We start from the raw sequence: 103,817 nt of genomic DNA on the forward strand, positions 1-103,817 counted from the left end.
GTTCACCGGCGAGCTCCGCGAGCTCCTCGTCGTCCGCGACCAGGTCTGCCGCACCCCCTGGTGCGACGCCCCCGTCCGCCACGCCGACCACGTCACCCCCGCAGCCGACGGCGGCCCGACGTCCCTGGCCAACGGGCAAGGGCTGTGCGAGGCCTGCAACTACACCAAGCAGACCCCCGGCTGGCGGTGCGAAGCAGTCCCGGGTGACCGACACCAAGTCATCGTCACCACCCCTACCGGACAGACCCACGTCTCCACCTCACCCGACCCACCAGGATGGTCGGCGCCGCCGCACAACGTGGACGTCGGAGGCGTGCTCCGGTTCCCCTCCCTCGCGCGCGCCGCCCAGGCCGAGCTCCAGGGGCTCCTGACGTGAGCCCTGCCCGGCGTGGCCGCCGCGTCACCACACGTCCCCCGCCGCACCCGTTGGTGTCGGTCGGCCGCACTAGGGTGCTCGGCATGGCCGACGTCGACCCCAGCTTCCTCGCCCTGCCGCTCCAGCGGCTCGCCCAGGTGGCCCTCGGACGCGCCCGTGACTTCGGCGTCACGCACGCCGACTTCCGGCTCGAGCGCAACCGGTTGCAGCACCTCTCGGTGCGCGACGGGCAGCTCGAGGGGGCCCAGGACAGCGAGGACCTCGGCTTCGCGGTCCGGGTGCTGCTGGACGGGGCGTGGGGCTTCGCCTCCGGGGTCGGACTCACCGACGACGAGGCCGTGCGCGTGGCAGAGACCGCCGTCACCGTCGCCCGGGTGGCGGCCAAGATGACGACCGTCCCGGTGCAGCTCGCACCCGAGCCGGTCCACCGCGACGTCACCTGGGTCTCGGCCTACGACGTGAACCCGCTGGACGTGCCGCTCGCGGACAAGGTGGCCCTGCTCGGCGGCTGGACCCGCGAGCTCGTCGCCGGTGGGGCCGACCACGCCGCCGGCATGCTGCAGCAGGTTCAGGAGAACAAGTTCTACGCCGACCTCGCCGGGTCCTCGATCACCCAGCAGCGGGTCTGGCTAGAGCCGGTGCTGGAGGCCTACGCCTCCGACCCCGCGACCGGGGCCTTCGACTCGATGGCCTCGACCTGCCCGCCCTTCGGCGCCGGCTGGGAGGTGCTCACCGACGGCTCCTGGGACTTCGACGCCGAGCGGGCCGAGCTGCCGGGCCTGCTCCGGGCCAAGCTCGCCGCCCCGAGCGTCGACCCGGGTCGCTACGACCTCGTCATCGACGCCAACAACCTGATGCTCACCATCCACGAGTCGGTCGGCCACGCCACCGAGCTCGACCGGGCGCTGGGCTACGAGGCCAGCTACGCCGGCACCTCCTTCGCCACCCCCGACCACCTCGGCACGCTGCAGTACGGCTCGCCCGCCATGCACGTGACCGGCGACCGCACCGCGACCCGGGGACTGGCCACCGTGGGCTACGACGACGAGGGCGTCGAGGGCCAGTCGTGGGACATCGTGCGCGACGGGGTCCTGGTCGGCTACCAGCTCGACCGGTCGATGGCGCACACCCACGGCGCGGAGCTCAACGGCGGGCGCTCCAACGGCTGCGCCTACGCCGACTCCCCCGGCCACGTGCCGATCCAGCGGATGGCCAACGTCTCGCTGCAGCCCGACCCCGACGGCCCTGACACCGCGGGACTGATCGGCCGGGTCGAGCGCGGCATCCACGTGGTCGGGCACAAGTCGTGGTCCATCGACATGCAGCGCTACAACTTCCAGTTCACCGGCCAGCGCTTCTACGCCATCGAGGACGGCGAGCTGAAGGGTCAGCTGCGCGACGTCGCCTACCAGGCCACCACCACCGACTTCTGGGGGTCGCTGGAGGCCGTCGGCGGACCTCAGACCTACGTGCTGGGCGGCGTCCTCAACTGCGGCAAGGCCCAGCCCGGCCAGTCCGCCCCGGTCAGCCACGGCACGCCGTCGGCGCTGTTCCGCGACGTCAACGTCCTCAACACCTCCGAGGAGGGCACGGCCTGATGACCGTCCGACCCCAGCAGCTCGTCGAGCACGCGCTCGAGACCAGCACCAGCGACGCCTGCGTGGTGATCGTGGAGGACTCCACCAGCGCCAACCTGCGGTGGGCCAACAACACCCTCACCACCAACGGGGTGATGCGCTCGACCGACGTCACCGTGGTCGCGTTCGCGGCCGGCGGCAACGCCTCGGTCAGCGGCACCGCTGCCACCACCGCCCAGGTCGCCGCGCTCGTCGAGGCCGCCGACCGGGCCGCCGCCCTGGCCGGCGAGGCCGAGGACCGCGCCGACCTCGTGGCCGGCTCGGCCGCGCCCGACTTCGGCGACGCCCCCGCCGAGACCTCGATCGCGGTCTTCGACGAGGTGGCGGGCCAGCTCGGCGAGGAGTTCCGTCGTGCGGAGGCCGAGCAGCGCATCCTCTACGGCTTCGTCTTCCACGAGGTGACCACGACCTACGTCGGGTCCTCCACCGGGCTGCGGCTGCGCCACGTGCAGCCCACCGGCCACTACGGCTGCACCGGCAAGGACGCCGGCCTCACCGCCAGCGCCTGGGTGGGCGGGGCCACCCGCGACTTCAGCGACGTCTCGGCCACCCGCATGGCCGACGACCTCGCCACCCGGCTGGGCTGGGCCTCGCGCCGGCTCGACCTGCCCGCCGGTCGCTACGACACCGTGCTGCCGCCGACCGCCGTGGCCGACCTGATGATCGACGCCTACTGGAGCGCGGGAGCCCGCACCGCGGTCGACGGCCAGAGCGTGTTCTCCCGGCCTGGTGGCGGCGCGCGCTTCGGCGAGCAGGTCGTCTCCCCCGGCGTGCGGCTCGCCTCCGCCCCGTCGTACGCCGGCCTGGAGTGTGCGCCCTTCGTGCTGGCCGGGGCGTCGTCGGACCGCACCAGCGTCTACGACAACGGCCTCGCGCTCGCCCCGACCGCCTGGCTCGACGACGGCCGGCTGACCGCCCTGCAGCAGACCCGCCGCACCGCGGCCGAGACCGGCCAGCCGACCACGCCGCCCATCGACAACCTGGTGCTGGAGGTCGACGGCGGCGCCGGCTCGGACCTCGACCTGGCCGCAGGGATGGACGACGGGCTGCTGCTGACCTGCCTGTGGTACATCCGCGAGGTCGACCCGCAGACGATGCTGCTGACCGGGCTGACCCGCGACGGCGTCTACAAGGTCGAGGGCGGCGAGATCGTGGGCGCGGTGAACAACTTCCGCTGGAACGAGAGCCCCGTCGACCTGCTGCGCCGGTTCGGCCACGCGGGCACCACCGTGCCGGCGTTCTCGCGCGAGTGGGGCGAGGACATGTTCTCGCGCACTGCCATGCCGGCGCTGCGGGTGCCCGACTTCAACATGAGCTCGGTCAGCCAGGCGCTCTAGGTCGACCCACCACGGACGGGCTCAGCCGACCCACTGCGTCGGCGGACCGGCGGCCAGCAGGCCGCCGAAGACCACCACGAGCCCGACCAGCACCACCACGCCCGCGAGGACCGGGGCCCGCAGCGCAGCCGCCGCCACCCGCTCCAGCGGTCCGCGCCCCGGCTCCGCGCGCAGCCGCCACCGCTGCGCCAGCGTGCCGTCGACGCGACGCTCGAACGGGACCGTGGCGTAGGGCACGAACGCCGCGGCCAGGCCGAGCCCGATGCGCCCGACCGACCAGCGGGCGTCGACGCCGACCAGGACGGTGGCCACGCAGTAGGCCAGGAAGACGAACCCGTGCAGCCCGCCCCCGATCCTCACCCCCAGCTCGGTGACGTCGAGGACGTACTTGAGCACCATCCCGGCCAGCAGCAGGGTCCAGGTCACCGCCTCGGCCAGGGCCAGGGTGCGGTAGGTGCGGCGGGGGGTCATCGGGGCTCCTCGTCGGACGGTCAGGGACCGTCGGGGTAGGGGGTGCGGGTGTAGACGAAGGTCGCGCACTCGAGGCGGTCGGGCGTCCCGTCCTCGCGTCGTACGACGTGCAGGGTCTCGCCGTGGTGGTAGCCGGCCGTCCCCACCACCCGGCCGTCGTCGTGCTGGGCGAACTGCTCGGCCAGCGCCAGGCCGCGGGCCAGGTCGCGCCACTCGAGGCGCTCGTCGTGCCAGCGCACCTCGTAGGCGGAGTTGCCCCAGTGCCAGGTGCCGAGCAGCTCGGCGGCCCAGCCCGGAACGCGCTCGGCGGGCCGCCAGGGCGTGACGGGTCCCGGCGTGTGGTCGCCGAGCAGCGCCCGGGCCAGCTCGGACCCGGAGAACCCGGTGGTGGCGTTGGTCAGCGCCGCGACGCCGGTGCGGTGCACCGGGTCGACCAGCAGCACCGCCTGGAAGCCGGGCATCGAGCCGGTGTGGCCGGCCAGCACCCCCCCGGCGTACGGGAAGGTCCGCACCCCGAGGCCGTAGTCGCTGGCCGGCGGCACCGGTTGCCGCATGGCGCGCAGCGAGTCGGCGCCGAGCACGTCGGGGTGACCGTCGACGAGGAACCGGCCGAGCCGCGCCAGGTCGGCCAGGGTGCTCCAGGCCTGCCCGGCCGGGGCCATCGCCCCGGTGTCGTGGGCGGGCTCGGGCGTCAGGGTGCCGGCGAGGTGGTGGACCGAGAGACCGGGGGCGGCGTCCGCCTCGGGGGCGTACGACGTGCGCCGCATCCCCAACGGCACCAGGACCTGCTCCTCGACGAGCGCCCACCAGGGGCGGCCGTGCACCCGGGCGAGCACCTCGCCGAGCAGCCCGTAGCCGAGGTTGGAGTAGTGGTGGTGCTCGCCGGGGCCGAACACCGCCGCGCTGCCGTCGTTGGCCGCGAGCAGCTGCTCGACGGTGCCGCCGGGCGACCGCTCCCACCACGGCCCGGCCGGCTCGCTCTGCATCCCGGCGGTGTGCGAGAGCAGCGCGCGCAGCGACCGGTCGGCGTACGCCCCGGAGTCCGGCAGGTGCCGGCCCAGCGGGTCGTCCAGCGAGAGCAGCCCGGCCTCGTGGGCCCGCACCACCAGCACGGCCGTGAGGGTCTTGGTGATCGAGCCGATGCGGTACTGCCGGTCGACGGACGCGCCGTCACCGGCCGCACCGGTCCACGTGGTCCACGGGTCCTCGGAGTCGCCCAGCACCGCCGCCACCACGGTGGGCAGCCGGCGCTCGGCCTGGTAGCGGTCGAGCACCGCCTGGAAGTGGCCGGCCCGGGCGTCCGGACCGGCCGCCTCCGCTCGCGTCACTCGAAGGCCTCCAGCGGCGGGCAGGAGCAGGCCAGGTTGCGGTCGCCGTAGGCCTGGTCGATCCGGCTCACCGGCGGCCAGTACTTGTCGGGGTCGGGACCGGTCGGGAACAGCGCGACCTCGGCGGAGTAGGCGCGGCTGCCCTCGGAGGCGAGCACCGCCGCCGCGGTGTGCGGCGCGCCCCGGAGGGGGGACTCCTCGGGCGTCCACTCCCCCGCCTCGACCCGGGCGATCTCGCCCCGGATCGCGATCATGGCGTCGCAGAACCGGTCGAGCTCCGCGAGGTCCTCGCTCTCGGTCGGCTCCACCATGAGGGTGCCGGCGACCGGGAAGCTCATCGTCGGCGCGTGGAAGCCGTAGTCGACCAGCCGCTTGGCCACGTCGTCGATGGTGACGCCGCTGGCCTTGGTGATGCCGCGGACGTCGAGGATGCACTCGTGCGCCACGTGGGAGTGGTGGCCGCGGTAGAGCACCGGGAAGTGGTCCTCCAGCCGCGCGGCGACGTAGTTGGCCGCCAGCACCGCCACCGCGGTGGCGTGGGTGAGCCCCTCGGCGCCCATCATCCGCACATAGGCCCACGAGATCGGCAGGATCCCGGCCGAACCGTACGGCGCCGCGCTGATCGGCCCGATGCCGTCGCGGCGGTCGGCGACGGGGTGGGCCGGGTGGCTGGGCAGGTACGGCGCCAGGTGGGCGCGCACGCCGACCGGACCGACGCCCGGGCCGCCACCACCGTGGGGGATGCAGAACGTCTTGTGCAGGTTGAGGTGGGAGACGTCGCCGCCGAACTCACCGGGCTTGGCGTAGCCGAGCAGCGCGTTGAGGTTGGCCCCGTCGACGTAGACCTGGCCGCCCGCCTCGTGCACGACCTCGCAGAGCTCGGAGATGGTGTCCTCGTAGGCGCCGTGGGTCGAGGGGTAGGTGACCATGATCGCCGCGAGGTCGTCGCGGTGGGTCTCGCACTGCGCCCGCAGGTCGTCCATGTCGACGGCGCCGTCGGCGGCGGACTTCACCACCACCACCCGCATGCCGGCCATCACGGCCGACGCGGCGTTGGTGCCGTGCGCCGAGGACGGGATCAGGCAGACGTCGCGCTCGCCCTGGCCGTTGGCCTGGTGGAAGCCGCGGATCGCCATCAGCCCGGCGAGCTCACCCTGCGAGCCGGCGTTGGGTTGGATCGACACCTCGTCGTAGCCGGTGACGGCGGCCAGCCAGCCCTCGAGCTGGCCGATCAGGCGGTGGTAGCCGCGGGCGTCCTCGGGCGGCGCGAACGGGTGCAGGTCGGCGAACCCGGGCAGGCTCACCGGCTCCATCTCGGTGGTCGCGTTGAGCTTCATGGTGCACGAGCCCAGCGGGATCATGCCGCGGTCGAGCGCGTAGTCACGGGCCGAGAGCCGACGCAGGTAGCGCAGCATCGAGGTCTCGGAGCGGTGGCTGTGGAACACCTCGTGGGTGAGGAAGTCGGTCTCGCGCAGCAGCGCGGTCGGCAGCGCCGTGCCCACACGGGCGTCGGCCAGCGCTCCCTCCTCACCGGTCGAGCCCGTCGAGACCCCGAAGGCCCCCAGCACGCGCTCGAGCACGTCGACGTCGGTCACCTCGGAGGTCGAGAGCCCCACGTGGTCGGCGTCGACGTGGCGCACGTGCACGCCCGCCTCGCGGGCGGCGGCCACGACCTCGGCGGCACGGCCCGGCACCTCGGCCAGGACGGTGTCGAAGAACTCGGCGTGCACGACCCCGACCCCGCCCTCGCGCAGCGCGTCGGCCAGGGCGACGGCCTGGGCGTGGACCGACCGGGCGATGGAGCGCAGCCCGTCGGGGCCGTGGTGCACGGCGTACATCGCGGCGACGACGGCGAGCAGCACCTGCGCGGTGCAGATGTTGGAGGTCGCCCGGTCGCGGCGGATGTGCTGCTCGCGGGTCTGCAGCGCCAGCCGGTACGCCGGCCGGCCGGCCGCGTCGACCGAGACGCCGACCAGGCGCCCGGGCAGATGGCGCTCGAGACCCTCCCGCACGGCCATGAAGCCGGCGTGGGGGCCGCCGTAGAACAGCGGGACGCCAAAGCGCTGCGAGGACCCGACGGCGACGTCGGCCCCGAGCTCGCCGGGCGACTCCAGGAGCGTCAGCGCCAGCAGGTCGGCGGCGACCACGGCCAGCGCGCCCCGCTCGTGGGCGGCCTCGATGACCGGCCGGGGGTCGAGCACCCGGCCCGAGGCACCGGGGTACTGCACCAGCACGCCGGACAGCTCGCCCTCGGGCAGGGCCTGCGCCAGGTCGGCGACGACCACGTCGAGCCCCATCGCGGCGGCGCGGGTCTGCACCACGGCGATGGTCTGGGGCAGCGCGTCGGCGTCGACGACGAAGGGGCCGCTCGCCTTGCGGTCGGCGCGGCGCACGAGCGTCATCGCCTCGGCGGCGGCGGTGCCCTCGTCGAGCAGCGAGGCGTTGGACGTCTTCAGCCCGGTGAGGTCGGCCACCACGGTCTGGAAGTTGATCAGCGCCTCGAGCCGGCCCTGGCTGATCTCGGGCTGGTAGGGCGTGTAGGCGGTGTACCAGGAGGGGTCCTCCAGCACGTTGCGGCGTACGACGGGCGGGGTGACCGTGCCGTGGTAGCCCAGCCCGATCATCGGCACGAGCGGGTTGTTCTCGGCGGCGATCTCGCGCAGCTCGCGCGCCGTGTCGGCCTCGGAGGCGGCCGGCGGCAGGTCGAGAGCCCCGGCGCGGATCCGCTCGGGCACGGCGTCGTCCATCAGGGCCTCGAGGCTGCTGACCCCGAGGGCCTTGAGCATCTCGGTCAGCTGCTGGTCGTCGGGCCCGACGTGGCGCTCGGCGAAGGGCCGGGGGCGCAGCAGGTCGGTGAGGGTCTCGCGGTGCTCTGACATCTCGCTCCAGTCGTGAGGCGGCTCATCGGATGGTGGTGAGTGCGCCTCCCCCCAGTCGGGGGCCCGTGGTGGGGTCCCTCCTGGGTGCCAGCCCGTGCGGTCCTGGTGCCTGAGAGCTTGGTGGGAGGAGTTGCCCCTTCGGCGCCCCGGTGATGACCGAGGACTCTCCCGCACGGGATATGTCAGCAGGCCCCAAAATACCAGGCCCCGGCGCGCACTCGGTGCGCGTCGGGGCCTGGTGGGACCTGGAGGGGGGTGCGGCTCAGCCGGTCTGGCGGGCCTTGCGACGCTGGGCGAGCTCGTCGGCGGCGGTGTCCTCGACGCCCTCGTCGGCGGCGGTGCGCTCGGAGGGCAGCTCGGCGAGCGACCCCTCGATCTCGCGCCACACTCCCCCGATGGCGATGCCGAAGACGCCCTGGCCACCCTGGAGCAGGTCGATGACCTCGTCGTTGCTGGTGCACTCGTAGACGCTGGCGCCGTCGCTCATCAAGGTCACGCGGGTCAGGTCGTCGGTGCCGCGGGCCCGCAGGTGCGAGACCGCGGTGCGGATCTGCTGCAGGGAGATGCCGGCGTCGAGCAGGCGCTTGATGATCTTGAGGATCAGGATGTCGCGGAAGCTGTAGAGGCGCTGGGTGCCCGAGCCGGTGGCGCCGCGGACCGTGGGCTCGACCAGGCCGGTGCGGGCCCAGTAGTCGAGCTGGCGGTAGGTGATGCCGGCCGCGTTGCAGGCGGTGGGACCGCGGTAGCCGAGGTCCTTGTCGAGCGTGGAGACGTCGTCGTCGAAGAGCAGCCCCTGCTCGGTGGCGTCGAGCGCCGCTTCGAGGGCTGCCTGCTCGGCCTGCTGGTCGTGACCTGCGGTCGAACCGCCGTCTGACGTCGTGCCCACTGCTACCTCCGGAGTCCGGCTCCGCACGTCGTAGCTCCGGGGGGTGGGGCCGACCGGTCGTCCGTCCCGGTGCGGGACAGGAGTTGCAGCCGTGGAGTTACAGCGAAGACAGTCCCGAAGGTAGACCTCGGCTCGAGGGTTGGTCAAAGACTCCGGCGGCGTGTCGGAAGCAAGTCTCAAGTTGAGGTTGAAGGTGAGACCTGGGTCCGGGAAGGCCGTCGAGTCAGGCCTGGCCCTGCTCGAAGTCCTCGGGGGTGACGTGGTCGAGGAACTCGCGGAACTTCTCTACCTCGTCCTCCTGCTCGTCGGGCACGAGGATGCCGGCCTCGTCCAGCAGCTCCTCGGCGCACACGATGCGCGAGCCGGTGCGCAGCGCCAGGGCGATGGAGTCCGAGGGCCGGGCGGAGACCTCGACGCCGGAGGTCAGCACGAGCGTGGCGTAGAAGACGTTGTCCTGCATCTCGGTGATGCGGATCTCGTCGACCTCGTTGCCGGTCGCCTGCAGCACGTCGCGCAGCAGGTCGTGGGTCAGCGGGCGCGGCGGCACGACGCCCTGCTGGGCGAACGCGATCGCGGTGGCCTCGACCGCACCGATCCAGATCGGCAGGTAGCGCTCGCCGTCGGTCTCCCTGAGCAGGACGATGGGTGTGTTGGACGGCATCTCGACCCGGACCCCGACTACCTCGACCTCGCGCACCAGGTCACCCTAGCGCCCGACGTGGTCAGCGCAGGGAGCGGAGCCCGGCCTTGACCAGCGCCGCGTGGAAGCGCACCGAGAGCACCGCCAGCTCGTCCATGGTCTGGTGCGCCCGACCCTCCGCGCCGGCCTCGCGGCTGCGGCGGATCGGGGAGACCACCTGCTCGACCAGGCCGATCTCACGGTCGGCCGAGGTCTTGAAGGCACGCAGGTGCCGCGGCTCCAGGCCGTACGCCGCGAGCTCGCCCGCGACCTTGGCGATCACCAGCGCGTCGGCGTCGTAGTGCTTGGAGCCGGTGCGCGGCCTCACCAGGCCGAAGGTCTCGAGCTGGTCGAGCAGCTCCTCGGTGATGTCGGCGGTCTTGACCAGCTCGCGGCGCGAGATGCGGACGTCGTGCTGGTTGCCCAGCAGCGACTCCACGCCCGGCGCCGGGTTGGCCAGCAGCCCGACCGGGATGCTGGGCGAGCCGCCGGGGGTCGGGGGCTCCAGGCCGCGGTCGAGGGCGTCGAGGTGCTCGCGGATCACCTTGAGCGGGAGGTAGTGCTCGCGCTGCGCCCGGATGATGTAGCGCAGCTTCTCCATGTCCTCCACGGAGTACTTCCGGTAGCCGGAGGGGGTGCGCTCGGGCTCGACCAGGCCCTCGTTCTCGAGGTGCCGGATCTTCGACTCCTTGATGTCGACGTCCGGGAACTCCGCCTTGAGGTCGGCGACCGCCTGACCGATCGTGATGCGGGCCGTCTGCCGCACGGGGTCAGCCGACCCGGGTGTCGCCGGCGTCGCTGGCGAAGAAGATGAGCCGGAACTTGCCGATCCGGACCTCGTCGCCGTTCTGGAGCAGCGCGTCGTCGACCCGGTCGCCGTTGAGGTAGGTGCCGTTCAGGCTGCCGACGTCGTGCACCCGGAACCCCTCGCCGGTGCGACGGAACTCCACGTGACGACGCGACACGGTGATGTCGTCGAGGAAGATCTCGCTCTCCGGGTGCCGTCCGACCGTGGAGAGGTCGCGGTCGAGCAGGTAGCGCGACCCGGCGCCGGCGCCGCGCTGGACCACCAGCAGGGCGCTGCCCGCCGGGAGCGCGTCGACCGCGGCGGCGTCGGCCGGCGCGAGCGAGCCGCGCTCGTCGGCGTCGGGCTTGGGGGTCGGCCCGCCGAAGGTGATGGTCTGTGTCGAGTCGTGGGCGACGGGTTCGCCACCGGCGGGGCCGGACGAGCCGGCCGGGGTGGACGAGCCGGGCGCGGCGGCACCGGCCAGCGGCGTACCGCACTGCGAGCAGAACCGTGCGTTGGAGGAGTTCTCGCTCCCGCACTGCGAGCAGAAGGGCATGTCGTCGGTCTCCAGTCCGTCGTGCTCGCCCGGGGCGAGCGTCCGTGGTCCTGCGTGGTGCGTGTCCCCGCCCCCGTGACAACCCTGAAGCGTCACTGGAGGGTCAAGGTTGGCCACAACCTACCAGCGCCACCTGTGTCCGCCACCGCCGTCGGCGCGCCTCGGGCGACACGCCGGAGCCGGTCCGGACGAGGCCGGCGGAGGAGGGCCGAGGGGGATCAGCCCTCGAGCGTCTCCTGGTAGGCGGCGGCGTCCATGAGGTCGGCCGCGCCGGTGTCGTCGGCGCGGATCTCGAAGAGCCAGCCCTCGCCGTAGGGGTCGGTGTTGACCAGCTCGGGGGTGGCGTCGAGCGCCTCGTTGCGGGCCACGACCTCGCCGCCGAGCGGGGCGTAGACCTCGCTGACGGACTTGGTGGACTCCAGCTCCCCCACCACGGCGCCGGCGGTGACGGTCTCGCCCACCTCCGGCAGCTGCACGAAGACGATGTCCCCGAGGGCGTCCTGGGCGTACTCGGTGATGCCGACGCGGACCGAGCCCTCGCTCTGGCCGGGCTCGCGGAGCCACTCGTGCTCGGAGGTGTACTTCAGGTCATCGGGGTACAACGCTGCTCCTCGGGAGGCGACGTGGGTGAGTCGTGACCCAGGACCCTACTGCCCGGGGACCGGCTCGGCGTAGCGGGGAGCGGTGGGCGATCGGGTCACGCTGACGTCCACCTCGTCGACCTTCTCGACGCGCACGCTGCCCCCGTCGTCCTCGACGTCCTCGATGAACCCCTTGGAGAAGCTGAGGGCCCCGGCGAGGGTGTCCGGGCTGCCGATCGCGTCGATGACGTACGGCGCCCCGAGCACCACCCCGTCGACCCGGATGCCGTTGTCGTCGTCCTCGAAGCTGGTCTGCGCGACCACCCGCACCTGGTCGTTGATCTCGATGGCCTCGACCCCGGCGTTGCGCAGCTCCTCGATGCCGTCGAGCAGGTTGTCGAGGTCGAGGGTGCGCCGGGGGTCCTCGACGGTGACCCGGATGCCGGGGCCCGTCGCCGCGGTGGTGCCGGCCAGCACGCCGAGCGTCGCGATCTCGGTGCGGGCCTGCTCGAGGGCGGCGCTGCGCCGCTCCGAGGAGCTGTTGAGCCGGTCGCGGGTCTCCTCCAGGGAGGAGATGTCGCGCTCGGCGCGGCGCGAGGCGGCCTGCAGCCCGTTGAGGGCCTGCACCAGCTCGGCCTCGCGCAGCCCGTCGTAGTCGTCGTCCTGGCCGGCCACCCGCACCTGGGTGACCGCGGCGAAGCCCAGCAGGCCGACGAGCACCCCGGCGATGGCCTGGCCGCGGCTGGGCCGGCGCAGCGAGCCGAGCAACCGGTCGCGCCCGGTCTCGGGCCGGCTCGGCCCGGGCCGGCTCGACTCCGGTTCCTGGGGCCGGTCCTCAGGCATGGAACAGGTGCCGCCGGATGGCGGCGACGTTGGAGAAGATCCGGATGCCGAGCACGACCACGACACCGGTGGAGAGCTGGGCGCCGACGCCGAGCTGGTCGCCGAGGAAGACGATGACGGCCGCGATCAGCACGTTGCTGACGAAGGAGATCACGAAGACCTTGTCGTCGAAGATGCCGTCGAGGAAGGCACGGAAGGCACCGAAGACGGCGTCGAGCGCGGCCACGACCGCGATCGGCAGGTAGGGCTCGAAGGCGAGCGGGACGTCGGGGGTGAGCCACAGGCCGAGCAGCACCCCCACGACGAGTCCGAGGATCGCGATCACGGGGTTGCCTCCTGTCCGGCTCGTCGGCGCGCCTGCGCGACCTGGTCCACGTAGCGCAGCGTCACCTCGGTGGCGGGCAGCCGCAGGTCGTCCTGCGGCGTGATGGTCAGCTGCAGCCCCACCTGGCGCTCGAGGTCCAACCATGCCTGACCGCTCGTGGTCTCGGCGAACCGCGCGGGCAGCGTGTCGGGGTTCCCCACCACCTGCAGGACGTACGGCGGCCGCAGCGACCGTGCGTTGACCGTGATCGCGCCGCCGGCGATCCGGATGGTGCTCAGGTTGGTCAGCCGCTGCCCGTTGATCGCGATCGCCTCGGCGCCGGCCTCCCAGAACCCGTTGGCCAGCCGCTGCAGGTCGCTGTCGAGCACCGTGGTGCGGTCGCTGGTGCTGCCGGGGGCGTCGTCGGCGACCACGCGGACGCCGGGTCCGGTGACGGCGAGCGTGCCGGCCCGGGCCCCGAGGTCCTGGATGCGGGTGCGGATGCCCGTGGCGGACTCGTCGGAGGCCAGCTGGCGGGCCTGCAGCCGGTCGGTCTCGCGCTCCAGTGCCGCGAGCCGCACCCGCTCGGTCTCCAGCTGCTGCCGGGCCCGCGAGACCTGGCCCGCGAGCTCGCGCCGGTCGCTCTCGTCGGCGGCGGCGCTGCGAGAGTTCTGCACCCCGGCGGCGACCACGAGCACGGCCACCCCGGCGACGGCCACGGCCCCGAGCGGGCCGACGCGGCGCCGGCGGGCCGGGGTGTCGTCGCCGCCTGCGGCACGCGCAGCCCGGTCGCGCTCGGCGACGAAGGCGTAGTCCTCGTCGACGGCGTGGGAGGTCAGGTAGTCGAGCAGGCCCATCGTCGCCTGGGCCGGCAGCCGGGCGGGCTCCGCGGGGGGGACGGGGTCCTCGTGACGGTCCGCCATCACGGCTCCGAGAGGCTCGGCGCGCGACGGTCGCGGTCGGCCATCAGCAGCCGGACCTGCCAGGCGTAGAGCAGGCCCGCCCACCAGTACAGGCCCATCCCCCAGATCGCGAAGGCCCACCCGAAGACCAGCGACAGCGTGGCGACCGGGCCGTCGCCGTCGCCGAGGAACAGCAGCGGGAAGGCGTAGAGCAGGGCCGCGGTCGCGGCCTTGCCGAGGTAGTGGACCGGGAGCGCGGAGTAGCCACGCGTGCGCAGGAACGGCACGAGGCACCACAGGAACGCGTCGCGCGCGGGCAGGATGATCGCCACCCACCACGGGATGATGTCGCGGTAGAGCAGCCCGACCACCGCGGCGAGGATGTAGAGCCGGTCGGCGACGGGGTCGAGGATCTCCCCCAGCTTGGAGGTCTGGTCGAGCCGGCGGGCGAGATAGCCGTCGAGCCAGTCCGAGAAGCCGGAGACCATGAGCACGACCAGGGCCCAGACGTCGGCCTCGGGACCGATGACCAGCCACAGGAAGAGGGGCACACCGGCCAGCCGCACCATGCTGATCACGTTCGGCAGCGTCCACACTGCCGAGGTGCGCGCGCCACTGAGCTGCCGGGCCACCGCGATGCCTCCTGACGGGTCGTCGGAGGTCACCCTAGCGACGGGGTCGTTCAGTTCAGGCAGCAGCCGCACCGCGGGCAGTGGGCGCGTCGTACGCCGCTCAGCTCCTGCCCGCAGCCGCAGACCAGCGGACGCACGTCGGTGGCGTCCGTGGTGGTGGTCGGCGCGTACAGCGCCATGTCGGTGGTGATCATCGTCGGTGCCCCTCGTCGGTTCCTTCTGCACCATGGAACGCCCGATTTGTACGACCGACGCGCGCAACACGCCGATCTAGTCCGAACGGGCCATGCGAACCGCCCGCCCGGTGTGGACCAGTGGTGGCCCGCGGTCCTCGTGGTGGGACGGGTGGGGCGCAGGGGTTCACCCCTGCGGCCAGCCGGTGTACCCCTCGGCGAGGTAGGTCGAGCCGGCCGTCGAGGACACCAGCGAGGTCAGCTCGCCCTCCTGGCGGCGTACGTCGAAGTCGCTGGCGTCGGGCAGCCGGTGGAGCATCGTGGTCATCCAGTAGGAGAAGTGCTGCGCCTTCCAGACCCGCTCCAGCGCACGCTCGCCGTAGGCGTCGAGCAGCCCGAGGTCCTGCTTGGCCAGCGCCCGCTCGACCTCCTCGGCCAGGACCCGCACGTCGGCCAGGGCGAGGTTGAGCCCCTTGGCGCCGGTCGGCGGGACGGTGTGCGCCGCGTCGCCGGCGAGCACGAGGCGGCCGTGGCGCATCGGCTCCTGCACGAAGCTGCGGAACGGCAGCACCGTCTTCGAGGTGATCGGCCCCTGGCACAGCGTGTAGCCGTTGGCGCCGACCCGGGTCTGCAGCTCCTCCCAGATCCGGTCGTCGCTCCACTGCCGGACGTCCTCGCCGGCGTCGCACTGGAAGTACATCCGCTGGAGGGTCTCGGTGCGCTGGCTGATGAGCGCGAAGCCGCGGTCGGAGTGGTTGTAGATCAGCTCCGGGGCGCTGGGCGGGGCCTCGGCGAGGATCCCGAACCAGGCGTAGGGGTACTCGCGGAAGTACTGGCGCCGCTGCCCCTCGGGCACCGAGCCGCGGCACACGCCGCGCGACCCGTCCGCGCCGACGACCAGCTCGCAGCGCACCTCGTGCGCCGCCCCGTCGGCGTCGGTGAAGCGCACCCGGGGCTCGTCGGCGGTGAGGTCGTGGACCGAGACCTCGGTGACGCCGAACCGGACGTCGCCGCCGTCGCGCTCCCGGGCGTCGGCGAGGTCGACGAAGACGTCGGTCTGGGGGTAGAGCTGGGCCGCCGCCCCGACCAGGGCCTCGAAGTCGATCCGGTGCCCGGCGCCGGCGAAGGCCAGCTCGATCCCGCCGTGGCGGTAGCCGTCACGCAGCACGCGGTCGGAGACGCCGCTCTCCACGAGCATCCGGACGCTGTCCTGCTCCAGGATGCCGGCGCGGTGGGTCTGCTCGATCTCGCGGCGGGTGCGCACGTCGACGACGACGGAGTCGATGCCGGACAGCGCGAGCAGGTGGGACAGCATCAGGCCGGCGGGGCCGCCGCCGACGATGCCGACGCGGGTGCGGGTCAGCTGGGTCTGGGCCATGCGAGGAGCCTGCCGGTCCCGCGTGACCGCGACCACACCGTGCTTCCGCTGACCGGAACCGGGGTCGGGACGTGGGCGGGGCCGGCCTCAGGCCGGGCCGCCCGCGGCGGTGAGCGAGCGGCCGACGCCGTGCGCGGCCACCTGCAGGGCCGCCACCAGGCGGGGCGCGTCCTTGCGCAGGCTCGGGACCACGATGCCGAGCGCGGCCACCACGGCGCCGCCGGCACGGACCGGCACCGCGACCGAGCAGGCGCCCAGGCTCATCTCCTCGCTGGTGGTGGCGTGGTCCTCCTCCAGCACCGCCCGCAGCTGGCGCTGCAGGACGCCGGGCTGGCTCACGGTGTACGGCGTGATCCGGGTCAGGCCGGAGAGCACCTCCTGCTGCACGGCCGGAGGTGCGTGGGCGAGGAGCACCTTGCCCACGCCCGTCGCGTGCAACGGCAGCCGGGAGCCGATGGTGCTGACGACGGGCACCGAGGCGTTGCCGGACAGGCGGTCGACGTACAGCACCTGGACGCCGTCACGGACGGCCAGGTGGACGGTGGCGTGGGTCGCGCCGTAGAGGTCGTGCAGGTGCGGCGAGGCGACGTCGCGCAGCCCGGTCTGGACGGGGGCGAGCATGCCGACGTCCCACAGCCGCCGCCCGACGACGTAGTCGCCCGACGACGTGCGCCGCAGCGCGCCCCAGGCGACAAGCTCCCCCACCAGCCGGTGGGCCGTCGTCACCGGCAGCCCGGCCCGAGCGGCGAGGTCGGTCAGCGTGAGCCGTCGGTGCCGCTCGTCGAAGGCCCCCACCAGCGCCAGCGCACGCCCCGTCACGCTCGCCCCGGGCGTCGCGCTGTTCCCCGCCATGCCGGTCATCCTCCCACTGGGCGGAAGCAGACGGGTCCCGTCGCCGCTCAGGCGGCGACGGCCTCCTCGCGCCTCAGGTGCGCCGGGACGGTGGCCAGGGCACCGACGGCGAGCAGTGCGGCGACGGCGAAGGCGTAGAAGCCCCACGGGTAGGCGATGCCGGCGGTGACCAGGGCCCCACCGAGGAAGGGGCCGACGATGGCGCCGACGCGGCCGACGCCGGCGGCGAGGCCGAGCGCGGTGCCGCGGATCTCCGGCGGGTAGAGGTGGCCCACGAAGGCGTAGACGAGCACCTGGGCGCTGAAGACGAAGATGCCGGCCAGCAGCACCGCGCCGTACACCACCAGGGTGCTGTCCATCCGGATCGACAGCAGCGCCAGGAAGACCGCGGCGAGGCCGAACCACAGCAGCACGGTCGGCTTGTTGCCGCGCGAGTCCGAGATGCCGCCGGCCACCAGGAGACCGATCACGGCACCGACGTTGAGCACGAGCAGCAGCCCGGTGCCGGCCTCGATGGAGTAGCCCGCCTCGCCCATGATCGTCGGCAGCCAGGTGTTCAGGCCGTAGACCAGCAGCAGGCCCATGAAGGAGGCGACCCACAGCCCGATGCTCACCGCGAGGTAGCGGCCGCGGACGACGTCGCCGCTGCGGACCGCCACCGTGGCGCGGCCGGCGTCGCGGTCGGCCACGGCCCGCAGGTAGGTCTCGGACTCGGGGAGCCTGAGCCACATCACCGGGAGCGTGGCGAGGCCGAGCAGGCCGCCGACCACGAACATCGCGCGCCAGCCGAGCGGCTCGATGAGCACCAGGGCCAGCAGCGCGGTCAGCACCGCACCGACGTGGTAACCGGTCATCATCCGGGTGACGGCGGTGCCGCCGCGCCCGGTGGGGGCGTGCTCGGTCATGAACGCCAGCGCCGTCGGGAGGCAGGCGCCGAGACCCAGCCCGGCGAGGAAGCGCAGCGCGATGAACTGCGTGGTGTCCTGGGCGACCGCGATCGCGAGGGTGAGCACCGAGAACAGCGCGATGCAGCCGATCAGCGTCACGCGGCGGCCCACCCGGTCGGTCAGCGGGCCGACCGCGACGGCGCCGATCCCGACCCCCACCAGCCCCAGCGTCGAGGCGGCGGTCAGCGAGGAGGCGGTGAACCCGAGGTCGCCGCTCGCCTTGAGGGTCGGGATGACCGCGCCGAGGACGACGAGGTCGAAGCCGTCGAGCGCGACGGCGATCCAGCAGAGCCAGACCGGCCAGAGGTCGCGGCCGGCGCCGGACGACGGTGCGGGGGCAGGGGACGACGAGGTGCTCATGGGGTGACCGTGGCAGCCGGGCGTGACGACAGCCACATCGTGATTCCGCTCAGCGGAAGGGCGGCCCTCCGTCCGGCGGGCCGGCTCCCCTACGTTGCAGGGGTGACCCCCACCACCGACACGGCACCGGACGCCGCCCTGGCGACCCAGGCCCGGATCGACGCCGAGATCGCCGGCATCCGCGAGGAGTACGACGCGGCGGGGCGCGAGGAGACGCGCCCCCGGCTCGACTACGCGCCCTACCGGTCGAGCCTGCTGCGCCACCCCACCAAGGACCTCCACCACGCCGACCCCGAGGGCGTCGAGCTGGTCGCCCCCGTGTTCGGCCACCGCGACGTCGGGCCGGCCGAGGCCGACCTGACCATCCAGCACGGCGGCGACCCGGTCGGCGAGCGGATGGTCGTGACCGGCCGGGTGCTCGACGCCGACGGCCGGCCGGTGCGCCACCAGCTGGTCGAGGTCTGGCAGGCCAACGCCGCCGGCCGCTACATCCACCAGCGCGACCAGCACCCCGCCCCGGTCGACCCGCACTTCACCGGCGTCGGGCGCTGCCTGACCGATGCCGACGGCACCTACCGGTTCACCACGATCAAGCCCGGTCCCTACCCGTGGAAGAACCACCGCAACGCGTGGCGCCCGGCGCACATCCACTTCTCGCTCTTCGGCACCGAGTTCACGCAGCGGATGATCACGCAGATGTACTTCCCCGGCGACCCGCTGTTCGCGCTCGACCCGATCTACCAGGCGATCGTGGATCCCCGGGCGCGCGAGCGGCTCGTCGCGGCGTACGACCACGAGGTGACGCAGCACGAGTGGGCCACCGGCTACCGCTGGGACATCGTGCTGACCGGCACGCACCGCACCCCCATGGAGGCCGAGCAGTGAGCGACCCGACCACGCCCCTCGTGGCGACCCCGGGCCAGACCATCGGCCCGTTCTTCGGCTATGCCCTGCCCGTCGCCGGCGGCGAGCTGCTGGTCCCGGCGTCGCACCCGGGCGCCGTACGCCTGCGCGGCACGGTGTACGACGGCCACGGCGACCCGGTCCCCGACGCGTTGCTCGAGATCTGGCAGGCCGACGCCGAGGGGCGTGCCTCCACCGCCGAGGGGTCGCTGCGACGCGACCCGTTCGAGTTCACCGGCTTCGGACGTACGCCGGTCGACCCGGCCGGCCGCTACACCTTCACCACCGTCGTGCCGGGTGCGACCACCCCGGGGCGGGCGCCCTTCGTGGCGATGACGGTCTTCGCCCGCGGTCTGCTCGACCGCCTCCTGACCCGCGTCTACCTGCCGCTCGACGAGGATGCGCTCGCCGCCGACCCGTTCCTGGCCGGTGTGCCCGAGGACCGGCGGCACACCCTGGTGGCGACCCGCGACGAGCACGGCTTCGTCTTCGACGTCCGGCTCCAGGGCGAGGACGAGACGGTGTTCCTCGGCCACGGGTCGCCCGCCTGATGGCGGACCTGCTGTGGCCCGGTGACGAGCGCGCCGGCGAGGTCTTCACCGACTCCGCCCTGCTGCACGGCCTGGTCGCGGTGGAGCAGGCGTGGCTCGACGTGCTCGTCGACCGCGGCATCGCCCCGCCCGCGGCCCGTCGCGACCTCACCTCGCTCGTCACCTCGGCCGACGTCACCCTGGTCGCCTCGCGCGCGGAGTCCAGCGGCAACCCGTTGGTGCCGCTCCTCACGCTGCTGCGCGAACGCGGGGGCCGTCCGGTGGCCGACCCCGGCCGCTGGCTGCACCGGGGGCTGACCAGCCAGGACGTCGTCGACACCGCGCTCGTGCTGGGCGCCCGCACCACCACGCGCCAGCTGCTGGGCACGCTGGACCGCCAGGTCGCCGCGCTCGCGACGCTGGCCGAGCGGCACCGCGACGACCTCATGGCCGGCCGCACCCTGACCCAGCACGCCGTGCCCCTCACCTTCGGGCTCAAGGCGGCGCAGTGGCTGCGCGGGGTGCTCGACGCCCGCGACGCGCTGCGCGGCCTCCGCTTCCCGGTGCAGGTCGGCGGCGCCGCCGGCACCCTGGCCGCGGTGGCCGAGATCGCGGGCGGCCCCGACGCCGCCCTGGACGCGGCCGCCGACCTCGCCCGCGGGCTCGGCCTCGAGGCCTCGCCGCCGTGGCACACCGTCCGCACCCCGTTCACGGCGTACGCCGACGCGCTGGTCCGCACCACCGACGCGCTCGGCCACGTCGCCAACGACGTGCTGGTGCTGGCCCGCCCCGAGGTCGGGGAGCTCGCCGAGCCGGCGGTCGCCGGGCGCGGCGGCTCCTCGACCATGCCGCAGAAGGCCAACCCCGTGCTCAGCGTGCTCGTGCGCCGCGCGGCGCTGGCCGCGCCCGCCCTGGCGGCGCAGCTCCACCTGGCCGCCGCCGAGGCGGTCGACGAGCGGCCCGACGGCGGGTGGCACACCGAGTGGGCCACGCTGGCGACGCTGTCGCGCCGCACGCTCGTGGCCGCCTCGCAGGCCGCCGAGGTGCTCGAGGGCCTGCACGTCGACACCGGCGCCATGAGCGCCCTGGTCGCGCAGCGGTCCTCGGCCCTGCTGGCCGAGCGCCGCAGCATGCGCGAGCTGACCGCGCCGCCCGCGGGCTCCACCCGGCCCCGGCCCGAGGACGACTTCGACCCGGCGCACTACCTGGGCGCCACCGCGAGCATCATCGACGGCGTGCTCGCCCGCGCCCGTGAGGAGAACTAGATGGACGCCCCCACCGTGACCGCCGCGCGGCTGACCGGCGCCGCCCACCGCGAGCGGCTGCCGCTGCTCGTGCTGGGCCCCTCGCTCGGCACCTCCGCCGCGACCCTGTGGACCGGGTGCGCCCGGGCCGGGCTGACCGAGGTCTTCGACGTGCTGGCCTGGGACCTCCCCGGCCACGGCTACAACCACTCCGTGCCCGAGCAGCCGTTCACCGTGGCCGACCTCGCCGCGGGCGTGCTCCGCGTGGTCGAGGACGTCCTGGAGCAGCGCGGCGAGCTGGGCGGCGGCTTCGCCTACGCCGGCGACTCGGTCGGCGGCGCGGTCGGCCTGCAGCTGCTGCTCGACCACCCCGGCCGGGTCACCTCGGCGGTGCTGCTGTGCACCGGCGCGCAGATCGGCGAGCCCGCGATGTGGGAGGGCCGGGTCGGCCAGGTGAGCGTCTCCGGGACCGCCGTGATGGTGGCGGGGTCGGCCGAGCGCTGGTTCGCCCCGGGCTTCCTCGAGCGCTCCCTGGAGACCGGGTCGGCGCTGCTGCACGCGCTGGCCGAGGCCGACGACCGGGGGTACGCCCTGGTCTGCCAGGCGCTGGCCGGGTTCGACGTACGCCCCCGGCTGGGCGAGGTCGGCGCGCCCGTCCTCGCCGTGGCCGGCGTCCACGACGTGGCCACGCCCCCGGCGAAGCTCCAGGAGGTCGCCGACGGCGTCCGCGACGGCCGCTACGTCGAGCTCGCCGACACCGCCCACCTGGCACCGGCCGAGCAGCCCGAGCGGGTCGCGGCGCTGATCCGCCAGCACGTGCTGGGCGAGGACCCCGCGCCGGAGCCCGGCGCCGGCGACGACGCCGGTGACGACGGGCGCCACGCCGCCGGCATGGTCGTACGCCGGGAGGTGCTGGGCGACGCCCACGTCGACCGCGCGATCGCGGCCACCACCGACTTCACGGCCGACTTCCAGCGCTTCATCACCGAGTACGCCTGGGGCGGGGTCTGGACCCGCCCGGGCCTGGACCGCCGCAGCCGCTCGATGATCACCCTCACCGCCCTCGTCGCCCGGGGCCACCACGAGGAGCTCGCGATGCACGTGCGGGCCGCGATCACCAACGGCCTGACCGTCGCCGAGATCCGTGAGGTGCTCCTGCAGAGCGCGATCTACTGCGGCGTCCCGGACGCCAACTCCGCCTTCCGCGTCGCGCAGCAGGTCCTCACCGACCTGGGCGTCGACACCACCGACCTGGCCCCCACCGGAGGAACCCGATGAGCAACCCCACCCACGCCGCGTTCGTCTACGACGCGGTCCGCACCCCGTTCGGCAAGTTCGGCGGCGCGTACGCCGGCACCCGGCCCGACGACCTCGCCGCGACCGTCCTGAAGGCGGTCCTGGAGCGGACCCCCGGCCTCGACCCGGCGGCCGTCGACGAGGTCGTCCTCGGCAACGCCAACGGCGCCGGCGAGGAGAACCGGAACGTCGCCCGGATGGCCACGCTGCTGGCCGGGCTCCCGGTCTCGGTGCCGGGCGTGACCGTCAACCGGCTCTGCGGCTCCTCGCTCGACGCCGCGATGATCGGCTCCCGCCAGGTCGAGACCGGCGACGCCGAGGTCGTGCTGACCGGCGGCGTGGAGTCGATGACCCGCGCGCCCTGGGTGCTGCCCAAGCCCAGCCGCGCCTTCCCGGCCGGCAACCTCGAGGCCGTCTCGACCGCGCTGGGCTGGCGGTTCGTCAACCCCCAGATGCCCGAGGAGTGGACGGTCTCGCTGGGCGAGGCCAACGAGCAGCTGGTCGAGCGGTTCGGCATCTCGCGCGAGCGGCAGGACGAGTTCGCCGTCTCCTCGCACCGCCGCGCCCACCAGGCGTGGGAGGACGGCTTCTACGACGACCTCACCGTCGTCGTCGAGGGCAGCGAGCTGACCCGCGACGAGGGCGTCCGCGCGTCGGCCGACGTCGACTCGTTGGCGAGGCTGCGCCCGTCGTTCCGCAAGGACGGCACCATCACCCCCGGCAACGCCTCCCCGCTCTCCGACGGCGCCTCCGCGGTGCTGCTCGGCAGCGAGGCGGCCGCGGCCGCCCTCGGGCGCGACCCGCTGGCGCGCATCGCCGGCCGGGCCGCCCACGCGCTCGAGCCGCAGGCCTTCGGCTACGCCCCCGTCGAGGCGGCCGAGAAGGCACTCGCCCGGGCCGGCATCGGCTGGTCCGACGTCGGCGCCGTCGAGCTCAACGAGGCCTTCGCGGTGCAGTCGCTGGCCTGCCTGGACGCCTGGAAGGTCGACCCGGAGATCGTCAACACCCGCGGCGGCGCCATCGCCGTGGGTCACCCGCTGGGCGCCTCCGGCGGCCGCATCCTCGGCACGCTGGCCAAGGTGCTGCGCACCGAGGGCCGCCGCTGGGGCGTCGCCGCGATCTGCATCGGGGTCGGCCAGGGCCTGGCCGTGGTGCTGGAGAACCCCGGGGCGGCGTCGTGACCGACGTCCTCGAGGCGACCGACGCGACGGACGCCGCAGCAGTGGCCGACGCCGCGGTCGCCGACGTCCCGGATGGCGCGACCGTGCTGATCGGCGGCTTCGGCGCCGCCGGCCAGCCGGTGGAGCTGATCGACGCGCTGCGTCGCCGCGGCGCCCGCGACCTGACGGTGGTCAACAACAACGCCGGCAACGGCGACACCGGGCTCGCGGCGCTGCTGGCCTCCGGCGCGGTGCGCAAGATGGTCTGCTCGTTCCCCCGCCAGAGCGACTCGTGGGTCTTCGACGACCTCTACCGCGCCGGCAAGATCGAGCTCGAGGTGGTGCCGCAGGGCAACCTGGCCGAGCGGATGCGCGCGGCCGGCGCCGGGATCGGCGCGTTCTTCTCCCCCACCGGCGTCGGCACGCCGCTCGCGGAGGGCAAGGAGGAGCGCACCATCGACGGGCGCCGCTACGTCCTGGAGCTGCCGATCAGGGGCGACTACGCCCTGGTCAAGGCCCACGTGGCCGACCGGACGGGCAACCTCGTCTACCGCAAGACCGCCCGCAACTTCGGACCGGTGATGGCCACCGCGGCCACCACCACCGTGGTGCAGGTCAGCCGCGTCGTGGCGACCGGCGAGCTCGACCCGGAGGTCGTCGTGACCCCCGGCATCTACGTCGACCGAGTGGTGGTGACCCCGTGAGCGACCGCCTCACCAAGGACCAGATCGCGGCGATGATCGCCGACGACATCCCCACCGGCGCGTTCGTCAACCTCGGCATCGGTCAGCCCACGCTGGTCGCCGACCACCTCGACCTCGAGCGCGGCGTGGTGCTGCACACCGAGAACGGCATGCTCGGCATGGGCCGGGCCGCGGTGGGCGACGAGGTCGACCCCGACCTGATCAACGCCGGCAAGATCCCCGTGGTGGAGACGCCGGGGGCGTCGTACTTCCACCACGCCGACTCCTTCGCGATGATGCGCGGCGGTCACCTCGACGTCTGCGTGCTCGGCGCCTTCCAGGTCGCGGTCAACGGCGACCTGGCCAACTGGCACACCGGCGCGCCCGACGCGATCCCGGCCGTCGGCGGGGCGATGGACCTCGCCATCGGCGCCAAGGACGTGTTCGTGATGATGACGCTCTTCGGCAAGGACGGCGCGTCCAAGCTGGTGCGTGAGTGCACCTACCCGCTCACCGGCGTGGCCTGCGTCAGCCGGGTCTACACCGAACACGGCGTCTTCGAGATCACGCCGGCCGGCGTACGACTGAGGGAGCCGTACGGCGCGACCCTCGAGGAGCTCGAGGACCGCACCGGCCTCCCCCTCCGCTGACCGGGCACTCCCAGCACGTCCACGACCGCCGAGCGGGCACTCCTGGCACGTCCAGGAGCGCCGAGCGGGCGATCCGTGCTCAGTGCGCGGCGTACGTCGCGGCCATGTCCTCGTCGCCGTGGCCCGCGTCGACGGCGCGGGCGAGGTGGTCGCGGATGCCCGGCATCGCGGCCAGGTCGACCCCGGCGGACCCGGCCGCCGCCAGGATGAGGTCGACGTCCTTGAGCGCGCCCGACAGCGCGAAGGCCGGCTCGTAGCTGCCGGCGAGCATCGCCTTGCCCTTGAGCTGGACGTACGGCGCGTCCATCGCCCCGCCGCTGACAGCCTCGAGGAACAGCGCGGGGTCGAGACCCAGCTCGCGGGTCAGCGTCAACGAGTCGGCGACGCCCTCCAGCACGGTCACGACCCACGCGTTGGCGGCCAGCTTGAGCCGGCTGCCGCCGCCGGGCTCCTCGGCGACCCAGATGGTCCGGCTGCCGACGGCGTCGAGGACCGGCGCCACCCGGTCGCGCACGTCGCTCGGCCCGGCCGCGAGCACCACCAGGGCACCGTCCTCGGCCGGCTTCTTGGTGCCCAGCACGGGGGCGTCGACCAACATGACGCCCAGGTCGGCGGCCAGCGCCACCACGCGGTCGGAGCCCTCGACGCCGATGGTGCTCTGCTGCAGCCACACCGTGTCGGCACCGAGGTGGCCGCGCAGCTGCTCCATGGTGTCCACGACGCTGTCGGCGTCGTACAGCATGGTGACCACGACGTCGGCGCCCTCGACCGCGGAGACCAGGTCGTCGGCCACGGTGGCCACGTCGGCCAGCGGCCGTGCCTTCTCAGGACTGCGGTTCCAGACCGTCAGCGGCAGGCCGGCGGCGGCGATGTTGCGCGCCATCCCGGCGCCCATGGTGCCGGTGCCGAGCAGGGCGACGGACGGGGTGGAGCTGCTGGACATGCGGGGTCCTCTCGAGCGGGTCGGGCGGTCAGGGGGCCCGTACCCCGCACCGCGCGCGACAACTGCCCGCTCGGCGCCCCTGCGCGCGCGAGAGCTGCCCGGTCGGCGTGCTCGGGCGGGCGGCGATTGCCCGGTCGGCGTGGGCTAGAGGTTGCGGAGCCTCGGGAGGACGTCGCGGCCGAAGTCGCGCAGGAAGGTCTCCTGGTCGTGGCCGGGGGCGTGGAAGACGAGGTGCTCGAAGCCGGCCTCGAGGTAGGGGCGGACGTCCTCGACGACGGCGTCGGGGTCGGTCTCGACGATCCAGCGCTGGGCGACCTGCTCGATCGGCAGCTCGTCGGCCACGCGGGCCATCTCGACCGGGTCGTCGACGCCGTGCTTCTGCTCGGGGGTGAGCGACAGCGGCGCCCAGAAGCGGCAGTTCTCCAGCGCCTGCTCACGGGTCGCGGCGTACGACAGCTTGATCTCGATGGTGCGGTCGATGGTCGCGGGGTCGCGGTCCCCGGCCTCGGCGCCCTCGAGCACGGCCGGGAGCAGCTTGTCGGTGTAGAGCTCCATGCCCTTGCCGCTGGTGCAGATGAAGCCGTCGCCGGCGCGGCCGGCGTACTTCGCCACGACGGGTCCGCCTGCGGCGACGTAGACGGGCACGCCGCCCTCGGGCCGGTCGTAGACGGTCGCGTCGACGGTGCGGTAGTAGTCGCCGTCGAAGCTGACCCGCTCCCCCGCCCACAGCGCGCGCATCAGCCGCACCGACTCGCGCAGCCGCGCGAACCGCTCCTTGAACTCCGGCCACGCCGCGCCCGACACGGCCGTCTCGTTGAGCGCCTCGCCGGTGCCGACGCCGAGCAGCACGCGATCGGGGTAGAGCGAGCCCAGCGTGCCGAAGGCCTGGGCGAGCACGGCCGGGTTGTAGCGGAAGGTCGGGGTGAGCACCGAGGTACCCATCACGATCCGCTCGGTGCGCTCACCGAGCGCGGCCAGCAGCGACATGGCGTACGGCGCGTGGCCGTCGACGTGGCGCCACGGCTGGAAGTGGTCGGAGACCATCACGCTGTCGAGCCCCACCTCCTCGGCGAGGACGCCGAGCTCCACGAGCCGACGGGGGTCGAACTGCTCGGCCGAGGCCTTGTATCCGATGCGCACGCTCACGCCGGTCACTGTGCCACGGCGTCCCCCGACGGGGGCAGTGGCAGCCAGACCCGCAGGCACGTGCCTCCCTCGGGACCGGCCTCGACCTCGAGGTGACCGCCAGCCACCGCGGCGCGGTCGCGCATCCCGGCCAGGCCGAGGTGCCCGGGGCGCGACTCGTCGTGGCCGGCCTCGATGCCGCGCCCGTCGTCGACCACGCTCACCGCCACCCCGTGCTCGTCGGTCCGCACGTCGACGTGGACGTGGGTGGCGTCGGCGTGCTTGCGCGCGTTGACCAGCGCCTCCTTGGCCACGCGGTAGGCCGTGACGCGGGTGGCCTCGGGCAGCACGGCCGTCCGCTCGCCGTGGACGGTCCAGGTCACCCCGACCTCCCCCAGCACGTACGACGCGGCCTCCTCCAGCGCCGTCACCAGGTCCGTACGCCGGGCCGGCGACTCCAGGTCGAAGAGCAGGTGCCGCAACCGGGCGGTCGCCCCCGCCACCGTCTCCTGCACGGTCGCCAGCGACCGGCGCTGCTCGTCGTCGAGGTGCTCGTCGAGCTGGCGCTCCAGCAGCCCGAGCCGCAGCTGCACCGCGGCCAGCGCCTGCACCGAGTCGTCGTGGACGTCGGCGGCGATCCGGGCGCGCTCGTCGTCCTGCACCTCGACCAGCCGGGTCAGCAGCTGCTGGCGCTCGTCGGCGAGCCGCTGCAGCTGGCGCTGCGCCTCGTCCATCTCGGTGACGTCGCGCTGGATGCTGCCGAGCGCGAACGCCTGGCCGGTGCTGGGGCTGCGCATCACGAAGCTGTGGCTGAGCACCGGCACCGGCTCCTCGCCGCCCTGGTGCCGCAGCCAGGTGCGCGACTCGAAGTGGCCGGAGGAGCGCAGCCGCGGCATCGCCACCGACCGCGACCGCTCGAGCTCCTCGTCGGGACGGAACGCCTCGTAGCTCATCCCGCGCACGTCGGCCTCCGCCGGGATGCCGGTCAGCGCCCGCCCGGCCGGGTTGAGGTAGAGCAGCCGCCCGTCGAGGCCGGCGATGGCGATGAAGTCGTCGGAGGCCTCCACCAGCGCCGCGAACCGCTGCCGCTCCTGGGCGCTGAAGCCCAGCATCGTGTCGGTCTCCTGCTGGTCCTCGCGCAGCGTCAGCAGGCCGCGGCCCATGGCGACCACGACGGCGCTCGTCAGCAGCACCTGGGCGAGGACCGACGGGCGGTCGTCGACGACCTCGACGACCAGCAGCCCCACCAGCGAGAAGACGGCGAGCACGGCGGTCCAGGCGATCCCGGGGGCGGTGATGGACCGCGTCGTCTGGTCCGGCTCCGCGGCCACTCCTGGCTCGGGACGGTCCTGGAGGTCGGCCGCGGACGCCCAGGGGGCGAGGCAGACGAGCGCGGTGCCGACGTACGCCAGGGCGGAGACGGGGGTGCCGGGGCGCCACACGCCCTCGTTGACCATCAGCAGGTAGGTCACGTCGACCGCGGCGGAGACCACGATGCCGGCCAGCAGCACCAGGTCGGGCCGCTCCGCCCGGCAGCCGGCCGCCACGAGGGCCGCCACGAGGACGAGCGCCACCACGTCGAGCAGCGGGTAGGCCAGGTTGACCCCCACGGCCGCGGGCGGCGTGCCGGGGGCGTCGGCGGCGCGCAGCACCGGGACGACGACGGCCAGGGCCAGGCCCGCGGCCGCCAGCGCACCGACGAGCCCGTCGAGGAGGAGGAGCCGGGAGAGCGCGGACGCCCGACCGTGGCGGGCGCGCGAGGCGAGCGCCACGAGCAGGAGCAGCGCGCTGGTGATCCAGAAGCCGTCGCTGACCGAGGGGTACGGGATCGGCTGCTGCGTGCGGACCACGCTGAAGAACAGCAGGAAGGCGATGCTGCGGGCCGTCACGGCCGCCGCGACCAGCCCCCACAGCAGCCGGTCGCGGCGCACCAGCAGCGGACGCAGCACGGCCAGGGCCGCCATCAGGACGTACGCCGTGCCCTGCAGCCAGCCGTCGACCGGCACCCAGAAGCCGGGCCGGGACCGCACGCCGGGCACCGTGGTGGCGGCGAAGACGACGCCGACGAGCACGACGGCGGTGACCAGCACGCGCGCGGCGAGGGGACGGCGTACGACGGACACGGGACCCCCCTCGTGATCGTGCCCGTCCCGCGCGCGACCGCCCGGGACGTCGGCCCACGATATACGCCGCTCGGCCCGGCGCACCCGGCTCAGCCGCGCGGCGCCACCGCCCGCAGCAGCCGACCTCCGGCCAGGCCGACCAGCAGGGCGACCACCGCTCCGACCACCGTCTCCACGCCGCGGTCCAGCAGCAGCGACCCGACCGGGCGCGGCGCCGCCAGCTGGCCCATCAGCAGCGCCAGCGGGGTGATGAACAGCAACGCCAGCGCGTAGTGCCGCGTGACCACCAGCTCGGTCAGCAGCTGCAGCACCCCGACGGCGAGCACCGCCACCAACGGGTCGTCGACGACGACCAGCAGCCCGGCGGCGACCACGAGCCCGGCGAGGGTCCCGCCCACGCGGTGCAGCGCACGCTCCCAGCGGTGCCGGCGGTCGCGGCCGACCACGACGGCGACCGCGGCCACCATCGACCAGTAGGGGTGGCCGATGCCGAGCAGCGTCGAGAGGCCGCCCGCCAGCGCCACGGCCAGGCCCGCCAGCGCGGGGTGCCAGGTCAGCCGTCGCCGCAGCGGCACCGGCCGGTGCGGCGTGCGACGGAGCAGGGTGGCGCCGTTGCCGACCAGGAACGCGAACCCGGCACTCGCCGCGGACACCGCGAGCGCCACCGGCACCGACCCCGGCTCCTGGGGCACGCTCGCCACCGCGCCGAAGCCGAAGACCAGGAAGACCGGCCCAGGCGGGCGCCACTCCTCGAGCGCGACCACGGCGCTGCCGATCGCGGCCACCACGCCACCCCCGAGCACCAGCCACCAGTCGCGCTCGGCCAGCGTCCCGACCGCCGCCCCGGCCGTCACACAGGTCACCAGCAGCAGCGCGCCCAGCGCCTGTCTCCGCAGTCGCTCGGTGGGCGGCTGGCCGCGGCCGTAGGTCGCCGCGAAGGCGCCGAACGCGGCGTACGCCGTCCACGCGGTGCGGTCGAGCAGGACGACGAGCAGCACCGCCCCGGTCACCGAGACCGTCGCCTGCAGCGCGGCACGCCGGTCGTCGGGCCGGCGGGGGCCCATCGAGGGACGCCACGCCAGGGCCACCCGCTCCTCCTCCCGCCGCCGTCCGACAGGATGGCGGCATGACTGCCTACTGGATCAGCGTCTACCAGGAGATCACCGACGAGGCCAAGCTGGCGGCGTACGCCGAGCTGGCCGGGCCCGCCATCCGCGAGGCCGGGGGCCGCTTCATCGCCCGGGGCATGCCGGAGGAGGTCTACGAGGCCGGCCGGATGACCCGCACCGTGCTGGTGGAGTTCCCCTCGGTCGAGGTGGCCCGCGAGGCCCACGACAGCCCGGCCTACCAGGAGGCCCTCGCCGCCCTCGACGGCGGCGCGGTGCGCGACCTGAGGATCGTCCCCGGGGTCGAGTAGGGCGGTGAGGGGCCCCGTGCCCCGTCACCCCCGCGGCGGCGCCAGACGCTCGATCAGCTCGTCGGGGGTGAGCCGCATCTGGGCGGCGAGGAGCTCCAGGGCGCCCTCGACGTTGCGCTCCTCGAACTCGTAGCGCCGCACCAGCTCGGCCAGCGCGCGCTCGCGGCGCGAGGCGCGGGAGCCGTCGTCGGCGGCCGGTGGCGACGCGGGGGTGGCCCAGCCGCGGCACAGCGCGATCGCCTCGGCGGGGCCGGGGGCCCAGCCGTCGGCGCCCAGCGTCCGGGCCAGCTCGGGCTTGGCGTCGACGGCGCGCCCCCCGAGCAGCACGCGCACGTCGCGGCACGCGGGGTCGGCGCGGAGCAGCCCGATCGTCTCCCGGGCGGACGCCAGGGCGGCGGGCAGCGTCACCGACAGCGCCACCACCTCGGGCTCGACGGCGGCGACGAACGAGACGAGGTCGGGCCCGGGCACCCCGGCGCCGAGGAACTCGGTCTCCCAGCCCTCGTCCTGCAGCAGCTCGCACAGCATCCGCAGGCCGAGGTCGTGCCCCTCGGTGCCCACGGCCGAGGCCACCAGTCGCGAGGTCGCGCGCGCCGACACCTGGTCGGTGGAGGTGGCCACGAGCGCGAGGCAGGTCTGGGTCACCGCGCTGATGAAGTGCTCCTGGGCCACGGTGATGTGTCCCGCCTGCCAGAGCCGGCCGACCTCGACCTGGGCGGGCTGGAGGATGCCGAGGGTGACCTCCGCGGCGCTGGCCCCGCGGCGCAGCGCCTGCTCCACCACGCCGACCGCCTCGGTGCGGCGCAGCGTCAGCGCGGCGCGGAGGTACGCCGCGGCTCCCGCAGGCAGCTCCGGCCCGGTCGGCGCGACCGGGTCGGCCACGAGGTGGGCGACCTCCCCGTGCAGCAGCCGGACACGGCTCGTCGCCGGCGCGCTGAGGTGGGGCCCGAGGGCCCGCAGCACCGCGCGGCGCACGTCCAGCGCCTCGAGGTCCAGACCGAGTCCGCGCAGCCGCGTCGCCTCCCACCGCACCTGCTCGGCCAGCAGCTCGGGCGCCCCCAGCTCCAGGGCCGTGGTGAGCGCGTCCACGTGCAGGTGGACCAGGTCACGCAGCTGCACGTCGGCGTCGCCCAGACCGACGGCGACGTCACGGGCGAGGTCGTCGCGGGACACCGCCCTGATCTCGGCGACCGCTCCCGCCACTCCCGTCACACGGGCATCGTAGGCAGGCAGGGTGCGACCTGCAGGGGTTCAGCCGAACCGCCGGTGGTCGCCCGACCGGACCTCGGCGGCGACGCCCAGGTGGTCCGACCCGCCGAGCCGCGGCGTACCCCGGTCCCGCAGCGCCAGCGCCGTCCCGCCCGCGTCGAGCAGCACGTGGTCGAGCCGCCGTCGCGGCCGGTGGGAGGGATACGTCGGCGCCGACCCCGAGCCCAGCAGGCCGGTCACCCGGCCCGGCGTGCCCCCGGCGAGGTTGAGGTCGCCCAGCAGCACCAGCGGGCGGGGCAGGTCGGCGGCCCACGCCAGGAGGGTGCGGAGCTGGCGCCGGGCCTGCCAGGGGGCGAAGGACAGGTGCGTGGTGACCACGGTGACCGGGCCGGTCGGGGCGAGCAGCTCGGCCGCCAGTGCGACCCGCGGCTCGTCCGGCACCCACAGCACCCGCCGGTCGGCGCCGGGCGGCAGCGGCACCGGGACCTGCAGCCGCGAGGGCCCGAGGTGCAGGCGGTGGGTGGCCCGCACGGGCAGCCGTGAGTGCAGCGCCACGCCGTACGACGCAGCATCCGGATCCGGCCCCGTGGCCGGCCGGACACCACCCGGTGACCCCGGCTCCCCGAGCACGGCCGCCGCGAAGGTCGACGACCACGCCGTCGCGCCCCCCGAGAGCGCCGAGAGCGCCGAGCCCAGCTCCGCGGTCTGGTCGGTCCGCCCGGAGCGCGGCAGCCGGTGGTCGACCTCCTGCACCGCCCAGACGTCGGCGTCGAGCCCGTGCTGGGCCTCGGCGACCGCCCCCGCCCACCGCGCGTGGTCGATCCGGCCGCGGCGGTCGCGTCCGGACGCGGCGTTGGCCGTCACCACGCGCAGCACCAGCTCGTCACCGACCACCCCCGCATCCTCGCCGCCGCCCACCGGGCCGGCCGGGGCGGGGCGGCCCGGGACAGACTGGGGCCGTGACGACCACCTGGCCCGACGCCTCCCCTCCCCTGGTCCGCCGGTCGGCGGCCGAGGAGGGGCACTACCGCGACTTCCTCGCCGGTCCCGGTGACGAGCGTCGTCCGGTGCTCGTGGTCACCGGCAACTGCCAGGCCGAGTCGCTGCGGCTGCTCCTCGACGGCCACGACGTGCGCACGGTGCGGCTGCCGCCGCTGCACGACGTGCGGCCCCACGAGGTCGAGCCGCTGCACCGCTGGCTCGCGCGCACCGACCTGCTGGTCGCCCAGCCCGTGCGTGCCGACTACCGCGGGCTGCCGATCGGCACCGAGCAGCAGGTGGCGCAGCTGCCGCCCACGGCCGCGGTCGCCCCGGTCCCGATCATCCGCTACGCCGGGCTGCACCCGTGGCACCTCGTGATGCACCCGCCCGGCCTGGTCGACCCCGAGCCGCCGGTCGTGGCCTACCACGACGTCCGCCTCGTCACCGAGGCCGCGTTGCGTCGCGCCGGCCGCACCGCCCCGGACCCCGGCCCCGCCGCACCCGACCGGGTCCTCGCCGTCGCCGACGCCTCCGTGGCCGAGCTCGCCCGGCGGGAGGCCGCCGCGGGCGCGGTCCCCGTGAGCGACCTGCTGCGGCGCCCGGCCGGCGACACCGTCCGCACCGTCAACCACCCCGGCAACCGCCTCCTCGAGCCGGTCGCCGCGCGGGTCCGCGCGGCCCTGGGGCTGCAGGCGCGGGCCACCACCGGCGACCGGCCGCTGCTCACCTCGGTGGTCGCGCCGCTCGAGGCGGCCGTGGTCGCGGCCCACGGTCTCGACGACGCGCCTCGCCCCGACTGGCTCGTCGGCGGCCGCCCCGTCACCGCCGGCACGGTCGCACAGGCCCAGCTCGCGTGGTACGCCGCCCGCCCCGACGTCCTCGACCTCGCGCTCGCCCGCTCCGCCGCGGCCCGGGACCTGCTCGGCCTGACGGCCCCCGGCGACTGAGGGCCCACCCGGTGGCCCCCCACCTGTCGGTGGCACCTGGCACGCTGCGGAGCGTGATCGGACGACTGGCGTGGGTGACGACGCGGGCCGCGCGCGGCCGCGACGAGGACGAGCCGCTGGTGGTGCCGGCGCTGGAGCGCTCCGGCGTGGTGGTCGACGTCGTCGACTGGGACGACCCCCGGGTGGACTGGGCGGGCTACGACCGCGCGGTGCTGCGCTCGACGTGGGACTACCCCGAGCGGCTCGCGGAGTTCCTGCCGTGGCTGGACCGGGTGGCCGCGGCCACCGACCTGGTCAACCCGCCCGCGACGGTGCGCTGGAGCCTCGACAAGCACTACCTGCGCGACCTCGACGCGGCCGGCGTGCCGATCACGCCGACCACCTTCCTGCTCCCCGGCGAGCCCGCCGACCTCGACGGCCTCGACGGGGGTGACTTCGTGGTCAAGCCGGCGGTCGGCGCGGGCAGCCGCGACACCGCGACCTACGGCCCCGAGCACCACGACGTCGCGCTCGCCCACGTCGCCCGGCTGCACGCCGCCGACCGGGCCGTGCTGGTGCAGCCGTTCCTGGCCTCGGTCGCCACCGACGGCGAGTGGCCGCTCGTCTACCTGCAGGGGCGCTTCAGCCACGCCGCCAGCAAGCGCGTGGCGGTGCCACGTGCCGGGGCGGTCGAGGACCTGTTCGCCGCGGAGACCAACGCCCCGCACGAGGCCACGGCCGACCAGGTCGCCGTCGGCGACGCCGCGATGGAGGTGGTGGTGGGGCTGCTGGGCACCCCGGCCTACGCCCGGGTCGACGTCGTGCGCGACGACGACGGCGGCTGCTGCGTGCTCGAGGTCGAGCTCGTCGAGCCGTCGCTGTTCCTGGCCCAGGCCGAGCCGGCCGCCGTCGACCGCCTCGTCAGCGCCCTGGTCGCGGCTCCGGCGGGTGCGTGACCCGCGCGTCGAGGTGCAGCAGCCACAGCAGCAGCGCGACGAAGGCCGCGGCGAGGGCGGCGTAGATCGCGGCCGCCGACCCGTGGCCGCCGACCGCCGACCGCACGGCGACGTAGGCGAAGGCCCCGAAGCAGGCCGAGACCGGCCACAGCCGGGAGACCCGGTCGAGGCGGTCGAGGCTGCGCTGCGGGTCCGCGACGAAGCGGGCCAGGCGCACCGACCCGGAGGCCCGGGCGCGCGTGGCGCGTCGTGCGCCCACTAGACCGAGGCCCGCAGGGCGTCGAGCGCCACCCGGGCCAACGGGCTGGTGCCGACCGCGTCGGGACGCCGCCGGGAGAGGCGGTCCAGGCCCCGGACCCACTCCGCCGTGCGCCGCGAGGAGGCCGCCTGCACCGGGGGCACCGCGTCGGGGTCGAGGCAGGCGCGCACGTCCGTGGACCGGAGTCGCTCCCTGCTCGTCCTCGGCTCGCGCACCACGGTCATGACGGTTCCTCCTGCAGCTCGGTCAAAGTCAACTCAGTACACCGAAATACTAGACTAAGCGGAGGCGCCGGATCGGGGATCCCGCCCGTCGGACGGGTCAGGCCCGGACGTCGGCCCAGACGGTCTTGCCCTCGCCGTGGGGCTCCACGCCCCACCCCATCGACAGCGCGCCGACGACCAGCAGGCCGCGCCCGCCCGTCGCGTCGGAGTCGACCGCCCGGGGGCGGGGCACCTTGGACAGCGAGTCGCTCACCATCACGCGCACGGCGCCCTCGTGGCGTCGCAGCTCGAGCCGCGCCGGACCGTCGGTGTGCACCAGGGCGTTGGTGACCAGCTCGGTCACGAGCAGCGACACCGTGTCGTCGAGGTGCACCAGGCCCCAGCGCGTCAGGGTGCGGCGGCCGAACTCGCGCGCCGCCGTGACCTCGGGCAGCGTGGTCACCTGCAGCTCCTCGCGCCGGTAGCTCGCGGCCGGGCCGGCGTACTCGCAGGCCAGCACGGCGACGTCGTCGCGCGTGCGCATCCCCACCTGGGCGAGCACGGCGTCGACGTCGCCCTCCAGCCGCTCCTGACGGGCGTGGCCGGTGACCTCGCCTTCCCGCGCCGCGGCGTCGCGTGCCCCGGCGCCGGTCGAGGCCACGGCACGGAGCAGCGCCGCCACGCCGTCGTCGACGTCCTCGCCCGGCACCTCGACCAGGCCGTCGGTGTAGAGCAGCAGCCGGTCGCCCGCCCCGAGGTGGAGCTCGGTGGTGGGCCACTCCCACTCCGGCAGCACCCCGAGCGGGATGCCGCCGTCGCCCTCGAGCTCGGTCACCTCGCCGTCGGCCCGCCACAGCACCGGCAGGGTGTGCCCGGCCCGGACCACCGCCACGTGCCCGGTGGCGGGGTCGATGCGGACCAGGCAGCAGGTGGCGATCGCGTCGGTGCGCAGCGTCTCCATCACGCGGTTGACCCGCGACAGCGCGACGTGGGGCGGGTGGCTCTCGACGAGGTAGGCGTTGAGCGCCACCCGCAGCTGGCCCATCACCGCGGCCGCTCCGATGCTGTGGCCCTGCACGTCGCCGATCACCAGCACCACGGCCCCGTCGGGGGTGGCGATCACGTCGTACCAGTCACCGCCGACCTCGGCGTCGACCACCGACGGCACGTAGCGCACCGCCACGGCGAGCGACTCCACGTCCGGCAGCGCCGGGGGCAGCAGCGAGCGCTGCAGCGTCCGCGAGACCGAGATGGCGTACGCCGCGCTGTCGCGCAGGGCGGCCTGGGCCGCGGCCTCGGAGTCGCGCAGCTCGACCTGCACCAGCGCCAGGGAGAGCTGCTCGACCGCGCTGCGCAGCCACGCGAGCTCGACGGCGTCGAAGATCCGCGGCTCGCGCCACGCCAGCGCCAGGACGCCCAACGTCCGCTCCCCCACCACCAGCGGGAGCAGCACCGAGGCCTCCATGCCCGTCACCACCGCCGCCACCTCGGGGAACCGCTCGGCCAGGTCTGCCACCGAGCTGTGCACGAGGGGGCGACGCTCGGCCGCGCAGACGGCCACCGGGTTGTCCCCGTCGACCGGGAACTCCCCGTGCTGCGGGCGCTGCGGCGCCACGGCCGCGTCCCGGGCCGGCGCCGCGCCGACGCCGGCCGCCGCGCGGTAGACCGCCCCCTCGCGCAGGTAGACCCCCACCCGGCTCGCACCCAGCGGACCGACCAGGGCGTCGACGACCGCGACCAGCACCTGGTCGCGGTCGACGGCGCGCGCGAGGCGCGAGGTGATGGTCTGCAGCAGCGCGAGCCGCTCGGCGGCCTGCTCGGCGGCCCGCCGGGCCAGCTGCTCCTCGGCGTAGGAGCGGGCGTTCTCCACGGCCACGGCCGCCTGGGTCGCCACCAGCCGCACCACGTCCTCGCTGCGCTGGTCGAAGGCGGCGACCTCGGGGTGGCCGAACAGCAGCGCCCCGATGACCTCGCCGGAGCGGGCCACGACGGGGGTGCCGAGGTAGCTGCGCAGCGGTCGCCGGCCGCGGCGTACCTCCTCGGGCAGGTCGTCGCCGACGTCGTCGAGCCGCACCGTCTCGCGACCCGCGAAGGTGGCGGAGAACAGCTCGACCAGCCGGGTCACGGGCAGGTGCGCGAACTCGCGGCGGCCGTCGCCCGAGATCACCCGGAGCCCGCCGCGCTCGGCGCCGTCGTCGACCGAGCGATAGAAGAACGCACCGAAGCGGGCGGCGGAGAGCCGGGTGCCGGCGTCGGTCACCGACTGCAGCACCCGGTCGAGGTCGAGGTCGGAGGTGATCGCCTCGGTCATCTCGACGAAGACGTGCAGGTCGTCCAGGATCCGCTGCACCCTCGCCCCCGCTCGTGTCGTCGCAGCCCCGGGCGCCACGGCCCGGCAGGAGGAGCCTAGGTGCTGCCCCGCGACCAGGACGTGCCCCGGGCCGCCCACCTCACGGGGTCCGCGTCCGGGACTCCCCCAGACCGTCACGAACCGGGCAGGTCGATGGCTCCCGGGCCTCCGGACCACCCGACCGCGACCGATCGGGTACGGCCAGGGGGTGACTTCCACCGAGCGACCGGGCGTCGACCTCAGCCAGCCGCTGGCCCCCGACGTCGAGCCCCAGCCCCACAGCGCCAGCGGCGAGGCCGCCGTGGAGCGGGACCTCTCCGAGCTCGCCCCGCCCGCCCGGTCGGCCCGCCGGTGGACGCCGAAGCGCGTGGTCGTGACGCCGGCCGCGCTGGACGAGCCGCACGGGCAGCGGATCGTCGCCCGGGTCGAGGCGCTCGGGATCGAGGTCGAGCGGCTCACCGCCAACCGGCTCACCGGCGTGCGCGGCGAGACCGACCGGGAGACCTACGCCCGGGCCAAGTCCACCTTGGCCGTGGTGGTCAGCCCGCCGAGCAAGCGGCGGCTGCAGCCCATCTCCCCCAGCGCCGACTGGCGGGTCGACCTGGCCGAGGGCTGCCCGGCGCACTGCCAGTACTGCTACCTCGCCGGGTCGCTGTCCGGCCCCCCGGTCACCCGGGTGTACGCCGACCTCGACGGCATCCTGGCCAACCTCACGTCGTACGTCGGGACGGGCGAGGTGACGAGCCGGTCGGCCGCGCGCAGCCACGAGGGCACCACCTTCGAGGCCTCCTGCTACAGCGACCCGCTGGCGCTGGACCACCTGACCGGGAGCTGGCAGCGGGCGGTGGAGCACTTCGGCGCGTGGGACGCCCCGGTGCAGCTGCGGTGGACGACCAAGTTCGCCGACGTCGACCCGTTCCTCGCCATGGAGCACGGGGGCCGCACGCGGGTGCGGTTCAGCGTCAACTGCCTGCCGGTGACCCGCCGCTGGGAGGGCGGGACCAGCACGCTGGAGCAGCGCCTGGAGGCCGTGCGCCGGCTCGCGCTGGCGGGCTACCCGGTGGGGCTGACGATCGCGCCGATCATGCCGCTCGAGGATTGGCGCGAGCACTACGGCGAGCTGCTCGACCTGGTCGCTCGCGCCCTCGACGACGTGCCCGGCCTCGACCTGACCGCCGAGCTGATCACGCACCGCTTCACCGCCGGCAGCAAGGAGGTCCTGACCGGGTGGTACCCCCGCACCACCCTGGAGATGGACGAGGCGCGCCGCTCGGTCAAGCGCGGCAAGTTCGGCACCACCAAGCACGTCTACCCGCGCGAGGTGATGGCCGAGCTCCGGGGGTGGTTCACCACCGAGCTCGCCGAGCGGCTGCCCGCCTGCCGGGTCCTGTACTGGACCTGACCCGTGACCCGACCCGGCTCAGCGGGTGGCGCGGACGACGTAGAGCTTGGCCCCGCCCACGACCCGGTCGGCGTCGACCCGGGTCGTGCGCTCGCGGGCTGCCGCGCCGCGTCCGGCGAGCTGCAGCGAGGTGACCACCTCGTCGTTGGCGGGGGCGCTCGACAGCGACTTCAGCAGCGCCGGGAAGGTCGCCGCCGAGGGAGCCGGGCCGTCCTCGCCGAAGAACTCCTCCTCGTCCTCGAAGAAGTCCTCCGAGGAGTAGAGGTCCTCCCCGCCACCGCGGACGACGAGGAGTCCGGGCCGGCCGGCCGAGCGCGGCGGGACCGTGATGCTGGAGGAGACGACCCGCGACGCCGCCTCGCGCGAGGTCAGCGTGACCCGCAGCCTCACCGTCCGGCCCTGCGGCAGCGTGGCGCCCCGGCGGGGCAGGGTGACCCACTTCGCGCCGCGGAGGTACTGCACCGAGGCCAACCGGTAGGTCGCGTAGGTGTCCTCGACCGTGGTGGCCGCGTCGACGCCGGTGATCCGGACGACCTCGCCCGGGTTGTCCTGCAGCGCCAGCAGGTCCATCGCCAGCGCCGAGGCGGTGGTGGCGGAGATGTCCGCGGGGTCGGCGTAGCGGTTGGAGCGGGTGTAGGTGAACGGCGAGCCGTCCTTGCGGGTGCCGGTCACCCGCCAGCGGGTGGTGGCCTGGCCCCCGCCGACGCGGTCGAGCACGCGGTCCTGCGCGGCGATGGTGGTGCCGAACGCCATCTCGGGCACCAGCGAGCCGACCGTGACGTGGGTGAGGGCGGTGCGGGTGTCGGTGCCCTGGGTGGCGGTCGTGCGCACGTCGTGGCTGCGGGGCAGCGCGCCCTCGCGGCCACGGATGCCGGCCAACCGGTCGCGGTCGACGGTGCCGATCGGCGCCCCGATGTTGGCGACCTTGAAGCCGCCGAGGAGCGAGTCGTCCTGGATGTGCGTGGCCGAGGCGCCGTGCAGGCTGAGCGTGCTGGCGCCGGTGAAGTTCATGGGGTGCCCGAAGCCCAGCACCTCCTCGCCGCACACGGCGGTGGCGGTGCCGACCGCGGCGGCGGTCAGGGTGCCGTAGGCCATCGACGCGGCCAGGTTGCCGCCGGCCGTGACCGGGATGCGCTCGGCGGACGGCGCACCGGCCGCGGTGTCGGCGAGGTGCACGCCCTGGCTGTTCAGCGCGGGAGCGAGGCTGCGGACCCGCTCGGCGCCGAGGCCCGAGAGGCCGACGGGCACGCGCAGGCGGCGCATCGTGGTGGCCCCGGTGGCGGCACCCGCCCGGGCGACCGAGCGCTGCAGGTCGGCGGTCAGCGGCGCGGCGACGCGCGGGGCGGTGGTGGCGCCCTGCGCGGGCGTCAGCAGGCGGTACATCTCGGTCGCCGGGGTGACCCCGGCGACCGTCGAGGGGCCGGCGCCCAGGCTGTAGGCCACGGCGCCGATCAGCCGGCCGTCGGCGGCGTACACCGGCGAGCCCGACATGCCGCTCCAGATGCCGGCGCGGTCGACCGCCGTGGAGTGCAGGTCGACCAGCACCATGTCGACCCCCGAGGTGATGCCGTCCTCGAGGACGCCGAGCACCGTCCCGGTGAAGGCCTCGGGCGTGGTGCCGGAGGTGACGGTGCGCCCGGTGACGTCGTCGCCGCGGCGCAGGTCCTCGACAGGGACCGCGGCGGGGCACTGCTCGGGCGCCGCGGTGGGCTCGGCCTGCGCCGCGGGGCCGGCCAGGCCCACCCCGGCGAGGGCGGCCGAGGCGGCTGCGCCCGTGGCCAGCCACCTGCTCCAGGTCCTGCGGTCCGGTGTCGTGGTCATGGCGTCCCCCGAGTGAGTGCCGGAGCCCCGTGGTCCGGCGGTCTCGCGATCATCGGCCAGCACGGTCGGACGCGCACGCACCCGGGCCGGTGACGTGGCGGTGGACCAGACCACCCGGGCTGCCAGACGGTGACCGACCCGCCCGCGCGGCGCGAGCGCCGGTGCGCCCCCTCCCCGGCATGGTTGTTTGTGACTACAGTCCAGCGGGTAGTGAGCGTCGTCACGCTCGGCCCAGAGCGCGACCCCTCCGTGAGAGAGAACTTGCCCATGTCCAGTTCCACGACGACGCACGAGCGGCCGATCAAGAGCCTGATCCCGGCCCGGATGCACGACATGCCCTGGTCGCGCTTCCACTGGATGGTGATCTTCGGTCTCGGGACCGCCTGGATCCTCGACGGCCTCGAGGTCCAGATCGTCGCGGCCGGCGGCTTCGAGGAGACGCTCAGCATGAGCGCCGCCCAGGTCGGCCTGGCGGGCACGGTCTACCTCATCGGCGAGGTCGTGGGCGCGCTGGTCTTCGGCCGCCTCACCGACACGCTGGGCCGCAAGAAGATGTTCACGCTGACCCTGGCCGTCTACCTCGTGGGTGCGGCCCTCGCGGGCCTGGCGCCCACCATGGAGCTGTTCCTGGTGTGCCGGTTCATCTCGGGCATGGGCATCGGTGGCGAGTACTCCGCCATCAACTCCGCCATCGACGAGCTGATCCCCGGCAAGCACCGCGGCCGGGTCGACCTCGCCATCAACGGCACCTACTGGGCCGGCGCCGCGCTCGGTGCCGTGGCCAGCTCGATCCTGCTCGACACCGACCGCTTCGCGGTCGACCTCGGCTGGCGGATCGCGTTCTTCATCGGCCCCGTGCTGGGTCTCGGCATCATCTACCTGCGCCGCCACATCCCCGAGAGCCCGCGCTGGATGCTCACCCACGGCCGGGCCGAGGAGGCCGAGGTCATCGTCTCCTCGATCGAGGACCGGGTGCGACAGTCCGGCATCGAGCTGCCCCACCACGACGACTCCGAGGCCCGCTGGATCAAGGCGGGCAAGGGCCTGACGGGCAAGCAGCTGGCCTACGTGTTCTTCAAGCTCTACCCCACGCGGACGGTGCTGGGCCTGACGCTGATGGTGACCCAGAGCTTCCTCTACAACGCCATCTTCTTCACCTACGCGCTGGTGCTGAAGAACTTCTACGACCTGAGCGCCTCGCAGGCCGCGCTGTTCTTCTTCCCCTTCGCGATCGGCAACCTGCTCGGACCGCTGCTGCTGGGCCCACTGTTCGACACCGTGGGCCGGCGCAAGATGATCGGTGGCTGCTACGCCACGAGCGGCATCGTGCTCGGCATCTCGGCCTTCCTGTTCCAGGCCGACGTCCTCACCGCGGTGACGCACACGGCGTTCTGGTGCGTGGCGTTCTTCTTCGCCTCCGCCGGTGCGTCGGCGGGCTACCTCACCGTCTCCGAGACCTTCCCCCAGGAGGTCCGCGGCCAGGCGATCTCCTACTTCTTCTGCGTCGCGCAGGTCTTCGGCGCGCTCGGTCCGGTGCTCTACGGTGCCCTGATCGGCGACGGCACCGACCGCACGCCGATGTTCTGGGGCTACCTCCTCGCCACCGGCGTGATGCTCTTCGGCGCCCTGGTCGCGGCCGTGTGGGGCGTCGACGCCGAGGGCAAGTCGCTGGAGGAGATCGCGCCGCCCCTCACCGAGTTCGACGAGGACGGCAACCAGAAGACCCTCCTCCCGGTCTGAGCCACCACCCACCCGAGGAGCACGACATGGACGAGCAGCAGCAGCCCTACACCGTCGTCGTCGGCGTGAGCGCGACGTCGAAGTCACCCACGGCGCTCGTGTGGGCCCGGGCCCAGGCCGAGGCCAACGACGGGCGGCTGGTCGCCGTCCGGGTCTACCAGCCGACCCACGTCCCGGGTGCCCCGTCCGGCACCGCGTCCCGGATCCCCCAGGACCCGGCCGCGCTGCACGCCCAGCAGCAGGCGACGTTGGAGCGCGACGTCGCCGAGGTGCTCGGGGCCGACCACGAGGCCGAGCTCCGGGTGGTGCGCGGCGGCAAGCGTCGCGGGCTGCTGGACCAGGCCCGGGACGCGGACCTGCTGGTCATCGACGCGCCCCGCACGGCGTCGATGTCCCCGCTGCTGGCGCACCGGATCGTGTACGCCGCCTCCTGCCCCGTCGTGGTCATGCCCCCGTCGATCTCGGGTGCCCCCGAGTCGGCGCTGTCGCGCTCGGCCAAGGCCGTCGGCCGCGCCGCCCTGCGCTCGGCCGGCACCAGCGGACGCCCCGGCTACCGCCCTCCGGCGGGACCGGTCGACTAGGAACCGTCGCCGGGCGCGATGGGCTGGTCCTCGAGCACCCCGAGGGCCTCGAGGAGCGCATCGCCCCACTTCTCCAGCTTGCCGGCCCCGATGCCGGAGATGCCGGCCAGGGCCGCCTTGTCGGCGGGCACCTCGGCGGCCACCTGGCGGAGCGTGGCGTCGTGGAAGACGACGTACGCCGGGAGCCCGGCCTCCTTGGCCGTCGCGGCCCGCCAGCCACGCAGCCGCTCGAAGCGCGCCTCGCCCGCGGCGTCGAGCGGGGTGGCGTCCGCCGCGGCGCGGCTGCCGCCGCTCGAGCGGCGACGCGGCTTGGGCGCCTCGGTGCGCAGCGGCACCTGGCGTCCCGCGCGGAGCACCTCGTCGGACCCCGGGGTGAGCTGGAGGGTGCCGTAGCTGTCGGCCGAGACGGCGAGCAGCCGCCGCGCGAGCAGCTGCCTCACGACGCCCCGCCAGCCGGCGGCGTCGAGCTCGGTGCCGATGCCGAAGACGGTCAGGTCGGTGTGGCCGAGCTGGGTGACGCGCGGCGTGGCGTTGCCCAGCAGGATGTCGACGACGTGGCCGGCGCCGTAGCGCTGGCCGCGTTGGTGCAGCCGCACCACGGCCGAGAGCAGCTTCTGCGCGGCGACCGTGCCGTCCCAGGTCTGTGGCGGGCTGGTGCAGGTGTCGCAGTTGCCGCACGGGCCCGACTCCTGCCCGAAGTAGGCGAGCAGCTGTACGCGGCGGCACTCCACCGTCTCGCAGAGCGCGAGCATGGCGTCGAGGTTCTGGCCCAGCCGGCGACGGTGGGCGGCGTCGCCCTCGGAGGTGTCGATCATCCGCCGCTGCTGGACGACGTCGGCCAGGCCGTAGGCCAGCCAGGCGGTGGCCGGGGCGCCGTCGCGGCCCGCCCGTCCCGTCTCCTGGTAGTAGCCCTCGACCGACTTGGGCAGGTCGAGGTGGGCCACGAAGCGCACGTCGGGCTTGTCGATCCCCATGCCGAACGCGATGGTCGCGGTCATCACCAGACCGGGTTCGCGCAGGAACCGCGCCTGGTGCTCCGCGCGCACGGAGGCGTCCAGCCCCGCGTGGTAGGGCAGCGCGGTGATGCCGTTCTTGACCAGGAACGCGGCGGTCTCCTCGACCGACCTGCGCGAGAGGCAGTAGACGATGCCGGCGTCGCCCGCGTGCTCGGTGCGGAGCAGGTCGAGCAGCTGGGCGCGGGGGTTGGCCTTGGGCACGATGCGGTACTCGATGTTGGGCCGGTCGAAGCCCGCGACGAACGTGCGCGCCGAGCCCAGGTGGAGCCGCTCGACGATGTCGGCGGCCGTCGCCTGCGTCGCGGTCGCGGTCAGCGCGATCCGCGGGACGCCGGGCCACCGCTCCCCCAGCACGGCGAGCTGGAGGTAGTCGGGACGGAAGTCGTGGCCCCAGGAGGAGACGCAGTGGGCCTCGTCGATCGCGAACAGCGAGATCTCACCGCGGTCGAGCAGCTGCAGGGTCGAGGCCACCGAGAGCCGCTCGGGCGCCAGGTAGAGCAGGTCGAGCTCGCCGCCGACGTAGGCCGTCTCGACGCGCCGTCGCTCCTGCGGGTCCTGCGTGGAGTTGAGGAAGGCGGCGCGCACGCCGAGCGCGGCGAGGGCGTCGACCTGGTCCTGCATCAGCGCGATCAGCGGCGAGACGACGACGCCGGTGCCGGGCCGGACCAGCGCGGGCACCTGGTAGCACAGCGACTTGCCGCCGCCGGTCGGCATCAGCACCAGGGCGTCTCCCCCGGCCACCACGGTGTCGATGACGGCCGCCTGCTCCCCCCGGAACTCGGGGTAGCCGAAGACGGTGCGCAGCGTCTCCAGCGGGCTGGTCGGGGCCGCAGCCGTCACGTCGCGCATGGGCGCATCCTGCCCGACGGCACCGACGACCCCGTCGCGACCCGGCTGGCAGTCTGGGCGGGTGCCCACCCTCCCCCCGCTGCCGGACGTCGACGACACCGGGGCGGTGGTGGCGTGGGTCGCCGCCCACCTCGGCGACCTCACCCTGGAGGGACCCGACGGGGTCCGCGCCGGGGGCCACCGGGGCGGCCAGGCGGCGGCCGACCTCGCGCTGGCGACCATCGACGTGGCCGGCTACGCCCGGTCGAGGTCGACGGTGCTGCCGGAGTCGCGGCGCGGGGCGACCCGGCTCTCGCCGTACGTCCGGCACGGGCTGCTGAGCCTGCCCGAGGTGTGGGAGGCCGTCGCCGATGCCCCGTCCTCGGACCGACGGCGCTACCGCGACGAGCTGCTGTGGCAGGAGTACGCCCGCCACGTCTACGCCCGCGCCGGCACCGCCACGCGTGGCCCGCTGCGCTACGACCCCCCGCATCCGTCCGCTCCCCCGGAGTGGGACGAGGACATGGCGTGCACCTCGTGGCTGCGCGAGTCGCTCGAGGGCGAGGGCTGGCTGGTCAACCAGACGCGGATGTGGTGGGCCTCCCACTGGACGGTGCGGCACGGCCGCGACTGGCGCGAGGGCGAGGACGACTTCTTCCGGCACCTGCTCGACGGGTCGCGCGCGGCCAACCGGCTCGGCTGGCAGTGGACGGTCGGCAGCGGGACCGGCAAGCCCTACGGCTTCAGCCGCTGGCAGGTCGAGAAGCGCGCACCGCAGCTGTGCCGCTCCTGCCCGCTGCGCGACGCCTGCCCGATCCAGGGCTGGCCCGACGCCGAGCGCGGGCCGTCGGTCGCCCGGAGCCCCCTCGCGAGGTACGACGAGACGACCGGCCCGGGAGCCGGACCGGAGCGCGTCGAGCCCGGCGGCCAGCCGGCAGCGGTCTGGCTCACCGCGGAGTCGCTGGGCGACGCCGACCCGGCGCTGGCGGCCCACCCCGACCTCCCGGTCGTCTTCGTGTACGACGAGCCGCTGCTGCGCTCGCTGCGCCTGTCCGGCAAGCGCCTGGTGTTCCTGGCCGAGTGCCTCGCCGACCTGGCCGAGCGCCGTGAGGTCGACGTGCGTCGGGGCCGGGTGGGCGACGAGCTGGCCGGCACCCCCGTGGCCGCGACCTTCGCCCCGGTGCCCGGGTTCGCCCGCCGCTCCGCCGCGGTCGACGTCGCCGAGCTGCACCCCTGGCCGTGGCTGGCCCGTCCGGCCGGGCAGCGGCTCACCTCCTACAGCGCCTGGCGCAAGGGAGTGCCCGCCCGGGCGTGAACCGGTCGCCCCTCACCCGACGTCGGGACGACACGTGCGCCACACCCCGGCGAAGGCGACCGCGATCAGCACCGAGGCCAGGGGCGGGCCCCAGGGGAGGCCGAGCACCAGGCCGAGCACCCGCACCGGCTCCGAGGCGACCAGGGCCGCGCCCGCCCAGACCGGCACCGCGTCGCGCTGGCGCAGCATCGCGGCTCCGAGCAGCAGGCCGCCGCCGAGCGCGCCGAGGCCGAACACGGCGTACAGCGCGATGCTCGTGACCGGCAGGTGTGAGTTCATCGCCTCGGCGTAGGTCGCCGGGTCCTCGCCGCTGCGCGCCACGGCAAGCGCGACCGACGACTCCACGCTGAGCGCGATGCTGAAGACGTACCCGGTCGCCATGGCCCAGCCACCGAGGCCGGCCAGGCGCGGAGCCCGACGGCGCAGCACGGCGGTGACCGCCCAGATGCCGGGCACGAGCAGCGCCACCGCCAGCAGGCCGGTGGCCACGACGGCCTCGGTCAGCAGCCGGTGCTCGTCGACGACGCGCACCAGGTCGGTGGTCGAGCCGATGTCCTGCTGGCCGGGGGTGTAGCCCACCAGCGCGTTGCAGACCGCGAGCGCGAGCGCCCCGCCCACAGCGGCCGGGAGCCCCCACGGCACGGCGTCCGGGTAGGGCTCGTCGGTGGTGGTGGCCTCGCGGGTCGAGGTGGTGGTCATCGCTCCTCCTGGGTCCGGGGCAGCCGACGCTAGGCAGCCGACCTCCGGGTCTGCATCGGCGTTCTCGCCTATTCCCAGAGCGGGCGACCTGACCGACGATGAAGGGGTGCGCCGCACACGGGGGTTCCCGCCGCTGGTCTGGCTGCTGGTCGCGGCAGCCGGGCTGGTGGGCTTCGCGCTCAGCCTCGGTCTGCCGTGGCGCGACACCGAGCTCCGGCTGGACGTGACCACCCGGGCGGTGATGGCGCTCGCGGGGGCCCTGCTCCTGGGGTCGGTGGCGCGGGCGTCCGCCGACGCGTCGGCCCGGCACGCGTGGGCGGTCGGCGCCCTGGGTGCGTCCGTGCTCGCCTACCCCACGGTCCTCGCCGTGGCTGCAGCCGAGGTGGGCGGCTCCGCCACCCGGGTGCTCGCGAACGCCTGGCACGTCGTGCCGCTGACCCTCGTGCAGCTGGCTCCCCTCCTGGCCGGAGCCCACGCCGTGGGGCGCACGCACCGTCGGTGGGAACGGGCCGTGCTGGTCGTCGCGGGCGTCGGGGCGGCGGTCACCGCCGTCTCGCTCGCGGTCCCCGGCTCGGAGCTGCTCCTGCTGGTCGCCTCGGTGTCGTGGTTCGGCTCGTTCGCGATCGCGCCGGTCGGCACCTGGGCCGGCGTCCGCGGCACCAGCGGGGAGGTACGCCGCCGCGCGCTGGTGGCTGCCCTCGCCTCGCTGGTCCCGGTCGTCGTCATCACCGGGTGCGTCCTGCTCGGGCTGGTCGCCACCACCGTGGGCGGGACCGACGGCGTCACGCTGCTCATGCTGGGGTTCTCGGTGGGAACGCTGTCGTGCGGGCTGCTGTCGCTGGGCGCAGGGGCACCGCAGGGCTCACCGGTGCTGCACACCTCGACCGTCGTCGCGACCATGCACGCGCTGCTCGCGGCGCTGAGCCTCGTGGTCGGCGCGCTGGCCACGCTGGGCACGGCGGCCGCGGAGGCGGCTCCCGGCCCGGCGGTGATGGTGGGGATGGTGGTGGCACTCGCGACGGTGCTGCCCTGGTGGTGGCTGCACCGCTGGACGCTGCGTGTCGTGGACCCGGCGAGCGAGGTGCGCCACGAGCTCGCCCGGCTGGGGCCCGTCGGCGCGGGAGGGCAGCGGCTGGCCCTGCTCCACGTGCTCCGCCGCGTGGTGGGCGACGGTGACCTCGAGCTGGGCTACGACCCCGACGGGTCCGGCCCGACGCCGGACCCGGGGCGCCACGACGTCGTCGTCGCGCGTTCCGCGACCGGGTCGCCCACGGTCGTCGCCATCACCGCCGACCCGGCCGCGGCGCATCGGCTCCGAGAGCTCGGCGACGTCGACGTGCAGGTCGAGCCCGCGCTGCTCGAGGCGCGGGTCGAGCAGGCGTCGCTCCGGGCCGAGTCCGCCGCGCAGCGCGAGCGGACCAGGCTCAGCAACGACCTGCACGACGGGATCCAGGGCCGCCTGCTCGGACTGGCGCTCCAGCTCCAGCTGGGCGCCCGGGACCTCGGGGACCCCGCGGCGGCCCTGCTCGCCGAGGAGGCGGTCACCACGCTCCGCGCGGCGGTGGAGGACGTCCGGGCTCTGGGCGGCGGCCGGCTGCCCGACGTGCTCGTCCGCGACGGACTGGCTCCCGCCCTCGCCGAGCTGCTGCGCCCCCTGCACCCGCTGGTGGGCCTCGAGCTGCCGACGGCCCGCTTCGGGGCGGTCGCCGAGGCGGCGGCGTACTTCGTGGTCGCGGAGGCGGTGACCAACGCCGTCAAGCACGCCACCGCGCACCGGGTCGAGGTGCGGGTGCGGGTGCGCGACGACCACCGCGTGGAGGTCCTCGTCCGCGACGACGGCTGCGGGGGCGCAGACCCACGTCTGGGCCGAGGACTGCGCGGTCTCGCCGAGCGCGTGGCAGCGGTGGGCGGCGTGCTCGTCGTCCGGGACGCCGGTCCGGGCACGGCGGTGGAGGCCGTGGTCCCGTGCGCGTCGTGATCGCCGAGGACCAGGTGCTGCTGCGCGACGGCCTCGTGCGGCTGGTGGAGGGTGCCGGGCACCGCGTCGTGGCCGCGGTCGGCGACGCACGGCAGCTCGTCGCCGCGGTGAACGCGGGGAGACCCGACCTGGTGCTCACCGACGTCCGGATGCCCCCGGACAACACCGACGACGGGGCGCGCGCCGCGCTCCTCCTGCGGCAGCGCGTCCCCGGTCTCGCGGTGGTGGTGCTGACCCAGGGTGTCGACGCCCCCACCGCCGCGCGGCTCGCGGACGGTCGGGCCGACGCGTTCGGCTACCTGCTCAAGGACCGGGTCCTCGACACCGACACGTTCGTCGCCCAGCTCGAGGCGGTGGCCGCCGGGGGCACCGTCATCGACGACGCCGTGGGGGACGGCGTCCGCCGCGAGGACCACCGGCTCGACGCGCTCACCGAGCGCGAGCGCGAGGTCCTCGGCCGGCTCGCCTCGGGTCGGAGCAACCCCGGCATCGCCGCCGACCTGGTGATCTCGCGCCGCACCGTCGACGCGCACCTGCGCTCGATCTTCGCCAAGCTCGCCTTCGACGTGGGTGAGGACGACAACCAGCGGGTGCTGGCGGTGCTGCGGTGGCTGGCGGGCGCGAGCGGCCCGGGGCCGTGAGGCCGTGCACCGGCCCGCTGCTCGACCTCGCCGGCCAGCCAGGCGCAGTGGTCGGTGCCCACGGCGTGGTGGTGGGTGATGGTGCCGCCCGCCGCGAGCACCGCGTCGCTGGCCGCGGCCTCGGCGGCGAACCACCGACCCGGCGGGTCCTCGCCCTGGCGCGCCGCGACGGTGAAGTGGAGCGAGCACCCGGTCCCGTAGACGTGGGAGACGTGGCACAGCACGAGCGTGCCCTCCCCCAGGTCGTCCGTCAGCGCCGCGGTCACGGTCGAGTCCCTGACCCCGGGCCGACCTCGTGAGGTGAGAGGCCGTCGCGCCCGGTCGGGCGCGGAGGCTCGGCCTGCAGCGCCGCGGCCGCCCCCCGCGCAGCCAGGGCCACCCCCGCGGCGCGTGACTCGGTGCCTCGCCTGGTGCGGTCGGCGGCGACGCTCGCGGTGAGGAGCAGCTCACGGGCCGCGCGGGCCACCTCGTCGGCGTAGAGCACCTCCGCGGCCGCCGTCGTGCGCGCCGTGCGGGCCGCGGCGTCGGCCACCGCGGCCGCCACCACCACCGCGGCGCGCGCCACGTCGCGGGTCGTCGTGTCGGCCGCGCTCCGCGCCTGTGCGGCGAGGGCCGCCAGCCGCTCCCCGTCGACGTCCTCGCCGGCGGCGACCCGGGCGTCGAGGGCCGCCCCGGCCGCGGCCGCGACCTGCGAGGCGGCGACGTCGGCCCGGACCCTGACCCGGGTGGCGGTGCGGGCCGCGTCGCGGGCGAGGGTCCGGGCCGCCGTCTCGGCGGCGAACGCCCGGGCCCCGGCGGCCTTCGCGGCGGCGGAGGCCGCCCGCTCGGCGGCGTCGAGCGCCTCGGCCCGAAGCTGCTCGACGGCGAGGGCGGCGTCGTGGGCCTCGACCTCGAGGGCGACAGCCACGGCCTCGGCCACGACGGCCGCGGCCAGCGACTCGGCGGAGGCCCGAGGGACCGAGGTCGCGGCGTGCTCCTCCCGGGCGTGGTCGAGGCGCTCGTAGGCACCGGCTCGGATCGCCACGACGTCGGAGCTGCGGAACCGGTGGTGCCCGCCCGGCGTACGGATCGAGGCGAGCTTGACGGCCCGCACCCACCGGGCGACGGTCCTGCGGTCGACGTGGAGCAGGTCGGCCACCGCGCCGGGGGTCAGGAGCTGCTCGCCGGGCTGGTCGAGCCCCGTCCCCACACCACGGCGACCGGGCGCTCCGGTGGGGTTCACGCCGACCTCGCCCGACGGTCGGCGTCGTCGACCAGGTCGGCCGCGACCGCGCGGACCTTGGTGTTGCCGTGCGACGACGTCCGCCACAAGAAGGCCTGCGCCGCCTGCTCGGAGAGCACGTAGCGCTCCATCAGGATGCCGATGGCCTGCCCGATCAGCTGTCGGGTCGCCACGGCCTGGTTGAGCGACTCGACGTGGCGCGCCGTGCCCAGGGCCAGCGCGGCGTGGGTGGCGAAGAAGGCCGCGACGGCGACGTCCTCCTCGCTGATGTCGTCGCTGGTGGTGGAGTAGAGGTTGAGGCCCCCGATGGTGCCGTGGTCGTCGAGGTGGAGCCGCACCCCCAGCTGCGAGCGCAGCCCGAGCGCCAGCGCTCCGGGCAGGTAGTGGGGCCAGCGCTCGTCGCCGGCGATGCGCGGCGCGGGGACGACGTCGTCGCCGTCCATGCTCGCCACGCACGGGCCCTCGGCCAGCGAGTACTGCAGGTCGTCGAGCTCGAGCACCAGTGCGCTCGTGGAGGCGCGCGTGACGATCCGCCCGTCCTTCTCCACGGTGGAGACCCCGATGTGGTCGAAGGTGGGAAGCGCCTCGACGGCGCTGCGCACGATCACCTCGAGGGTGTCGTCGACCGTGGCCGGACGGTGCATCTGCTGGGCGGCGTGAGCGATGGCGCGGGCCATGGTGGTGTCCACGAGGGACCCCGTCTCTGATCGTCGTGCCTCACGAAGGGGCGGGGACACAGAGAGGCGTTCGCGGACGAGGCCCTGCGATCCGTCCCGAGGGACCCGGATCGGGAACCCTCGGTACTGCTCCGAGCCTACGCGCACCCGGCTGGCGCAGCGCGGAGCGCGGGTCTCAGGCGTCCAGGACGAGGTCCTCGCAGGGCGTCGAGCAGCACAGCAGGGCCTGACCCTGGGCGACCTCGCGCGGCCGGATGCCGCCCTGGTGCTCCATCTCGACGCGTCCGGCCAGCACCAGGGTCTTGCAGGTGCCGCAGACCCCCTCCTGGCACGAGGACGGCAGCGTGATGCCGGCGGCCGCGGCGGCCATGAGCACCGGGGTGTCCTCGGCGCACCGGAAGGACCGCCCGCTGCGGCGCAGCTTCACGGCGTACGACGTGCCGGTGCCGGCCCCGACGACGGTCGACGGCGCCTCGGGGCCGGCCAGGGAGAAGGACTCCTCGTGGCACCGCTCGGGCGCGGCGCCGGCCTCGGCGAGCAGGTCGCGCACGGCCGCCATGTAGGGCGCCGGGCCGCAGGTGAAGACCTCGCGCTCGGCGAGGTCGGGGGCCGCGTCGCGCAGCTGCTGCAGGGTGACGCGGCCGCGCGGACCGGTCCACGTCTCGTCCGCGGCGTCGGTCTCGCACACCACGACGACCCGGACCGAGGGGTGCTCGGCCTCGATGGTGCGCAGCTCGTCGCGGAAGACGATGTCGGCCGGGGTCCGCGCGTGGTGGACGAGGACGACGTCGACGTCCGCCCGGTCCTCGTGGACGGTGCGCAGCATCGACATCAGCGGCGTGATGCCGCTCCCCGCCGAGAGGAACAGGTAGCGCGCGGCGGGGTGGTGGGTGGTGCTGAAGCTCCCCAGCGGCCCGTCGGCGACCACGGTGTCGCCCGCCCGCAGGTGGTCGTGCAGCCAGTTCGACACCGGCCCGCCCGGCACCCGCTTGACGGTGATCGTGAGCTCCTCGGGGCGCCGCGGGCTGGAGGAGATCGTGTAGCAGCGGCTGACCGGCTCCCCGGCCACCGGCACGGTCAGCGTGAGGTGCTGGCCCGGCTCGAAGTCGTACGCCGCGGGCACGGCGGGCCGCAGCACGAAGCTGCGGACGTCGTGGGTGACGTCGACGACGCCGGTGCACAGCAGGGAGCCGGCGAGGCCGGACCCGGTCTCGGGACGGGCGATGGTGGCGGTCATCGGGCCAGGTGCTCCTTCACGCGGTCGAGGTACCAGGTGGTGAACGCGTCGACCTGGTACTCGCTGGCGGCGTACGGGCCGGGGAGGTAGGCCGGGCTGCTGACGCCCTGCTGGGCACGGGCGCAGAAGACGCTGTCCTGCTCGTTGGTCTCGCGCCACACGTGGGTGAGGTGGTCGACGTCGTAGTCGACGCCCTCCTCGGCGTCCTCGTGCACCAGCCAGGTGGTCCGCACCAACGTCCGTTCGGCCGAGAGCGGCAGCACGCTGAAGGTCACGGCGTGGTCGGCGAGGAAGTGGAACCACGCGTTGGGCTGGGTGTGCAGCGAGAGCCGCCCCAGTCGCGGGCTGTCGAGGTCGCCGAGCAGGCGGCCGCTCGCCGAGCGTCCGTCGAGGGTGTAGGACTCGCCGGCGCCGTCGAGCGCCTCGCGCTGCACCCGGAAGGCCGAGACGCGGTCCTGGAGGTCCTCGACCGCGCGGTAGGGCATCCCGCGCTCCTCGCAGGCCCGCTCGAGCTCGGCCTCGGCGCGGAGGTAGCGCTCGTGGGCGGGTCGCAGCCGGGCGGGGATCGCGTCCTCGGCGTACCCGTAGGTGGGGAAGAAGGTGCAGATCAGCTCGGGGTGCCCGCCCTCGCAGTGGTAGCACTCGCGGTTGTTCTCCATCACCAGCTTCCAGTTGGCCTCCTCGACCAGGTCGACCTGGGCGGCGACCTTGGTGCGGTGGAGCTGGTGCGGCAGGAGGTACGGCGCGACCACGGCGGCGACCTCCTCGAAGTCGGCCGGCGCCTCCGGGGCGAGGCAGACGAACACCAGCCCGGCGACGACCCGGAGGTGGACCGGCCGGAGCCCGAAGCAGCTCTTGTCGAAGCCGGCCGGCTGGTCGCCCGCGTGCAGCAGGGAGCCGTCGGCGGCATAGGTCCAGCGGTGGTAGCCGCACACGATGTTGCCGACCGAGCCCGCGCGCTCGGCCAGGATGCGCGCGCCGCGGTGGCGGCAGACGTTGTGGAAGGCCCGCACCACCTCGTCGTCGTCGCGGACCAGGATCACCGACCAGGTGCCCACCTCGACGGTGAGGAAGTCGCCGGGCTCCCGCAGCTCGGCCTCCGTGGCCACGAACAGCCAGGTATGGGCAAGCACGCCCGCGACGTCGGCGGCGAAGACGTCGGGGCTGGTGTAGAACGGCGACTCGAGCGGCCGGCCGGGCTCGCGACGGGCCACCAGAGCGGCCAGGTCGACCTGGCTGATCCGGTCGACCTGGTCGGGCCTCGTGCTCGGTGCGGTCGTGGTCATCGGGTGCTCCTCTCGGTGGGTCTCAGACGGCCGAGCAGAGCCGCAGCGCGTCGTAGACCGCGGCGTGGATGTTGCGGCTGGTGACGGCGTCACCGATGCGGAACAGCTGGAAGGTGCCGGCCGCGTCGGGCGCGACCGGCTGCGGGCGCACGCCCAGCAGGGCGGGGTGGTCGACGGCCCCGCGGTTGCTCGAGAGCGGCACCAGCTCGTGGTAGAGCTCGTCGTTGGGCAGCGTGCCGTGCTCGACGACGACGTGGTCGACGTGGCGCTCTACGACGAGGTCGGTGTAGCCGCTGCCGAGCCGCGCGACGAGCCCGCCCCCCTCCCGTCGTACGCCGACCAGCCGGCGCGCGAGGGTGAGGGTGACGTCGTGCTCGGCGAAGGCCCGGAGGTAGGCCGGGGAGTTCATGCTGCCGACGTCGGGGGCCAGCATCCGCTCGGGCGTGACCAGCTCGACGAGGGCACCCCGCGCCGCCAGCAGCTCGGTCGCGTCGAGGGCCGGCTCGGCGCCGTGGTCGTCGTAGACCAGCACCCGGCCCTGCGGGTGGACCGCGCCGGACATCACGTCCCAGGTGTCCAGGACGAGGTGCTCGCCCTCGCCGCCGAACGTCGGGTCGGGCAGGCCGCCGGTGGCCACCACGACGACGTCCGGCTCCTCGGCCAGGACCGTCGCGACGTCGGCCCAGGTGCCGCAGCGCAGGTCGACGCCGTGGTGCTTGGCCTCGGAGACGCGCCAGTCCACGATGCCGATCAGGTCGCGCCGTCGGACCGAGGCCGAGGCGAGCCGCACCTGCCCGCCCGGGTGGTCCGCGGCCTCCAGCAGCACCACCTGGTGGCCCCGCTCGCCCAGCACGCGCGCCGCCTCGAGCCCGGCCGGACCGGCGCCGACCACGACCGCCCGCCGACGCCGGGGCGCCGCCGGCTGCACGTGCAGCAGCGTCTGCTCCCGTCCGGTGGCCGCGTTGTGGATGCACGTGGCCTCGCCGGACCGGTAGATCGCGTCCAGGCAGTAGTTGGCGCCGACGCAGGGCCGGATCCGGTCCTCCTCGCCGGCCGCGACCTTGGCGACCAGGTGGGGGTCGGCCATCTGCGGGCGGGTCATGCCCACCAGGTCGAGCAGCCCCTCGCGGATCGCGTGGCGGGCGGTGGCGACGTCGGAGATCCGCGAGGCGTGCATCACCGGGACGCTGGTGGCCCGGCGGATCTCGCCGGCGAAGTCGAGGAAGGGGGCGCTCGGGGTGCCCATCGAGGGGATCACCCGGGCCAGGGTCGCGTCGCTGCCGATGCTCCCGCGGATCACGCTGAGGAAGTCGACGCCGTCGCCGACGTACAGGCCCAGGGCGCGGAGCGCCTCCTCGCGCCCGAGCCCGTCGGCCGAGTCCTCGTCCATCGACATCCGCAGCCCGACCACGAAGTCCGGCCCGACCGCCGCGCGCACGGCCTGCACGACGCGCCGCGGGAATGCCGTCCGCTCCTCGAAGCCACCGCCGAACGGGTCCTGGTCACGGTTGGTGGCCGGCGAGTGGAAGGCGTCGAAGAGGTGGCCGTAGGACTGCAGCTCGATGCCGTCGAGCCCCGCGTCCCGGCAGCGCTGCGCGGCGCTCGCGTAGTCGGCGACGATCCGGTCGAGGTCCCACGCCTCGGCGACCTTGGGGACGCTGCGGTGGGCGGGCTCGCGCAGCGGCGAGGGGTGGACCAGGGGCAGCCAGTCCCCCGTGAAGTTGCTGGTGCGCCGACCCAGGTGGGTGACCTGGCACATCACGGCGGCACCGGCCTCGTGGACGTCGTCGGCGAGGCGCCGCAGCCACGGCACGATCTCGTCGCGGTAGAGCAGCAGGTTGCCGAACGCCGGCGGGCTGTCCGGCGAGACCACCGCCGACCCACCGATCATGGTCAGGCCGACCCCGCCGACGGCCTTCTCGTGGTGGTAGAGGCGGTAGCGGTCCTTGGGCATCCCGTCCTCGGCGTACGCCGGTTCGTGGGAGGTGCTGACCACGCGGTTGCGCAGCGTCACGTGCTTGAGCCGGAACGGCTGGAGCAGCGGGTCGTGGGACGGCACGCTGCCAGTCTGCGAGCCGACCGGGGTCGGCGACCAGGCCGGGAAACTGCACCGGTTCGTGCACAATCCCTGCATGATCGATCGCCGGCTGCAGGTGCTCCGGATGGTAGCCGCCTGCGGCACCGTCACCGGCGCCGCGGAGGCGCTGCACTACACCCCCTCGGCGGTCTCCCAGCAGCTGCGGTCGCTGAGCCGCGACCTCGGGGTGGAGCTCGTGGTCCAGGACGGGCGCCGGATCCGGCTCACCCCGGCCGCCCGGGTCCTGGTGGAGCGGTCCGACGACCTGTTCACGGCCTGGGAGGAGGTCCGCGGCGACGTCGGCGCCGCGGACACCGGCGGCGTCGGCACGCTCCGGCTGTGCGGGTTCTCCACCGCGGCGTCGTCGCTGCTGCCGCAGGTGGCCCTGGCCGTCCGCGCCGCCCGCCCCCGCAGCCGGGTGCGCATCATCGAGGCCGACCCCGAGGAGTGCTTCGACCTGCTGCTGGCCGACGAGGCCGACGTGGCGGTGGTGGTGGCCACCGCCGGCGTCCCGGCCAGCACCGACCCGCGCTTCGAGCAGCACCACCTGCTCGAGGACCCCCTCGACCTGCTCGTGGCCACGACGCACCGGCTCGCCGGCGAGGAGTCCGTCCACCTCGGCGACCTGGCGCAGGAGACCTGGATCATGGACCGGCCCGGCCGGCCCTACCACCAGCTGCTGCAGGCCGCCTGCGTCGCGGCCGGCTTCTCCCCTGCCGCCGCCCACGTCGCCACCGAGTGGGACACCGGCGCGGCCCTGGTCGCCGCCGGGCTCGGGGTCTCCCTCGTCCCGCGCCTGGCCCACCTGCCGGCCGACCACGCCGTGGTCCGGATCCCGCTGCGCGGCGCCCCGGCGCCCTCGCGCCACATCCTCACCGGGGTGCGCCGCGGCAGCTCGCGGCAGCCGCTGATCGCGCTCGCGCTCGCCGAGCTGGCCGCACGCGCCCGGGCGCGCTAGGCGGAGCCGGGCTACCCCGCCTGGGCCGGGGCGAGACGGGGACTTCCGTCCCGGGTCGGCGGGGCGCAGGATCGTGGGGCCCACCCCGCCAGATCGGCTCCCCAGATGACGACCACGTCGCCCACCCTCCGAGACCGCCTGTCGGTCGGTCGCGCCCGGCTGGCCAGGACCGTGGCGACCTGGGGCCCGGCCCAGTCGCCGGCCCGGCGGGCGGCCGACGCCGCGTCGTACTGGAGCCGGGAGCGTGACCATCACTGGCGCAGCAACTCCCACTTCCGCGGCTCCCCCGCCTTCGCCGACGACCAGGACCTGTGGCGGCGCGTGGGGACCGAGCACCTCGAGATCGTGCGGACCGCCGCACGCGCCTGCGGGTGGACGTGGTCCTCGCCCCGCGTCGTGGACTGGGGCTGCGGCGGCGGCGCCAACGCCGTGGCCGTCGCCCCGCACGCGGGCGAGCTGGTGCTCGTCGACCTGTCGGCGCGGACGCTGGAGGAGTGCGCCCGCCAGGTGGCGGCGGTCAGCGAGGTCCCCGTGGTCCGCGTCGAGGTCCCGGTGGACCACCCGGAGGCTGCCCTCGACCGCATCGGGCGGTGCGACCTGTTCCTGTGCTTCTACGTCCTCGAGCTCGTGCCCAGCGCCGAGCACGGGGCCAGGATCCTGCAGGTGGCCGCCCGGGCCCTGGCCCCCGGCGGGATGGCGGTGGTCCAGTTCAAGTACGACGACGGGACCCCCGCCGCGGCACCGTTCCGCCGCGGCTACGTGCGCCACCTGGCCAACATGACCACCTACGCGATCCCCGACTTCTGGCAGCTCGCCGTCGACGCCGGGCTGGGGCCCCGCGTGCTGACGCTCGTGCCCGCCAACGACCTCGACCGGCGCTACGGCTACCTCGCGATGACCGGGCCCGCGACGGACCCGGCCTGACGCCTGGCCCCAGGAGGTCGACGCACCGCCTACAGCCGGAGCGCCACCACCCCGAGGAGGACGCAGAGCACCCCGCCGACCTGCACCCGGTTCATCCGGTCCCCGAACAGCGCGGCACCCGTGAGCACGGCGAGCGCGACCCCTGCGCCGGTCCACAGCCCGTACGCCACCGCCAGCGTCATCCCCCGGGCCAGCGCCACGGACACGCACCCGATCGAGGCCACCGTGGCGGCCAGCGCGAGCGCCGTCCACCCGACCCGGGTGAATCCGCCCGAGAGCCGGAGCGCGACCACGCTGGCCCACTGGGTCGCGACCGCCAGGGCGAGCCACCCCCACGCGCCGCTCACCCGGCCACCGCACCTGGGCGCCACTGCAGGGCCACCACGCCGACGACGAGCAGCACCATGCCCACGACGCCCGGACCCGACAGCGGCTCGTGGAACAGGGCGAGGCTCGCCAGCGTGGCGCACGCGAGCCCCACCCCGGTGAGCGTGGAGTACCCCACGCCCAGCGGCAGCCCCGCGGACAGGGCCCGCGCGAAGACGAACATCGAGGTGCCGTACGCCGCCACGACCGCCACCGTCCACGCCGGGTGCGCGAACCCGTCGGACGCCCGCAGGCACAACGTCCCGGTCACCTCGAGCGCGATGGCGACGGCCAGCAGCAGGGAGGGCCGGCGCGGGAGCATGCTGGACGGTAGCGCTAGCTGCTCGGCCGGGTCCCGAGGTAGTGCTTGCGGCACCCGGGCACCCGCTGTGGCGGGCCGCCCAGGGGGTCCGGCGACGACCCACCACCGCGGACAGCCGCGGCCGATGAGCGCCGCGCTTGACCTTGACCCGACGTCAGGGTCCCAGACTGCCGCCATGACCACGACACCCGCAGTCCGGACCGTCGGACTGACCAAGTCCTACGCCGACCTCGCCGTCCTGCGAGGCGTCGACCTGAGCGTGCCGGCGGGCTCGATCTGCGCGCTCCTGGGACGCAACGGGGCAGGCAAGACGACCCTTGTCCGCATCCTCTCGACCCTCCTCCAGCCCGACGGCGGCACGGCCACGGTCGCCGGCCACGACGTCGTGACCGCCCCCGGTCGGGTGCGGGAGCGCATCAGCCTCACCGGTCAGTTCGCGGCCGTCGACGACGTCCTCACCGGCCGCGAGAACCTGGTCCTGGTGGCCCGGCTGCGGCGCGTCGCGGCTCCCACCCGGGTGGCCGACGACCTCCTGGACCGGTTCTCCCTCACTGAGGCGGGGCGCCGGCGGGCGGCGACGTACTCCGGGGGGATGCGCCGCCGGCTCGACCTCGCCATGAGTCTCGTCGCCGACCCGCCGGTGGTGTTCCTCGACGAGCCCACCACCGGCCTCGACCCCCAGGGCCGCCACGAGGTCTGGGCGGCCGTCCGTGACCTCGCGCGGGGCGGCACGACCGTGCTGCTCACGACCCAGCACCTGGAGGAGGCCGAACGCCTCGCCGACCGGGTCGCCGTGCTGCACGAGGGCCGCGTCGTCGTCGACGGGACGCTGGCCGAGGTGCAGGCGCTGGCCCCGCCGACCACGGTCGAGCAGGTCCCGCGACCACCCTCGCTCGAGGACGTCTTCCTCGGCCTCACCGGCGCGCAGGAGTCACGGTGACCACCTTCGTCCGCGCCACCGCAGCGCTCACAGGACGCTCCCTCACCCACGTCCGGCGCAGCCCCGACACCATCATCACCACCGCCCTGACCCCGGTCGCGATGATGCTGCTCTTCGTCTACGTCTTCGGCAGCGCGATCCAGACCCCCTCACCCGGAAGGTACGTCGACTACCTGCTCCCGGGCATCCTGCTCATGACGGTCGCCTCGAGCATCGCCTACACCGCCTACCGTCTGTTCATGGACGTCGACGGCGGGATCTTCGAGCGGTTCCGCTCCCTGCCGATCGCCCGCTCCGCACTGCTGTGGAGCCACGTGCTCACCTCGGTCGTGGCCACCTCCGTCGCTCTGGCGCTCGTCGTGCTGGTGGCCGTGGTCATGGGGTTCCGCTCCGGAGCGGGCCCCCTGGCGTGGCTCGCCGTCGCCGGCATCCTGCTGCTGTTCACCCTCGCGCTGACCTGGCTGGCCCTGGTCCCCGGTCTCCTGGCGACCTCCGCCGACGCGGTCAGCGGGTTCGCGTTCCCGTTGATCTTCCTGCCCTTCGTCAGCTCGGCGTTCGTCCCGACGGACGGCATGCCGACCCCGGTGCGGTGGTTCGCCGAGCACCAGCCGGTCACCCCGATCGTGGAGGCCATGCGCAGCCTGTACGCCGAGCAGCCCGCCGGGTCCGACCTGACCCTCGCCGTCACCTGGTGCCTGGGGCTGCTGCTGGTGGCCTACCTGCTGGCCATGCGCACCTACCGACGCAGGTTCGGCTGAGGTCGACGTGCTGAGCATCGGCCAGCTCGCGGCGTACGCCGGGGTCACCATCCGCACCGTGCGGCACTACCACGCCACCGGGTTGCTTCCCGAGCCCGAGCGCGACCACTCCGGCTACCGGCGCTACGACGCCGGCGCCGTCGTGGAGTTGATCCGCATCCGCACCCTGGCCGACGCCGGCGTCCCGCTGGCCCAGGTGCAGGAGCTGCTGGCGGCCGACGACGACGCGTTCGCCGCGGCGGTCGCGGAGGTCGACCGCCGGCTGCGCGCGGAGATCCGCGAGCACCAGCGGCACCGGGAACGGATCAAGCAGCTGGCCGCCGGGGAGAGCCTCGCGCTCCCGCCCGGGGCCGTGGCCTACCTGGGGCGGCTGCGCGAGCTCGGCGTCTCCGAACGCATGGTCCGCGGCGAGCGCGACGCGTGGATCGTCGTCGCCGCCCGGCTCCCCGAACGCATGGACGCCTTCATCGCCAGCAAGCAGGCGCAGATCGACGACGCGTCCATCGCCGCGTTCTACCGCGACCTCGACGACGTGCTCGACTGGCAGCCGGGCGACCCGCGGCTCCCCGGGCTGGCCGACCAGCTCGTCGCCCAGCTCGACGCCCAGCTCGACGCGATCGCCGTCGACGGACACGGTGCGTCCACCGACGACGGCATGCCCGACGACCTCGCCGCACTCTTGGACTCCATGTTCTTCGACCAGGTCCCCATCGCCCGCGAGCTGGTCGCCCTCCTCGAGCAGCGTGGCTGGACCGGCTGGACCAAGAATCGACGCACCGACCCTCGCTAGGGGTCCGACGCGACGTACGGCCCAGCACCGCCGATCCCGTCACCTCAGCAGCCACGCCGTCATGGCGACAGCGGGCGCCCGGGGTACGGCAGCGATTCCGGTCGAGGTCCAGCGATCGCCATGTGGCTGCGGAGGCCGGCGTCGCAGATGGCGTAGCCCCAGTTGACGAGCAGCTCCTGCCGGTCCTCGGCCATGGCGTCGAGCCGGGTCGGGACGGCGGCCAGCTCGGCCGTCCTCGCCTCGTCGCACTCGAACGGATCGCTGACGGGGTAGTCGGCGACCCGGCTGCGGATGCCGACGTACGCCCCCGCCCGCTCGCCGCTGCGGTAGGCCTCGATCACCTCGCGCTTGCGCAGCGACCGCACCTGGTTGTCGATCACACCCAGCACCCTGACCAGGTGCCGGCCCCAGTCCGAGGCGGGCGTCGCATCGGGTGCGAACCGGCCACCGGCGTCACTGACGAGCACGGTGTGGTGCCGCTTCACCGCCTCCAGGCCCAGGTTGTCGTAGACGCCTCCGTCGCTCAGCGAGATCCGGCCGCGGTACGCCTCTGTGGCCAGGTCGTTGCCCTCGTCGTCGACCCAGTCCGCGTCCCGCAGGTCCAGCACGGCCGGTGAGAGGAAGGGCGGGAACGCCGAGTAGGCCGCGACGGCGGCAGCCAGGCCGACCCGCGGCGAGAGCACCCGTCCCACCCGGTAGTCGGCGAGGTAGCGCTTGCTGAAGCGCATCAGGGCTCCGGACTCCACGTTGGTCGCGTTGATCACGAACCTCGGCTCGTCAGGAAGGTCCTGGAGGGTCGCGTCGCCGAACAGGTGCCGTCGGTACGCGTCGACGACGCGCTCCGGCGCGGTGTCCCACGGAGACAGCGACCCGCCCAGGACCGAGGCGACGTCGATGTCCTGCCGGGCCAGTCGACGCACCGGCTCGACCACGTGCTCGACGAGACCCGACGCGTGCCCGGTCTCGTCGAACGCGAGGTCCCCCCACCGTGCGGCCAGGGCACCGGCGGTGACCGATCCACCGGAGACGCTGGAGACCGTGGTCAGCCGACCGAGCAGGCGCGCGTCGTTCAGCCTCCAGAGCACGCCGAGGTGGAACACCATCGCGCGGTAGCCGCCGCCCGAGAGGCAGAGCGCCACCCCGTCGTCCTCGTCCCCGGGTGTCGTCATGGAGTCCTCCCTCGGCGCGTCGGAGGACCGCCCCTCCCAGGATCACCCTGGCGCCGCAGAGCACAACAGCGGTCTAGGCCGCTGTCCGCGGACCGGTCTTAGCATGGAGGCCTGATTACGGACCCGGGGGTTCCGCATGGCCGAAGACGTCTTCGGCGACCTGGACCGCGGCCGCCGAGCAGCCCGGGCACGGGTGCTCGAGTCGGGCGCGACCACCGCCGCCCGATCCGGTGAGCAACGCCTCGCCTCGCGCGCCTTCGTGGGCCTGGAGGTGCTGCAGCACCTCGGGCCGTGGGTGCTGACGGCCCCGCCCGCACCCGTGGAGCGTGCGTCGGTCACCGTGCCGATCAGTCCCACGGGGCGCTTCGTCGACACGGTGACCTACGAGGACGCGGCCGACCCGACCCGCCGGTCCTGGCTCCCCCGCTACCGGCTCCGCACGACGTCGGACGACCACTACGAGATCGGCCACGAGCTCGTGGACGGGGTGTGGCTGGTCCGCCTCGGCTTCGAGACCTACCCCGCCGAGGAGGTCGCGGCCGAGGCCGCGACGGCCTCCGTCCTCCCGCACCAGCTGACGATGGTGGTGACGAGCGGGTCGAGCGTCGTACGCACCTACCCGGTGGGCGGGCTGGAGACCGACGAGCGGGGGTGGACGCTGACCCTGCGGCTGACCCTCGAGGAGCGCGACGCCCTGCTACGGGCGTTCACGAGCGACGACGAGCGGGCCTCTGTCGAGGTCAGGCGCGAGGTCACCGTCGCGGCGCCGGTGGTGCCGGCACCCCGGGCCGACGACGGCCCCATGGTGGGACCGTTCCTGCCGGGGAACCGCGAGGTGTCGGTCCTGCTGCCCGTGATCGACCCGCACGTCCTGCTGGGGCCGATCTTCGTGCCGATCGAGCACGTGGAGCCCCCGGTGGACCCGGTCGAGCCCGAGCCCGAGCCGGATCCCCTCGTCCGGGGTCCCCTGGTGGACACCGTGGTTCCCCAGGTCGAGCTGCTGCGCTTCGCCAGCCCCCTCGCGGACGTGCAGATGATGCGGCTGCAGGCCAGCCCCGAGCTGATGGCGGTGCAGCCCCGGACGCGCGTCCGCGACGTCGGGCGCCTGCACGGCCGGCGGCGCGACCGGGCGTTCGACCCGTTCGGCGAGCAGGTCGACGTCGTGGTCGCGACACCCTTCCCGTCCGTGCCGCCCCCACCGCCGCAGCTCTTCGCGACCACGACGACGACGCTCGCCCACCCGGTCCCCCTGCGCTTCGACGTCGCCACGCACCCCTACCTGTTCCCCAGCGGCCGCGCGGCGGAGGCAGCCGCGGAGTACCGGCTCGTGACGCTGCCGTGGGCGGGGGACGGACCCGGTGGGAGGCAGCACGTCTACTGCCAGGACCTCGCGCGCCCCGACCTGTTCCTCTACCTGCCCGACGTGTTCCTGCTCGGCACCCTGGCGCAGCCTCCCCACGGACCCGAGCTCGTGTTCAGCGTCGGCCGCGACGAGGCCGACCCCACCCGGTCGATCGCCGTGATGAGCGCCCACGCCGTGCCCCAGACCTCGCTGGCACGGCTCGCGGACGCCCGCGAGCAGCTCGCCGCGCACGTGCCGATCAGGTCGGGGGTGCGCGAGCGACCCCACCTCGAACCCATGCTGGTCGCCGCCCACGGCCACCTGCAGCTGCCCGGCGGCACCGAGGTCGACGACGACGACCTCGACCTGGTCAACGGCTGGTGGATCGCCGAGAGCTTCGACTACGACGCGCTCCAGGAGGCGTACGCCGTGCTCTCCACCACCGACGCCGCCAGTGCCCTGCTGCGGGGGCACGTCTCCGTGCAGGCCGACGACCAGCAGGTGTCCATCCCCCTGGAGGTGCGGCTGGACCGACCGGCGACCCCTGCCCTGACCTGGACCACCGCTCGTGGTGGACCCGGGACCGTGACGGTCGCGCTCCGCAACGTCGGGCCCGACCCCGTCGTCGTCCCGTCGGCCTCGGGCTGGCTGAGCCGCGGCGAGGAGGCCGTGCGCGCGACGGTCGACGACCCGGGCTGGCCGGTGACCCTGGCTCCCGGCGGCGGCCTCGACCTCGTCCTCCGGGCCGACGACCCCCCGGGCGCCGGCCCGGACGACCCGACGGCCACGCCGGCGCTCGACCTCACCGCCACCCGCGTGGTGGTCACGCCCGAGAGTGCCGTCGAGCGCACCCTGGACCGGCGGGTCGCGCGGCTCCCCCGCGGCGTACGCGTCATGACCGTCCTGGACACCCTCACGCACCGCGACCTGACCGCCGTGGCGCTCGAGTTCGAGGACGCCGAACCGGTCACCATCGACGCCACCCACCTGAGCGTGGACGTCCTGGTGCCGGTCCCCCTGGTGGACCTCCTGCTCCGCCGCAGTGCAGGGACCTACCGGTTCCGGCAGACCCTGTTCCCCCGTCAGGGCGACCCCGTCAGCGACGAGACCTGGCGCTCGACGGACCGCGGGCTGCTGGCGGTGCCCCTGTCATGAGCATGCGCGGACACCCGGACTGGGGCCGGCCGACACGGGTCGGCGACACCCCGGGCTGGGCCGCGTTCGAGGAGCCCGGCGTGGTGCTCGTCCCGTACGCCGCCGTCACCGCCGCCCCCGTGCTGCCCACCGCCGGGGTCACCGTCGACCTGTTCACCCAGGACCGGCACGACGCGGGCATCGTGGCCTTCGGCCTGGTGACCGCCGGCTTCGCGCTCCACCACCGCGTCCCCGGCGAGGTCGGGGACCTCCGTGCGCGGCTCGCGCCGTCGGGCCGGGGACTGGTGGCCCTCACGGCGCCGGCCGACCTGCACCTCGCCGAGGAGCGACTCACCACCGAGGAGTTCCTGCCCGCCAGCGGCCGCACCCTCACCACCACGCTCCGCCTGGGCGGGGTCGAGGCCGAGATCCTGGTGGCCGCCCTGCAGCGCGACCTGCAGGCCCTGGGGGCCGTGGTCTGGATCGAGGTGCCAGGCGTCGCCGAGCGTGCGCCGGGCACCCTGACGGTCGACGTCCCTCGCTTCCTCGTCGACGTGCGCGCTGCCCGGCCCGACGGGGTGCTGACGCGCGACGAGGTCGCCGCGCTCGTCGAGGGGGGTTCGCCCGCCGTCCGGCTCACGACCACGTCCGACGCGACCGACGCGGCCGCCGCACGTGCCCTCACCGGGGCCGTGGTCGACCGGATCGTGGGTCTGCTCGGGACCTTCGTGCCGCCACCCGACCCGGGCACCGCGGGCGCGTGGGCGTTCCCCCAGCCGGGAGCGGAGTCGACCTCGACCTTCGACCTGGCGCGCCCCCTCCTCGCACCACGCTCGGTCCGCCTCGCCACCGACCCCGTGATCGACGGCACCGCCACCGGCACGGCCGCCGTCGACGTACGCCGGCACGACGCGACCGGTCTGCCCGACGGCCGCCACCGCGTCGTCGTCCGTGCCACCGTGCCCGACTCCCCGGTCGGCGTGCTCGACGTCGGGGTGGACCTGCTCGCGGCCCCCCGGCCCCCGGACCGGCCCTTCTCGGTCCAGGCCGGGGTGCGCCTGGCCGACGTCTGGGCGTCCCCGACACGGACGGCCGAGGTGGAGCTCGCGCTCGGTCCCACCGAGCCCCTGGCCTACACGCTGCGCGCCACCAGCCTGCTGCCCACCACGTCCGGCCTGGTCCCGGTCGAGGGGCCGCCCCGCTCCGTCGTGGACGACAGCTCCCCCGTCGTGACCCCCGACGACCTGGCGCTGCGGTTCCTCCCGGTCCAGGCGACGGCGTCGCTGCTCGACCGCGCCGAGGTCGCGGTCACCCTCACCGCCGACGGCGCCGACGGGGCGACGTACGAGGCGACGGCACGTCTCGACGCCGCGGGCAGCGTTCCCCACCTGGCGCTCCCCACCTCGGCGGCCGCGCCCACCCTGGTGGCCGTCGCGGTGGACCACACGACGCGACGTGGGACGCAGCCGCTGTCCCTGCCCCTCGGCGGAGTCCTCCTCGACCTTTTCAGCTTCCCCGACGCGCCGTGGTCCGACGGCGCGGGAGCCACTCGCCCACCGGAGCCCACCATGACCTCCTTCGACACGGCCGGTCTGCGGCTGACCCCACGGAGCGCGACCGCGTGGGAGTTCGCGCCCCTCACCGCCGGGGTCGCGCGCACCGCGGAGGGAACGCCGCAGCTCACGGTGCTGAGCGCCGGCGGGCAGGGCCACCTCGCCGTCACGACCACCCTGCTCGCGAGCGACCACCAGCTCACCGAGGCACGGGACGCCCTGGCCTCCCGCCTCGGCGGTCCCGATCCGGCGCCGACCCTGGCCCCCGCGGACGTCGCCGCCCGCAGCGTCTCGCTGCAGCTGCGGGGCTCCGACGGCACGTGGACGGACCTGGCCGCGGGTCGTCCCTCGGGCACCTTCCTGCAGGAGTGCACCTTCTCAGTGGCCCTCGACGCCCACCAGCTGGAGGCCGTACGCCGCGCCACCAGCGGTGAGCAGGACCTGCTGCGCGTGACCTACGCCCTGCTCGGCCGAGGCGGCACCGCCACGTCGACGTCGGGCGGCACCACCTCGACGACGAGCTCCTCCACCACCACGTCTAGCACCACGTCCAGCACCACCTCCACGGTGACGACGACCCGGTCCTCCTCGGGGTCGCCGCCGGCCACCAGCACGACCGCACACCACGACGAGGAGTCCACGACGGCCGCGACCACGGCCGCCCACCCCGAGACCGCCTGGACGGTCACCAGCGACGCGTCGTCGTGGGACGCCGGGCCACCCGCCTGACCCCACCCCGCGCCGACCTCGGGAGTCGCACGACACCACCCTCCACAGGAGGCACGGCCCATGCTCAAGCTCGACAACGTCCGCATCATCAACGAGCACCAGGTGCACGGTGACGACACCAGCCCGGCGACGTTCTACATCCTCCCCCGGTTCCCACGGCTGGCGCGGCTGGAGAACGGCGGGCTGGGTCTGCGCTTCGTGGAGTACAGCGCCCTGCGCGAGGAGGGCGGCAACGTCTTCGGCGGGTTCGTCGCCTTCGACGTCGACCTCGCGATACCGCAACCCACCCTGGACGCCGTCACGGCAGCGCTCGACGACGAACTCGCACGGCAGTTCCCGGGAGGCCAGCCGCCGAAGGCCCAGCTCGCCCCCGTCCCCTGGTTGGGCGGCGCGGTCAAGCTGCTGCTGAGCCAGAACGACACGGTGGTCGAGAAGGTGTCGGGTGCCGCAACCCCCTCGTTGGCAGGGAACAACGTGGCCTGCTTCCTGATGGAGCTCAGCCAGCTGGGGACCACCATCTTCAAGGACACGCTCAGCACGGGGACCTCCTCCGGCATCCAGGTCGTCTACGACCTCGACTACTACTGCCGGCTGCCCGAGATGCACGCCACCGGCACCTGGAACGCCTCGGAGTTCTACTCCTTCTTCCAGGACGTCAACACCGAGGACAACTTCTGGAGCGAGGACAGCTACACCGAGGTCGTCTCCAGCTCCCGCTACAAGTCCGACGTCACCAAGACCGAGTTCTCCTTCGTCGCCGACCCCAACATCCCCCCGGAGCAGCAGGCCGACTTCGAGACCACGATCCGCAACACGATCAACACCCAGCTCGCGGAGGCGGTCAAGCGCAACCTGATGCAGGCCATCACCGACGTCGACCCGAACGTCAAGAACCTCAACGAGGACCAGGACATCGAGGACATCCGCCGCTCGGTCAACAAGACCCAGATCGCCAACGTCTCGGTCGAGTGGCGCGAGGCCAAGGCCGTGGTCATGGACGTCCACCCCCAGGGCTCCCTCCCCACGGTCACCAGCCTGAAGGACGCCGACGGCAACGCACTGAAGTGGGAGGACTACTACTCCAAGATCAGCGTCGACGAGTTCCTCAAGTCGATCCTGGTCAACGTCCGGGTCAACGCCGACTTCGACGACCTCCCGATCCACAGCGTCGAGGTGAAGTGCCGCTACGACCACGGCCCGGGCGCCAAGTCGGTCGAGAAGACCTTCACCCAGGCCGACGAGGTCCAGAAGATCGAGTTCCTGGCCCACCAGGGCAACCGCAAGTACGTCCGCTCCTACCAGGTGAACTTCGACAACTCCGCGTTCGTGCTGCAGAGCCCCGAGGAGGAGGTCGACGACAACGAGCTGACCATCAACGTCGACGACCTCGGTGTCCTCGGCCTGGACGTCGTCAACGGCGACATCAACTTCGAGCAGGTCGCCCGCGCCCACGTGCGGGTCCGGTACGCCGGGGACGGTGCCGCACCGATCGAGAAGTTCCTCAACCTCACCGCCACCGAGGGCGAGTTCAAGATCCGTGACGTGATCCAGGGCCGGCGCACGGCCCCGGTGACCTACCAGACGACGTACACGATGAAGGGCGACGGCCGCGAGATCACCGTGCCCGAGGAGACCCAGGACGCCAAGGTCATCGCGATCAACGACCCGTTCCGCGGCCTGCGCACGATCACCTTCCGCGCACTCGGTGACCTGGCGAACGCGATCTCCAGCATCAGCATCCAGGCGACCTGGAACGAGCCGACCAACGCCTACCGGCAGGAGACGGCCGTCGCCCTCAGCAGCGCCATGCCGTTCTCGGAGTGGAAGTTCCCCACGATCGACGAGCGCGACGGCACGCTGGCCTACACCGCCACGATCACCAAGTCCGACGGCAGCAGCAAGTCCGTCGAGGAGTCCGACGTCAGGGGCACCCTGATCACCGTCGGTGAGCTCGTCGAGGCCTTCCTGGAGGTCGACGTGGTGCCCGACCTGGTCGACTGGACCCAGGTCAAGCTGGTCAACGTCTCGCTGCGCTACGACGACAACGCGGGCGACGTGCACGAGGCCGAGGAGCTGCTGTTCCGGCCGGGGGACCCCACGAAGTCGTGGCGGGTCCCCATCGCGGACGAGACGGTGACCGGCTACACCTCCCGGACGACGTACTTCCTGACGGCCGGCGGCCGCCGCGAGGTGGGCCCCACCGAGGAGACCGCGCTGTCGCTGTTTCTCGAGCTCCCGAGCGCCTGAGGCTCGGCATGCTCCTCCTCGACGCCCGCTCCGCCTTCATCGACGGGATCTCGGTCTTCCCCGACCACCACGACCCCGAGCAGTGGTACTACCTCCCGAGCACGCCCCACCTGACCGTCACCCGGGACGGGTCGGGACGCGAGATCCCGTCGTTCCTGCTGCTCGCGCTGATCGGGGAGGACACGCCCGGCGGGCTGCTCAGCTTCGACTGCAACATCGGCCTGACCCAGCGCGAGATCGACTCGCTGGCACAGAAGATCGGCAACGCCGAGGGCCTCGCGAACACCCCTCGCCTGGCGCCGGTCCCGCTCGTCGACGGCACGGTGCGGCTGGTGCTCCTCGGCACCCAGACGGGCATGCCGGCCGGCGAGCCGGCCGCCGCGTCACCGTTCGTGGAGTCGGTGATCCACCACGCCAAGCCCTCGTTGTACGGCGAGAACCAGGCGGCGTTCTCCGCGATGCTCACTCCCCAGGGGTACGCCGCGGTCCGCGGGTCGCTCGACGGGGCGATCATGCCGGTGGCAGTCGTCTACTCCCTGGACTTCCTGGGTCTGCGCCCGGCGTACAGCATCACCCTCGCGGTCGACTGGGACCGGGTGCAAAAGCACCTCGACGAGAGCTTCTCGGCCAAGGTGCTGGTCCTCAGCACCGAGATCTCCCGGGCCGTCGACGAGCTGGTCGAGAGCAAGGCCATCACGCTCACCGCGGACACCTTCGTCACCGAGGACACCGAGGGCGTGATCGACCGGCGGGACGCGGCGCTGGCGCAGGTGCGGGCGATGATCACCGACACCTTCTTCCAGTCCAGCCTGCCGCCGTGGACCCCGGAGAAGCCCTCGGACTGGGAGAAGGCGCTGCGCCTGGGCAGCGAGCTGGCCACCCAGCACGCCCAGGCCGGTGCCACCGGCGGCGCCACGTCGACGATGAGCTTCGGCTACAAGCGCACCGACGTGACCCGGATCGACAAGAAGCGGCTCGACGTCAACTTCTCCGAGCGCACGACGGTGCAGCGCACCATCAACCCGCAGGGCCACCTGGCCGGGCTCGTCTCGACGATCGGCAGCTCCCCCGAGCTGCTCGACCTGCTGGTGCGCGACGTGCCCGTCGACCTCGACAAGTTCGAGCGCCGCACGCTGAGTGCCGTCTACCAGCCGGCCCTGGGGGCCGAGGTGATCGGGAGCCTCAACGTCCGCGCCAGCTACGACGGCGTCCCGCGCAACCAGATCCTGACCGCAGCGCCCTGGCGGGCGGACTTCGACTGGCAGAGCAGGATCGTGGACGGGCGGATGGTCCGCGACGTCGACGTCTCCTACGAGGTCCACTTCAAGGACGCCGACACCACCGAGCGACCCGGCAGGCTGGCCTCGGGCGTGACGCCGACCACCGACGACCAGGTGCAGCTCATGCCAGAGGACGACGTCTTCGCGATCCGGCCGGTGACGGTGGTCGCCGAGAACCTGCCCTGGGACCGGTACCCCTCGGTCGAGGTCCACCTGCGGCACCGGGACGAGGCGCACGGCATCGACGAGCAGCACCTCGTGCGGCTGACCGCGGACCACGTCGACGCGGTCTGGTCGATGTTCGTGGTCGACCGGGCCGACACGGCGTACGAGGTGCGCACCGTGATGCGCGCAGCGGACAACAACGACGTCGACTCCGGGTGGCGCCGCACCGACGACCAGCAGGTGACCGTGCGGAACCCGTTCCGGGCACGGGTCCTCGAGGTGGTCCCCCACCTCAGCTGGGACGAGGTCCAGGACGTCTTCGTCGACGTGCGCTACGAGGACCCCGCGAACGACGTCCTCGTCGAGGACGCCCTGCACCTCACCGCGGGGGCCGCCACACCGCGGTTCGTGGTCGACCTGCGCGACCCGACCCTGACCGCCATCGAGTTCACCGTGACCTTCGTCTTCAAGAACGGCACGTCCAAGCAGCTGCCCCCGTCGACCACGCACGAGCGCAGGATCATGGTCAGCCCGGCGATGCGTGCCCACCGGGTGGTCGACGTCGTGGCGCCCGCCGACTGGGTGGCCCGGTCGGTGCGCGGCGTCCAGGTGGAGGCGCGGTTCGAGGACTTCCTCGAGAACCTGACCTTCAGCGGGCGCTACGACCTCGACGGGCCCGACGCACGGGCGAGGTTCGAGTACGACTACGCCGACGAGGCCAGGCGCCGCTACGAGTACCGCTACACGGTCGTGTTCACCAACGGCCTGACCCGCGCCGTCGACTGGACCGCGTCCGACGTCCCCCGGCTGACCCCCGCCCTCGGCTGACCCGCACCGCACCGCACCGCCCCCACGCCGACCACCGCCCCAGGAGGAACCGTGCTCAGCCTCGACCGACCTCTCACCGTGGACGGCACCAGCGTCTACCGCGACCACGCCGACCCGAGCCGGTTCTGGTACCTGCCCGGCACGGTCTCGCTGGGCCGGCGTCAGGACGGTCAGCCCGCGCTCACGCTGCTGGTGTTCCGGCCCGCCGACGCGGGCGGTCCCGACGAGGGTGGCGGGTTCATGATGTTCGAGACCACGCTGGAGCTCAGTGACCGACAGCGCCAGCGGATCGAGTCACGCGTGCTGGCCGAGCCGGGGGTGGTCCCCCCGGTGAGCCTGAACCCGCCGCCGTTCGAGAACGGCTCGGTCCAGTGCATCGCGCTGAACCTCCAGGGCCCCGGCGGCACCGAGGCCGAGCCGGGACCGACCGGCAGCTTCTTCGCGGTCGAGAAGATCCTGGGCGCCACCGTCCCTGCCATGGACGCCGCCAACCGGGCGGCGTTCAGCCTGGTGCTCGACCGCGACGGGGCGGTGATCATGAACGAGGCGCTGCTCCGCGGCACCACGCCCGTGGGCGTCGTCTACTCGTTGAGCTACCTCGCCCTGCGTCCGGCGCTCGACGTCGAGATCGTCGCCGATCTGAAGTCGGTCTACAACGGGCTCAGCGTCGCGCTCGAGGGCCAGTACATGTTCGTCAAGGCCGGGCTCGAGGCCGCCCTGGAGTTCCTCCGGTCCACCGGCGCCATCACCATCAAGGTCACGAGCTTCACCGACGAGGCCGACGAGAAGGCCCAGGAGGAATGGGCGCTCAAGCTGTTCACCGACCACCTCCTGGGCACGTGGTTCACGCCGACGCTCTCGCCCGGCCAGCCGAAGACGCCCACCGTCACCACCGGCGGCCTGCCCGGCGCCAGCACCCCGGCGACCCCCACCGTCCCCGCCACCCCGGCGACCCCGACGACCCCGGCGAGCCCGGCGAGCCCCGCGAGCCCCGCGACCCCGGCCGCACCCCGCCCCCCGGTGGCCGGCACCCCCGCCGGGCCGCGTCCTCCCGTGACCGGCGCGCCGGCGGCGTCGGCCGCCGGAGCACCCCGGCCACCCGGACCCGTCACGGTGCCCGCGCCACCTCCTCCGGCGGGCCCGGCGGCACCGGCCGGCCCGCCCGCACCGGCCGCCCCCACCGGTCCGCCACCGCCCGGCGTCCGCCCCGCCGCGGTCCTGACCCCGACGACGACCACGCCGGCACCGCTGCCCGCCGGGTTCGCGGTGACCCACGTCCCAGCGGCCGGCGGGACCACCGAGACGCTCACCGTCACCGGCGCCGACGCCCGGGTGCGCATCGGCACCAGCACCGTCCCGGTCGTCGACGGGCGGGTGAGCGTCGACGTCGCCGCCAGCCAGACGCTGCCCGTCGAGGTCACCTGGCCGGCGTCCGCACCGGCGACGGCGCCGCCGACGTTCGCCCTCCACTTCGACATGGACGCACCCGCCGAGGCCGGATGGGCCACCAGCCCACCCAGTGCCGGGTTCCGGGCCTACGTCGACAACACGGCGGCCGACCCGCGCTTCAGGGACGCCTCGGGCGTCCAGCAGCCGGGTGGGGACGCCACCTGGCCGACACCGGCGGAGAAGGGCGCCACCCGGCTCGACACCTGGGTCAGGTCCCTCCCCGCGCCCCGCCAGGTCAGCATCGTCGGCCTGGCCTCCCACGAGCACGACACCGACAAGTCGGAGGCCGAGCGGACGGCGTACAACCAGAGGCTCTCGCAGCGACGCCTCGACGTCGCCGTGGCCATCGCCACCCGTGCCGGGGCCCAGGTCACGGCCCGGCAGGCAGCCGGGGACGTCGCGGCGGCCGCCCGACCCGGGGCCCACACCGACACCGTCGGCGACCCGCACGACCGGGTGGCCCTGGTGCAGGCGGTCGGCGTCGCCACGCCGGGCGAGCACCGCTGGTCGGGACGCATCAGCCGGGCCGCAGCCCCCGTCGCGCCCAGCACTCCGACGACCCCCACCACTCCGACGACGCCCACCACTCCGACCACCCCCACGACTCCGACCACCCCCACCACTCCCACGACACCGACGACACCGACGAGGCCCGCGACCCCGGCGACCCCGGCGACCCCGGCGACACCCGCGACCCCGACGGCGCTGAACCTGCCCACGGCCGCCGCGTTCAAGCTCAAGTTCGTCCACCAGGAGGAGCAGAAGACGGTGACTCTGCGCTACCAGCGCACCGAGGCCGTACGCCGCGTGCTCGCGCCCCAGGGCTTCGTCGGCCTGCTGGCCGGCGACCTGGCCGACACCGACAAGGTCATCACGATGATCGACCTCGACCACGAGTTCTTCGAGAAGCTCGAGGTCACCGCCTCCGTCGCCGGTGGCTTCGCCGACATCGGTCTCGGGACCGTGCAGCTCGCGATCGACTACGGCGGCCCGGGCGCCCTCGAGCACGGCGACCTCGTCTTCACCTCCGCCGACCCGGGGCCGCAGACGTTCACGACGTTCGTCGACGAGAGCCAGGACCTCAGCTACGACGCCCGGCTCGAGCTGTCGTTCCTGGCCGACGAACGGTGGGAGGGGGACCGCCTCAGCTACTCCTTCGACCTGCCCGGCTCCACGGACCGCGACGTGGTGATCAACCCCCAGGAGCACGTGCAGCTCGACCGGCTGCGGATCGAGCCGGGCAACGTCGACTGGGAGGTCGTCCAGTCGATCGACGTACGCCTGACGGCGACCGGCTACGGGCCCGACGAGCTGCGCCACCTGGTCACCCTCACCCGGGACGTCCCGCAGGCCGTGTGGGGGCTGCGCGGCGTGCTGCCGGCCCCGCCGGGCCGCGGCATCACCGCCAGCCTGGTCCAGACGCTGACCGACGGGTCGAGCACGCGGACCGAGCCGGTGCCGGTGGAGGCCTCGCTGCTGCGTGTCGACGACCTCTTCGAGAGCGCGCTCGACCTCGTCCTGGTGCCGGCCTTCGACGCCACTGCGGTGACCTCGGTGATCGTCGACCTGGAGTACGTCGACGCGGCCCACGACTACGAGCGCCAGCTCCGCCGCGAGGTGCCGGCCGGCCAGACCGAGCCGCTCCGGGTGCGGATCGCCCTGCGCGACCGGGACCGGCGCGCCTACCGCTACCGCTTCACCTTCACGGGCCCGGGCCTGTTCGACCAGCGCGCGTTCGTCGAGACCGAGGAGGAGGTCCTGCCGGTCCGATGACGTCGCCGCCGCAGGTGGTGGGGTCGGTCGGACCCGCCACCCTCCCCCAGGTCGAGGCCGCGCTGCGGCGCGTGGCGGACCGCCTCCCGGTCGAGGCGGGATCCGCCAGGTCGGCGATCGGCCAGGTCCTGGGCCCGGTCCTGGCCACCCGGTGGCCGGCCGTGGCCGACCGGTTCAGCGTGCTGACCAACACGGGGCTACCCCTGGAGCTGGCCTGGACGTCGGGCGACACGGCCGTCCGGTGGACCGCGGAGGTCGGGCCGCCGGAGCTCCTTGAGGCCGCGAGGGCCGGCGTCGCCGCGCACCTCGCCCACGACCTGGCCGGCTCCCGCATCGACGTCGACCCGTGGGTGGCGCTCCAGCGCGGGTCGCGGCTGCGCTACGGCTCCTGGCTCGGCCTGCGTCACCGCGGCACCTCCCGGGCGGCCAAGGTGTACGTCGAGCTGCCGACCCCCCGGGCCGCCGCGCTGCCCGTGCCACCGACCGGCGTCGCGACCCTGGCGGCCTGCGAGCGGGTCGTGGACGGCGTGGTGTGGCGGATGGCCGGCCTGCACGGCGACGGGGCCGTCGAGCTGTACGCCCGCGCGCCGCGTCCCGACGACGAGCAGCTGGCGTGCCTGGCCTCCCTGCTCCCCCGGGGTCGGCCCTGGCTCCGGGCCGTCGCGGGACTCCTGCCGGTCCCCGGCCTCCCCCGGCCCTCCGGGTTCAGCGTCACCCTCGACCCGCGGGGGGCGACCGTGGCGCTGACGTGGTTCTGCTTCGCCAAGGCGCTGTGGCGCGACGACGCGGCCACCTCCGGCGCGTTGCGGGCCCGGGCGGCGGGACCCGGCTCCCGGGCCCTCCACGAGGCCCTCGCGGGCGGGGCAGCCGACGGGCGCTGGCGCCACGGCATGGTCGGGGTCGGGTGCACCGCCACCGGACGCACCTGGGTGCAGGCCGGGCTGCGGCCGGCATGAGCGACCGGCGCCCCGACGATCGGTGGCCCTCCGTCGCGTGCACGGTCGTGGACCGGGCCGGGGACGAGCACGTCGACCACAACGGCTTCGTGGTCGCCCTCGCCGCCCGCGCCGCGCGCAGGTCGGGCAGCACGGTGCCGCCCGCGTGGTTCGAGCACGTCGAGAGCTGTCGGCACCCCGGTGGCGGGTTCGGGTTCTGGCCGCTCGGTCGGGCGCCCGCCTGGGCGCCCGACCTGCCGACGGACGCCGACGACACCGCGGTGGCCCTGCTCGAGCTGGTGCGGGCCGGTCGGACCACCCGCGACGCGGCGCGGTGGACCGCGTGCCGGACGATCGCGTCGCACCGCCTGGCGAGACCGCCCGACCCGGGACCGCCCTGGCTGTGCCGCGGCACCTTCACCACCTGGCACCGCCCGGGAGCCGCGACCGACCTCGTGGACCTCACTGCGCTGGTGAACGTGCTCGCGGTCCTCGCGGACCTCGGGCTCCTGCACCTGCCCGGGGTCGACGCGTCGCTCGCGACGATCGGACGGGCCGCGGCCTGGGCCGGGCACGACCCCGACCGCTGGCGTAGCGTGTCGCCGTTCTACCCCGAGCCCGACGAGCTCGCGCTCGCCGTGGACAACGCCGAGGAGTGCGGGGTACCCGGCCTCGGCCACCTCGCGTCCCGCCTCCGACGGGTGGCCCCACGCGAGACCGGTGGTCGCTACGCCGTGTGCTCGGCGCCGTACGGGCCCCCGGTCTGGTTCTCCGAGACCCTGCGCGACCTGCGCCGCACGGGCTAGACCGGGCTCGACACACCGACGGCCGACGGCCACTGTCGAAGGTGCCGCCCGCCTCCTGGGAGGAGTCACCGCCATGGCGTCGGAGAGGTTCGAGCACGTCGCGCACGAGGTCGTCCACGTCCCCGACGCCACGCGGCCGCCCGCGCCCGGGGACGAGGCGCCACCGCCGCCCAACCTGCTCACCCAGTCGTCGGTCACGATGACGGTCTTCGCGCAGGACCCGATGGTGGTCGACGCCCGGGGCTGCCCCGTCCTGGCGCGCGTCTCGGTGCCGGCCGACCGCCTGCAGCGCGGCCCCCGGAGCCACCGCCTGCACGTGGTGGACCTCGGCGTCGGCACCAACGCGGCCGTCGAACCGGTGGTCCTGCACGACCGGAGCGCCTGGAGCTACGTCGACCGCTGGGACGACGAGCACCGCCGGGGTGATGCCCGTGCCCTGGCCGACGACCGTAACTTCCGGGCCCAGAACGTCTTCGCCGTCGCCTCCCACACGCTCTCGCTCTTCGAGCAGCACCTCGGGCGCCCGATCCCCTGGAACTCCCACTTCCCGCAGCTCTACCTGGTGCCGCAGGCGCGCGTGGAGGCCAACGCCTTCTACTCCCGCGAGCACAACGCCGTGCTGTTCGGCTGGCTGCCGGGCTTCGGCGACAAGCCCCCGCTCTACACCGCGCTGTCCTACGACGTGATCGCCCACGAGGTCAGCCACGCCATCCTCGACGGGCTGCGCCCTCGCTACACCGAGCCGGGCCTGCCCGACCAGCTCGCCTTCCACGAGGCGCTCGCCGACCTCGTCGCACTGCTCTCGGTGTTCGGGACCACGGGCGTCGCCCAGCACCTCCTGGACCCCGAGGGGGTCGGCGAGGTCCGCTTCCCCTCCGACGCCGCCGCCCGCCGGCTCGAGGACCACGCGGAGCAGCGGGAGCGGCTCCTCGCCGGCCGCGCCGAGCTGCTCAGGTCCTCCCCCCTCGCCCGGCTGGCGGAGCAGATCGGAGGTCGCCGCAACGCCCAGCACCCCGGCGGGGCCCTCGTGCCCGGCCGCTACCCGGCGCTGCGGCGGTCCATCGACCTCGTCCCCACGACGACCTGGGCCGACGACCCGACGTACGCCGAGCCGCACCGCCGCGCCGAGATCCTGGTCGCAGTCTTCATGCAGACGCTGGTCGCGATGTGGGCCGAGCGGCTCACCCCGCTGCGCCACGAGCGCCGGGGCGGCCTGGACGCCGGCCGGGTGGCCGAGGAGGGGGTGAAGGCGGCCAAGCACCTCCTCGCGATGCTGCTGCGCGCCCTCGACTACCTGCCCCCCGTCGAGCTCGAGTTCGCCGACGTCATCGACTCGGTGCTGACCGCGGACCGCCGGCTGGCGCCCGACGACGACCACGACTACCGGGGGCTGCTGCAGCGCTCCTTCGAGGCGTTCGGGATCACCGCGCCGGAGCACCGCATCCTCGACGAGGACGGGGTGGCCGACGGCACCCTCACCGCCCCAGGCGCCGCGCCGGCCACGGTGGGGGCCTTCGCCCCCGATCCCGACGCGGCCCGGCTCAGCGAGCTGCGCTACGAGCACCTCAACATCGTCGCGCTCCGCACCTCGCCCGAGGAGGTCTACCAGTTCATCTGGAACAACGCCGGCGTGCTCGACATCGACGTCCGGCTCACCACCCGGGTGGAGCGCGTGCTGAGCAGCACCCGCGTCGGCCCGGACGGCCTCGTGGTCAACGAGATCGTCGCCGACTACGTCCAGACCCTGCGCACCACCGCCGACCACCTCCCTCCGGGGATCGAGGCCCCGGCCGGCACGTCGCCCGACACCGTGGTCGAGCTCTGGGGTGGCGGGGTGCTGGTCTTCGACCAGTTCGGGCGGTTCCGGCTCCACCAGCGCAAGCCCATCGTCGACGCCGACCGGCAGACCCGCCGGCTGCGACACCTGGTCGCCCGCGGCCTGGTCGACCGCGACGGAGGCGTCGGCACCTCCGACGGCAAGGGCGACAAGCGGCGGTTCTCGCTGCTGCACCAGGATCCCGACGGAGGCGAGTGATGCGCACGGCCCACCCCAGCAGGATCCGGCTCCGCGCCTACAAGGTCGGGTTCGGCGACTGCCTGCTCCTGACCGTGACCTACGGCTCACCCCTGCCCGACGGTCGCCGGGAGCGACACGTCCTGGTCGACTGCGGCACCGTCGAGAACGCCGACGACGGCCCCACGATCGCCGAGGTGGCCGACCTCGTCGCCGAGCACTGCGGCGGGCAGCTCGACATGGTGGTGGCCACCCACCGGCACCGCGACCACATCGGGGGGTTCGGCGACTCCCGGGGAGCCGAGGTCCTCGACCGGCTCTCGCCGCGGATCGTCGTACGGCCCTGGACCGACGTGCCCGAGGACCGGCGCGCCGACCCGGCGCTCGGGCTCGCCGACCACCAGCTGCGCTTCCTCGGGGTCCTGGACCGGCTGCACCCGCAGGCCGAGGCGATGGCGGCCCTGTCCTTCGACAGCCGGACCGTCGCCACGCGCGCCGCCCGGCTGGCCGAGTTCGGCTTCAAGAACCCCCAGGCGATCGCCCTGCTCGAGGACTGGGGCGCGCGGGGGCGCGCCGAGTACGTCTCGGCCGGGATGACCCTCGACCTCGCCGACGCCCTGCCCGGGGTCGGCATGCGCGTGCTGGGTCCGCCCACCCTCGCCGACGTGCCGTCGCTCACGCGCTACGCCAAGGAGTCCGAGGAGTACTGGCTCGGTCTCGCCGAGGGCGACGCCCTGACCTCGCTGGTCGCCGAGGGCGACGCCGGGTCGCTGGCCCTGGCCCGGCAGGTCCTCGCCGACCCCGGTGGCATGGGGTCCGCCGAGTGGCTGCTGCGCACGCTCGACTCGCGTCGGGTCACCCAGGGCCTGGAGATCGTGGAAGCCCTCGACGACGTCCTCAACAACACCAGCGTGATCCTGCTCGTCACCATCGGCTCCCGGCGGTTGCTCCTGCCCGGCGACGCCCAGGCGGAGAACTGGTCGCTGCCCCTCGACCAGGCCGACGGCAGCCGGCAGCGCACCCGCGACGCGCGCCTGGCCTCGGCCCTCGGCAAGGTGGACCTCTACAAAGTCGGTCACCACGGCAGTCGCAACGCGACGCCCCGTCGGCTGACCCAGCACTGGCGGGAGCCGGTCGCCCGGGGCCACCAGGTGGTCTCGGTGCTGACGACCAAGCAGGGGGTCTACGAGAAGAGCGCGGAGGGCGCGGTCCCCAAGGACGAGCTCGTCACCGGGCTGCGTGACTTCGGGCCGGTGTACAGCACCGACGACCTCGACCCCGAGGTGTGGTGGATGGACCTGGAGGCGCCCGCGCGCGGTCCGGCCGTCTTCACCCACACGCCCGGTCCCCCGGTCGACCGACCCGCCCGCGAGGCGCTGCGGCAACGCCGGCCCCGCCGCGAGCCCGTCACCCCGTGACCGACACCGACGGCGCCACCACGGCCACCAGCAGGGCCGCGACGCCTGCCGCCACGATGACCGATGCCGTACGCCGGGGCGCCTGGTCGTGGTGGGGACGGCGACGCCGCTCGTAGGAGGCGACGCCCGTGACCGCGAGGGTCACCAGCAGCGAGTGGGCGGAGACGGCCATCAGCAGCATCATCGGCAGGCACGACGTCGCGCAGTCGCGGGCGAGCCCGCGGCCGAAGGCGCGTCCGGCCGACCGCGCAGCCACGGGGTCGAGCGGCGGGGCCAGGACGCGGTGGCACCGGGCCACGCTGCGCCGCTTGGTGCGGCTCCCCTGCCACCCGGCTGCGCCCAGGGTCGCGACGGCCACGGCTGCGACGGGGCCGGCCACCGAGGCCAGGACCACGCCCAGGAGCGCGACGAGCAGCCCCGCGGGCAGCCAGACCGAGGCCCACCCCGCGACGACGGACGCCGAGACCCGGCCCCGGCCGGCCCGGGGAGAGCGCAGCGCGACGTAGCGCACGTTGGGCGCCACGAGCGGCAGCATCACGGTGACCATGGCCAGCGTCAGCAGGCCGTGGTGCCACCACGGGCCCCCGGTCACCGCACCCCACCACGACCCGTCGGCGGTCGCGGCCGCGGACCCGTGGTGCGCGTGACCGCCCGCCGCACCGTCGCCCGCGGGGTCGGCCGCGCCCGCGCCCCCCGTCCGGTCGAGGAGACCCCCCAGCCCCGCCTGCAGGAGGACCACCCAGCCGGCGGCGGCGACGGCGTACAGGCACCACTCCGGTCGTCGTCCCCGACCCCGCGTCGGCGACACGGCCCTGCGTGCGGCCGAGCGCAGCGCCGACACCGGCCGCAGGCCGCCAGGACGGACCGCCAGGACCCCGCTCACGGCAGGTCGTGGCTCACGTGAACTCCAGCGAGAGCCGGCCCACGGTCAGGTCGGCCGACCCCAGGTCGCGCTCGGACTCCAGCGGGACCAGGCGTACGGCCACCTCGAGCGGGTGCAGCGTCGCCGACTGGGCCCGCACGGCCGCCGTGGCGTCGAGCTGACGCCGCTGCCCGTCGCCCGGCGAGGTGCCGTCGTCCCGGCTGGCCTCGAGGACGCCGAACAACGAGAGCAGCCCCACGTGGTGCTCCGCGTCGTGGGGGTCCGCCTGCAGGCCGTCGTCGAGCCCCAGGTAGACCTCGTAGGACGTCTGGGCCGGACGCGCGCAGCGGATGCCGTCGAACCGCAGCACCCAGGTCGCCTCGGCGGGGAACGACACGGCGGTCAGTCCGCGGTCGGTCGCCGACCCACCCACGAGCAGGGCCTCGGTGGTGCCCGCGAGGTGGACGTCCTCCGCGGCGGACACCGGCTCGGGCACGGGCTGGTCGAGCCCGAACGGCTGGTCCTCCGACGCGGTCGTCGGGGCGCCGGCCGCGGGCAGGGTGGGCGGCGCGGTGGTGTCGTAGGCGTAGTCGAGGAACGACAGGTCGAGCACGCTCGGCGCGGTCCAGGCGACGAACGAGCTGTCGCCGCGCAGGAACCAGAACTCGCGGTCGTTCCACGACTGCTGGGCCGGCGTGCCGACGCCCACGCCGTTCTCGAACGGGTAGCCGTGGCCGAGGTCGCGGGCGTAGGTCTCCCACAGCCGGTCGACGTTGCAGTGGTGCATCCAGAACACCGGGTCGAGGCCGGCCGTCTCGAACAGGGCCATGGCGCCGTGCACCCGCACGTGCACCGAGCCGTGCGGCGACGCGTCGAGCTGCCCGATCTCCTGGGTCTGGTCGTGGAACAGCGCCTGGTTGAGCGCGTCCTCGATGACGCCACCGCCGAAGGACACGCGACCGGTGTCCTGCTGGTTGGCGAAGTGGTGCCGCAGCAGCGCGGTCGAGGCGTCCGCCCAACCGGTGTCGGCGGGGTCGGTGTCGCCCTCGAAGACCCGACCCGGGATCCACAACGGGTTGGGGAACAGCCCGTCGGTCCGGGCCTCCACCCCGGGCACGGTCACGTCGGCGGGCAGGGTCTCGCCGCGCAGCGGCAGCGGCATCCCGAGACGCGCCGCGTCACCCTCGAAGTCGCTGTAGTTCCAGTACGGCAGGCCCCACTCCGCCGGGCCGCCCAACGACACGATCCATCCCCGGCAGATGGCCTCGAACTCCAGGAGGTAGGCCCGGTGCCACGGCAGGAAGAACCAGTGGTTGTGCGCGCACTCCTTCCACAGCGCCGCGTTGCCGTTGACCTGCGGCCAGCGGTCCACCGGCAGGAAGGTGCCGTGGATCTGGGAGTGGTAGCCCAGGCCCCACACGTCCGACCACTGCTCGGAGAGCAGGTTGAGCTCGTCGATCGCGGGCTGGGTGAAGCCGCCGGGCTGCAGCAGCGCCCGGAGCCGGGCGAAGAAGTCGTCCAGGCCCGGGGTCCGCAGCCGCATCTGGTGCACGGCCGCGGCGTACCAGACCAGGTCGTCGTGCCACCCGTTGGCGGGGCCCGTGCGCCACGCAGCCTGTCGTGTCGCGGTCATCGTGGTCTCCCTCGTCGGACCCGCGAGCACGACCGTCCCGACCGGGCGTGGGTCACCCGCCTGGCGACGTACGCGTCGCAGGTCGTCATGGCCTCGACGAGGCGGAACCAACGAGACACGTGGCGAGCTGACAGACCCGTCCCTCTGTTATCCCGAGGCGGCGCGAGGGTGTCAATGCCGGCTTAGACCACCGGGGCACGAGCGAGGCGGGACGCAGGCGCGGCGCGGGGACCACGAGCGGGGGGCGACGCGGCTCCGCACGGTCCCAGTCCGCCGGGGTGCAGAACGCCCCTGACCTGCATCTCTGCAGATCAGGGGCGGTGCATCGGTCGGGCTGACAGGATTTGAACCTGCGACCCCTTGACCCCCAGTCAAGTGCGCTACCAAGCTGCGCCACAGCCCGATGCCCCCGGCAAGACCCGGCCTGACGACCGGCCCGGAGGCGAGGACGACCTTACCGCAGGGGTCGGCCGCGGGGGCAACTCGGGGTGGCGCCGACCGGCCCGTCGTACGTCACAGGCACCGCCGGGGCCGCTCACAGGTTCCTCTCCGGATCGCGCGGTCTGCTGTCCTCACCGCCACCCAGCTCGGAGGACCTCATGGACGACCGCACCCCTTCCCCGTCGTACGACGCCCCGCCGGCGTACCCGCTCGACCCCGCTGCCCCGACCACCGAGCCCCGCCCCTCGGGCCGGGAGCGTCGCCGCCGGCTCCTGCGACGGGCGTCGGTGCCCGCGATGGCGCTGACCCTGCTGGTCGGGGGCGGGGGTGTCGGCTACGTGCTGGGCCGTCCCGACACGGCGCCGACCGCGGCCGGCGCCGGCGCCACACCGTCGCTCACCCGCGGTGCGCAGGACGGGTCGGCCTCGACGCCGGGGACGCAGCCACCCGGCTCGTCGCTGCCGTCGGCCCCCTCGTCCCGGACCGGCGACGGGGCCGGGGTCGACACGAGCGGCGACACCAGCGGCACGGCGTCCGGTGACCAGCTGACCGGGCTGGTCCGCATCGCGACCACCCAGTCGTACGCCGGGTCGGAGGCCGCCGGCACCGGCATGGTGCTGACCGCCGACGGGGAGGTGGTCACGAACCACCACGTCGTCGCGGGTGCGACCGACGTCGAGGTCACCGTGATGGCGACCGGGAGGACCTACACCGCCGACGTGGTCGGCACCGACGCCGCGGCCGACGTCGCCGTGCTGCAGCTCGAGGACGCCTCGGGCCTGGCCACCGTCACCACCGACACCGACGGGGTGGCCGTCGGCGACGCCGTGACGGCGGTCGGTGACGGCGAGGGCGCCGAGGACCACCTCTCGGCCGCGACCGGCTCGGTGCTGGCCACCGACCAGCAGATCACCACGCAGTCCGAGGGAAGCGCCGAGGGCGAGAGCCTCACCGACCTGATCCAGATCAGCTCCGACGTGGTCTCGGGCTACAGCGGCGGAGCGACGTACGACGAGGACGGCGACGTCGTCGGCATGACGACGGCCGCCTCCAGCGGCACCGGCGACGTCGTCGGGTACGCCGTCCCGGTCGCCACCGTGCTGAGGATCACCGACGACCTCCAGCAGGGCGTGCAGGACGCGGCGTACTCCTATGGCCGCCCGGCGTTCCTCGGCGTCGGGCTGGACGGCACCGGCACCACCCTCGCCGGGGTGTACGACGCCACCCCGGCCGCCGACGCGGGGCTGGTCGAGGGCGACACGATCACCGCCCTCGACGGCACCGCGGTCGGCACCGCCGACCAGCTGCGGGCGGCCGTCTCCGGCCACGCGCCCGGCGACCCGGTGGAGGTCGCCTGGACCGACGCCTCGGGCGCGACCCGCAGCGCCACCGTCGAGCTGGTCGAGGGCCCGGTCGCCTGACGTCCGTCGAGACAGACGGCAGGCGGCTGGTCACCCGGACGTCCGGGAATCAGTCAGCGCTTGCGCTTCTCCCGCGGCCGCACCTCGAGGCTGATCGGCGTCCCGACGAACCCGAACTCCTCGCGCAGCCGGCGCTCGATGAACCGCTCGTAGCCCGCGTCGAGCTTGCCGCTGGTGAACAGCACGAAGGTCGGGGGCGCGGTGGCGGCCTGCGTGCCGAAGAGCACCTTGGGCTGCTTGCCGCTGCGCACGGGGTGGGGGTGCTCGGCGACGAGCCGACCGAGGAAGCTGTTGAGCTGGCCGGTGCCGATGCGGGTCTCCCAGCCCTCCAGCGCCCGCTCCAGCGCCGGGACCAGCCGGTCGATGTGCCACCCGGTGCGGGCGGTGACGTTGATCCGCGGCGCCCACTGCACCTGCACCAGGTCGCGCTCGATCTCGCGGTCGAGGTAGTAGCGGCGCTCGTCGTCGACGAGGTCCCACTTGTTGAAGGCGATGACCAGGGCGCGGCCCGACTCGCGGATGGTCTGGATGATCCGCATGTCCTGCTCGGAGACCGACTGCGAGCCGTCGATGACCAGCACGGCGACCTCGGCCCGCTCGATGGCGGTCTCGGTGCGCAGCGAGGCGTAGTACTCGTGGCCCGACGCGGTCTTGACCCGCTTGCGGATGCCGGCGGTGTCGATGAAGCGCCACTCGCGGCCGCCGAGCTGGATCAGCTCGTCGACGGGGTCGACGGTGGTGCCGGAGGCGTCGTCGACGACGACGCGGTCCTCCTTGGCCAGCTGGTTGAGCAGGGAGGACTTGCCGACGTTGGGACGGCCCACGATCGCGATCCGGCGGGGGCCGCCGAGCTCGGTGAAGGACTCCGGCGGCGTCTCGGGCAGCGCGGCGAGGCACGCGTCGAGCAGGTCGCCCGAGCCGCGGCCGTGCAGCGCCGAGACCGGGATCGGCTCGCCGAGACCGAGGTGCCACAGCCCGTAGGCCTCGGCCTCGGTGCGCTGGTCGTCGACCTTGTTGGCGGCCAGCACGACGGGCTTGCCCGACTTGCGCAGGATGCGGACGACCGCCTCGTCGGAGTCGGTGATGCCGACCCCGGCGTCGACGACGAAGAGCACGGCGTCGGCCACCTGCACCGCGATCTCGGCCTGGGCCGCGATCGACTTGGCCAGGCCGCGGGCGTCGGGGTCCCAGCCGCCGGTGTCGACGACGGTGAACGCGCGGCCGTTCCAGACGGCGTCGTAGGACACGCGGTCGCGGGTCACGCCGGGCTTGTCCTCCACGACCGCCTCGCGGCGCCCGATGATGCGGTTGACCAGGGTGGACTTGCCCACGTTGGGCCGACCGACCACCGCCAGGACGGGGGCGTTCGGCTCCGCCTCCGATGCGGGGGTGGTGCGGGGGGTCTCAGGGGTGCTCATCGCGTCTCAGCTACTTCGTGTCGTCGGTTCGTGGGGTCGGGCCGAGCGGGCCGGGCAGGCGCAGCCCGGTGGTCCTCTCGGCCTGCCGCGTCGTCTCCACGATCGCGGCGGTGACCCGGGCTGCTGCCCCGGCCACCTCGGCCTGCGTGCGCGGCCACTCGCGGCGACCGAGCCGGAGCGGGGCTCCGAGGGTCATCACGAGGCGGCTGCCGCGCGGCGGCAGGGAGTCGGCGTGCCCACCCGGAGCGCGCGTGCCGAGGAACGACACGGGCACGACCGGCACGCCGGTCACCAGCGCGAGGTACGCCGCGCCCGGTCGCGAGGTCGCCATGTCCCCGCTGCCGCGCACGCCCTCGGGGAACACCCCGACCACCTGGTCTTGTTCCAGGGCCCGTCGTGCGACGTCGAGGGCGCGGCGGTCCACGGCGTACCGGTCGATCGGCACCTGCCCGGCCGCGGTCAGCAGGCTGCCGAGCGGGCCGACGAACATCTCCTGCTTGGTCAGCACGTGCACCGGCCGCGGGGCGCAGGTCGCGAGCAGCGGTCCGTCGAGCCAGCCGACGTGGTTGGCGGCGACGACGACCCCACCGGTGGCGGGCAGGTGCTCCGCACCGTGCAGCTCGAGGTCCCACCAGCTCCGCACCAGCCGCTGCGCCGCGGGTCGTCCGCGGGCCAGCAGGGCGGTCCGGGGCACCTCGAGGAGGTCCTCCCCGGGGTCGCGCAGGTGGGGCGCCGCCGTCACGACGGGCTCCCGGCTCCCGTCGCCCCGTGGGCCGCGCCGTCCCTGGCCCCGTCCCTCGTCGCGTCGCTCGACCCGTCCGTCGCGCGGCGCACCAGGGCGACGACCTGGTCCACGACCTCGTCGAGGGTGTACGGCGTGGTGTCGAGGTGGACCGCCCCGTCCGGGGCCACGGCGGGCGCGGTGGCCCGACCGGAGTCGATCGAGTCGCGACGCAGCAGGTCGGCGCGGGTGGCGTCGACGTCGGCAGCGCCGTTCTCGGCCGTACGCCGCTGCGCGCGGGCCGCGGGGTCGGCCGTGAGGTAGAGCTTGACCTCGGCGTCCGGTGCCACGACCGAGCCGATGTCACGGCCCTCCACGACGATGCCGCCGTCGCCGATGATCGTGCGCTGCAGGTCGAGCAGCCGCTGCCGCACCTGCGGCACCGACGCCACCGCGCTGACGTGGTCGGTGACCTCCTGGGTGCGGATCCGCGCCGCCACGTCGACACCGTCGACGGTGATGGTCGGGTGCTGCGGGTCGGTGCCCGACTCGACCCGGGGCGTGGCCGCGGCGGCCGCGATCGCCCCGGGGTCCTCGAGGTCCGCCCCGGCGTCGAGGACGGCGGCCGTCAGCGCCCGGAACTGCGCGCCGGTGTCGAGGTAGCGCAGCCCGAGCCGGTGGGCCACCGCACGCGAGGTGCTCGACTTGCCCGAACCCGACGGTCCGTCCATCGCGACCACGACCGTGCTGCCCACCCGGCGGCTCCTCTCGTCCCCCGACGTCGCCGCCGGACGCAGCGGCCGGCGACGGGTCGTCGCGGCTCGCAGCAGTCGCCGATCCTACCGGTGGGTGACCCAGTCCCTGCCGCCCAGCGCCTCGCGCAGCCCGGCCGCGGCGTCCTCGGCCACGAGCAGCTCCACGAGACCCACCGGACGCCCCGGGTCGTGGTCGATGCGGAGGTCCTCGATGTTGACCCCGATCTCCCCCACGTCGGCGAACAGCCGGGCCAGCTCACCGGGATGGTCGGGCACCGCGACGTAGACCGCCTGCGTCGGCAGCGCCGGGCCGCCGTGCTTGCCGGGGATGACCCGGGTGCCCGCGACGCCGCGGCCCAGGATCTCGCCCAGCGCGGCGTCGTCGCCGCTCTCGATGACGCCGACCAGGCGGTGCAGCGAGGCCTCCACCTCGCGGAGCACCTCGCTGACGGCGGGCTGGTTGGCGCGCAGGATCTGGCGCCACAGCGCCGGGTCCCCGGCGGCGATGCGGGTGACGTCGCGGACTCCCTGCCCCGAGAGCGAGAGGTGCTCGGGCGCGGCGTCGGCCAGCTGGCCCGCGGTCAGCGCGGCCAGCAGGTGGGGCAGGTGCGAGGTGCGGGCGACCGCCCGGTCGTGCTCCAGCGGGGTGAGCCGCACCGTCTCGGCGCCGCACAGCCGCGCCAGGGCCTCGACCGCGGCCACCGCCCCCGGCTCGGAGCCGGCGTGCGGCGTCACCGCCCACGGCCGGCCGTCGAACAGCGCTGCTGTCGCGGCGAGCGGCCCGGAGCGCTCGCTGCCGGCCATCGGGTGGCTCCCGACGTAGCGCGACACCTCCCCCGGCGCCCGTCGCTCCAGGTCGGCCAGCGGGCGGCTCTTGACGCTGGCCACGTCGGTCACCACCCCGCCGCGCTCCAGGGCGTCGCGGACGACCTCGGCGACGTGGTCGGGCGGGACGGCCACCACGGTGAGCGCGGCAGCGCCCTCGTCGGGGACCGGCGTGCCGGCGCCCAGGCCGGTGGCGGTCCGCACGTGCTCGGGACTGGTGTCGCTCAGCCACACCTCGAGGCCGGCGCGGCGGGCGGCGAGGCCGACCGAGGTGCCGAGCAGGCCGGCCCCCACGACGTGCACGGGGCCCCCGACCGCGGCCACGAGAGACCGGCGGGTCGCCTCGTCCAGCTCGGGCGCCTCACTCATCCGGGACCGCGCGCACCCGGGCCAGGTCGCGTCGGAGCGCCGCGGCGCCGTGGAGGTAGACGTGGGTCACCTCGTCGCGCTGCAGCTGGGTCTCCACGTGCGCCATCAGCCGGACCACGCGGGGCATCGAGCCCTCGATCTCGAGCTCGCGGGCGCAGATGAGCGGCACGTCGTCGAAGCCGAGCTGGCGGGCGGCGTAGGCCGGGAACTCGCTGTTGAGGTCGGAGGTCGCGGTGAAGATGATGCTGATGTAGTCGTGGACCTCGAGGCCGTTGACCTCGGTCACGGTGCGCACCAGCTCGGCGACCCGGTCGAGCATGTGCTCGCGGGTGTCGGTGTCCAGCTGGGTGGCTCCCCGCACGGCACGGACGTGCACGGCTCCTCCTGAGGTTCCTGGTCGTGGTCGGCGTCGCTGCGCGCGGCGAGCCTACCGCCGCGCCTCCCCCGGGCCGCCCGGGCTAGAGCTGTCCGGCCTCGAGCAGTGCGCCGAGCTCGTCCTCGGTCAGCTCGCGCAGCTGGCCCTGCCGCAGCCCGTGGAGCACGACGGGGCCGATCGCGGTGCGGGTGAGGTGGCGGACCGGGTGGCCGACGTGGTCGAGGAGGCGGCGCACGATCCGGTTGCGGCCCTCGTGGATCACCAGCTCGACGATCGACCGCTCGGCGGTCATCGAGACCACCTTGGCCCGCGAGACCGTCACCGGCCCGTCGTCGAGCTCGACCCCGGCGAGCAGGCGGCGCACGACGGCCTTCTCCACCCGGCCGTCGACCTCGGCGACGTAGGTCTTGTCCATCTCGTACGACGGGTGGGCGAGCCGCTGGGCGAAGTCGCCGTCGTTCGTCAGCAGGATCAGCCCGTCGGTGTCGGTGTCGAGGCGGCCGACGTGGAACAGCCGCTCCGGCCGGTCGGCCACCACCTCGCCGAGCGAGCGCCGTCCCTCGGGGTCCGACATCGTCGAGACCACGCCCCGCGGCTTGTTGAGCACGAGGTAGACGTGGTCGCTGACCGGCGGCAGCCGCCTGCCGTCGACCAGGATCCGCGCCGTCCGCGGGTCGACCTTGGTGCCGAGCCGGGTGACGACCTCGCCGTCGACCTCGACCAGGCCCGCGAGCATCAGCTCCTCGCACTTGCGGCGGCTGGCCACGCCCGACTGCGCCAGCAGCTTCTGCAGCCGCACCAGCCCCTCGTCGTCGGTCTCGACCTGCCTCATCGGGCCACCTCGCCCTCGTCGGTCGAGCCCTGATCGGTCGAGCCCTGATCGGCCGAGACCCCGTCATCGTTCGAGCCCGTCGAGACCCCGTCGTCGACCACGGCGGCGACCTCCTGCTCGTCCTCCAGGTCCTCCATGCCCGGCAGCAGCGGGGCCAGCTCGGGCAGCTCGGCCAGCGACTCGATGCCGATGCGCTCCAGGAAGTAGCGGGTGGTGGCGTACAGGTGCGCCCCGGTCTCGGCGTCGTGGCCCGCCTCGGCCACGAGCCCGCGCGCCAGCAGGGTGCGCATAACGCCGTCGACGTTGACCCCGCGGATGGCCGAGACCCGGCTGCGGCTCACCGGCTGCTGGTAGGCCACCACGGCCAGCGTCTCCAGCGCGGCCTGGGTCAGCCGCGCCTGCTGGCCGTCGAGGACGAAGCGCTCCACGACCCCGGCGAAGTCCTCGCGGGTGTAGTAGCGCCAGCCGCCGGCGACCTGGCGCAGCTCGAAGCCGCGGCCGTCGGCGTCGTACTCCCGGGCCAGGGCGGAGAGCGCCGCGGCCACCTCGGCGACCGGGTGGCCCACGGCGCTGGCCAGCGTGGTCTCGTCGAGCGGCTGGTCGGCCACCATCAGCACCGCCTCCAGGGCGGGTCGCAGCGGCGCCAGGGGCACGTCGAGCGTCTCGTCAGTCTGCTGGGTCATGCGGCTCCTCGGGAGCGTCGGTGTCGGGGACGGGCGGCCCGTCGAACTCGTCGTCGATCTCGACCTCGACGTCGTCGGCGCCGGTCCAGCGGATGCTGAGCTCCCCCAGGGGCGTGACCTGGTCGAAGGCCACCACCCCCTCGCGGAACAGCTCGAGCAGCGCCAGGAAGCGTGCCACGCGCGTCATGGTGTCGGGCGCGTCGGCGGCCAGGGCGCGGAAGGTCGCCTGGCCGCTCGCTCGCAGCCGGTCGACCACGACCACGGCCTGCTCGCGCACGCTGACGGCCGGGGCGTGGATGTGACCGAGCCCGACCTGCTCGGGGGCCGGTGCCGGTGCCATCGCGCGGGCCGCCAGCCCGGCGAACTCCTCCAGCCCGAGCCCGATCAGCACCTCCGGCAGCAGCCGGGCGAAGCGCCCGTCGAGCCCCACGGCGCGGGGGTGGCGACGCTCCTCGACGGTGATCCGCTGCTCCAGCAGCGCGGCCACCTGCTTGAACGCGCGGTACTGCAGCAACCGCGCGAACAGCAGGTCGCGCGCCTCCAGCAGCGCCAGGTCCTCCTCGTCCTCGACCTCGGCCTGCGGCAGCAGCCGGGCGGCCTTGAGGTCGAGCAGCGTCGAGGCGACCAGCAGGAAGGACGTCGTCTGCTCGAGGTCCCACCCCTCGCCCGCGGGGCCGGCGGCCTGGTGGGCCTTGATGTGGGCGATGAACTCGTCGGTGACCTGCGAGAGCGCCACCTCGGTCACGTCGAGCTTGTGCCGGCCGATCAGGCTGAGCAGCAGGTCGAAGGGGCCCTCGAAGTTGGCCAGCCGGACCGCGAACGGGCCCTGGCCGGGGACCGCCCCCTCGGGGGCGGCCTCGACCTCGGTCATGCTCCCCGCAGGCGCTGCACCAGGTCGCTGTCCTCGCCACGCTCCTCGAGGTCGGCCAGCGCCAGCGCGATCGCCTCGCGCACCAGCCGGCCCCGGTCGACGGCGAGGCCCTGGTGGCGCCGCAGTGAGAGCCGGGCGTGCTCGAGGTCGAGCAGCTCGTCGGAGGTGACGTAGACGGTCATCTTCTCGTCGTGGCGCACCCGCCCGCTCGGCTTGCGGCCCGCTGCGGCCTGCTCCTCGACCGCCACGGCACCGGCCTCGACGACCGGCTCCGGGTCGGGCACCGACGCGACGGCGCGGGCGGCCTTCTGGGCCTGCGGCCCGGTGCCGCCCGGCCCAGGGCGGAAGAGGTCGTCGGCCGCCGGCAGGCTCACGCGTCGGGGCACCGGACCAGCACCTCCTTGGCGAGCTGGCGGTACGCCGCGGCGCCCGGGCTGCTCGAGGCGTACGCCGTGATCGGCTCGCCGGCCACGGTGGAGTCGGAGAACTTCACGGTGCGCCGGATCACGGTGTGGAAGACGGTGTCGCCCCAGGCCTCGACCAGGCGCTCCATCACCTCGCGGCCGTGCAGGGTGCGGCCGTCGTACATGGTGCCGAGGACGCCGTCGACCTCCAGGCGCGGGTTGAGCCGCTCGCGCACCTTGTCGATGGTGGTCTTGAGCAGGGCGACGCCGCGCAGCGCGAAGTACTCGCACTCCAGCGGCACGATCACCCCGTCGGAGGCGGTGAGCGCGTTGACGGTCAGCAGGCCGAGCGAGGGCTGGCAGTCGATGAGGATCACGTCGTACTGCTCGAGGGCCGGGGCCAGGACGCGGCTCAGGGTCTGCTCGCGGGCGACCTCGTGGACCAGCTGCACCTCAGCGGCCGAGAGGTCGATGTTGGACGGCAGCAGGTCCATGCCGGGGACGCCACTGGGCACCACGACCTCGTCGAGGACGACGTCGCGCTGCATCAGCAGGTTGTAGATCGTGAGGTCCATCTGGTGGGGGTTGAGCCCCAGGCCGACCGAGAGCGAGCCCTGCGGGTCGAAGTCGACGAGCAGCACCTTGCGGCCGAGCTCGGCCAGCGACGCCCCGAGGTTGATCGTCGTGGTGGTCTTGCCGACGCCACCCTTCTGGTTGCACATCGAGATGACGCGGGCGTGGCCGTGGGTGGTGCGGGGGCCGGGCTCGGGGAGCTCGGGCATCGGGCGCCCGGTCGGGCCGAGGACGACCTCGGGCTCCTGGACCGGCGCCTCGACGGGCGCCGGCTGGGCGACCGGCTGGGCGACCGGCTGGGCCTCGCGGGCGCGGAACGGAAGCGTGTCGGCGAGGTGCTCGCCCTCCGGCTGCTGGTCCGGCTGCTGCGGCTGGGGCTGGCGCACCAGCGGGGGCATCGACGACGCCGAGCTCCCGGTCGATCCGAATCCGTCGTGTCCGCTCATGCGCGTGCTCCCCTGCTCCTGCGGACGGACGGATCCGTCCACGCGTCGTGGCTCGGCTTCCCCACCGAGCGTCGGGCGGCTGGAGCACCGAGCCGGTCCCCCGGCCACCGCGACCTTGTCCCCACCATTGTCGACAAAGCGTCCCGGGATCCGGTCGCGCCTCGCCGTGTCGCGGCGGCTTTTCCGGGTCGGTCAGTCCAGGGCGCGCGGGTGCGCCGCGGCGTACACCTCGCGGAGGCTGTCGACGGTCACCAAGGTGTAGACCTGCGTGGTCGTCACCGAGGCGTGACCGAGCAGCTCCTGCACCACCCGGACGTCGGCACCGCCCTCGAGCAGGTGGGTGGCGAAGGAGTGGCGCAGGGTGTGGGGCGAGACCTCGACGGTGAGCCCGGCGCGGTCGGCCGCCCGCACGATGACCGACCAGGCGCTCTGCCGCGAGAGCCGTCCGCCGCGGGCGTTGAGGAACATCGCCCCGGCCCGCTGGGTGGCCGCGCCCCGGGTGCGGGCGGCGTCCGCGAGCAGCGCCGGACGGCCGCGGGTCAGGTAGGACCGCACCGCCTCGCGGGCATAGCTGCCGACCGGCACCACCCGCTCCTTGGAGCCCTTGCCGCGCAGCAGCACGGTGTGGGAGGCCGGGTCGTCGGAGTCGAGCTCGAGGTCGTCGACGTCGAGCCCCACGGCCTCGGAGATCCGCGCGCCGGTGCCGTAGAGCACCTCCAGCAGCGCCCGGTCACGCAACGCCAGCGGTGTCCCCGGGGCGCCGGCCGCGTCCAGCAGCCGCTCGACGTCGCCGAGCGAGACCGCCTTGGGCAGCCGCTTGGCCGGAGGCGGGGGCCGTACGCCGGCCGACGGGTCGGCCAGGGCCAGCCCGTCGGCGAGCGCGAACCTGTGGAAGCCCCGCACCGCCACCACGGTCCGACCGGCCGAGGCCGCGCTGAGCGGCTGGTGGTCGGGGTCGCCCTCGCGGAGCGCCATCAGGAAGCCGCTGATCGTCTGCTCGGTGACCTCGTCGAGCGCGGTGACACCGAGCCGGTCGAGGTGGTCGAGGTAGCGCCGCAGGTCGCGACGGTAGGACGAGACCGAGTTGGGCGCCAGGCCGCGCTCGACCACCAGGTGGTCCAGGTAGGTGCGGACCGCGGTGACGAGCGGGCCCGCGCTCACGCGTCCGCGGCCAGCGCCTCGTCGAGGGCGAGCGACTCCATCCCGTGCGCCTCGGCGACCGGGGCGTTGGTGACGTGCCCGGCCCAGGTGTTGAGCCCCAGCGCGAGCGAGCCGTCGTGACGCAGCGCCTCGCGCCAGCCCCGGTCGGCCAGCGCCACGGTGTAGGGCAGCGTCGCGTTGGTCAGCGCGTAGGTCGAGGTGTTCGGCACCGCGCCCGGCATGTTGGCCACGCAGTAGAAGACCGAGTCGTGCACGGCGTACGTCGGGTCGGCGTGGGTCGTGGGTCGGGTGTCCTCGAAGCAGCCGCCCTGGTCCACGGCGATGTCGACCAGCACCGAGCCGGGCTTCATCCGCGAGACCAGCTCGTTGCTGACCAGCTTCGGCGCCTTGGCGCCGGGGATCAGCACCGCCCCGATGACCAGGTCGGCCTCGGTCACCTGCTGCTCGATGGCGAGCTTGGAGGAGGCGAGGCCGCGCACCCGGTTGTCGTAGCGCCAGAACGACATCCGCAGCTTGTCCAGGTCGGTGTCGAGCAGGGTGACGTCGGCGCCCATGCCGAGCGCGATGTTGGCGGCGTTCTGGCCCGAGACGCCGGCGCCGATCACCACGACCTTGGCGTTGGCCACGCCCCCGACGCCGCCGAGCAGCACGCCCCGGCCGCCCTGGGCCTTCAGCAGGGCGTGCGCGCCGACCTGGGGCGCGAGGCAGCCCGCGACCTCCGACATCGGGTAGAGCAGCGGCAGCGACCCGGAGCGCAGCTGGACGGTCTCGTAGGCGATGCCGGTGACCTTGCGGTCCACCAGCTCCTGGGTGAGCGGCTGGTCGGCGGCGAGGTGGAGGTAGGTGAACAGCGTCAGGTCCTCGCGCAGCCGGTGGTACTCCTCGGCCACCGGCTCCTTGACCTTGAGCACCATCTCGGCCTCGCCCCACACGTCGTCGGCGGCCTCCACGATCCGGGCGCCGGCGGCCTCGTAGTCGGAGTCGGGGATCGCCGACCCGGTGCCCGCGTCCTTCTCGACCGCGACGTCGTGGCCGTGGGCGACCAGCTCGTGCACGCCGACCGGGGTGATGGCCACCCGGTACTCGTGGTTCTTGACTTCCTTCGGTACGCCGATCCGCACGTCGTGACCTCCCTGTCCCGTGCTGGGCCCTCCTGGAGGCCCGAGTCTAGGCAGCCCCGCTCAGCGTGGTACGTCGCCGGCCCGCCGCTCCCCCGCGTCGGTCAGCCCGGCGTCGTGCATCACGCGCAGCACGTTGCCCGAGGTGAGCGCCGCGAGGTCGGCGTCGGACCAGCCCCGCTCGGCCAGCGCGGCCAGCAGGCGGGGGTAGCCGGTGACGTCCTCGAGCCCCGCCGGCAGCGCGCCGACCCCGTCGTAGTCACCGCCCAGCCCGACGTGGTCGACGCCCGCGACCTCGCGGACGTGCTCGACGTGGGCGACCACGTCCGCCAGCGTGGCGACGGGCGCCGGGTGGCGCTCGGCGTGCCGGGCGACCAGCTCGGTCTCGGCCGCCGTGAAGGGCTCCACCCCCGACGCGGCGACCAGGGCGTCGACCTCGGCGGACCAGTCGCGGCTGGCCTCGTCGACGAACTTCGGCACGAAGGTGACCATGCACAGCCCGCCGTTGCCGGACAGCCGGCCGAGGACGTCGTCGGGCACGTTGCGGGGGTGGTCGCACAGCGCCCGCGCCGAGGAGTGGCTGAACACCACCGGCCGGTCGGAGGTGTCGAGGGCGTCGCGCATCGTGTCGGCGCTGACGTGGGACAGGTCCACCAGCATCCCGATGCGGTTCATCTCCGCGACGACCTCGCGGCCGAAGTCGGACAGGCCGCCGAGCACCGGCTCGTCGGTGGCCGAGTCGGCCCAGGCGACGTTGTCGTTGTGGGTCAGGGTCAGGTAGCGCACGCCCAGCCGGTGCAGCGCGCGCAGCGTGCCCAGCGAGCCGCCGATCTGGTGGCCACCCTCGGCGCCCATCAGGCTGGCCACCCGGCCCTGGTCCCAGGCCCGGTGGACGTCCTCGACGGTGGTGGCGGGCGCCAGCCGGTCGGCGTACCGCTCGATCATGGCGTGGCCGGCGTCGACCTGCTCCAGGGTGGCGGTGAGCGTGTCGGCGGGGCTCAGGGTGGAGGGCACGAACACCGACCAGAACTGCGCGCCGACGCCGCCCTGCGCCAGGCGCGGCAGGTCGGTGTGGGTGCCGTAGCCGCGGCAGGTGTCGGTGTCGCGGAGGTCCAGGCGGTCGAAGTCGTAGGCCACGGCCTCGCGCGCGGCCCACAGCAGGTCGTTGTGGCCGTCCAGGACCGGGTGCTCGGCCAGCAGCCGCGCCACCCGCGCCGTTGTGCCCTGCGCGTCGACGGCGGCCGTCACGCCCGGTCCCGGCGGCGCAGGGCGTCGTAGGCGAGCACCGCCGTCACCAGGGCGCTCGTGGTGAGCCGCCCGTCGAGGACGGCCTCGACCATGTCCTCGACCGGGGCCCAGAAGACCTCCATGTCGGCCTCCTCGGCGTGGAGCTCGAAGTCGCCGCGGTCGGCGTGCGAAAGCCCCTGCGCGAGGAAGACGTGCTGGGTCTCGGCGGTGATGCCGACGCTGGGTCGCAGCGTGGCCAGCGGGCGCCAGTCGGTCGCGGCCAGCTCGACCTCCTCGCGCAGCTCGCGCTGCGCGGTCTCCAGCGGCGGCTCGTCGCTGTCGAGCACCCCGGCCGGGAGCTCGACGAACCAGCCGGGCCCGGCGTGGCGGTACTGCCGCAGGCACGCCACGCGCTCCTGGTCGTCGACGGCCAGCACGACCACGGCGCCGGGGTGCTCCAGCACGACCCGGGTGTGCGCGTCGTCGGGGTGGTCGGGGCGGTGGACCCGGTCCTCGCGCAGCGCGACGATCCAGTCGCTCTGCCACACCTGCTCGCTGCCGAGCACCGGCCAGCTGCCCGGTCGGTCCGCCAGCGCGTCGGCGGTGACCTCCGGGGCGTCGGGCCGCACCTCAGGCCTCGGCCGGCGCCGGGGCGACGGCGTCGGCCTCGGTCGTGCCGTGGGTCTCGGGGGCACCCGCCTCGGCCTCGCCCTCGTCGGTCGGGTCCGCGACCCACCGGCGGCGCAGGGCGCTCTCGTCGATCGGGATGAGCAGCTCGCGCTGGCGCTGGATGGCGGCGCCGACGAGCCCGGCGAAGAGCGGGTGCGGCCGCGTCGGGCGCGACTTCAGCTCGGGGTGGGCCTGGGTGGAGACGTAGAACGGGTGCGTCTCGGCGGGCAGCTCGACGAACTCGACCAGGGTGCGGTCGGGCGAGGTGCCCGAGAACACCAGGCCGGCCGTCTCCAGCTGCTCGCGGTAGGCGTTGTTGACCTCGTAGCGGTGGCGGTGGCGCTCGTGCACCTGCGCCTCGCCGTACGTCGCCCGCACCACGCTGCCCTCGGCCAGGTCGGCCGGGTAGAGGCCCAGCCGCATCGTGCCGCCGAGGTCGCCGGCGCCGTCGACGAAGGCGTGCTGCTCGGCCATCGTGGCGATCACGGGCTCGCTGACCCCGGGGTCGAACTCGGTGGAGGCGGCCTGGGTGAGGCCGGCGACCGAGCGGGCGTACTCGATGACCATGCACTGCAGGCCCAGGCACAGGCCCAGCGTCGGGATCTTGTGGGTGCGGGCGTAGGTCAGGGCGCCGAGCTTGCCCTCGATGCCCCGGATGCCGAAGCCGCCGGGCACGCAGATCGCGTCGACGTCACCGAGCCGGCGGGCCGCCCCCTCGGGGGTGGCGCACTCGTCGGAGGGGACCCACTCGATGATCACCTTGGCCTCGTGGGCGAAGCCGCCGGCGCGCAACGCCTCGACCACCGACAGGTAGGCGTCGGGCAGGTCGACGTACTTGCCGACCAGGGCGACCGTCACCTCCTCGTTGGGGTGGTGCACGCGCCGCAGCAGGTCGTCCCACAGCGTCCAGTCGACGTCGCGGAACGGCAGGTTGAGGCGGCGCACGAGGTAGGCGTCGAGACCCTCGCGGTGCAGCACCTTGGGGATGTCGTAGATCGACGGGGCGTCGGCCGCGGTGACCACGGCCTCCTGGTCGACGTCACACATCAGCGAGATCTTGCGCTTGACCGAGGCCGGGATCTCGCGGTCGGCGCGGCACACGATCGCGTCGGGCTGGATGCCGATCGAGCGGAGCGCGGCCACGGAGTGCTGGGTCGGCTTCGTCTTGAGCTCGCCGGACGGGCCGATCCACGGCACCAGCGAGACGTGGAGGAAGAAGACGTTGTCGCGGCCGATCTCGTGGCGCACCTGGCGGGCGGCCTCGAGGAAGGGCAGCGACTCGATGTCGCCGACGGTGCCGCCGACCTCGGTGATGACGACGTCGATCTCGTCACCGCCCATGGCCAGGACGCGGTCCTTGATCTCGTTGGTGATGTGCGGGATCACCTGGACCGTGTCGCCGAGGTAGTCGCCGCGCCGCTCCTTGGCGATGACCGAGCTGTAGACCTGCCCGGTGGTGACGTTGGCGATCTGGTTGAGCTCGGTGTCCAGGAACCGCTCGTAGTGGCCGATGTCGAGGTCGGTCTCGGCCCCGTCGTCGGTCACGAAGACCTCGCCGTGCTGGAACGGGTTCATCGTCCCGGGGTCGACGTTGAGGTAGGGGTCCAGCTTCTGCATCGTCACGCGCAACCCGCGCGAGCGGAGCAGGCGGCCCAGGCTCGAGGCGGTCAGCCCCTTGCCCAGCGACGAGGCCACGCCACCGGTCACGAAGACGTGCTTGGTCTGCTGGGAGGTCACCACGTGGGCTCCCCGGGGCTCTGGTGCGTGCGGTCGTCCACGGGGTTCGACCCTAGCAAGGGTCGGGCACCTCGTGGGTCACCGGCTCGGTGTCGGTCCGGCGTCGTGGGCGAACTCCTGGGCCACGTCGAGCAGCTCCTGGGCGTGGGCCAGGGCGGTGTCGGAGGACTCCATGCCGGCCAGCATGCGCGAGAGCTCCTGCACCCGGCCGGCGTCGTCGAGGACCTCGAGCCCGGAGGTGGTGACGCTGCCGTCGCTGCTCTTGCGCACCACGACGTGGCGGTCGGCGAAGGCCGCGACCTGCGGCAGGTGGGTCACGACGAGCACCTGCGAGGTGCGGGCCAGGGCCGCGAGGCGCCGACCGATCTCGACCGCCGCCTTGCCGCCCACCCCGGCGTCGACCTCGTCGAAGACGAAGGTCGGCACCGGCCGGGTCGCGGCCAGGGTGACCTCGAGCGCGAGCATCACCCGGGACAGCTCGCCGCCCGAGGCGCCCTTGCCCAGCGGACGGGGCTCGGACCCGGTGTTGGCCGCCAGCAGCAGCTCGACGTCGTCGACCCCGTGGGGGCCGAAGCGCCAGGTGCCGCCGTCGAGCTCGAGACCTCGCTCGTCCGGGGTGCGGTCCAGGGTGACCTGCAGCCGGGCGTGGGGCATCGACAGGGCGCCGAGCTCGGCGGTGACGGCACGACCGAGCCGATCGGCGGCCTCCGCGCGCTGCGCCGACATGGCGGCGGCGTCGGCGGCGAGGCGACGTCGCAGCCCGAGCCGCTCCGCGCGCAGCTCCTCGATGCGGTCGTCGGAGCCGTCGAGCAGCAGCAGCCGCTGCGAGGCCTCGCGCGCCCACTCCAGGACCTCGGCGACCGTCTCGCCGTACTTGCGGGTGAGGCCGGTCAGCGCGGCCCGGCGCTCGGAGACCACCGCCAGGCGGGCCGGGTCGGTCTCCAGCCCCGTGGCGTACGACGCGACGTCGGCCGCGACGTCGGCCAGCAGGTAGCTGACCTCGGCCACCCGGTCGGCGAGGGCCGCCGCCTCCGGGTCGTGCTCGCGGACACCCTCGAGGGCACGCCGGGCCGCGGCGACGGCCCCGAGCGCGTCGGGGGCGTCCTGGTCCGACGACAGCGCCTCGCGGGCGACCTCGGCACCTTCGCGGAGCGTGTCGGCGTAGCCCAGCCGAGCCTCCTCGGCCGCCAGGTCGGACTCCTCGCCGGCGACGGGGTCGAGCGCCTCGACCTCCTCCAGCCCGAGGCGGAGCACGTCGGCCTCGCGGGCGCGCTCGCGCGCCGAGCCGAGGACCTCGCGCAGCTCCTGCTCGACCGCCCGCAGCCGGGCGTGGTCGACCTGGTAGCGCTGCAGCACCTGCGCCAGCGCGGCGCCGGTGTGGGCGTCGAGAGCCTCGCGCTGGGCCTCGGGGCGCAGCAGCCGGTGCTGGTCGGACTGGCCGTGCACCGCGACCAGCGCGCTGCCGACGCGGCCCAACGCGGACGCCGGGACGGACGCACCGCCGAGGAAGGCGCGCGAACGGCCCTCCGCAGAGACCTGGCGGGCCAGCAGCACCCGCTCGTCCTCGACCTCGCCGCCGTGCTCCTCGACGGCCTCGGCCACCGCAGGACCCGCCGTGACGAGCCCTTCGACCCGGGCGCCGCGGCGACCGGTGCGCACGGCGCCGCTGTCGGCCCGGCCACCCAGCAGCAGGCCCAGGGCGGTCACGAGCATGGTCTTGCCGGCCCCGGTCTCGCCGGTGATGACGCTCAGGCCCTCCCCCAGCTCCAGCACGGACTCGTCGATGACGCCGAGCGAGCTGATCCGGATCTCCTCGATCACGGCTGGTCCTGGTGGAGGTGGTCGGCCTGGCGGCGACGGCGCTCGGCCGCTCCCCGCCACCCCGCGACGGGGAGGCCGAACTTGGCCACCAGCCGGTCGGTGAAGGGTGCCTCGTGCAGCCGCACCAGCCGCACCGGCGAGGCCCCGCGACGCACCTCGATGCGGGCGCCGGGCGGCAGGTCGACCGTGCGACGCCCGTCGCACCAGAGCACCCCGGCGCCCTCGGTCCGGGCCAGCACCTCGACGGCGAGGGTGGACGTGGGACCGACCACCATCGGGCGGGCGAAGAGCGCGTGGGCGCTGATCGGCACCATCAGCAGCGCCTCGACCTCGGGCCAGACGACCGGTCCCCCGGCGCTGAAGTTGTAGGCCGTGGAGCCGGTCGGCGTCGCGCAGACGATGCCGTCGCAGCCGAACCGGCTCAGCGGGCGGCCGTCGACCTCGACGACGACCTCGAGCATCCGCGACCGGGCGGCCTTCTCCACGCTGGCCTCGTTGAGCGCCCAGGTGCTGGCGACCTTCTCCTTGCCCTGGAAGACCTGCACGTCGAGGGTGAGGCGCTCGTCGACCGACCAGCGGCGGGCCACGACCCGCTCGATCATGGTGTCGACCTCCTCGCTCTCGGCCTCGGCCAGGAAGCCGACGTGCCCGAGGTTGACCCCCAGGAGCGGGGTCGTCGTGCCGTGGGTGAGCTCGCAGGCCCGCAGGATGGTGCCGTCACCGCCGATGACCAGCACCAGCTCGCACTCGTCGGCGCCCGCGGCCTCGCACGGGACCGACTCGACCTCGACGCCGACGGGCAGCTCGGACTCCTTGGCCTCGTCCTCGAGCATCCGGACCACGAGGCCGTGGCCGAGCAGCGCGCCGACGATCGCCCGGGTCACCGCCCGGGCCTCCTCGCGGCCGGTGTGGGCCACCACCAGGATGCGACGAGCGGGGCCGGCGGCGGGGTCGCTCTCGAGGTCGCGCTGGGGGACGGTCACGGATCCACCCTCTCACCCGACCCCGACAGTCCCGCCGAGCTCGCCACCTCGGCGTCGATCGCGTCGGGAGCCAGCTCCGCGGGTCCCCGGCGCAGCCACAGGAAGTACTCCACGTTGCCCGACGGTCCCGGCAGCGGGCTGGTGGTCACCGCACGGGCGCCCCAGCCCCGGACCGCCGCGGCGTCCGCCACGTCGCGGACCACCTCGGCCCGCAGGGCCGGCTCGCGGACCACGCCGCCCTTGCCCAACCGGGAACGACCGACCTCGAACTGCGGCTTGACCATGACCGCGAGGTCACCGTCGTCGGCGGTGACGCCCAGCAGCGCGTCGAGGACCAGCCGCAGCGAGATGAAGGACAGGTCGCCGACCAGGAGGTCGACCGGACCACCGATGAGCTCCGGGGTGAGGTCACGGACGTTGGTGCGGTCGTGCACCAGCACCCTCGGGTCGCTCTGCAGCGCCCAGACCAGCTGGCCGTAGCCCACGTCGACCGCGACCACCTGCGCAGCTCCGGCACGCAGCAGCACGTCGGTGAACCCGCCGGTCGAGGCGCCGGCGTCGAGGCAGCGTCGGCCCTCGACCGCCAACCCCAGCGGGACGAAGGCGTCCAGCGCCCCCGCCAGCTTGTGCCCGCCCCGGCTGGCGTAGTCGGGGCGGTCAGGGTCCTCGCGGACCACGAGGTCCGCGTCGGTGGTCACGCCGGTAGCGGGCTTGGTCGCCGGCGCCCGGTTGACGGTGACCCGGCCGGCGGCGATCAGCTCCGAGGCGTGCTCGCGCGAGCGCGCCAGCCCGCGGCGCACGAGCTCGGCGTCGAGGCGCAGCCGCCGTGGGGGCACGCCTCAGCCGCGCGCGCCGTCGCCGGCCAGCGCGCGGCGCAGCGAGTCGTGGGCGGCCTCGAAGAGGGCCACGTGCTCCTCGAGCGGCCGGTCGTCCAGGCCCTCCACCGACCGGAGCACGGCCTGGACCCGGTCGTCCGCGGGCTCGGCGAGGTGTGCGTCGGGTGCGACGGGCGCGGGGATGCTCTGCTCGTCCATGCCGGGAGGCTACTCGGGCGGGCGGACGGCATCGGTCGCGACAGGCTGGCCCTCGGCGTCGAGATGCGTCCACGCCGCCTCGGCGACGGCGCGCCACCAGTCGGCCGTCGCCCCCTCGCCCTCGACCTGCAGCGCCCCGTCGACGACGCGGGCGCGCCAACCGCCCGCGACGGACGCGTCGCCCTCGTGGGTCACCTCGGGCTGGGGCTCGGCCAGCGCGGCCAGGTCGGGAGCGACGTACGTCGGACGGCAGCTCGGATCGGCGGCCACCAGCTCCTCCAGCCCGGTGACGCCGGTGAGCACGAGCAGCGTGTCCCACCCGATGGCGACCCCGCCCTCGATGTCGGTGTCGAGCCGGTCGCCCACCACCAGGGGCCGCTCCCCGCCCACCCGGTCGAGGGTCTCCTCGAACAGCGCCCGTTGCGGCTTGCCCGCGACCTCGGGCTCGCGGTCGGCGAAGTCGGCGATCAGCCGGACCAGCGCCCCGTTGCCCGGAGCGACGCCGGACGCGGTGGGGATGGTCATGTCGGTGTTGCTGGCCACCCAGGGCAGCCCGTCGTGGACCAGCGTCGCGCCGGCCATGACCTGCTTCCAGGGCAGGTCGGGTCCGTAGCCCTGCACCACGGCGACCGGCGCGTCGGCGACGGTCGAGACCGGCACCAGGTCGCGCTCGCGCAGCGCGAGCTCGAGGCCCTCGCCCCCGATCAGGAAGACCTTGCTGCCCGGCTCCAGCTGGGCGGCCAGCAGCCGGGCGGCCGCCTGGGCGCTGTTGACGACGTCGTCGTCGCTGGCCTCGACCCCGAGCGAGCGCAGGTGCTCCCCCACGGTGGTCGGCGGACGCGAGGCGTTGTTGGTGACGAAGGCGAGGTGCATCCCGGCGGACTGCGCGGCGTTGAGCGCCTCCGGAGCACCGGCCACGGCGTCGCGGCCGCGGTAGACGACCCCGTCGAGGTCGAGCACCGCCACGTCGTAGGCCTCCCGGAGCGGGGTGTCGCAGCGACCCAGCAGGCTCACGCCTCCAGCGACCTCTCGACCTCGGTGGCCCGCGCCGCGGCGTCGGTGGCCCGCTCGGCGTCGACGGCATCCGCGCGGTGGAACCAGGTCAGCGCGTCCTGCGGTCGTTCGGCCGCGACCAGCGCGTCGGCGTAGGAGTAGCGCAACCGCGCCACCCAGGCGTCACGGGCCTTGGACATCAGCGGGGACAGCTCCAGGGTCCGCAGCGCGGCGTCGAGCTCGCCGCGGTCGCGGCGGGCGCCGGCCTCGACGATCGTCAGCTCTGCCAGCAGTGCGGGCGCCAGCTTGTCCTTGGGCGCGTTCTTCACCACGGCCAGTGCCCGGTCGGGCCGGCCGAGCGCCCGCTCGCAGTCGGCGATGATGGCGACGTAGTCCTGGGCGCCGTTCATCCGCTTGGCCGCCTTGAGCTCGGCCAGCGCCTCGGCGTACTCCCCGGCGGCGTAGGCCGCCTCGCCTACCGCCTCCCGGACCACCGCGAGCCGGCTGGCGCGCGCCCGCGCCGCGAGCGTGTGCTCGTACGCCGTCCGCGGATCGCTCTCGATCAGCTCGCCCGCCGCCACGAGGTGGCGCGACACGCGCAGCGCCAGCTTGTCGGGCAGCGACTTCAGCTGCGCGGCGATGCTGCGGTCGAGCTCGCGACCGGTGATCTCCTCGGGGATGGGCGGGCCGTCGTACTTCGCCTGGGTCTCGGAGCGGTCCTCGTCCGGGCGGCGCCGGTCGTCGCGCCGGTCGTCGCGCCGGTCGTCACGCCGGGGCCGGCTGAACTCGCGGCTGCTGTCGCCGCTGCGGCGTGGCCCACGCCCGGCCGGGGCGCCGCCTCGCGAGTCCCCACCGCTCCGGGGCTTGCCGTCGCTGCTGCGAGGCTTGCCGTCGCCGCCACGGGGCTTGCTGTCGCCACGGGAACCGCTGTCGGGACGCCCACGGGAAGGCCGGCCCTCACCGCCACCTCGGGGGCTGCTGCCCCCACCTGAGCGGGGGCCTCGGGGGGCACGGTCTTGGGGCACGGGATCTCCTGGTGACGCGGGGCTGTCGAGCGTAGTCGACCGGCTGGGCTGTACGGCGGGACGACAAATGACTGAGGGCCGCTCCCCGGATGTCCGGGGGCGGCCCTCAGTATAAAAAGTTGTCCGGCGACGT

Annotated in this window: 93 protein-coding genes, 1 tRNA gene, 1 pseudogene and 1 riboswitch; of the genes and pseudogenes, 34 read left to right on the forward strand and 61 right to left on the reverse strand. The window is 74.5% G+C overall.

Annotated features, from left to right (window positions below; all coding sequences use genetic code 11):
• The 3 genes from ASG49_RS18200 to ASG49_RS07675 form a co-directional block, all read left to right on the forward strand.
• On the forward strand, positions 1-376 hold a 376-nt coding region (locus tag ASG49_RS18200; protein WP_162244504.1), incomplete at its 5' end, for an HNH endonuclease.
• 83 nt (positions 377-459) lie between these two features.
• Positions 460-1,974 (forward strand): TldD/PmbA family protein, encoded by a 1,515-nt coding sequence (locus ASG49_RS07670; protein ID WP_056540019.1) that lies wholly within the window; start codon positions 460-462, stop codon positions 1,972-1,974.
• On the forward strand, positions 1,974-3,350 hold the full coding sequence (locus ASG49_RS07675; RefSeq protein ID WP_056539149.1) for a metallopeptidase TldD-related protein: 1,377 nt from the start codon (positions 1,974-1,976) through the stop codon (positions 3,348-3,350). The genes ASG49_RS07670 and ASG49_RS07675 overlap by 1 nt, the downstream gene beginning before the upstream one ends.
• A gap of 21 nt (positions 3,351-3,371) precedes the next feature.
• On the opposite strand, the gene ASG49_RS07680 is transcribed toward ASG49_RS07675, so the two are convergent.
• From ASG49_RS07680 to ASG49_RS07750, 16 genes are all read right to left on the reverse strand, one after another.
• Positions 3,372-3,821, reverse strand: coding sequence for a DUF3817 domain-containing protein (locus tag ASG49_RS07680; RefSeq protein ID WP_056539152.1), 450 nt, complete (start codon positions 3,819-3,821; stop codon positions 3,372-3,374).
• A 20-nt stretch (positions 3,822-3,841) separates the two neighbouring features.
• Positions 3,842-5,149, reverse strand: coding sequence for a serine hydrolase (locus ASG49_RS07685; protein ID WP_235561946.1), 1,308 nt, complete (start codon positions 5,147-5,149; stop codon positions 3,842-3,844).
• Positions 5,146-8,028, reverse strand: coding sequence for an aminomethyl-transferring glycine dehydrogenase (gene gcvP / locus ASG49_RS07690; RefSeq protein ID WP_056539155.1), 2,883 nt, complete (start codon positions 8,026-8,028; stop codon positions 5,146-5,148). The genes ASG49_RS07685 and gcvP overlap by 4 nt, the downstream gene beginning before the upstream one ends.
• A gap of 87 nt (positions 8,029-8,115) precedes the next feature.
• Positions 8,116-8,209: riboswitch (glycine riboswitch) on the reverse strand.
• 81 nt (positions 8,210-8,290) lie between these two features.
• Positions 8,291-8,914 carry a MerR family transcriptional regulator gene (locus ASG49_RS07695; RefSeq protein ID WP_056539157.1) on the reverse strand — a complete coding sequence of 208 codons (624 nt, stop codon included), beginning with the start codon at positions 8,912-8,914 and terminating at the stop codon, positions 8,291-8,293.
• Positions 8,915-9,137: 223 nt separating this feature from the next.
• Positions 9,138-9,611 (reverse strand): bifunctional nuclease family protein, encoded by a 474-nt coding sequence (locus ASG49_RS07700; protein ID WP_056539160.1) that lies wholly within the window; start codon positions 9,609-9,611, stop codon positions 9,138-9,140.
• Between the two features lie 25 nt (positions 9,612-9,636).
• A complete protein-coding gene (locus tag ASG49_RS07705; protein ID WP_056539163.1) occupies positions 9,637-10,359 on the reverse strand; it encodes a MerR family transcriptional regulator in 723 nt (240 codons plus the stop codon).
• Positions 10,360-10,363: 4 nt separating this feature from the next.
• The gene (locus tag ASG49_RS07710) at positions 10,364-10,936 is read right to left on the reverse strand and encodes an FHA domain-containing protein (protein ID WP_056539168.1); all 573 of its coding nucleotides are present in this window, start codon (positions 10,934-10,936) and stop codon (positions 10,364-10,366) included.
• Positions 10,937-11,154: 218 nt separating this feature from the next.
• Entirely contained in the window at positions 11,155-11,538 is a 384-nt protein-coding gene (gcvH, locus tag ASG49_RS07715) for a glycine cleavage system protein GcvH (RefSeq protein ID WP_056539171.1), read from the reverse strand.
• A 45-nt stretch (positions 11,539-11,583) separates the two neighbouring features.
• Entirely contained in the window at positions 11,584-12,360 is a 777-nt protein-coding gene (locus ASG49_RS07720; protein WP_056539174.1) for a DUF881 domain-containing protein, read from the reverse strand.
• Positions 12,353-12,685, reverse strand: coding sequence for a small basic family protein (locus tag ASG49_RS07725; protein WP_056539177.1), 333 nt, complete (start codon positions 12,683-12,685; stop codon positions 12,353-12,355). Before ASG49_RS07725 ends, ASG49_RS07720 begins: the two co-directional genes overlap by 8 nt.
• Positions 12,682-13,587 carry a DUF881 domain-containing protein gene (locus ASG49_RS07730; protein WP_056539181.1) on the reverse strand — a complete coding sequence of 302 codons (906 nt, stop codon included), beginning with the start codon at positions 13,585-13,587 and terminating at the stop codon, positions 12,682-12,684. Before ASG49_RS07730 ends, ASG49_RS07725 begins: the two co-directional genes overlap by 4 nt.
• Positions 13,587-14,135: a CDP-alcohol phosphatidyltransferase family protein gene (locus ASG49_RS07735; protein WP_235561979.1), complete on the reverse strand. Its 549-nt coding sequence runs from the start codon at positions 14,133-14,135 to the stop codon at positions 13,587-13,589. Before ASG49_RS07735 ends, ASG49_RS07730 begins: the two co-directional genes overlap by 1 nt.
• Positions 14,136-14,248: 113 nt before the next feature.
• On the reverse strand, positions 14,249-14,392 hold the full coding sequence (locus ASG49_RS19280; protein ID WP_235561947.1) for a hypothetical protein: 144 nt from the start codon (positions 14,390-14,392) through the stop codon (positions 14,249-14,251).
• 166 nt (positions 14,393-14,558) lie between these two features.
• Positions 14,559-15,749 (reverse strand): 4-hydroxybenzoate 3-monooxygenase, encoded by a 1,191-nt coding sequence (locus tag ASG49_RS07740; protein ID WP_056539184.1) that lies wholly within the window; start codon positions 15,747-15,749, stop codon positions 14,559-14,561.
• An 87-nt stretch (positions 15,750-15,836) separates the two neighbouring features.
• Positions 15,837-16,601: an IclR family transcriptional regulator gene (locus ASG49_RS07745; RefSeq protein ID WP_056540026.1), complete on the reverse strand. Its 765-nt coding sequence runs from the start codon at positions 16,599-16,601 to the stop codon at positions 15,837-15,839.
• Positions 16,602-16,648: 47 nt separating this feature from the next.
• Entirely contained in the window at positions 16,649-17,908 is a 1,260-nt protein-coding gene (locus ASG49_RS07750) for an aromatic acid/H+ symport family MFS transporter (RefSeq protein WP_056539187.1), read from the reverse strand.
• Positions 17,909-18,010: 102 nt separating this feature from the next.
• On the opposite strand from ASG49_RS07750, the gene pcaH reads away from it, so the two are divergent.
• The 7 genes from pcaH to ASG49_RS07785 are packed head-to-tail and all read left to right on the forward strand — an operon-like array spanning position 18,011 to position 24,374.
• Positions 18,011-18,793, forward strand: a complete 783-nt coding sequence (gene pcaH, locus ASG49_RS07755) for a protocatechuate 3,4-dioxygenase subunit beta (RefSeq protein WP_056539189.1) — start codon at positions 18,011-18,013, stop codon at positions 18,791-18,793.
• Positions 18,790-19,362, forward strand: coding sequence for a protocatechuate 3,4-dioxygenase subunit alpha (gene pcaG, locus ASG49_RS07760; RefSeq protein ID WP_056539193.1), 573 nt, complete (start codon positions 18,790-18,792; stop codon positions 19,360-19,362). The genes pcaH and pcaG overlap by 4 nt, the downstream gene beginning before the upstream one ends.
• Positions 19,362-20,606, forward strand: a complete 1,245-nt coding sequence (locus tag ASG49_RS07765) for a lyase family protein (protein ID WP_056539195.1) — start codon at positions 19,362-19,364, stop codon at positions 20,604-20,606. The genes pcaG and ASG49_RS07765 overlap by 1 nt, the downstream gene beginning before the upstream one ends.
• The gene (gene pcaC / locus ASG49_RS07770; RefSeq protein ID WP_056539200.1) at positions 20,607-21,863 is read left to right on the forward strand and encodes a 4-carboxymuconolactone decarboxylase; all 1,257 of its coding nucleotides are present in this window, start codon (positions 20,607-20,609) and stop codon (positions 21,861-21,863) included.
• A complete protein-coding gene (locus tag ASG49_RS07775) occupies positions 21,860-23,062 on the forward strand; it encodes a thiolase family protein (RefSeq protein WP_056539203.1) in 1,203 nt (400 codons plus the stop codon). Before pcaC ends, ASG49_RS07775 begins: the two co-directional genes overlap by 4 nt.
• Positions 23,063-23,103: 41 nt before the next feature.
• Positions 23,104-23,745, forward strand: a complete 642-nt coding sequence (locus ASG49_RS07780) for a 3-oxoacid CoA-transferase subunit A (RefSeq protein WP_056540027.1) — start codon at positions 23,104-23,106, stop codon at positions 23,743-23,745.
• Positions 23,742-24,374, forward strand: coding sequence for a 3-oxoacid CoA-transferase subunit B (locus tag ASG49_RS07785; RefSeq protein WP_056539205.1), 633 nt, complete (start codon positions 23,742-23,744; stop codon positions 24,372-24,374). Before ASG49_RS07780 ends, ASG49_RS07785 begins: the two co-directional genes overlap by 4 nt.
• Before the next feature lie 79 nt (positions 24,375-24,453).
• Here the strand turns inward: ASG49_RS07785 and ASG49_RS07790 are convergent, their stop codons facing one another.
• The 4 genes from ASG49_RS07790 to ASG49_RS07805 form a co-directional block, all read right to left on the reverse strand.
• On the reverse strand, positions 24,454-25,317 hold the full coding sequence (locus ASG49_RS07790; protein WP_056539207.1) for an NAD(P)-dependent oxidoreductase: 864 nt from the start codon (positions 25,315-25,317) through the stop codon (positions 24,454-24,456).
• A gap of 144 nt (positions 25,318-25,461) precedes the next feature.
• A complete protein-coding gene (gene fgd, locus ASG49_RS07795; RefSeq protein ID WP_056540028.1) occupies positions 25,462-26,463 on the reverse strand; it encodes a glucose-6-phosphate dehydrogenase (coenzyme-F420) in 1,002 nt (333 codons plus the stop codon).
• Positions 26,464-26,468: 5 nt separating this feature from the next.
• The gene (locus ASG49_RS07800) at positions 26,469-28,565 is read right to left on the reverse strand and encodes a PAS domain-containing sensor histidine kinase (protein WP_056539210.1); all 2,097 of its coding nucleotides are present in this window, start codon (positions 28,563-28,565) and stop codon (positions 26,469-26,471) included.
• Between the two features lie 89 nt (positions 28,566-28,654).
• Positions 28,655-29,653 (reverse strand): FUSC family protein, encoded by a 999-nt coding sequence (locus tag ASG49_RS07805; RefSeq protein ID WP_056539212.1) that lies wholly within the window; start codon positions 29,651-29,653, stop codon positions 28,655-28,657.
• 38 nt (positions 29,654-29,691) lie between these two features.
• On the opposite strand from ASG49_RS07805, the gene ASG49_RS07810 reads away from it, so the two are divergent.
• Positions 29,692-29,982 (forward strand): DUF1330 domain-containing protein, encoded by a 291-nt coding sequence (locus ASG49_RS07810; RefSeq protein ID WP_056539215.1) that lies wholly within the window; start codon positions 29,692-29,694, stop codon positions 29,980-29,982.
• 24 nt (positions 29,983-30,006) lie between these two features.
• On the opposite strand, the gene ASG49_RS07815 is transcribed toward ASG49_RS07810, so the two are convergent.
• Together ASG49_RS07815 and ASG49_RS07820 are read right to left on the reverse strand one after the other, a co-directional pair.
• Positions 30,007-31,194 carry a B12-binding domain-containing protein gene (locus tag ASG49_RS07815; protein WP_082533849.1) on the reverse strand — a complete coding sequence of 396 codons (1,188 nt, stop codon included), beginning with the start codon at positions 31,192-31,194 and terminating at the stop codon, positions 30,007-30,009.
• Between the two features lie 39 nt (positions 31,195-31,233).
• Positions 31,234-32,085 carry an endonuclease/exonuclease/phosphatase family protein gene (locus ASG49_RS07820; protein ID WP_056539221.1) on the reverse strand — a complete coding sequence of 284 codons (852 nt, stop codon included), beginning with the start codon at positions 32,083-32,085 and terminating at the stop codon, positions 31,234-31,236.
• A gap of 65 nt (positions 32,086-32,150) precedes the next feature.
• Between ASG49_RS07820 and ASG49_RS07825 the strand changes: the two genes are divergently transcribed.
• Together ASG49_RS07825 and ASG49_RS07830 are read left to right on the forward strand one after the other, a co-directional pair.
• Positions 32,151-33,119 carry a WcbI family polysaccharide biosynthesis putative acetyltransferase gene (locus ASG49_RS07825; protein WP_056539225.1) on the forward strand — a complete coding sequence of 323 codons (969 nt, stop codon included), beginning with the start codon at positions 32,151-32,153 and terminating at the stop codon, positions 33,117-33,119.
• 53 nt (positions 33,120-33,172) lie between these two features.
• Entirely contained in the window at positions 33,173-34,054 is an 882-nt protein-coding gene (locus tag ASG49_RS07830; RefSeq protein WP_056540031.1) for a RimK family alpha-L-glutamate ligase, read from the forward strand.
• On the opposite strand, the gene ASG49_RS07835 is transcribed toward ASG49_RS07830, so the two are convergent.
• The 3 genes from ASG49_RS07835 to ASG49_RS07845 form a co-directional block, all read right to left on the reverse strand.
• Positions 34,020-34,313 (reverse strand): hypothetical protein, encoded by a 294-nt coding sequence (locus ASG49_RS07835; protein ID WP_056539228.1) that lies wholly within the window; start codon positions 34,311-34,313, stop codon positions 34,020-34,022. The two genes, ASG49_RS07830 and ASG49_RS07835, sit on opposite strands and share 35 nt — an antisense overlap.
• A complete protein-coding gene (locus ASG49_RS07840) occupies positions 34,313-34,537 on the reverse strand; it encodes a hypothetical protein (protein WP_056539231.1) in 225 nt (74 codons plus the stop codon). The genes ASG49_RS07835 and ASG49_RS07840 overlap by 1 nt, the downstream gene beginning before the upstream one ends.
• Before the next feature lie 97 nt (positions 34,538-34,634).
• Complete coding sequence (locus ASG49_RS07845; protein ID WP_056539234.1) at positions 34,635-36,866, reverse strand: SpoIIE family protein phosphatase; 2,232 nt, start codon at positions 36,864-36,866, stop codon at positions 34,635-34,637.
• Between the two features lie 208 nt (positions 36,867-37,074).
• On the opposite strand from ASG49_RS07845, the gene ASG49_RS07850 reads away from it, so the two are divergent.
• Entirely contained in the window at positions 37,075-38,268 is a 1,194-nt protein-coding gene (locus ASG49_RS07850) for a radical SAM protein (RefSeq protein ID WP_235561949.1), read from the forward strand.
• An 18-nt stretch (positions 38,269-38,286) separates the two neighbouring features.
• On the opposite strand, the gene ASG49_RS07855 is transcribed toward ASG49_RS07850, so the two are convergent.
• Positions 38,287-40,089 carry a hypothetical protein gene (locus ASG49_RS07855; RefSeq protein ID WP_056539237.1) on the reverse strand — a complete coding sequence of 601 codons (1,803 nt, stop codon included), beginning with the start codon at positions 40,087-40,089 and terminating at the stop codon, positions 38,287-38,289.
• A 267-nt stretch (positions 40,090-40,356) separates the two neighbouring features.
• Here ASG49_RS07855 and ASG49_RS07860 point away from each other — a divergent pair, with 267 nt between their 5' ends.
• Together ASG49_RS07860 and ASG49_RS07865 are read left to right on the forward strand one after the other, a co-directional pair.
• Positions 40,357-41,829, forward strand: coding sequence for an MFS transporter (locus ASG49_RS07860; protein ID WP_056539240.1), 1,473 nt, complete (start codon positions 40,357-40,359; stop codon positions 41,827-41,829).
• 26 nt (positions 41,830-41,855) lie between these two features.
• The gene (locus tag ASG49_RS07865) at positions 41,856-42,410 is read left to right on the forward strand and encodes a universal stress protein (RefSeq protein ID WP_056539243.1); all 555 of its coding nucleotides are present in this window, start codon (positions 41,856-41,858) and stop codon (positions 42,408-42,410) included.
• On the opposite strand, the gene recQ is transcribed toward ASG49_RS07865, so the two are convergent.
• The gene (gene recQ, locus ASG49_RS07870; RefSeq protein ID WP_056539246.1) at positions 42,407-44,275 is read right to left on the reverse strand and encodes a DNA helicase RecQ; all 1,869 of its coding nucleotides are present in this window, start codon (positions 44,273-44,275) and stop codon (positions 42,407-42,409) included. The two genes, ASG49_RS07865 and recQ, sit on opposite strands and share 4 nt — an antisense overlap.
• 61 nt (positions 44,276-44,336) lie before the next feature.
• Between recQ and ASG49_RS07875 the strand changes: the two genes are divergently transcribed.
• A complete protein-coding gene (locus tag ASG49_RS07875) occupies positions 44,337-45,569 on the forward strand; it encodes an FAD-binding domain-containing protein (RefSeq protein ID WP_056539249.1) in 1,233 nt (410 codons plus the stop codon).
• A gap of 12 nt (positions 45,570-45,581) precedes the next feature.
• Here the strand turns inward: ASG49_RS07875 and ASG49_RS07880 are convergent, their stop codons facing one another.
• Entirely contained in the window at positions 45,582-46,268 is a 687-nt protein-coding gene (locus ASG49_RS07880) for a hypothetical protein (protein ID WP_056539253.1), read from the reverse strand.
• A 106-nt stretch (positions 46,269-46,374) separates the two neighbouring features.
• Between ASG49_RS07880 and ASG49_RS07885 the strand changes: the two genes are divergently transcribed.
• Both ASG49_RS07885 and ASG49_RS07890 read left to right on the forward strand, forming a co-directional pair.
• A complete protein-coding gene (locus tag ASG49_RS07885; protein WP_056539255.1) occupies positions 46,375-48,246 on the forward strand; it encodes a sensor histidine kinase in 1,872 nt (623 codons plus the stop codon).
• On the forward strand, positions 48,234-48,887 hold the full coding sequence (locus ASG49_RS07890; protein WP_056539258.1) for a response regulator transcription factor: 654 nt from the start codon (positions 48,234-48,236) through the stop codon (positions 48,885-48,887). The genes ASG49_RS07885 and ASG49_RS07890 overlap by 13 nt, the downstream gene beginning before the upstream one ends.
• Before the next feature lie 80 nt (positions 48,888-48,967).
• Here the strand turns inward: ASG49_RS07890 and ASG49_RS19285 are convergent.
• The 6 genes and pseudogenes from ASG49_RS19285 to ASG49_RS07915 all read right to left on the reverse strand — a co-directional run.
• Positions 48,968-49,153, reverse strand: a pseudogene (locus ASG49_RS19285) (FAD-binding oxidoreductase); the annotation flags it as partial.
• Positions 49,150-50,109: a helix-turn-helix domain-containing protein gene (locus tag ASG49_RS19470; RefSeq protein WP_255355099.1), complete on the reverse strand. Its 960-nt coding sequence runs from the start codon at positions 50,107-50,109 to the stop codon at positions 49,150-49,152. The pseudogene ASG49_RS19285 and the gene ASG49_RS19470, both read right to left, overlap by 4 nt.
• A complete protein-coding gene (locus ASG49_RS07900) occupies positions 50,106-50,798 on the reverse strand; it encodes an ANTAR domain-containing protein (protein WP_082533853.1) in 693 nt (230 codons plus the stop codon). Before ASG49_RS07900 ends, ASG49_RS19470 begins: the two co-directional genes overlap by 4 nt.
• 163 nt (positions 50,799-50,961) lie before the next feature.
• The gene (locus tag ASG49_RS07905; protein ID WP_056539260.1) at positions 50,962-52,023 is read right to left on the reverse strand and encodes a hybrid-cluster NAD(P)-dependent oxidoreductase; all 1,062 of its coding nucleotides are present in this window, start codon (positions 52,021-52,023) and stop codon (positions 50,962-50,964) included.
• Entirely contained in the window at positions 52,020-53,309 is a 1,290-nt protein-coding gene (locus ASG49_RS07910; RefSeq protein ID WP_056539265.1) for an SRPBCC family protein, read from the reverse strand. Before ASG49_RS07910 ends, ASG49_RS07905 begins: the two co-directional genes overlap by 4 nt.
• A gap of 22 nt (positions 53,310-53,331) precedes the next feature.
• Positions 53,332-55,368, reverse strand: a complete 2,037-nt coding sequence (locus tag ASG49_RS07915) for an FAD-dependent oxidoreductase (protein WP_056539268.1) — start codon at positions 55,366-55,368, stop codon at positions 53,332-53,334.
• Positions 55,369-55,441: 73 nt separating this feature from the next.
• Between ASG49_RS07915 and ASG49_RS07920 the strand changes: the two genes are divergently transcribed.
• Both ASG49_RS07920 and ASG49_RS07925 read left to right on the forward strand, forming a co-directional pair.
• Positions 55,442-56,344: a LysR family transcriptional regulator gene (locus ASG49_RS07920; RefSeq protein ID WP_056539271.1), complete on the forward strand. Its 903-nt coding sequence runs from the start codon at positions 55,442-55,444 to the stop codon at positions 56,342-56,344.
• A 105-nt stretch (positions 56,345-56,449) separates the two neighbouring features.
• On the forward strand, positions 56,450-57,268 hold the full coding sequence (locus tag ASG49_RS07925) for a bifunctional 2-polyprenyl-6-hydroxyphenol methylase/3-demethylubiquinol 3-O-methyltransferase UbiG (RefSeq protein ID WP_056539274.1): 819 nt from the start codon (positions 56,450-56,452) through the stop codon (positions 57,266-57,268).
• Between the two features lie 29 nt (positions 57,269-57,297).
• On the opposite strand, the gene ASG49_RS07930 is transcribed toward ASG49_RS07925, so the two are convergent.
• Together ASG49_RS07930 and ASG49_RS07935 are read right to left on the reverse strand one after the other, a co-directional pair.
• On the reverse strand, positions 57,298-57,615 hold the full coding sequence (locus tag ASG49_RS07930) for a multidrug efflux SMR transporter (protein WP_056539277.1): 318 nt from the start codon (positions 57,613-57,615) through the stop codon (positions 57,298-57,300).
• Positions 57,612-57,956 carry a multidrug efflux SMR transporter gene (locus tag ASG49_RS07935; protein WP_056539280.1) on the reverse strand — a complete coding sequence of 115 codons (345 nt, stop codon included), beginning with the start codon at positions 57,954-57,956 and terminating at the stop codon, positions 57,612-57,614. Before ASG49_RS07935 ends, ASG49_RS07930 begins: the two co-directional genes overlap by 4 nt.
• Before the next feature lie 175 nt (positions 57,957-58,131).
• On the opposite strand from ASG49_RS07935, the gene ASG49_RS07940 reads away from it, so the two are divergent.
• Genes ASG49_RS07940 through ASG49_RS07950 form a run of 3 tightly spaced genes read left to right on the forward strand, consistent with a single transcriptional unit; the run spans position 58,132 to position 60,444 of the window.
• Positions 58,132-58,896, forward strand: a complete 765-nt coding sequence (locus ASG49_RS07940; RefSeq protein WP_056539283.1) for an ABC transporter ATP-binding protein — start codon at positions 58,132-58,134, stop codon at positions 58,894-58,896.
• Positions 58,893-59,654, forward strand: a complete 762-nt coding sequence (locus tag ASG49_RS07945) for an ABC transporter permease (RefSeq protein ID WP_056539286.1) — start codon at positions 58,893-58,895, stop codon at positions 59,652-59,654. The genes ASG49_RS07940 and ASG49_RS07945 overlap by 4 nt, the downstream gene beginning before the upstream one ends.
• A 7-nt stretch (positions 59,655-59,661) precedes the next feature.
• Positions 59,662-60,444 (forward strand): MerR family transcriptional regulator, encoded by a 783-nt coding sequence (locus ASG49_RS07950; protein WP_056539289.1) that lies wholly within the window; start codon positions 59,662-59,664, stop codon positions 60,442-60,444.
• A gap of 59 nt (positions 60,445-60,503) precedes the next feature.
• On the opposite strand, the gene ASG49_RS07955 is transcribed toward ASG49_RS07950, so the two are convergent.
• On the reverse strand, positions 60,504-61,613 hold the full coding sequence (locus ASG49_RS07955) for a patatin-like phospholipase family protein (RefSeq protein ID WP_056539292.1): 1,110 nt from the start codon (positions 61,611-61,613) through the stop codon (positions 60,504-60,506).
• Between the two features lie 136 nt (positions 61,614-61,749).
• Here ASG49_RS07955 and ASG49_RS19070 point away from each other — a divergent pair, with 136 nt between their 5' ends.
• The 9 genes from ASG49_RS19070 (at position 61,750) to ASG49_RS08000 (ending at position 79,286) form a co-directional block, all read left to right on the forward strand.
• Positions 61,750-64,110 (forward strand): hypothetical protein, encoded by a 2,361-nt coding sequence (locus tag ASG49_RS19070; RefSeq protein WP_056539294.1) that lies wholly within the window; start codon positions 61,750-61,752, stop codon positions 64,108-64,110.
• Complete coding sequence (locus ASG49_RS07965) at positions 64,107-66,371, forward strand: hypothetical protein (RefSeq protein WP_156384213.1); 2,265 nt, start codon at positions 64,107-64,109, stop codon at positions 66,369-66,371. Before ASG49_RS19070 ends, ASG49_RS07965 begins: the two co-directional genes overlap by 4 nt.
• 60 nt (positions 66,372-66,431) lie before the next feature.
• A complete protein-coding gene (locus ASG49_RS07970; RefSeq protein WP_056539300.1) occupies positions 66,432-68,618 on the forward strand; it encodes a hypothetical protein in 2,187 nt (728 codons plus the stop codon).
• A gap of 8 nt (positions 68,619-68,626) precedes the next feature.
• Positions 68,627-70,891: a hypothetical protein gene (locus ASG49_RS07975; RefSeq protein WP_056539303.1), complete on the forward strand. Its 2,265-nt coding sequence runs from the start codon at positions 68,627-68,629 to the stop codon at positions 70,889-70,891.
• A 51-nt stretch (positions 70,892-70,942) separates the two neighbouring features.
• The gene (locus tag ASG49_RS07980) at positions 70,943-74,113 is read left to right on the forward strand and encodes a hypothetical protein (protein ID WP_056539306.1); all 3,171 of its coding nucleotides are present in this window, start codon (positions 70,943-70,945) and stop codon (positions 74,111-74,113) included.
• Positions 74,110-75,069, forward strand: coding sequence for a hypothetical protein (locus tag ASG49_RS07985; RefSeq protein ID WP_056539309.1), 960 nt, complete (start codon positions 74,110-74,112; stop codon positions 75,067-75,069). Before ASG49_RS07980 ends, ASG49_RS07985 begins: the two co-directional genes overlap by 4 nt.
• A complete protein-coding gene (locus tag ASG49_RS07990; RefSeq protein WP_156384214.1) occupies positions 75,066-75,854 on the forward strand; it encodes a hypothetical protein in 789 nt (262 codons plus the stop codon). The genes ASG49_RS07985 and ASG49_RS07990 overlap by 4 nt, the downstream gene beginning before the upstream one ends.
• A 73-nt stretch (positions 75,855-75,927) precedes the next feature.
• Complete coding sequence (locus ASG49_RS07995; protein WP_056539313.1) at positions 75,928-77,889, forward strand: hypothetical protein; 1,962 nt, start codon at positions 75,928-75,930, stop codon at positions 77,887-77,889.
• Positions 77,889-79,286 (forward strand): hypothetical protein, encoded by a 1,398-nt coding sequence (locus ASG49_RS08000; protein WP_056539316.1) that lies wholly within the window; start codon positions 77,889-77,891, stop codon positions 79,284-79,286. Before ASG49_RS07995 ends, ASG49_RS08000 begins: the two co-directional genes overlap by 1 nt.
• On the opposite strand, the gene ASG49_RS08005 is transcribed toward ASG49_RS08000, so the two are convergent.
• The 3 genes from ASG49_RS08005 to ASG49_RS08015 all read right to left on the reverse strand — a co-directional run bounded on the left by ASG49_RS08005 (position 79,276) and on the right by ASG49_RS08015 (position 82,184).
• Positions 79,276-80,169 (reverse strand): DUF2182 domain-containing protein, encoded by an 894-nt coding sequence (locus ASG49_RS08005; RefSeq protein WP_056539318.1) that lies wholly within the window; start codon positions 80,167-80,169, stop codon positions 79,276-79,278. The two genes, ASG49_RS08000 and ASG49_RS08005, sit on opposite strands and share 11 nt — an antisense overlap.
• 13 nt (positions 80,170-80,182) lie before the next feature.
• The gene (locus ASG49_RS08010; protein WP_056539321.1) at positions 80,183-81,781 is read right to left on the reverse strand and encodes a tyrosinase family protein; all 1,599 of its coding nucleotides are present in this window, start codon (positions 81,779-81,781) and stop codon (positions 80,183-80,185) included.
• Between the two features lie 329 nt (positions 81,782-82,110).
• Positions 82,111-82,184: transfer RNA gene (locus tag ASG49_RS08015), tRNA-Pro, on the reverse strand.
• 196 nt (positions 82,185-82,380) lie between these two features.
• Here ASG49_RS08015 and ASG49_RS08020 point away from each other — a divergent pair.
• Entirely contained in the window at positions 82,381-83,643 is a 1,263-nt protein-coding gene (locus ASG49_RS08020; protein ID WP_056539324.1) for a S1C family serine protease, read from the forward strand.
• A gap of 53 nt (positions 83,644-83,696) precedes the next feature.
• On the opposite strand, the gene der is transcribed toward ASG49_RS08020, so the two are convergent.
• From der to ASG49_RS08125, 21 genes are all read right to left on the reverse strand, one after another.
• Positions 83,697-85,061 carry a ribosome biogenesis GTPase Der gene (gene der / locus ASG49_RS08025; RefSeq protein WP_056539327.1) on the reverse strand — a complete coding sequence of 455 codons (1,365 nt, stop codon included), beginning with the start codon at positions 85,059-85,061 and terminating at the stop codon, positions 83,697-83,699.
• Positions 85,062-85,071: 10 nt separating this feature from the next.
• Positions 85,072-85,803 carry a 1-acyl-sn-glycerol-3-phosphate acyltransferase gene (locus ASG49_RS08030; RefSeq protein ID WP_056539330.1) on the reverse strand — a complete coding sequence of 244 codons (732 nt, stop codon included), beginning with the start codon at positions 85,801-85,803 and terminating at the stop codon, positions 85,072-85,074.
• Entirely contained in the window at positions 85,800-86,537 is a 738-nt protein-coding gene (gene cmk / locus ASG49_RS08035) for a (d)CMP kinase (protein WP_235561950.1), read from the reverse strand. The genes ASG49_RS08030 and cmk overlap by 4 nt, the downstream gene beginning before the upstream one ends.
• A gap of 84 nt (positions 86,538-86,621) precedes the next feature.
• A complete protein-coding gene (locus ASG49_RS08040) occupies positions 86,622-87,731 on the reverse strand; it encodes a prephenate dehydrogenase (RefSeq protein WP_056539333.1) in 1,110 nt (369 codons plus the stop codon).
• Positions 87,724-88,107 (reverse strand): chorismate mutase, encoded by a 384-nt coding sequence (gene aroH, locus ASG49_RS08045; RefSeq protein WP_056539336.1) that lies wholly within the window; start codon positions 88,105-88,107, stop codon positions 87,724-87,726. The genes ASG49_RS08040 and aroH overlap by 8 nt, the downstream gene beginning before the upstream one ends.
• Before the next feature lie 82 nt (positions 88,108-88,189).
• Positions 88,190-88,939, reverse strand: a complete 750-nt coding sequence (locus ASG49_RS08050; protein ID WP_056539339.1) for a pseudouridine synthase — start codon at positions 88,937-88,939, stop codon at positions 88,190-88,192.
• The gene (gene scpB / locus ASG49_RS08055; RefSeq protein ID WP_082533856.1) at positions 88,936-89,622 is read right to left on the reverse strand and encodes an SMC-Scp complex subunit ScpB; all 687 of its coding nucleotides are present in this window, start codon (positions 89,620-89,622) and stop codon (positions 88,936-88,938) included. Before scpB ends, ASG49_RS08050 begins: the two co-directional genes overlap by 4 nt.
• A complete protein-coding gene (locus ASG49_RS08060) occupies positions 89,606-90,493 on the reverse strand; it encodes a ScpA family protein (protein WP_056539343.1) in 888 nt (295 codons plus the stop codon). Before ASG49_RS08060 ends, scpB begins: the two co-directional genes overlap by 17 nt.
• Positions 90,490-90,879: a hypothetical protein gene (locus tag ASG49_RS08065; RefSeq protein WP_056539345.1), complete on the reverse strand. Its 390-nt coding sequence runs from the start codon at positions 90,877-90,879 to the stop codon at positions 90,490-90,492. Before ASG49_RS08065 ends, ASG49_RS08060 begins: the two co-directional genes overlap by 4 nt.
• Positions 90,864-91,868 carry a ParA family protein gene (locus tag ASG49_RS08070; protein ID WP_082533857.1) on the reverse strand — a complete coding sequence of 335 codons (1,005 nt, stop codon included), beginning with the start codon at positions 91,866-91,868 and terminating at the stop codon, positions 90,864-90,866. The genes ASG49_RS08065 and ASG49_RS08070 overlap by 16 nt, the downstream gene beginning before the upstream one ends.
• A 240-nt stretch (positions 91,869-92,108) precedes the next feature.
• Complete coding sequence (locus ASG49_RS08075; protein WP_056539347.1) at positions 92,109-93,077, reverse strand: site-specific tyrosine recombinase XerD; 969 nt, start codon at positions 93,075-93,077, stop codon at positions 92,109-92,111.
• Positions 93,074-94,198, reverse strand: a complete 1,125-nt coding sequence (gene ald, locus ASG49_RS08080) for an alanine dehydrogenase (RefSeq protein ID WP_056539351.1) — start codon at positions 94,196-94,198, stop codon at positions 93,074-93,076. The genes ASG49_RS08075 and ald overlap by 4 nt, the downstream gene beginning before the upstream one ends.
• Positions 94,199-94,258: 60 nt before the next feature.
• Positions 94,259-95,443 carry a dipeptidase gene (locus tag ASG49_RS08085; RefSeq protein WP_235561951.1) on the reverse strand — a complete coding sequence of 395 codons (1,185 nt, stop codon included), beginning with the start codon at positions 95,441-95,443 and terminating at the stop codon, positions 94,259-94,261.
• Positions 95,440-96,051: an NUDIX domain-containing protein gene (locus tag ASG49_RS08090; RefSeq protein ID WP_235561952.1), complete on the reverse strand. Its 612-nt coding sequence runs from the start codon at positions 96,049-96,051 to the stop codon at positions 95,440-95,442. The genes ASG49_RS08085 and ASG49_RS08090 overlap by 4 nt, the downstream gene beginning before the upstream one ends.
• Before the next feature lies 1 nt (position 96,052).
• Entirely contained in the window at positions 96,053-97,828 is a 1,776-nt protein-coding gene (locus ASG49_RS08095) for a CTP synthase (protein WP_369814207.1), read from the reverse strand.
• A gap of 78 nt (positions 97,829-97,906) precedes the next feature.
• Positions 97,907-99,649 carry a DNA repair protein RecN gene (gene recN / locus ASG49_RS08100; protein WP_056539354.1) on the reverse strand — a complete coding sequence of 581 codons (1,743 nt, stop codon included), beginning with the start codon at positions 99,647-99,649 and terminating at the stop codon, positions 97,907-97,909.
• Positions 99,646-100,632, reverse strand: a complete 987-nt coding sequence (locus ASG49_RS08105; RefSeq protein ID WP_056539357.1) for an NAD kinase — start codon at positions 100,630-100,632, stop codon at positions 99,646-99,648. The genes recN and ASG49_RS08105 overlap by 4 nt, the downstream gene beginning before the upstream one ends.
• The gene (locus ASG49_RS08110; RefSeq protein ID WP_056539360.1) at positions 100,629-101,468 is read right to left on the reverse strand and encodes a TlyA family RNA methyltransferase; all 840 of its coding nucleotides are present in this window, start codon (positions 101,466-101,468) and stop codon (positions 100,629-100,631) included. The genes ASG49_RS08105 and ASG49_RS08110 overlap by 4 nt, the downstream gene beginning before the upstream one ends.
• A 3-nt stretch (positions 101,469-101,471) precedes the next feature.
• Complete coding sequence (locus ASG49_RS08115) at positions 101,472-101,666, reverse strand: hypothetical protein (protein WP_056539363.1); 195 nt, start codon at positions 101,664-101,666, stop codon at positions 101,472-101,474.
• 9 nt (positions 101,667-101,675) lie between these two features.
• A complete protein-coding gene (locus tag ASG49_RS08120; RefSeq protein WP_156384215.1) occupies positions 101,676-102,680 on the reverse strand; it encodes an HAD-IIA family hydrolase in 1,005 nt (334 codons plus the stop codon).
• Positions 102,677-103,684 carry a hypothetical protein gene (locus tag ASG49_RS08125; protein WP_056539366.1) on the reverse strand — a complete coding sequence of 336 codons (1,008 nt, stop codon included), beginning with the start codon at positions 103,682-103,684 and terminating at the stop codon, positions 102,677-102,679. The genes ASG49_RS08120 and ASG49_RS08125 overlap by 4 nt, the downstream gene beginning before the upstream one ends.
• Positions 103,685-103,817 lie beyond the last annotated feature (133 nt).

The organism is Marmoricola sp. Leaf446, from assembly GCF_001424755.1.
Taxonomy (GTDB): Bacteria; Actinomycetota; Actinomycetes; order Propionibacteriales; family Nocardioidaceae; genus Marmoricola.

What these genes read in the sequence shown, in the direction of transcription:
- ASG49_RS07670 (WP_056540019.1), top strand. Translation starts at nt 460, where the DNA reads ATGGCCGACGTCGACCCCAGCTTCCTCGCCCTGCCGCTCCAGCGGCTC.
- ASG49_RS07675 (WP_056539149.1), top strand. Translation starts at nt 1,974, where the DNA reads ATGACCGTCCGACCCCAGCAGCTCGTCGAGCACGCGCTCGAGACCAGC.
- ASG49_RS07680 (WP_056539152.1), bottom strand. Translation starts at nt 3,821, where the DNA reads ATGACCCCCCGCCGCACCTACCGCACCCTGGCCCTGGCCGAGGCGGTG.
- gcvP (WP_056539155.1), bottom strand. Translation starts at nt 8,028, where the DNA reads ATGTCAGAGCACCGCGAGACCCTCACCGACCTGCTGCGCCCCCGGCCC.
- ASG49_RS07710 (WP_056539168.1), bottom strand. Translation starts at nt 10,936, where the DNA reads ATGCCCTTCTGCTCGCAGTGCGGGAGCGAGAACTCCTCCAACGCACGG.
- ASG49_RS07720 (WP_056539174.1), bottom strand. Translation starts at nt 12,360, where the DNA reads ATGCCTGAGGACCGGCCCCAGGAACCGGAGTCGAGCCGGCCCGGGCCG.
- ASG49_RS07730 (WP_056539181.1), bottom strand. Translation starts at nt 13,587, where the DNA reads ATGGCGGACCGTCACGAGGACCCCGTCCCCCCCGCGGAGCCCGCCCGG.
- ASG49_RS07735 (WP_235561979.1), bottom strand. Translation starts at nt 14,135, where the DNA reads ATGGTGCGGCTGGCCGGTGTGCCCCTCTTCCTGTGGCTGGTCATCGGT.
- ASG49_RS19280 (WP_235561947.1), bottom strand. Translation starts at nt 14,392, where the DNA reads ATGATCACCACCGACATGGCGCTGTACGCGCCGACCACCACCACGGAC.
- ASG49_RS07740 (WP_056539184.1), bottom strand. Translation starts at nt 15,749, where the DNA reads ATGGCCCAGACCCAGCTGACCCGCACCCGCGTCGGCATCGTCGGCGGC.
- ASG49_RS07745 (WP_056540026.1), bottom strand. Translation starts at nt 16,601, where the DNA reads ATGGCGGGGAACAGCGCGACGCCCGGGGCGAGCGTGACGGGGCGTGCG.
- ASG49_RS07750 (WP_056539187.1), bottom strand. Translation starts at nt 17,908, where the DNA reads ATGAGCACCTCGTCGTCCCCTGCCCCCGCACCGTCGTCCGGCGCCGGC.
- ASG49_RS07765 (WP_056539195.1), top strand. Translation starts at nt 19,362, where the DNA reads ATGGCGGACCTGCTGTGGCCCGGTGACGAGCGCGCCGGCGAGGTCTTC.
- pcaC (WP_056539200.1), top strand. Translation starts at nt 20,607, where the DNA reads ATGGACGCCCCCACCGTGACCGCCGCGCGGCTGACCGGCGCCGCCCAC.
- ASG49_RS07775 (WP_056539203.1), top strand. Translation starts at nt 21,860, where the DNA reads ATGAGCAACCCCACCCACGCCGCGTTCGTCTACGACGCGGTCCGCACC.
- ASG49_RS07790 (WP_056539207.1), bottom strand. Translation starts at nt 25,317, where the DNA reads ATGTCCAGCAGCTCCACCCCGTCCGTCGCCCTGCTCGGCACCGGCACC.
- ASG49_RS07810 (WP_056539215.1), top strand. Translation starts at nt 29,692, where the DNA reads ATGACTGCCTACTGGATCAGCGTCTACCAGGAGATCACCGACGAGGCC.
- ASG49_RS07840 (WP_056539231.1), bottom strand. Translation starts at nt 34,537, where the DNA reads ATGACCGTGGTGCGCGAGCCGAGGACGAGCAGGGAGCGACTCCGGTCC.
- ASG49_RS07855 (WP_056539237.1), bottom strand. Translation starts at nt 40,089, where the DNA reads ATGACCACGACACCGGACCGCAGGACCTGGAGCAGGTGGCTGGCCACG.
- ASG49_RS07860 (WP_056539240.1), top strand. Translation starts at nt 40,357, where the DNA reads ATGTCCAGTTCCACGACGACGCACGAGCGGCCGATCAAGAGCCTGATC.
- ASG49_RS07865 (WP_056539243.1), top strand. Translation starts at nt 41,856, where the DNA reads ATGGACGAGCAGCAGCAGCCCTACACCGTCGTCGTCGGCGTGAGCGCG.
- recQ (WP_056539246.1), bottom strand. Translation starts at nt 44,275, where the DNA reads ATGCGCGACGTGACGGCTGCGGCCCCGACCAGCCCGCTGGAGACGCTG.
- ASG49_RS07880 (WP_056539253.1), bottom strand. Translation starts at nt 46,268, where the DNA reads ATGACCACCACCTCGACCCGCGAGGCCACCACCACCGACGAGCCCTAC.
- ASG49_RS07905 (WP_056539260.1), bottom strand. Translation starts at nt 52,023, where the DNA reads ATGACCGCCACCATCGCCCGTCCCGAGACCGGGTCCGGCCTCGCCGGC.
- ASG49_RS07910 (WP_056539265.1), bottom strand. Translation starts at nt 53,309, where the DNA reads ATGACCACGACCGCACCGAGCACGAGGCCCGACCAGGTCGACCGGATC.
- ASG49_RS07920 (WP_056539271.1), top strand. Translation starts at nt 55,442, where the DNA reads ATGATCGATCGCCGGCTGCAGGTGCTCCGGATGGTAGCCGCCTGCGGC.
- ASG49_RS07925 (WP_056539274.1), top strand. Translation starts at nt 56,450, where the DNA reads ATGACGACCACGTCGCCCACCCTCCGAGACCGCCTGTCGGTCGGTCGC.
- ASG49_RS07935 (WP_056539280.1), bottom strand. Translation starts at nt 57,956, where the DNA reads ATGCTCCCGCGCCGGCCCTCCCTGCTGCTGGCCGTCGCCATCGCGCTC.
- ASG49_RS07940 (WP_056539283.1), top strand. Translation starts at nt 58,132, where the DNA reads ATGACCACGACACCCGCAGTCCGGACCGTCGGACTGACCAAGTCCTAC.
- ASG49_RS07955 (WP_056539292.1), bottom strand. Translation starts at nt 61,613, where the DNA reads ATGACGACACCCGGGGACGAGGACGACGGGGTGGCGCTCTGCCTCTCG.
- ASG49_RS19070 (WP_056539294.1), top strand. Translation starts at nt 61,750, where the DNA reads ATGGCCGAAGACGTCTTCGGCGACCTGGACCGCGGCCGCCGAGCAGCC.
- ASG49_RS07965 (WP_156384213.1), top strand. Translation starts at nt 64,107, where the DNA reads ATGAGCATGCGCGGACACCCGGACTGGGGCCGGCCGACACGGGTCGGC.
- ASG49_RS07970 (WP_056539300.1), top strand. Translation starts at nt 66,432, where the DNA reads ATGCTCAAGCTCGACAACGTCCGCATCATCAACGAGCACCAGGTGCAC.
- ASG49_RS07975 (WP_056539303.1), top strand. Translation starts at nt 68,627, where the DNA reads ATGCTCCTCCTCGACGCCCGCTCCGCCTTCATCGACGGGATCTCGGTC.
- ASG49_RS07985 (WP_056539309.1), top strand. Translation starts at nt 74,110, where the DNA reads ATGACGTCGCCGCCGCAGGTGGTGGGGTCGGTCGGACCCGCCACCCTC.
- ASG49_RS07990 (WP_156384214.1), top strand. Translation starts at nt 75,066, where the DNA reads ATGAGCGACCGGCGCCCCGACGATCGGTGGCCCTCCGTCGCGTGCACG.
- ASG49_RS07995 (WP_056539313.1), top strand. Translation starts at nt 75,928, where the DNA reads ATGGCGTCGGAGAGGTTCGAGCACGTCGCGCACGAGGTCGTCCACGTC.
- ASG49_RS08000 (WP_056539316.1), top strand. Translation starts at nt 77,889, where the DNA reads ATGCGCACGGCCCACCCCAGCAGGATCCGGCTCCGCGCCTACAAGGTC.
- ASG49_RS08010 (WP_056539321.1), bottom strand. Translation starts at nt 81,781, where the DNA reads ATGACCGCGACACGACAGGCTGCGTGGCGCACGGGCCCCGCCAACGGG.
- ASG49_RS08020 (WP_056539324.1), top strand. Translation starts at nt 82,381, where the DNA reads ATGGACGACCGCACCCCTTCCCCGTCGTACGACGCCCCGCCGGCGTAC.
- der (WP_056539327.1), bottom strand. Translation starts at nt 85,061, where the DNA reads ATGAGCACCCCTGAGACCCCCCGCACCACCCCCGCATCGGAGGCGGAG.
- ASG49_RS08040 (WP_056539333.1), bottom strand. Translation starts at nt 87,731, where the DNA reads ATGAGTGAGGCGCCCGAGCTGGACGAGGCGACCCGCCGGTCTCTCGTG.
- ASG49_RS08050 (WP_056539339.1), bottom strand. Translation starts at nt 88,939, where the DNA reads ATGAGGCAGGTCGAGACCGACGACGAGGGGCTGGTGCGGCTGCAGAAG.
- scpB (WP_082533856.1), bottom strand. Translation starts at nt 89,622, where the DNA reads ATGACCCAGCAGACTGACGAGACGCTCGACGTGCCCCTGGCGCCGCTG.
- ASG49_RS08060 (WP_056539343.1), bottom strand. Translation starts at nt 90,493, where the DNA reads ATGACCGAGGTCGAGGCCGCCCCCGAGGGGGCGGTCCCCGGCCAGGGC.
- ASG49_RS08070 (WP_082533857.1), bottom strand. Translation starts at nt 91,868, where the DNA reads ATGCCCCCGCTGGTGCGCCAGCCCCAGCCGCAGCAGCCGGACCAGCAG.
- ASG49_RS08115 (WP_056539363.1), bottom strand. Translation starts at nt 101,666, where the DNA reads ATGGACGAGCAGAGCATCCCCGCGCCCGTCGCACCCGACGCACACCTC.